The sequence below is a fragment of the Chitinophaga varians genome (assembly GCF_012641275.1).
Lineage (GTDB): Bacteria > Bacteroidota > Bacteroidia > Chitinophagales > Chitinophagaceae > Chitinophaga > Chitinophaga varians_A.
In genome coordinates this window covers 403700-519042 of the sequence record NZ_JABAIA010000003.1, presented here as the reverse complement: position 1 = coordinate 519042, position 115343 = coordinate 403700, and the positions used below count along the sequence as shown (strand labels likewise).

Annotated in this window: 61 protein-coding genes and 2 pseudogenes (2 of these 63 running past the window's edge); 19 read left to right on the top strand and 44 right to left on the bottom strand. The window is 51.8% G+C overall.

The features are described from left to right. From HGH92_RS25330 to HGH92_RS25310, 5 genes are all read right to left on the bottom strand, one after another. Positions 1 to 888: the start of a carbohydrate-binding protein gene (locus HGH92_RS25330; RefSeq protein ID WP_168873604.1), read on the bottom strand. It extends 2526 nt beyond the left edge of the window; only the first 888 of its 3414 coding nucleotides appear in the window; it begins with the start codon at positions 886 to 888; its stop codon lies beyond the left edge, outside the window. A gap of 209 nt (positions 889 to 1097) precedes the next feature. Next, positions 1098 to 2549 (bottom strand): RagB/SusD family nutrient uptake outer membrane protein, encoded by a 1452-nt coding sequence (locus HGH92_RS25325; protein WP_168873603.1) that lies wholly within the window; start codon positions 2547 to 2549, stop codon positions 1098 to 1100. A 29-nt stretch (positions 2550 to 2578) separates the two neighbouring features. Further along, positions 2579 to 5851 carry a TonB-dependent receptor gene (locus HGH92_RS25320; RefSeq protein ID WP_168873602.1) on the bottom strand — a complete coding sequence of 1091 codons (3273 nt, stop codon included), beginning with the start codon at positions 5849 to 5851 and terminating at the stop codon, positions 2579 to 2581. Between the two features lie 259 nt (positions 5852 to 6110). Continuing rightward, complete coding sequence (locus HGH92_RS25315) at positions 6111 to 7322, bottom strand: FecR family protein (protein WP_168873601.1); 1212 nt, start codon at positions 7320 to 7322, stop codon at positions 6111 to 6113. Positions 7323 to 7448: 126 nt separating this feature from the next. Then, a complete protein-coding gene (locus HGH92_RS25310) occupies positions 7449 to 8033 on the bottom strand; it encodes an RNA polymerase sigma factor (protein WP_168873600.1) in 585 nt (194 codons plus the stop codon). Positions 8034 to 8150: 117 nt separating this feature from the next. On the opposite strand from HGH92_RS25310, the gene HGH92_RS25305 reads away from it, so the two are divergent. Both HGH92_RS25305 and HGH92_RS25300 read left to right on the top strand, forming a co-directional pair. Continuing rightward, positions 8151 to 9578, top strand: a complete 1428-nt coding sequence (locus HGH92_RS25305; RefSeq protein WP_168873599.1) for a glycoside hydrolase family 30 protein — start codon at positions 8151 to 8153, stop codon at positions 9576 to 9578. Positions 9579 to 9684: 106 nt separating this feature from the next. Then, positions 9685 to 10644, top strand: a complete 960-nt coding sequence (locus HGH92_RS25300; RefSeq protein ID WP_168873598.1) for an MBL fold metallo-hydrolase — start codon at positions 9685 to 9687, stop codon at positions 10642 to 10644. Positions 10645 to 10665: 21 nt separating this feature from the next. On the opposite strand, the gene HGH92_RS25295 is transcribed toward HGH92_RS25300, so the two are convergent. Next, the gene (locus HGH92_RS25295; protein WP_211092744.1) at positions 10666 to 11013 is read right to left on the bottom strand and encodes a winged helix-turn-helix transcriptional regulator; all 348 of its coding nucleotides are present in this window, start codon (positions 11011 to 11013) and stop codon (positions 10666 to 10668) included. Positions 11014 to 11067: 54 nt separating this feature from the next. Continuing rightward, entirely contained in the window at positions 11068 to 12231 is a 1164-nt protein-coding gene (locus HGH92_RS25290) for a trypsin-like serine peptidase (RefSeq protein ID WP_168873597.1), read from the bottom strand. A gap of 364 nt (positions 12232 to 12595) precedes the next feature. Between HGH92_RS25290 and HGH92_RS25285 the strand changes: the two genes are divergently transcribed. Then, positions 12596 to 14584, top strand: coding sequence for a hypothetical protein (locus HGH92_RS25285; RefSeq protein WP_168873596.1), 1989 nt, complete (start codon positions 12596 to 12598; stop codon positions 14582 to 14584). Between the two features lie 14 nt (positions 14585 to 14598). After that, positions 14599 to 15285, top strand: coding sequence for a hypothetical protein (locus HGH92_RS25280; RefSeq protein WP_168873595.1), 687 nt, complete (start codon positions 14599 to 14601; stop codon positions 15283 to 15285). 30 nt (positions 15286 to 15315) lie between these two features. Here HGH92_RS25280 and HGH92_RS25275 read toward each other — a convergent pair whose 3' ends face one another. After that, positions 15316 to 17706, bottom strand: a complete 2391-nt coding sequence (locus HGH92_RS25275; protein ID WP_168873594.1) for an outer membrane beta-barrel family protein — start codon at positions 17704 to 17706, stop codon at positions 15316 to 15318. A 137-nt stretch (positions 17707 to 17843) separates the two neighbouring features. Between HGH92_RS25275 and HGH92_RS25270 the strand changes: the two genes are divergently transcribed. The 4 genes from HGH92_RS25270 to ilvD all read left to right on the top strand — a co-directional run bounded on the left by HGH92_RS25270 (position 17844) and on the right by ilvD (position 21932). Further along, the gene (locus tag HGH92_RS25270) at positions 17844 to 18869 is read left to right on the top strand and encodes a sensor histidine kinase (protein ID WP_168873593.1); all 1026 of its coding nucleotides are present in this window, start codon (positions 17844 to 17846) and stop codon (positions 18867 to 18869) included. After that, positions 18866 to 19564, top strand: a complete 699-nt coding sequence (locus HGH92_RS25265) for a LytR/AlgR family response regulator transcription factor (RefSeq protein WP_168873592.1) — start codon at positions 18866 to 18868, stop codon at positions 19562 to 19564. The genes HGH92_RS25270 and HGH92_RS25265 overlap by 4 nt, the downstream gene beginning before the upstream one ends. Before the next feature lie 83 nt (positions 19565 to 19647). After that, complete coding sequence (locus HGH92_RS25260) at positions 19648 to 20214, top strand: Crp/Fnr family transcriptional regulator (protein ID WP_168873591.1); 567 nt, start codon at positions 19648 to 19650, stop codon at positions 20212 to 20214. Between the two features lie 29 nt (positions 20215 to 20243). Beyond that, on the top strand, positions 20244 to 21932 hold the full coding sequence (gene ilvD, locus HGH92_RS25255) for a dihydroxy-acid dehydratase (RefSeq protein WP_168873590.1): 1689 nt from the start codon (positions 20244 to 20246) through the stop codon (positions 21930 to 21932). Here ilvD and HGH92_RS25250 read toward each other — a convergent pair. Genes HGH92_RS25250 through HGH92_RS25240 form a run of 3 tightly spaced genes read right to left on the bottom strand, consistent with a single transcriptional unit; the run spans position 21927 to position 24001 of the window. After that, positions 21927 to 22730 carry a helix-turn-helix domain-containing protein gene (locus tag HGH92_RS25250; RefSeq protein ID WP_168873589.1) on the bottom strand — a complete coding sequence of 268 codons (804 nt, stop codon included), beginning with the start codon at positions 22728 to 22730 and terminating at the stop codon, positions 21927 to 21929. The genes ilvD and HGH92_RS25250 overlap by 6 nt on opposite strands. A gap of 21 nt (positions 22731 to 22751) precedes the next feature. After that, a complete protein-coding gene (locus HGH92_RS25245; protein ID WP_168873588.1) occupies positions 22752 to 23153 on the bottom strand; it encodes a GlcG/HbpS family heme-binding protein in 402 nt (133 codons plus the stop codon). Positions 23154 to 23212: 59 nt separating this feature from the next. After that, the gene (locus HGH92_RS25240) at positions 23213 to 24001 is read right to left on the bottom strand and encodes an SDR family oxidoreductase (RefSeq protein WP_168873587.1); all 789 of its coding nucleotides are present in this window, start codon (positions 23999 to 24001) and stop codon (positions 23213 to 23215) included. A 241-nt stretch (positions 24002 to 24242) separates the two neighbouring features. On the opposite strand from HGH92_RS25240, the gene HGH92_RS25235 reads away from it, so the two are divergent. The 5 genes from HGH92_RS25235 (at position 24243) to HGH92_RS25215 (ending at position 34054) form a co-directional block, all read left to right on the top strand. Then, on the top strand, positions 24243 to 25019 hold the full coding sequence (locus HGH92_RS25235; RefSeq protein ID WP_168873586.1) for a phytanoyl-CoA dioxygenase family protein: 777 nt from the start codon (positions 24243 to 24245) through the stop codon (positions 25017 to 25019). Between the two features lie 307 nt (positions 25020 to 25326). Continuing rightward, positions 25327 to 27828, top strand: coding sequence for a glycosyl hydrolase family 95 catalytic domain-containing protein (locus tag HGH92_RS25230; protein ID WP_168873585.1), 2502 nt, complete (start codon positions 25327 to 25329; stop codon positions 27826 to 27828). 197 nt (positions 27829 to 28025) lie between these two features. Further along, positions 28026 to 31151, top strand: coding sequence for a SusC/RagA family TonB-linked outer membrane protein (locus HGH92_RS25225; RefSeq protein WP_168873584.1), 3126 nt, complete (start codon positions 28026 to 28028; stop codon positions 31149 to 31151). Positions 31152 to 31176: 25 nt separating this feature from the next. Next, complete coding sequence (locus tag HGH92_RS25220; protein ID WP_168873583.1) at positions 31177 to 32880, top strand: RagB/SusD family nutrient uptake outer membrane protein; 1704 nt, start codon at positions 31177 to 31179, stop codon at positions 32878 to 32880. Positions 32881 to 33034: 154 nt separating this feature from the next. Continuing rightward, positions 33035 to 34054 (top strand): polyprenyl synthetase family protein, encoded by a 1020-nt coding sequence (locus HGH92_RS25215; RefSeq protein ID WP_168873582.1) that lies wholly within the window; start codon positions 33035 to 33037, stop codon positions 34052 to 34054. A 12-nt stretch (positions 34055 to 34066) separates the two neighbouring features. Here HGH92_RS25215 and HGH92_RS25210 read toward each other — a convergent pair whose 3' ends face one another. Continuing rightward, complete coding sequence (locus HGH92_RS25210) at positions 34067 to 35068, bottom strand: terpene synthase family protein (RefSeq protein ID WP_168873581.1); 1002 nt, start codon at positions 35066 to 35068, stop codon at positions 34067 to 34069. 176 nt (positions 35069 to 35244) lie between these two features. Next, positions 35245 to 37569 (bottom strand): hypothetical protein, encoded by a 2325-nt coding sequence (locus HGH92_RS25205; RefSeq protein WP_168873580.1) that lies wholly within the window; start codon positions 37567 to 37569, stop codon positions 35245 to 35247. Positions 37570 to 37700: 131 nt separating this feature from the next. Here HGH92_RS25205 and HGH92_RS25200 point away from each other — a divergent pair, with 131 nt between their 5' ends. Next, positions 37701 to 38606 (top strand): helix-turn-helix transcriptional regulator, encoded by a 906-nt coding sequence (locus HGH92_RS25200; protein WP_168873579.1) that lies wholly within the window; start codon positions 37701 to 37703, stop codon positions 38604 to 38606. On the opposite strand, the gene HGH92_RS25195 is transcribed toward HGH92_RS25200, so the two are convergent. From HGH92_RS25195 to HGH92_RS25125, 15 genes are all read right to left on the bottom strand, one after another. Then, positions 38593 to 38940, bottom strand: a complete 348-nt coding sequence (locus tag HGH92_RS25195) for an L-rhamnose mutarotase (protein ID WP_168873578.1) — start codon at positions 38938 to 38940, stop codon at positions 38593 to 38595. The two genes, HGH92_RS25200 and HGH92_RS25195, sit on opposite strands and share 14 nt — an antisense overlap. A 65-nt stretch (positions 38941 to 39005) precedes the next feature. Continuing rightward, positions 39006 to 40550 carry an SLC5 family protein gene (locus HGH92_RS25190; RefSeq protein WP_247655076.1) on the bottom strand — a complete coding sequence of 515 codons (1545 nt, stop codon included), beginning with the start codon at positions 40548 to 40550 and terminating at the stop codon, positions 39006 to 39008. A gap of 22 nt (positions 40551 to 40572) precedes the next feature. After that, positions 40573 to 41745, bottom strand: a complete 1173-nt coding sequence (locus HGH92_RS25185; protein WP_168873576.1) for a mandelate racemase/muconate lactonizing enzyme family protein — start codon at positions 41743 to 41745, stop codon at positions 40573 to 40575. Between the two features lie 10 nt (positions 41746 to 41755). Continuing rightward, the gene (locus HGH92_RS25180; protein WP_168873575.1) at positions 41756 to 42634 is read right to left on the bottom strand and encodes an aldo/keto reductase; all 879 of its coding nucleotides are present in this window, start codon (positions 42632 to 42634) and stop codon (positions 41756 to 41758) included. Positions 42635 to 42716: 82 nt separating this feature from the next. Further along, a complete protein-coding gene (locus HGH92_RS25175; RefSeq protein ID WP_168873574.1) occupies positions 42717 to 43934 on the bottom strand; it encodes a glycoside hydrolase family 27 protein in 1218 nt (405 codons plus the stop codon). A gap of 43 nt (positions 43935 to 43977) precedes the next feature. Further along, a complete protein-coding gene (locus HGH92_RS25170) occupies positions 43978 to 46521 on the bottom strand; it encodes a hypothetical protein (protein ID WP_168873573.1) in 2544 nt (847 codons plus the stop codon). A gap of 150 nt (positions 46522 to 46671) precedes the next feature. Beyond that, the gene (locus HGH92_RS25165; RefSeq protein WP_168873572.1) at positions 46672 to 48480 is read right to left on the bottom strand and encodes a RagB/SusD family nutrient uptake outer membrane protein; all 1809 of its coding nucleotides are present in this window, start codon (positions 48478 to 48480) and stop codon (positions 46672 to 46674) included. A 30-nt stretch (positions 48481 to 48510) separates the two neighbouring features. Next, complete coding sequence (locus HGH92_RS25160) at positions 48511 to 51645, bottom strand: SusC/RagA family TonB-linked outer membrane protein (protein WP_168873571.1); 3135 nt, start codon at positions 51643 to 51645, stop codon at positions 48511 to 48513. A 461-nt stretch (positions 51646 to 52106) separates the two neighbouring features. Beyond that, complete coding sequence (locus HGH92_RS25155; protein WP_168873570.1) at positions 52107 to 53249, bottom strand: TlpA disulfide reductase family protein; 1143 nt, start codon at positions 53247 to 53249, stop codon at positions 52107 to 52109. 16 nt (positions 53250 to 53265) lie between these two features. Next, entirely contained in the window at positions 53266 to 54888 is a 1623-nt protein-coding gene (locus HGH92_RS25150; RefSeq protein WP_168873569.1) for a S41 family peptidase, read from the bottom strand. Positions 54889 to 54891: 3 nt separating this feature from the next. Further along, complete coding sequence (locus HGH92_RS25145) at positions 54892 to 56376, bottom strand: TlpA disulfide reductase family protein (protein WP_168873568.1); 1485 nt, start codon at positions 56374 to 56376, stop codon at positions 54892 to 54894. Position 56377: 1 nt separating this feature from the next. Continuing rightward, entirely contained in the window at positions 56378 to 57742 is a 1365-nt protein-coding gene (locus HGH92_RS25140) for a RagB/SusD family nutrient uptake outer membrane protein (RefSeq protein ID WP_168873567.1), read from the bottom strand. A 20-nt stretch (positions 57743 to 57762) separates the two neighbouring features. After that, entirely contained in the window at positions 57763 to 61344 is a 3582-nt protein-coding gene (locus HGH92_RS25135; protein ID WP_168873566.1) for a SusC/RagA family TonB-linked outer membrane protein, read from the bottom strand. Positions 61345 to 61348: 4 nt separating this feature from the next. Next, complete coding sequence (locus HGH92_RS25130) at positions 61349 to 62383, bottom strand: FecR family protein (protein WP_168873565.1); 1035 nt, start codon at positions 62381 to 62383, stop codon at positions 61349 to 61351. A gap of 125 nt (positions 62384 to 62508) precedes the next feature. After that, complete coding sequence (locus HGH92_RS25125) at positions 62509 to 63099, bottom strand: RNA polymerase sigma factor (protein ID WP_168873564.1); 591 nt, start codon at positions 63097 to 63099, stop codon at positions 62509 to 62511. A 423-nt stretch (positions 63100 to 63522) separates the two neighbouring features. Here HGH92_RS25125 and HGH92_RS25120 point away from each other — a divergent pair, with 423 nt between their 5' ends. Next, on the top strand, positions 63523 to 67608 hold the full coding sequence (locus HGH92_RS25120; protein WP_168873563.1) for a two-component regulator propeller domain-containing protein: 4086 nt from the start codon (positions 63523 to 63525) through the stop codon (positions 67606 to 67608). 148 nt (positions 67609 to 67756) lie between these two features. On the opposite strand, the gene HGH92_RS25115 is transcribed toward HGH92_RS25120, so the two are convergent. From HGH92_RS25115 to HGH92_RS25100, 4 genes are read right to left on the bottom strand one after another with little or no spacing between them, the layout of a single operon-like run. Next, the gene (locus tag HGH92_RS25115) at positions 67757 to 68611 is read right to left on the bottom strand and encodes a hypothetical protein (RefSeq protein WP_168873562.1); all 855 of its coding nucleotides are present in this window, start codon (positions 68609 to 68611) and stop codon (positions 67757 to 67759) included. A gap of 19 nt (positions 68612 to 68630) precedes the next feature. After that, positions 68631 to 70223, bottom strand: coding sequence for a RagB/SusD family nutrient uptake outer membrane protein (locus HGH92_RS25110; RefSeq protein ID WP_168873561.1), 1593 nt, complete (start codon positions 70221 to 70223; stop codon positions 68631 to 68633). Between the two features lie 18 nt (positions 70224 to 70241). After that, positions 70242 to 73367: a SusC/RagA family TonB-linked outer membrane protein gene (locus HGH92_RS25105; RefSeq protein WP_168873560.1), complete on the bottom strand. Its 3126-nt coding sequence runs from the start codon at positions 73365 to 73367 to the stop codon at positions 70242 to 70244. Between the two features lie 43 nt (positions 73368 to 73410). Beyond that, entirely contained in the window at positions 73411 to 76266 is a 2856-nt protein-coding gene (locus HGH92_RS25100; RefSeq protein ID WP_168873559.1) for a TIM-barrel domain-containing protein, read from the bottom strand. A 188-nt stretch (positions 76267 to 76454) separates the two neighbouring features. Here HGH92_RS25100 and HGH92_RS25095 point away from each other — a divergent pair, with 188 nt between their 5' ends. Further along, positions 76455 to 77366: a sugar phosphate isomerase/epimerase family protein gene (locus HGH92_RS25095; protein ID WP_211092743.1), complete on the top strand. Its 912-nt coding sequence runs from the start codon at positions 76455 to 76457 to the stop codon at positions 77364 to 77366. A gap of 40 nt (positions 77367 to 77406) precedes the next feature. Here the strand turns inward: HGH92_RS25095 and HGH92_RS25090 are convergent, their stop codons facing one another. The 5 genes from HGH92_RS25090 to HGH92_RS25070 form a co-directional block, all read right to left on the bottom strand. After that, positions 77407 to 77895 carry a hypothetical protein gene (locus HGH92_RS25090; protein ID WP_168873558.1) on the bottom strand — a complete coding sequence of 163 codons (489 nt, stop codon included), beginning with the start codon at positions 77893 to 77895 and terminating at the stop codon, positions 77407 to 77409. A 207-nt stretch (positions 77896 to 78102) separates the two neighbouring features. Then, positions 78103 to 79638: an alpha-N-arabinofuranosidase gene (locus tag HGH92_RS25085; protein WP_168873557.1), complete on the bottom strand. Its 1536-nt coding sequence runs from the start codon at positions 79636 to 79638 to the stop codon at positions 78103 to 78105. A 137-nt stretch (positions 79639 to 79775) separates the two neighbouring features. Next, complete coding sequence (locus tag HGH92_RS25080; protein ID WP_168873556.1) at positions 79776 to 80171, bottom strand: ribonuclease inhibitor; 396 nt, start codon at positions 80169 to 80171, stop codon at positions 79776 to 79778. Positions 80172 to 80444: 273 nt separating this feature from the next. After that, on the bottom strand, positions 80445 to 81557 hold the full coding sequence (locus HGH92_RS25075) for an agmatine/peptidylarginine deiminase (RefSeq protein WP_168873555.1): 1113 nt from the start codon (positions 81555 to 81557) through the stop codon (positions 80445 to 80447). 83 nt (positions 81558 to 81640) lie between these two features. Next, positions 81641 to 82477, bottom strand: a complete 837-nt coding sequence (locus HGH92_RS25070; protein WP_168873554.1) for a GyrI-like domain-containing protein — start codon at positions 82475 to 82477, stop codon at positions 81641 to 81643. A 168-nt stretch (positions 82478 to 82645) separates the two neighbouring features. Between HGH92_RS25070 and HGH92_RS25065 the strand changes: the two genes are divergently transcribed. Further along, complete coding sequence (locus tag HGH92_RS25065) at positions 82646 to 83614, top strand: phosphatidylinositol-specific phospholipase C (RefSeq protein ID WP_168873553.1); 969 nt, start codon at positions 82646 to 82648, stop codon at positions 83612 to 83614. Positions 83615 to 83676: 62 nt separating this feature from the next. Here the strand turns inward: HGH92_RS25065 and HGH92_RS25060 are convergent, their stop codons facing one another. The 3 genes from HGH92_RS25060 to HGH92_RS25050 form a co-directional block, all read right to left on the bottom strand. Beyond that, on the bottom strand, positions 83677 to 86895 hold the full coding sequence (locus HGH92_RS25060) for a reprolysin-like metallopeptidase (RefSeq protein WP_168873552.1): 3219 nt from the start codon (positions 86893 to 86895) through the stop codon (positions 83677 to 83679). Positions 86896 to 87581: 686 nt separating this feature from the next. After that, positions 87582 to 88784 (bottom strand): MFS transporter, encoded by a 1203-nt coding sequence (locus HGH92_RS25055; RefSeq protein WP_211092742.1) that lies wholly within the window; start codon positions 88782 to 88784, stop codon positions 87582 to 87584. Further along, positions 88769 to 89890 carry an alkene reductase gene (locus HGH92_RS25050; RefSeq protein ID WP_168873551.1) on the bottom strand — a complete coding sequence of 374 codons (1122 nt, stop codon included), beginning with the start codon at positions 89888 to 89890 and terminating at the stop codon, positions 88769 to 88771. Before HGH92_RS25050 ends, HGH92_RS25055 begins: the two co-directional genes overlap by 16 nt. A 195-nt stretch (positions 89891 to 90085) precedes the next feature. Here HGH92_RS25050 and HGH92_RS25045 point away from each other — a divergent pair, with 195 nt between their 5' ends. Further along, complete coding sequence (locus HGH92_RS25045; protein ID WP_168873550.1) at positions 90086 to 93049, top strand: glycoside hydrolase family 2 TIM barrel-domain containing protein; 2964 nt, start codon at positions 90086 to 90088, stop codon at positions 93047 to 93049. A 221-nt stretch (positions 93050 to 93270) separates the two neighbouring features. Here the strand turns inward: HGH92_RS25045 and HGH92_RS25040 are convergent, their stop codons facing one another. The 3 genes and pseudogenes from HGH92_RS25040 to HGH92_RS34385 all read right to left on the bottom strand — a co-directional run. Beyond that, positions 93271 to 95139 (bottom strand): OmpA family protein, encoded by a 1869-nt coding sequence (locus HGH92_RS25040; RefSeq protein WP_168873549.1) that lies wholly within the window; start codon positions 95137 to 95139, stop codon positions 93271 to 93273. Between the two features lie 19 nt (positions 95140 to 95158). Beyond that, positions 95159 to 96160: a type IX secretion system membrane protein PorP/SprF gene (locus tag HGH92_RS25035; RefSeq protein WP_168873548.1), complete on the bottom strand. Its 1002-nt coding sequence runs from the start codon at positions 96158 to 96160 to the stop codon at positions 95159 to 95161. 37 nt (positions 96161 to 96197) lie between these two features. Then, positions 96198 to 100637 (bottom strand): annotated as a pseudogene (locus HGH92_RS34385) (Calx-beta domain-containing protein); the annotation flags it as partial. Between HGH92_RS34385 and HGH92_RS34380 the strand changes: the two are divergent. After that, entirely contained in the window at positions 100630 to 100719 is a 90-nt protein-coding gene (locus HGH92_RS34380) for a hypothetical protein (protein WP_410493987.1), read from the top strand. The pseudogene HGH92_RS34385 and the gene HGH92_RS34380 sit on opposite strands and share 8 nt — an antisense overlap. 47 nt (positions 100720 to 100766) lie before the next feature. Here HGH92_RS34380 and HGH92_RS25030 read toward each other — a convergent pair. Further along, positions 100767 to 115343 (bottom strand): annotated as a pseudogene (locus tag HGH92_RS25030) (Calx-beta domain-containing protein) (its annotated part continues 4902 nt past the right edge of the window); the annotation flags it as partial.

Genomic DNA, 115343 nt, shown 5'->3' with positions numbered 1-115343 from the left:
CTGGCCGTCGGTATTAAATTCGTCTGCAAACACCAGCGTCCAGTTGGGATTGCCATCAAACACCACGTTGCCTTTTGCCGTATAGCTGGTCACGTTGGCCGTGGTCAGTTCAGCACCGGCAACCAGGAGTTTGAGGACAGTACGGGAATAGTTGGCCGGAGAATTGCCGCTGAGCGTAATACTTGCCGTGGTGTCATTCACCCGCTGAACACCGCTGACAGTAACGCCCGGCGGCAAATTCACGGCCGACCAGTTGGCAGCGGTCAGCGTGGGTTTCAGGGTACCTCCCTTTACCTGGGCAGTGATAACGGCGCCGTTCTCGTGCCCCATCTGAATGCTGGTATCTTTCAGCACGATAGCGGTGGGATTCGGGCCCTGTAACAGATCGAAATACAGGATGCCGTTGGCTTTCTTTCCATCGATGTACTGAATGGCGATGGTGTTGAAATCCGTCCGGTTTTTTACGCTCTGGAAATTGTAGGTTGCTTCCTCCCAGTGGTTCACCCGCGAAGGTTTGAAGGTAAAGAAGACAGCCTTGCTGTAATTGGTGCCCGGTTGTAGTTTGAACATGATCTCGTCCAGCGTGGTGGCGTATACCAGCATTTTGAATGTGCTGTTGGTGGCGAGATCAAAAGAGTCTCTCAGAGAACATGACGCGCTCATGTACTCAAAGCAGGAAGTGTCTTTGGTGAATTTGGCCACGAGCGGACTGGTGTTCAGTCCGGACGGATTTGGATTGGGCACTCCGAATTCTACTTTGCCGGTAGTGGTGTTGCCGGCGTAGTACGTCCATTTGCCGGAGCAGGGGCCGTGGCCTTCCATGTCGTCCAGCAGGAGATATTGTGCATGCAGCGTGTTGCACAACAAACAAACAGGCAGCAGTAACAAAGGGATTTTTTTCCATCGGTTGCACCAAATTTGCAACAGAAGGGCTGTCCGTCGCAAAGGGTATCCCTTGCGAGCGCCGGATTTTGGTTTGCTCGTTTTCATAACGTTTCGTTTTAGGGTGGATGGCCGGTACAGCTAAGTGCTGTACCGGCAGGGTTCTTCGGATGTTCGATGTTGAAGCGGAAACAGGTGTTTTATTCGTCTACAGGTCATAAATTAGGGTTTACTGCCGCGTCTGCGCCGGGTATGGGCATCCAGTAGTTTGCTTTGGTGATGTTACCGGCCGGCAGCAGGTCGCCCGCCGCCTTGTTGGCATTGGCAGCTTCCACCTGCTCCAGTCTCACCAGGTCAAACCAGCGGTTCCATTCTCCGGCAAACTCCCAGGCGCGTTCACTTACCACCGCGGCCGCAAAATCAGCGCCCGTCATGCCGCCTGGCAGATCAGGCAAACCCGCCCGCTGCCGCACGGCATTGACAGCCGTATAGGCATCTCCGTTAGGTGTGCCGGCGGCACGGGCCTGCGCCTCGGCGTAGATCAGCAGCACATGGGCATAACGCATCATGATGACAGGGTTATTGGACATGTACACGGCTTTCTGGCCTGACTGTATCGTGAACTTTTTATAATAGGGATGTTTGGTAGTGGTTTGTTGCCATGGGATCACCGTGCCGTTGCTCAGCGTGAATTGGGTGCTGAAAGTAGCGTCTTTCCGGGGGCCGGCAGGAAAATTGTTGAAGAAATTCAGCTCCGGGAAAAAATCGCTCCACCCGCCTTCGTCTTCCGGCATGGTAGACAGTCCGTAAAATGAATTGTAGGTCACCCAGTTGCCACGCGTGAAAAGCGTGAACACATCTTCTACGGTCCCACCCACAAATATTTTCAGGTAGCCACCGGTATAAAGATCAAAACCATAAACTGTTTTATTGTCTATCACCTCTTTCGCCTTTGCCGCCGCCAGTGCGTATTTCGACTGGTCTTTCAGCGGCCACCCTGCTTCGGTGAGATATACGTCCGCCAGCAAAGCTTTGGCCGAACCTTTGTTGGGCCGTCCGGAGCTTCGCCTGGTATTGGGTATCCATTCTTCCGCCCTTTTCAGGTCGGCTTCTATCAGCGGATAGATGTCCGCGGGTTTGCTCTTTTTCAGGTTCAGGTATTCCGGGGTATATTTTTCGGAAGGGATGACCGGCACTTCGCCCCACAGCCGTGTGAGCCAGTAGTAAGACAGCGCCCGCAGATAACTGGCTTCGCCCACCATTGCGCGGATGGTGTCCTGATTGCCGTCCAGCACCTTGTTATAGTTGTTGATGATATTGGTAGTGGCCTGGATGGTTTTGTAACAGCCCAGCCAGATGGGGTTCATCCTGCTGTTCAGCGATGATACGTTGAAGCGGTCAAACTCGCGGAACTCCTCCTTGTTGGAGCCGGGATGCGTGGTGAGGTCATCACTGCCCATGGTCATCGCAATCTGTGATACCGTGGTAAAACCGCTGGTCCATGGCACCAGCAGGCTGCCATAGGCCCCGGAAAGCACCGTCTCCAGGCCCGTCTGGCTGCTCATGGCGTCATCTCCGGCCACCAGCCCTTTGGGGCTTTCTGTCAGCTCCTTGCTGCATCCTGCTGCCAGCACAAGAAAAGACAGCAGATATATCGCGTATTTCATGTAAGATCGTTTAATCATAACAGTTAGATTTAAAAGCTCAGCGTTACTCCGCCGGTAATGGTCTTTGCGTTCGGATAAGTACCAAAGTCGATGCCCTGACGGATATCCCCGGCAGAGGAGCTGCTTTCCGGATCTATACCGGAGTAGTTGGTGATCGTGAAAAGATTGGTGGCGCTCACGAAGACCTTCACGCCCAATGTATTTTTCAGTGCCGTTTTAGGTATATCATAAGCCAGGCTGACATTTTTCAGGCGCAGAAAATCCCCTTTTTCCAGGAAACGGCTGCTCTGTGTAAAGTTGCGGTTGGTAGTACTGAAAGCCGGTATATCGGATGTTTCGTTCACACCGGGAATGTAGCGGTCTTTGATTTCCTGCAGGGTAGCTTCACGGGCGTCGCCACCGTAATACATGGCCGCCGCCTTGTTGTAATTCAGGCGGTCGAAGCCAAAGAGTCCCTGGAACAGCAGGTTCAGCGTAAAACGTTTATACGTGACCGTATTGTTCCAGCCGATGGAGGTAGTGGGTATACCAGTGCCGATCACGTGGTAATCGTTGGCATCGATGGTGCCGTTGTTGTCTACATCGAGGTAACGGGAATCGCCGGCTTTGGCGCCGTAAAGCGCTGCCTTGTCATCGCCGGGCTTCCAGGTGCCGAGATACGTGAGGCCCCATATAGCGCCGAGTGACTGGCCGGGCATCACCACAAATTCTGATTGTGGCGACATGCCGCCACCGATTTTGCGGTTATTGGGATCAAAGATGCGGGTTTTGCCTTCGCCGAGCGAGATCACTTTATTTTTCACGAAAGACACGTTGAACCCTGTGTTCCAGTTCACTGCTCCGCTGTTGATCACATCGCCTTCCACGGCAAACTCCCAGCCTTTGTTCTGCACGGCGCCCACGTTACGGGTAATGGAATTACCGCCAAGGTACATGGGCAGGTTTTCCTGCAAGAGCAGGTCGCGCGTGTCTTTTACAAAATAATCCACGGTAACGGCTACCCGTCCTTTCAGCAGCCCGATGTCGAGGCCGATGTCCTTTTGTTCGGTGGTTTCCCACTTAAGGCCTGGATTGCCGATATTGCCCATCACAAGCCCTACCACATGTGTACTGTTGTTGAAAGATGCCGGTATATTAGAATAGGATGAAAGGGTGCTGTAGGGGCTGATGGCCTGATTGCCGGTGAGCCCCCAGCTGCCGCGCAGTTTCAGGTTGCTGATGCCCCGTACCTGCTGCATAAATGGTTCATTGCTGACTACCCATCCTGCGGAAACAGAAGGGAAATAGCTGTACTTATTATTGCCCTGGAATTTGGAAGAGCCATCCCGCCGCAGGGCTGCGGAGAGGAGGTATTTATCGTTGTACGCGTAGTTCGCGCGTCCTACCAGCGAGAACAGCGCCCATTTCGAGTAGCCGGAACCGGGAGAACCGGGAGTTCCGAGAGCGAGGTTGTTCCACTGGAAATTTTCATAAGTGAGATTGGTGGCGCCGGCGGAAGAGTAATTGTAGGTAGACTGCTGGTATTCCGCTACTGCAGTGATGTCCAGGCTGTGTACCCTGTTAAACACCTTTCTGTAATTCAGCATATTGGTGTTCTGCAAAACAATTTCCTTGTTGGACCTGATAGCTGCGCTGGACACGTTATTATTAGTGATCTTTCCCCCGAAGTTTTTGTCTTCGTACTGGAGATAGTTGGCGCCGTATTGTACATTGAAGGTCAGTCCGGGCAGGATGTCGAACTTAAACCCGCCGATCATGTTGGCCAGCATCCTGTCCCTGATATTGATCCTGTTGACGGTGAGTGCTACCGGGTTATAAAACAGGGAGCCAACGGGATCGCTGACCACGAAAGTGCCGTCCGGATTGTATACCGGTGTGGTAGGCGCCCAGGTGAGCGCCTGTGCCAGCGGGCTGCTGGGGCCATCGGGCGGTATGTCCGCATTCTGTGCCGTGCTGTAGGAACCGGTGATGTTCAGGAATGTGGAAACGACATTGGAGAGCCGGGCGTTGATATTGGAACGCAGGGTGTACCGTTTGTAAAACGAGTTATTGATCACGCCGTCCTGGTTGAGATAGTTACCGGAGATGAAATAACCGCTCTTGTCTGTTCCTCCGGAGAGACTGAGCAGGTACTCCTGCGCCGGCGCTGTCCGGAATATTTCGTTCTGCCAGTTGGTACCGCCTTTGGCGCGGAAGTCCGCGATCTGCGCGTCGGTGAATTTGGGCGTGGTACCTACCGCTACCGCGTGAGCGTTGGCCGTTTCCGCAAAGTCGGCCGCATTCAGCAGGTCCAGTTTTTTGATGACGGTGGAGGAAGACAGGCGTGTTGTAAAGTTCAGCTTCAGCCCACCTTTACCGCCTTTTTTGGTGGTGATGAGGATAACGCCGTTGGCGCCACGGCTGCCGTAAATGGCTGTAGCTGCAGCATCTTTCAGCACCTGGATGGACGCGATGTCATCCGGGTTGATAGCGAAAAACTCTGCACCGACAAAGCCGTCCACCACATAGAGCGGGTCATTGCTGCCGTTGATGGAATTAGAGCCACGGATGCGGATACGCACACCGCCACCGGGCGATCCGGCGGAATTGGTCACCTGCACGCCGGTAGCGCGCCCCTGCAATACCTGGTCGAGCCGGTTCACGGGCGCATCTTTAAAATCTTTGGAAGTAATGGAAGAGATGGCGTTGGTCAGCGTTCCTTTCTTTTGCTCGCCATAACCTACCACCACCAGCTCGTTGATATTGGAGGCGGATGGTTGCAGGGCGACAGACAGCTCCTTTTTACCGTTGACAGGTATCTCCATTTTGTTATAGCCCAGGGAAGACACCACCAGCACGGCGTTGCCGTCGGGCACTGTGATCACATACTCACCTTTTACGTTGGTCACCACACCTTTGGCCGTGCCTTTCACCTGTATGGTGACACCGGGCAGCGGCACGCCTTTTTCATCGGTGATGGTCCCTCTTACCTCCTGTTCAACCGGGGCAATCATCTCAGTAACGACGGGCTTGCGTTTGACGATGACCACCTTATCGGCGATGCTGTAGGTGAAGGGTTGCCCGCTAAAACAGGCTTCCAGCGCGCTTTTCAGCGAAGCATTTTTCAATTGCAGGTCCACCCTCCGCTCCTGCAGCATTTGTTCATCGGTATACAGGAAAGTATAGCCCGTCTGTTTCCGGATCTCCTGGAAGACCTTGTCCAGCGGCACATTACGTTGGGAGAGGGTAACTGTCTGAGAATACCCGGCCGCATGTACCTGCAGCAGGGCAACGGTCATTAGCAGCACCGTTAATTTCATCATCAGTAACGTTTTTTTCGATAATCGTGGAAATTTTTTGTCCCACGCGGCAGCACGATGCCGCCTGCTTTGGGAAAAAAGCATCAATTGCATACATTTGTATGGTTAGGGTAAGTAATGAATAATTGCCGTAAGCGATTGTACATACAGGACCTGACGTGACCGGGAGCGGTACCAGCGCTTCCGGTTTTTTATGTCCTGTATGGGTAAAGGGATTGGTGGAAAGTTAAGGACCCATAAGTGTATCAGTTTTAGTGGAATATCAGGGCGATACGATAATCTGCCTGTCTTTGACCTCAAAATGTACCTCTCCGGTCATCTCCAGTATTTTCAGCACCTGTGACACCGGCACGTTCCGGGGTATGATACCGCGGAAGTGTGCAGGCACCGGCGCGGTGAACACCACGTCCACATTGTACCAGCGGGCTATCATACGCATCACCGAGGCCGCATCGTTGCCTTCCAGCTGAATGTAGCCGTTTTTCCAGGCCACCGCTTCTTCTGTATTGACGTGTTGCTGAATGGACAGCTGGTCATGTTGTTTATCCAGCTGCGCACCCTGTCCCGGCGCCAGCTGTTTGCTGTTGCCGTTGCGGCTCACTTTCACTGCGCCTTCCAGGAGCGTTGTTTTTACCACTGATTCATCGGCGTAGGCCATAACATTGAACTGTGTGCCCAGTACCGCCACCTCCATGCTGTCGTTATGCTGACCGGTGCGTACCGTTACCTTAAAAGGCCTGGTATTGCGGGCCACTTCAAAGTAGGCTTCCCCGTTCAGTTCCACCTGTCGGGCGGCGCCTTTGAAGGCCACCGGATATTTCAGGGAGCTGGCAGCGTTGAGCCATACTTTGGTGCCGTCCGGAAGAGTTACCTGGAACTGGCCGCCGCGGGGCGTGCGCAGGGTGTTGAATTGTAGGATGTCTGGCTGGCCTGACGTAGCTGCGTACAGGAGCTGTCCGCCTGCCGGCTGACTGATTTTGGTGTTGCCTTGTTGTGTGAGCGTTCCGCTGGCGGCGCTGTCGAGCGGCAGTTCCGTGCCGTCTGCCAGGATGAGCATGGCTTTGTTGCCTCCGGGCGCCACGTCCCGCTTCACCGGCGAAGAGGCCACTATGGCTGGTGAATGGACCTTCGGCCGCAGGAGCCAGTACAAGCCGGCTGAGAGCAGCAACAATACCGCGGCGGCGGCTGGTATCCAGCGCAGGCGGCGCTGCGGACGCAGCGGCACAACGTTGTCTGCATGCTCCGGCTTATCAGCCGCAAGGATGCGGCTGGCGACATCGTCCCAGTAGTCCCTGTCATAACCGGCAATGGCGCCGTCCGGAAGTTGTTCCATCAGCAGCGCTTCCACCTGGCGTGTCAGCACGCCGCTGTCATCTTCCCTGATCAGCACGGACAGTTCCTGCAGCTCCGCCGCAGTGGCATTTTGTTGCAAAGCCTGCCCCAGCAGGTAGGTAAGGCGGTCTTGTGTTGACAAATGGCAATCGTTTTTGACAGTTTAAACGTGGTTGATTTTGGTATGTTCTTCAAACGTGAAATACCCCCTCTGATAAAACAGACGCGCGAGCGGACATTTAGGACCTATCGAAAGAAAAAAAAATTTTCACACCCGTAAAAGCCAGAGGACGAGGACGGGGAAAAGCATGCCGGATTGCTCCAGATGCTTGCGGATGGCGTGTAAAGAGCGTACCAGCGAATTTTTTACGGTATTGGGCGACAAAGACAGCTGCGCGGCGATTTCCGGTATTTTCAGTCCCTGCTCGCGGCTCAACAGGTAAATACGCCTGGCCTGCGGTGGTAGTTGCTGTACCGCCACACCCACCTGCTCTTTCATAAAAGCATAGGCGATGTCCTCTTCCGGGCTGAAGACCGGCTCATCCGGCATCAGCGTGGCCATGGCCTTGTGGTGTACCGCCTTTTTCCGCAGGTAGGTGAAGCACTGGTAAAAAACGATGCGCATCAGCCAGGAACGGGGCTGTTCTATCTCTTTCAGCTTGTCGCGGCTGATCCATAAACGAAGAAATGTTTCCTGGAGAATGTCTTCCGTTACCGAAGCGGTTTTGGTGATATGCTGCGCCATAGCGCGAAACTGGGGCGCATACAGGTGAAAGAGCTCCCGGAAGGCCATTTCATCGCCTTCGGAGATCAATTGAAAAAGTTCCTTGTTATCATGTGAGTTCGCCTGCATGCGGGACTGCCTTCCTGCTAAAGTAGCAAAATAATTGAAAGTTCTGTCCCGCGGTACACGCTCCCGCTATTTAAAATCTTTTTATATTTTCCCGCCAGATATAAGAAAGATAATTTTATGAAAAGATATTCCACGTTATTGTTCGGCAGTATCGCCACCGTTTTCACTGCCTGTTTCGGCAGCAAACATATCTCCCGCCATGCTGTTCCTTCCGTTATTGAGGCCTTTGTCACCAGCAGCGACCAGCAATACCTGTTAAAAGAACAAACCGGCCTCCGTTTTTCCGGAGCTAACGCCAACGGCTATACTACAATAACGGTAGACCCGTCACAAACGTTCCAGCCGGTGGAAGGTTTCGGTTATACCCTCACCGGTGGCAGCGCGCAGCTGATCAACGCTATGAGCGCCACGGCCAGGCGACAACTGCTACAGGAAATTTTCGGCACCGGCAGTCATAAGCTCGGCGTCAGCTACCTGCGTATCAGTATCGGCGCTTCCGACCTGAACGCGACCGTCTTTTCCTATGACGACAGGCCCGCCGGGGAGACAGACGTTCCCCTGGCGCATTTCTCCCTTGCTCCCGATATGGCCGGCGGCACCGGATTGATACCGCTGCTGAAAGAGATACTGCGCATCAACCCCAAACTGAAAATCATGGCCGCTCCCTGGAGCCCGCCTGCATGGATGAAAGATAACGGTTCCTCCAAAGGAGGTTCGCTTCTTCCTGAATATTATGAAACGTACAGCCGGTACTTCGTAAAGTATATACAGGCCATGGAAGCCGCCGGCATCCGCATAGACGCAATAACGCCGCAGAATGAACCGTTGCATCCCGGTAATAATCCCAGCCTCAGAATGCTGGCGGAAGAACAGCGCGATTTCATCAAAAATCATCTGGGGCCAGCATTCGCCGCCGCCAACATCCGCACCAACATCGTCGTGTATGATCATAACTGCGACCGCCCGGATTATCCGCTGACCATCCTGGCAGATACTGCAGCAGCCAGGTACGTGCATGGCAGCGCCTTCCACCTGTACGCCGGAAATATCAGCGCGCTGGCGACCGTACACAACGCGGCTCCCGATAAAGCCATCTATTTCACCGAACAGTGGACCGGCTCCAAAGAAACATTCGACAACAACCTCCGCTGGCATATTAAAAACGTGATCATCGGCGCCATGCGTAACTACAGCCGCACGGCGCTGGAATGGAACCTCGCCAATGACACAGCATACAAACCACATACGCCCGGCGGCTGCACCCAATGCAAGGGCGCACTCACCATCAACGGCGACCATGTTGCCCGTAACGTGGCTTATTATATTATTGCACATGCGTCCCGGTATGTGCCTGCCGGCGCTGTCAGGATCGGCAGCAACGACGAAGGCGGTTTCCACAGCGTGGCCTTTAAAAGGCCCGATGGTAAAAAAGTGCTGATCGTATTCAATGACAATAACGCCGAAGCGTCGTTTAACCTTCGTTATCAGGACCAACAGGCAGTAGTGGTTTTACCAGCAGCCAGCGTAGGCACTTATATTTTTTAGGAAGATCGTAAAATAGTGGTTACCTCCGGGTATCCACTATCTGTCCAACGGTCTCTTTTGGAAACCACCTCGGCTTAATTTTGTACTTACAAACCAAAACAAGTTTATGAGAAACAACAGACGATGGAAATTCACCCTTAGCATGGGCATATGGTTACTGGGAACTTCTTTGTATTCAATGGCCCAATCCGCCCACTATGCCGTTAAAGTAGGCGATATGTCCGTCACCGCTTTACTGGACGGCACCATACCCATTGATGCAACAAAACTTTTTTCCGGTGCAGCACCGGAAAAGATAACGCAGCTGCTGGACAATTCATTCCTGAAAAACCCTGTAGAACTTAGCATTAATGCGTACCTGATACAAGATGGCGGGAAAAAGATTTTAATAGATGCCGGCTCGGGTGAACTTATGGGCAAGTACGGTGGTAAACTGACAGAAAGCCTGCAGCAAGCCGGCATTCAACCGGAGGAGATCACTGATATCCTCATCACCCATGTGCATGCCGATCATTCCGGCGGCCTGGTGGTGGCCGGAAAAAAAATATTCCCGAATGCCGTCATCCATGTACACCAGACAGAAGTGGATTTTTGGCTCAATGCTAAAAACAAGGCGGCAGCAGATCCCAAACATATGGGTGCTGACCCGCAAAGCTTTATCAATGCGGAAAATGTACTGACGCCTTACCTCCAAAACAACCAGGTAAAAACATTCAGCAAAGAAACGGAGGTACTGCCGCATATCGTGGCCCTTCCTTATCCCGGCCATACACCGGGGCACACCGTTTATGTGTTGAGCAATAAAAATGAAAAGCTATATTTCTGGGGCGATATGATCCATATGTCTGCGGTACAACTTCCGGCCCCTGCCCTGCCCGATCATTTTGACGTGGACGTGGCCGCACAGCAGAAAAACCGTAAAACGTTCTACAATAAGGCTGCGCAGGAAAAACACCTGATTGCTGCCGCCCACATCTCTTTCCCGGGTATCGGGCACCTTCAGAAAAACGGGGATAGTTTTCTCTGGATACCTGTTCCTTTTAGTCTCGAGGGAAGAACAAAATAACACGCAACCCGCCCGATGACATCATACGGCGGGTTTGCTTTTTTTAGGGCGTTTGTGGTATTTCAGGTCCCACAACGTCAGCTGGTTGAGTATTTTCAGGAGGTCAACGCCTTTTTCCGTTAAGGTGTATTCTACCCGCACCGGTGTTTCATTAAACGCTTCACGCAACACAATGCCATCTTCCACCAACTCTTTCAGCTGCTCTGTCAGTACTTTCTTCGATATGATTTCAATCCGCGCGAATATCTCTCCGAAGCGGAGTTTCTTTAAACCGATCGTATAGATCACGATCGGTTTCCACTTTGTACCGATGGTAGCCATGGTGCGGGTCATCGGGCAATTGTGGCAGATAAATATCTCATTCTTCATGAGGTTAAAGGTACGGGAAGTAACGATGGTAGCGTATAGAGCGATATTATACCGTTATCTATTTAATCTATCGAAAGCATCCATAAATCTGAAAGCGCTGGTGACCGTCTCGCCTTCGCAACGCCAGTTTTCGCATCTGAAGGAAATATTGCATTTTTTCTCCGTTATAAAACTGAAATCCCGGATGCCACCTGTCAGTACTCCGATGACAGAATCTTTAGCAAACACAGGCGAGCCGGAATCTCCCGTATAGACGTCCAGGTTACACAGGAAACCACCGTATGACAACAGCGAACGCACCGCCGCTCTGGAAGCCACCTTCACGGGAAGCCCCAATCCGTAGCCAATAGAATAAACAGAATCTTCCTCTGCGGGAATTCTCCTGGAAACACGCATTATCTTTTCCTTCGACAACGGCTTGTCCACTTCCACAATCGAAAAATCCAATATTGAATCCCTGCTCATCACGCGCCTGATCTTTAATACATCTTCTCCCTTTATCAATACATTCGCTTTCAGGGAATCCTGCATAGAAAAGCCAAATACGATACAATAACGTCTATAATTGCTGTTGTCCACGCAATGGCCGGCTGTTATCATCACTCTTTCCCCAATGGCAAAACCGGTACAATGGCTGTCTACCACCGGTTGAAAGGCAAAGTGTTCATTATCGCAGACCGTATGCCATGATTGCAGGCTTCCGCTCTCCCGCAGCGTATAATTGCCATGCGGCGCTTTTGTCAACATGCTGGTGTCAATGATAAGGCCTACCCTGCCTGCCAGTTGTTTTATATCAGCAGACATCCGATAAGGGTCCACCCGGTCATCCTCTCCATATGTTCCATAGACCTTCAGCTTTTCCCGTTGTATCTGGTCTATAGAGATGATCAGCTGCCGCTCTGTTAACCTGCGCAGCCCTTTCCTCTTCAGCAGAAACGGCGGTAAGGTATCCAGGCCGGGAATTTCCTGTCCCCGGTTGTTTCTCCTGAGCAACAGTTCCGTATACAGCTCTTCATAGGAATACTGCTGCCGTATAAACGCAGGGGAGGTCAGCTCCAGCATGGGGCTCATATCCAAATCGCCCGGACGCATCAACGCAGTATCGTTCCCGGGCACTAAGGCGACAGAATCTACAGCAGGAGGAGTTGGAGTGGCTTCGTGATTATTACAGGAAACAAATAGCCATACAGTAAAAAATACAACGATAGTTCGTTTCATGGTATTGGGGGGTTAATTAAAAATACACTATTTTAGTTACAAAATAACTGTCGACCTATTTCTGATATTCCTACAACATAAATCACATTTATAGACACCCAAAACCACCCCGATGAAAGGTATTTTTCCCCTATGCCTTTGGATGGCTGCTATGTTCATGCCCCGTCATGTGTCCGCACAATGGCCACCGAAGAGCACATCCCGGCTAATTAACATCGAAATCAACAGCAAGGGGGCACTTATCAGTCCACTTCCTGCTACGCTTAATCCAACGGATAAAATTCAGTTTACTGTTCTCGGTTCAGACGCGGGGGATGTGGGACATATAAATGCATACCAACAAGCTTTGGTCGAATTTAAGAAATTGCTAAATAGTACAGCTGAGTACCTTCCGGCGTACAAGGCCTGGTTCAGTGATCCCACACAAACAGACGACGTGCAGATACAGGAAATTGATAAAACGATCGCGTACTTGAATACACCGGACGAAGCACACCTGATAGCGCTGGCATCCAACCAACTGCTGCCGGTGCCCCGCAGCGATTTCGCATTCCCCGCAAGCCGGATCACTATCAATTATCCGGGTAAAGACCCAATCCTCCTTCGACTATACCCGACAGACACCGGCGTTATTTCTGCTCCCTTTGCGATAGATACGCTGGGGTACTTTAAGGCTGGCCAAACATTTACTTTTGAGATAACACTAGTTGACAAATATAAAGAACTGGTCCTCGATCATTTCAACAAAACGCATGGCTATTTCCAGCGGGACGGAGAAAAAAACTGGCACCAGCTAATGAAAACGCTTCTCCTCCATACGCTCTTAATGGACAGCGTAACAGCTATCATGCAGGATCATGCCGATGGAAAAATTAATGATGCCGCCTATAAAGACAGCATACAGAAACGGTGTACCCGAATTAATCAGGTCGACAAACTGTTAACTCAACTGAAGGATTCAGACAACAACCGTTGGTTAGCCAGCTGGCTATGGTATACCGGCGGCAGGCCGAGGTTTAATCCGTTTGACTTTTCTGATGGCCAACCGCTTAAGTCTTATGCCGCTATAAATCTTAAAGCTGACACCTCTCAATACTTTGACAGTTTTATCACTGCGGTCAACAACGCGATAGAACAGCAACGCCTGCATCCCGGGCCAGGTAGTCCGGACACCATTTTGATGCTGATTGAAAAGAAAAAACAGGGAGAGGTAAAATTAGTCGATAAGAGCGCCAGCCTTTCATTTATTGAAAAACAAAATAATAAGGCAGATGCGTTCAGCCAATCCGAAAAAGTCCTCTATAAAGGCGTCTTGTTAATCAGCACAAAAGATCAACTAAGATATACAAGGTATCATGACAGGCAGAAAGGGTATATACTCTCTCAAAAATCGCCCAGGGACTATCCAGAGGACTATGCCATGCATATTGGTTTGGTAAATATTCCGGGAAACAAAATAGTCACGCTGGAGCAACGCTTATCCGACTTCACGGAGAAGGCAGAGTTTTCAACGCAGCTACAGGAGAGCCTTGGCGCCCTATCCACGGGAAAATCCACGGTAACTGATGCTGCTAAGGTCATTACCGCATTCCTTGCCACCGCTGAAAATACTGCCGCGTTGCACGCAGTCATTAAAAAAGCGGCAGCAATGGGAGGTGCCGCGCCTTGTATTTATGCAGCCCAGCACACCTGGGAGTTGTATCATTTTGTCAAGACTAAATACAACGGAGACTTACCCGTACCAGAAAAGCTCACTCCCCAAACAGACAGCAGCCAATACCAATACACCACCATCCTTGCCGGCCAGGATGACAAAGCCGCTCCTTTCACCAACGAATACAGCATTATAGAACGTCTCGCATCAGACACCAGCAAAAAGCAGATCGCCAAAGGGTTCCACTACAACGTAGGCAAGCTCCGTTCCTTCGCCATCGGCGCCGGACTGGCCTTCGGCTTCTCACAGGTAAGACAGGTCAACGTGGATTCCGTGGGCGCCCTCTCTACCACTACCGATGCGGCCAGGGCTAAGTTTATTGTGGGACTGAAATACTACCCTTTCAAAACTTTCCTGAGAGACAATGGTATCTGCCCCAGGTGGCCGGAGCGCCGCTTTTCCCTGTTCGGTGGCTTTGAAGTACTGGACCCGCTCAACAATCTCTATCTTGGCATTGGCTATGATATTGTTCCGGGCCTGAACGTCAACGCGGGCGCCAACTTCTACCGCCAAAACTACTACCGCATACAAAACGACAGAATCCTAGACAAGGCCACCCGGATGCCAGCTGTCGGCTATCTGGCCGTCACACTGGACCCGGAAGTTGTAGTGGACCTCATCAAATTAATGGCAAAGTAAAACAGCAACCCGACATGAAAACAATTCTCTCCATACTTATTGTCATTGCTTTTGTTTATCTGCTGTCCAACTGCGGAAAGAAGGAATTTGACGATATCAGCGGCAACAAAAAATTATCCGGCCGCGTATACCTCATTGATACGCTTGGAACGGTGCAGGAACCACAGCTGCTCAAAAGTAAAAAGGTTTATATCCGTTACGATGGCACCGCTGCCAGTGACTACCTGTATTCGGTCGTCAGCGGTGCAGATGGTTATTTCACCTTCACCAACCTGTCTGCCCGGTCCTATACGGTATTTACAGAAGAAGTGCGCGCAGGCATTAAATATACAGACGCCCAACCCGTTGATCCCGGGCAAAAGGACTCCATCATATTGCGGCTAAAACCTGACACCTTGCAGCAACGGTTGTTAAACCTGATCGTGACGGACAAAAACAAAGAACGGGTCTCCGGCTCCATTGTCTACATATACGGCAGTCAGCTGGTGGCCGACAATGATACCGCCATTACAGGCGCCGGTGCTATCGTTGCAGACACCACCGGCATTTATGGCAACAAATTACGTATAGGCCTCGGCGATGGCAAATACTACTTTAAAGCGAAGCGGGTATTGACAGACACCATACTGCGGTCTCCTACCCTGGTGAGCATGACCATCGCCGGCAACGGTCTCCGGGACATCAGCATCCTGGTCCAATAAACCGTTGCTGCTGAACGGAGCAGGAAGCAGCTAGTTTGTCCTGTTCCGTTCATCTTCATTGCCAAAATCCCGCTGTTTAAACTGAATATTGCTTTTGCCAAATTTATAACTCAGCGAAACCCTGAACCCTCTGGTATCACCATAACTGCGAACGGTATTTTTAATGCCGTTGGAATAATAGGTGATGAGCGGCCGTTGGGCGTTCAACAGGTCCTCACCGGTAACGGTCAGTGATAACTTCTTGTTGGCCATCAGGAACTTCACTGATACATCCAGGATATTCATCGTGGAAATATGGAAGATCTGGTAACGGCCCGGCAGCTGCAACGCATAATTAACACTGAAGAAGAGCGTCTTCGGCTTGTTCAGGGTAAAGTCATTGTTCGTATAACAGTAACCGTTATATCCGTCTGTTGAGGCGATAAATGCCGAGCTGGATTTAACATGCTGATAGTTCACGTTAAAACCGGTGAAGCTGCTCCACCACGGCCACGGGCTCACGTTATAATAAGTGGAAAATCCCAGCTGATACGTATTGCCATAATTCACGGGCGTCTGCCGGGTGATATTGGTCACGCTGTCCACAATAGAAAGCTCCTGCCCGAAATCAGTCACCTTTGAATAGTAGACGGCACTTACCCACTGCTGGTTTCTTACATAAGACAGTTCCAGGTTATCGATATACGAAGGCTTTAAGAACGGATTCCCTTCGGAGTAGAAATAAGGACTGGTACGGACAACAAACGGGTTCAGGTAGTCAAAGTCCGGCCGGCGGATTCTGCGGCTGTAGTTGAGCGAGAAAGAATTTTTCTCATCAGGCACATAGGTTACATATGCGGTGGGAAACAACTGCATATACCTGTTGGTGTTAGTCTGGTCCAGGTTTTTGGAATAACCTTTGGTTTGCGTGGCTTCTGCCCGTAAACCCAGCTGTGTTTCCCATTTCATGCCCAGCTTCCTGTTGGCAGAAAAATATAACGCCTCATTATACTCCTGGTAGTTAAAAACATTGGACTGATTGGTATTGAACACCGGGCTTCCGGTGTGATGGTCATATACCACCAGGTCGTTGTTGGTATTGGTATAGGAGACTTTGCCACCGAAGCTGACGTTCGCCCAGGCGTAAGGCAGGGACACATCCAGCTTGCCGGAATAGTTATTGATTTTATTGGCATTGGTGTTGGTGGAAGAGAAAAATGTGCCAGGCACAATGCTTTTGTCGGCGGCCAGTTCATTGCCGCTAAAGAAGCGGCTGTCTTTTTTACGGTAGCTGAAAAAGTCAACGTCCACGGTAATACGTTTTCCTTGTGAATCCAGTGCGAAAGCGTGGTACCAGTTCAGGGCGTTCATATTTGGCTGGTTATTGGCGGCTGCGTCTGAGGCGATGTAGCCATTCACTGCTTTTTCCGTATTTCCGAAGCGGGTGGTCAGCGGGCTGTTCTCCGATATTTTATCTGTAAAGCTGCCGAGGTATTTAATACCCGTGGTCCATTTGGCCGTTAATTTATAGTCGATGCCCAACCCGGCGCTGAGCATGTTTGTTTTGGACCGGTTACTGATATCCTGCAGCCATTGTTCGTGCGGGTAAAATATCTGTCCTTCGGAGGTGGTCAGCAGTTGCTGTGTGCTTTTGCCGAGAGAAGCCTGCAAGGCGATTTTCCCATGATTATAGTTAAACAGTCCCTGGAGGCTTCCACCACCGTAGGTTTTCTGCGTATAGGCGGCACCGATACTGGCGTCCCATGAATTAGCCCTGGCTTTTTTCAGTTTGATGTTGATCAACCCGCTGTTGCCTTCGGCATCATATTTTGCCGGCGGGGCAGTGATCACTTCTATGCTTTTGATATTATCTGCCGAGATGGATTTCAGGAAAACGGCCAGGTCTTCGGCAGACATGCGCTGCAGATGGTCTTCCACCATCACCAGCACTTCCCCTTTTCCCACTATAGACACATTGTCCTGCTGCACCCTTACACCCGGTGTGGCTTTCAGCGCGTCCAGGGCGGTGCCGCCGGTAGGCATGACCGCCTTCTCCACGTTGAAGACCAGCCGGTCCACCTTTTGCTCCACCAGTTTCTTCGCAGAAGTGATGGTAACGCCCTGTAACTCCGTTCCCTCGTGTATTTCAATCGTTCCCAGGTCCATATCCCTGTCCAGCACCATCTCCCTTTCGAGGCCCGTATTCCCGAACTGCCTGATGACCAACCGGTAGGCGCCCTTCGGCGCTTTGAGGGAGAAACGGCCCAAACTGTCTGCCATGGCCTGTGCCGCCGGCACCGAATCCCGCTTTAACAACCCCGCATAGACGAAACCTACGGCTTCCCTACGTTGGTTGACAACCTTGCCGCTGACAGAAAACTGCTGGCATAATGCCTGGGCACCATATAAAACCGCTACCAGTAAAAAGAGAATTTGCTTCATGTGCTGTGATTAAATGTGGCACAAAACTGCATGGTTTAGCTGCTTTCAGCCACTTTTATCGACAAACCCCTGCCGTTTTCCGACGAACCCGGTTTTATATCTTTTTGGAAATGAATAGCTTTGTAAAAAACAGGCTAATGCTATATCGTGGCACATTATCGGGGAAAAGGGAATTATTGGTCCATGTTGTATTCTGGATACTGGCCGCCTATTTCACGTTCGTTAAAAACCCTATCTACGCTAAAATACTCGTGCCCGATCTGTTTTACACCACCTACGTGATCGTATTTGTGCTTACTTTCTACTTCCACTACTTTATTGTGATGAAGCAGGTGTTCAAATCATTCCGGTGGACAAAGCTGCTGGCAGGCCTGTTTATCTCCTACCTGTTCTTTACCGGCGCGAGATGGTTAACAGAGCAGGTGATCACCAGGGTACTGTTTAACCAGACAAACTACACCGATCCCACGTTTCTCAATTATATGCTGGACAACCTGCACTACAGCAGCATGCCCATTATCTTCAGTTCCTTTCTCTGGCTGGGCATCTATTTCATCCGGTTGCTCGAGTATAACAATACCATCCTGGAAGAAAATAAAAACACGGAGATCAAGTTCCTGAAGGCCCAGATCAACCCTCATTTTATCTTCAATACGCTGAATAATATCTACTCCATGGTTTATTTTCAATCGGACAAGTCACTGACGGCGATTGAAAAGCTCAGCCAGGTAATGCGGTTCACCACTTATGAATCGCAAAAAGAAAAAATCCGGCTGGCAGATGAGATCAACTACATCCAGGCATATATCGAACTGGAACAGCTGCGGCACCAGGAAACCGGTTTTATACATTTTACCTGCCAGGTGGAGAATGAGCATATTGAAATCCCTCCCTATATCCTGTCACCGCTGGTGGAAAATGCGCTGAAACACGGGGCCACGTCTGGCGAAACGCCCATTGAGATAACCCTCACCGCCAATTATCAACAGCTCATTTTTAAGACGTTTAACGAGATCGGCATCCAACAAAAAGACAAGCTGGGCGGCATAGGACTTGATAATCTGAAAAAACGGTTGCAAATTCATTATCCCGGCGCGCATCAGTTACACCTGACCCGCGACAACAACCGGTTCACCGCCGAACTGCTAATTCAACTGCCATGAAGAAAAAGATAAACTGCATCATATTAGACGACGAGCCGTTTGCCGTAAAACTGATTGCGGACTACGCCTCCAAAGTACCGCAGCTGAATGTGCTGTACGCCGACAGTGACGTGTACAAGGCCATTGAAGTGCTGAACAGGGAAACGGTGGACCTGATTTTCCTGGACATCCAGATGCCACAACTGACGGGCATCGAACTCATGCAGCTGTTCAATCAAAAACATAATTTCATCATCATCTCCGCCTATGCTGAATATGCACTGGACGCGTTTCAGTTTCATGTAGTGGACTTTCTGCTGAAGCCGGTCACCTTTAACCGGTTTTACCAGAGCGTGGAGAAGTACTTCCGCTGGCAGGAAACCTTCCAGCCTGCAGAGGACACTGATAATTCCCTGTTTGTAAAAGCTGACCGCAAACATTATAAAATCGCCACAGACGATATTCTGTACATCGAAGGCCTCAAAGATTATATCCGGATACATACCACGGAGGAAAAGATCATGGTATTGGAAACGATGAAAGACATCCTTGAAAAACTGCCGCCGAAGCTGTTTGTCCGTATCCACCGTTCCTATATCATCCCGCTGAACAAAATCAGGGTCATTGAAGGAAATCAGATCCAGATGGTTGACGGCACTTTTCTGCCTATCGGGGAAACCTACCGCAAACTGGTGGGAGAATGGACCACCAGATAAGATAATGCCTTCTCCCGATTTTGATGAAGGTCAATGCTTTTGAGCATTATTTATCAGAAATTTGGCACCGTAATTCATTCACCATGATGACAGTACTTGCGGACCTGATACAGGCAAAAGCAAAGCTGGACGAAGTTCAGCTGGAAGCGGCGATGGCCTGCTTTAAGCCGGTCACTGCCAAAAAGAACGACCTGTTACTCAGCGAAAACCAGGTCGCCGATAAGTTGTATTTTATTAGTAAAGGGTGTCTCCGCCTGTATTACCACAACGAAAACCACGGCCTCTCTACCCGGTTTATGGCCTTTGAGCATACCTTTCTTACCTCTATCGTCAGCTTTATTTCGGGGAAACCGGCCCCGGAGTATATCCAGGCAGTGGAGACATCGGAACTGCTGGCCATCTCCCACCATGACTTCTTCCGGCTTCGGGAAACTATTCCGGCATGGGACAAGGTGTATATCTATATTCTCGAGTATGGGTTGACGGTAGTCACCTCCAAACTCAGCAGCCTTCTGACACAGAATGCCACAGAGCGGTACCGCAGCCTGTTACAGAACAACCCGGAACTGGTGCAGCGGCTGTCCAATGCCAACCTGGCCGCCTATCTGAACATATCCCCTGAAACCCTCAGCAGGCTGAAGTCACATTAGTCATCAACCTATTATTTCAAAAAATATTTATGAGAAGCGATGAAGTAAAAAAAGGTCATCAGCGAACGCCTCACCGTTCCCTGTTGCGGGCCACAGGCCTCAAAGACGAGGATTTTTCCAAACCATTTATCGGAGTGGCCAATTCTTTCATAGAAATCATTCCCGGCCATTTCTTCCTGGACAAGGTGGCAGACATCATCAAGGATGAGATCAGGGCAAACGGCTGCGTTCCATTCGAGTTCAACACCATCGGCATCGACGACGGCATCGCTATGGGACATGACGGGATGCTCTATTCCCTTCCCAGCAGGGAGCTGATCGCCAGTTCAGTGGAGAGCGTGATGAATGCGCATAAGCTTGATGCCATGATTGCCATCCCCAACTGCGACAAAATAGTTCCGGGCATGATCATGGGCGCGCTGCGGGTGGACGTGCCTACCGTTTTCGTCAGCGGCGGCCCTATGGCCAAAGGCTATACGAAATCGGGCACTCCGATCGACCTGGCCACTGCATTTGAAGCAGTCGGACAACACGAGGCCGGCAAAATAACAGCCGAACAGCTGTTGGACATTGAATGCAATGCCTGTCCAGGCGCCGGCAGCTGTTCCGGCATGTTCACCGCCAATTCCATGAACACCCTGATGGAAGCGATGGGCATCGCACTGCCGGGCAACGGCACTATACCGGCGCAGACAAAAGAGCGCGAAGCCCTTTACAGGGCGGCTGCCCGGCGGATTTGCGAGATCGCGAAAGATTCCGCGGCACGCGAACAGTTCAAACTAAAAAATATCCTGAACGCAAAAGCCGTCAGAAACGCTTTTGCCGTAGACATGGCAATGGGCGGAAGTACCAATACCGTGTTGCATATGCTCGCCATCGCCAATGAAGCCGGGGTGGATTTCAGGCTGAAAGACATCAATACAATTTCCAAAAACGTTTCGCATATCGCCAAAATATCTCCCAGCCTGACGACCGTCCACATGGAAGATATCAACAGGGCCGGTGGCGTAAATGCGGTAATGAAAGAAATCAGCAAACGCGGTACTGAAGTGCTGGCAGACAATCTGACCATTACCGGGGAAACACTGCTGGAAAGAATTGCCAACGCGGAGATCGCAGATGAAAACATCATTCACCCTATTCACAACCCTTACAGCGCTGTGGGCGGCCTGGCCATCCTTTATGGCAACCTGGCCACCGAGGGGGCAGTCGTTAAAACAGCCGGCATTACCGGCTCCCGTGTTTTCACCGGCAAGGCCGTATGTTTCGACGGACAGGCAGATGCGGTAGCCGGCATTATGATGGGAAAAGTTCAGGCAGGCGACGTGGTAGTGATCCGGTATGAAGGCCCCAAAGGCGGTCCGGGCATGCAGGAGATGCTGACGCCGACGAGCCTGCTCATGGGCATGGGCCTGGGAAGCACCGTAGCGCTGGTAACAGACGGACGGTTTAGTGGCGCTACGCGCGGTGCGGCCATCGGACACGTATCGCCGGAAGCTGCGGAAGGCGGTATGATAGGGCTGCTGCAGGACGGCGATGAAATACATATCGACGTGGACAATTACATACTGTCCGTCAACCTGTCTGATGAGGAGATCACCAACAGAAAAGCGGCGTTTGTGCCGGTCAGGAAACCCCTGTCATCCAGGTGGCTGGGCCAATACCGGGCGTTAGTGACAAATGCGGCCAATGGCGCTGTTCTGCGGACGGATTTATAATGCTGAAGTTGTAACACCATACTTCTGCCTGAACGCGAAATAAAAGTGGGACAGGTTTTCAAAGCCCAGGTCCAGGTAGAAGTCCGCCGGCTTTTGTTGTTTATGCCTGATGAGGTAATGTGCTTCCTCCAGCCGCCTTTCTTTCAGCCATATTTTAGGGGTGGTGCCGAATGTTTTCGCGAAATCACGTTTAAAGCCGGAGAGGCTTCGCCCGGTCAGTCTGGCCAGGGTGGCCACCGGAACGTTGAACATATAGTTCTGTTGCATAAACTCCTGCAGGTCTATTTTGTGCGGCTCCGAAAAATCAAACAGCAGGTTTTTGAAGTCCGGATTGCTTTGCAGCAACAGTTCTATGGCCTCCCTGATTTTCAGGTCTGCCAGTTTGGGAGTAGCTTGTTTAGTGCGGTTAACATAAGGGGACAGCGACAGAAAATAACTCTTGAAAAACTCGTCCGGTTTGAAGAACAGTTTTTGACTGTTTCTGTATCCCTTACTGACGCTGATTTTGTTTTCCGCCGCGTAGCGCCGCAATGCCTCTGTATCGAGTGTGATAGCCAGGAACTGATAGTTTCCTTCTTTGGAAGGATATTTAATGGTGCGGATGAGCTGATTTTTAGGGACAAACACCACGGTATTTTCCCGGATGATGGCCTGACCATCAGCATGGAACGCATGTGTCTCCCCTGCGAGTTGAAACCCCAAAAAATGTTCGGGTATAAACTCTTCATGTCCTCTGTACTTTTCGAAAGCGCAGGAATAGACAAACCTGTCAAATATGATTTCAGATGTTGCTTCCATAATACGAATATCGCGGAAATCCTAAAGATTTCCGCATGCCCCGGCCATGGCAATTTCTTTGTCCTGTTCCGGTGTGCCACCGGATGAGGCGATGGCGCCAATGATATTTCCTGTTTTGTCTTTTATGGTGACGCCGCCTGCAATGGTCAGCAGGCCGTCGTTGGCATTGATCATGCCGTATCCGTTCATACCGGCGCCGGCAATGATGGCGCCCATAACATCGGTGTCCACGCCAAACATGACCGCCGTTTTAGCTTTTTTCACGGCGAAGTCTGCCACGCCATATACGCTGTTCCAACGCCCGAAAGCCACCAGGTGGCCGCCGGCGTCCACCACGGCAATGCTTACCGGCGTGTTCAATTCCCTTGCTTTTTCTATGGCGGCCGACAAAGCATTTACCGCACTGTCATATGTAATATTCATCTTTTGTTTTTTATGGTGGATGATAAAAGAAATGCACAGGCAAATGCCTGTGCATTGTCCTAACTTTTTACTGACCAGGCGTCACTTTGCAGTTGTTTCACAAAATCTTCTGTTTCTTTCGGATGCACGTTTCTAAAGTTAGGGGTTTCGTCCAGCGCCACATTTACAATGACGTCTGCCATGGATTCGGGGTTTAATTGATGTGCGAGGGAGTCAGCAACTCCATCAAATGCGCTTGCCGGCGTGAAATTAACGGCCGGATCATACCAGCGGCCAATAGAATCCGCTCCCCGGTCGTTAAAGCCTGTCCCGAAAACACCAGGATTACAGGTGGCAATTTTAATATTAAACGGGGCCAGTTCTGTTTTCAGTCCCTCTGCAATAGCCTCCAGCGCGTGTTTGGAAGCACAGTATGCCGCCACGTAAGGCACCGTCCACAGACCTCCCATAGAGGACGTGAATACTATCTTTCCTTTTTTCTGTTGGATGAATTTTTTAATGAACCCCTGTGCCAGTTCCAGGGCGCCGAAAAAATTCACATCGAACATGGAGCGTACCAGTTCCAGCGGCTGTTCCGCTATAGGACCGCCTTCCATAATGCCTGCGTTGCTGATTAAAATATCGATGTCATATTTTTTAAGCACATAGGCAATATCGCGGGAGTTGGTCACGTCCAGTTTGTTTACCGTGAGTTCTATGCCTTTTTCCGCCGCTTCGCGGATCAGGTCGCTCATTTGCGGATATACCTGCGTTGTGGCAATGACGTTATGTCCTTTTTCCGCCAGTTTAAACGCGGCAATTTTGCCAAATCCGCTGGCTGCACCTGTTATTAAAATGGTTTTGCTCATATACCGAGAGAATTAGTACACCACAAAGTTGAACAAACCAGTTACAAAATAGCTTGGTGAAACGTCCAAAGATATATTGCTGAGAAGACCAGACAGGGGTGTTTTCGAAAGAATTGACTTTTTTGCCTATTTTTAAGGTTATGAGGATGACACCAACACTTTAATACTTCTTCTTTTGTACTGTAGCGCGCCTGATCACAGGTGTGGTATAATTCTATTTGTTCATGCTCATCATTTTTTTATGGAAGAAGTATTCAATGCAACCCAGATAAAACAGTTTATTGAAAAAGGTTTTGTTCGTATAGACGATGCCTTTAGTACCGCCCTTGCTGCTGAGGTGCGGGATATTTTGTGGAACGACCTTGGCGTTGGTCCTGACCCGTCTGCCTGGAAGCAGCCCGTTATCCGGCTGGGCATGTATTCCCAGCCGCCTTTTGTACAATCAGCCAATACACCGGTATTGCATACCGCTTTTGACCAGCTGGTGGGAAAAGACAGGTGGCTGCCTTGCAGGAGCATGGGTACTTTCCCGGTTCGTTTTCCATCCGTAGAAGATCCTGGAGACACCGGCTGGCATGTAGATGCCAGCTTTGGCGATAATCCGGTGAATTATCTTGAGTGGCGGGTCAACTGGCATTCCAGGAACAGGGGGTTGCTCATGTTGTTCCTGTATTCCGATATCGGAGAGGACGATGCGCCGACAAGGCTTCGTGTGGGGTCACACCTGGACATTGCCCGGCTGTTGCAACCGGCCGGAGAACAAGGGATGACTGTTCTTGAAATAGCGGCACAGCTTCCGTCGTTGCCGCCAAGAGAAGAAATAATCGCTGTCGGTAACGCCGGTACAGTATACCTCTGCCATCCTTTTCTGGTACATGCGGCGCAGGCACACCGGGGAAAAACGCCACGGTTTCTGGCGCAGCCGCCGCTGCTGTTGAAAGACAGGCTGATGAAAACGGAACGGGCGTGCCCCTGCTCTCCTGTAGAAGAAGCTATCAGACTGGCATTGGGCAGCTAATACAGATGCGCATTTTTTTCTTTAACACACAAAAGCCATGTAACTAAAGCCACTCAATCAAAAAGCCGTTCAAACTTTTGGATTCACTTCAGGTTGCATGGCTTTTTGTATAACAATATACCTGAAAATAAGCGTCGTTTTAACACTAGCACACTACGGCCAGTCCCGTACATCGCCCATCCACAGCCATTTTGAATACTAATTGAGCAATTGCTGGTATTATTTTACCGGTAGCAGGAATTTGCTGCCGGCGATAGTATTTATTTTATAATTTTCTGTCAACGTCCCTGAAAAAAACAATCGATTGATGTATCAACCAATACGTTCCGCGTTCAGAAACTATATCTGGTTCACCGGATTGATGTTTACCACTACCACAGCCACGGCGCAAGCGCAGACGGGCATCCTGCCTGCTGCCGAAAGGACTGCCGACATCACCGCCCGTTGGGATGACAGGGCGCAATGCAGCGGTCAGGCCGGCAAGCCAGACGGGCCTGTATTGTGGTACCGCCGTCCCGCACGCGTATGGGAAGAGGCGCTGCCGGTAGGCAACGGCCGCATGGGCGCCATGATATTCGGCGGCGTAGCGGACGAACGGATACAGCTAAACGAAAGTACATTATGGGACGGCTACCCGAGAGACGCTGACAATCCCGCGGCCTTAAAAGCACTGCCGGAAGTAAGACAGCTGCTGTTTGAAAACAAAAACAACGAAGCCGTCAAACTCGCCAGCAAAACCATGCTGGGCGTGCCCGAAAGGATAAAACCATACCAGTCGCTCGGTGAGCTGTGGCTCGATCAACCGACTACCAGCGCAGAGAATTACAGTCGCAGCCTCGATGTTTCCACCGCCGTGGCCACCGTAAAATACACTGCTGACGGCGTAACCTATACCCGGGAAAGTTTCGCCTCTTTCGTTGACAACGCCGTCGTGGTAAGATTTACCGCCAGCGCGCGTGACAAAATAAACTTCCGCTTTACGCTTAAACGACAGCAGGACGCACAATGCCTTCCCGATCCGAAAGATGCTGCGGCGCTCCTGCTGGAAGGCCGGCTGCCTATTAAAGACACCACCGGAAAACCCCGTGGGATAAGGTTTGCAGCCCGCGCCAAAGTCATGAACAATGGCGGCCGTGTTTACATCAGGAACGGCATCCTGTATGTGGAGAATGCCAACGACGTCACTTTATATATAACCGGCGCCACCAACTACCCCGGTTTAAAAAACCTGGCCAAGGGCGTTACTACCGTCAGCACCGATCCGGTACAACAAAGCAGGACTTATGCTGCCGCAGCTGCTGCCAAAACATATACCGCTTTAAAATCAGCGCACATCGCGGCTTATAAAAAATATGCCGACAGAATGACGCTGGATTTTCATACAGGCGACACCGTAGCCGCCGCGCTGCCTACCGACGAACGGCTGGAATATGCACGCCGCACGGGCAGTCCCGATGCCGGCCTCGTGGCCTTGTATTTTCAGTTTGGCCGCTACCTTCTTATCTCCAGTTCCCAACCGGGGCATATGCCTGCCAACCTGCAGGGACTCTGGGCGTGGCAGATGACGCCACCATGGAATGCAGACTACCATACCAATATCAACGTACAGATGAACTACTGGCCGGCTGAAATCACCAACCTGAGTGAACTGCACCAGCCGCTGTTTGATCTGGAAGAAGCGCTCGTCAAACCCGGCGCACGCACCGCACGGCAAACCTACGGCGCCAAAGGCTGGGTGGTACATCACCTGACCGACGCCTGGGGATTCACCGCACCCGCCGACGGCCCCCAGGGCATATGGCCTATGGGCGCGGCATGGCTGGCACAACATCTCTGGGAACATTACTGCTATACCGGCGATAAAACATTCCTGTCACAACGGGGTTACCCGCTCATGAAAGGCGCTGCGGAATTTATGCTCGACTTCCTCGTGGAAGCACCGGCAGGCACCGTATGCCCGGGCAAACTGGTCACCAACCCCTCCTACTCTCCCGAGAATGCGTTCCTGCTGCCTGATGGCACCAGCTCTGTATTTACCTATGGCGCCACCATGGACATAGAAATCATTCACGACCTGCTGAGCAACTGCATCGCTGCGTCCTCCACATTGGGCATAGATGCTGCTTTCCGGGAACAATGCGCTGCCACGTTAAAGCGGCTGGCACCGGTGCGTATCAGTCCCGCTACCGGCCGTATTATGGAATGGGCAGAAGATTACCCCGAAAAAGAGCCGCATCACCGGCATACCTCCCATCTTTTTGGCTTATATCCCGGCAACCAAATTACCATGGAGGGCACGCCTGAACTGGCCGCAGCAGCACGCAAAACACTGGAAGGCCGCGGCGATGACGGCACCGGCTGGAGCCTCGCCTGGAAAATCAATATGTGGAACCGCCTCCATGACGGCAACCACGCCTTCCGGCTGCTGTCCGGGCTGCTCACCAAAAAAACACTGCCCAACCTGTTCGATAATCATCCGCCTTTTCAGATCGATGGCAACTTCGGCGCCACCGCCGCTATCGCAGAAATGCTGCTGCAAAGCCAGCACAGGAAAAGCGACGGCACCTTCGAGATCGCGCTGCTACCCTCCCTGCCTGATGCGCTGGCATCCGGCCGTGTGACCGGCCTGTGCGCACGCGGCGGATTCGTGATCGACATGGAATGGCAAAACGGCAAACTGCTGCATGCTACCGTCACTTCCAGGCTCGGCGGAAACCTGCATATTAAAACAGATGATTCATCCGCCAGTTACATCACCCGGAAAAACGAAGTCATCAAACTCAACAGCCAATTATCTAAAGTCATGTAAAACCAAAACAATAATTTTTTCATCATTTATGCAAACCTTTGCATAAATCAAACCAACAAACAAAACCAACATCGCCAGTATTCCAAACACGTTAGGAAAAAACTTTTAAACCTACAGAATGTACAACATGAGTAGCCTGACAGGCTATTCCGGGTATTGCTTTATCACCAGACATCTATCATTCAAAAAATCGTTTTATGGGAGGAATAGTAAAAACAACTATTGCCACAATGCTCTCCATTTGTGCCATGTTTATGCAAACGTATGCTCAACAAAACACCGGCCATGTAAGCGGAACAGTTAAAGACGCGGGCGGTTCACCACTTCCCGGCGCATCTGTGGAAGCGGTGTCCAACGGCCACCGCGTGAAAGTCGCCATCTCCGACAGCGTCGGTAAATTCACCTTCACCAACTTACCGGCGGGCAACTACACCTTCAGCTCCCGCATGATCGGCTACGACGCCAAATCATTTGCAGGATATAAAATCATCCAGGGCAAAAACCCGGAACTATCGCTGGTACTAACGTCTACCGTCAGTGAACTGACCAGCGTGGTGGTAGTGGGCTATGGCACCCGGAAAAGACAGGACGTTACCGGTGCAGTAGCCAAGGCCGATCTGCAGGTACAGAAACAATCCCCCAACGCCAACGTGATGTCTTCTTTAAGGGGCACAGTGCCCGGTCTCACCGTCGGACAGGTGAACAGGGCCGGCAGCGATCCTACCCTGATGGTACGCGGCAGAAACTCCATCTCCGGCACCACCTCCCCGTTGATCGTAGTGGACGGCCTGATATACCGGGGATCGCTCACCTCCATCAACCCGTCAGATATCGCCAGCATCGACCTGTTGAAAGATGCCAGCGCTGCTGCCGTGTATGGCTCCCAGGCGTCCAACGGGGTGGTGCTGATCACCACCAAAAGCGGCGCCAGCGGGATAGACAAGCTCACGGTAGACTACAGCGGGTCCTACTCTATGCAGGAGATGACCAAAAAAGACATGAGACCTGCCTCCGGCGCCCAGTACATACAGAAGCTCGGCGACTGGTACCTTACCGAAAGCCGTGATCCCAACGATCCTACTAAAATGAACCCTAACTGGGACCCCACTACGAAAATGCCCGGCATAGAAGGCGACAACTATAAAAACGGTTATGAAGCCAACTGGTGGGACTTAATGACCAACTCCCGCCCCAGGATACACAACCATAACATCGGTTTAAGCGGAAGATCAAAGAAGATCCGTTTCTATTTAGGTTATGGTTATTTTGACCAGGTAAACCTGGTTAAAAATGACGACTACCGGAGAAACAGCATCCGGCTCAACCTCGAAGCCAAACCCGCAGAATGGCTGACAGTAGGCGCACAGACAGGTTTGTCCATCAACGACTACAGTGGCGTGTCGCCCACCTTCTCCGATATCATGTTCCTGAAACCGTACAACCTCCCCTTCGATCCTAAAACAGGCCAGATGCTGGAGTTCTACGCGCAAACCACTACACCCACCGCACTGGAAGTGCTCAGACGTTCCAGGGACCTGGACCGAAACATGAACATGATCGGGAACTTCTTCGTCAGCGTGGACATCCCGCAGGTGAAAGGACTGAACTACCGCGTGAACTTCGGTAACAACTACATCTATACGAACAGGTTCAACTACAATGCGCCTAACGTAGAAGCTACCGCCTACAAAACATACATGACCAATTATTTCCTGACGATCGACAACATCCTGACCTATAAAAGGGACTTCGGGAAACACGGTGTGGACCTCACTTTGCTGTATGGCGCGGAAAAAAACAAACATGACGGCAGCAGCACGTCCGCTGGCGGCATCACCAACGGCGTACTGTCCTACAACAGGCTGGACGTGGGCGATCCGGCACGGCTCACCGTTTCCAACGACATGGACATACTCCCCTGGCAGGAAACAGCGCTGTACCAAATGGCCAGGCTCTCGTATTCGTTCGATAAAAAATATATCCTGACCGGTACGGTAAGAAGAGACGGTTTCTCCGGCTTCTCCGCCACCAACAAATGGGCTACTTTCCCATCCCTTGCATTCGCCTGGCGCCTGAAAGAAGAAAACTTCCTGAAGTCTGTCAACGCTGTCAACGACCTGAAACTGAGACTGTCTTACGGCGCTACCGGCAACAGGACCGTCGGCCGCTACCAGACCCTTTCCCAGATGACCGTAGGATTGTCCAGCGGTTACCTCTACGGCACCTCCGGCGGCGCACAACTCGGCTCCTTCCTGAGCCAGTTGCCCAACTCCGGCCTGCGCTGGGAAACCACCAAATCGTTTAACACCGGCGTAGACTTTTCCTTCTTCGACAACCGGCTGTTTGGCTCACTGGACCTGTACTTCTCCAATTCCACCAACCTGCTGAACTCCAGGGCCACGCCTACCATAACCGGTTTCAACAGCTTCCTGATCAACATCGGTAAAATCCAGAACAGGGGACAAGAACTGAACATCACCGGCGTACCCGTGTCCAACAAAAACTTCAAATGGGAAGTGACCGCCAACTTCTTCCGGAACCGCAACAAAGTGCTGGACATCGACGGTACCAAAAATGACCTGATCAACGGCAGCGATCCTATATTAAGCTACTTTATCGGTCAGCCTTACGGCGTCGTGTACGACTATAAGATCACCGGTATGTACCAGCTGGGCGAGCAAATCCCCGCCGGCCTCGCCGCACAAGGCTTTAAAGCCGGGCAATACCGCGTGGAAGATGTGAACGGAGATGGAAAGATCACCCCGGAGGACAAACAGATATTAGGCAAACTCGATCCGTCCTACAGCCTGGGCATCTCCAACAGCTTCCAGTACAAGGCATTCCAACTGAAGTTCTTCATCAACACTATCCAGGGCGGCAAAAACGGATACCTCGGCGCACCCGGCATTATGCTGCAAAACCCTGACAATATCCGCAACAACAACGGCTTTGTATACGACTACTGGACACCTAATAATCCGAATGCCAAATACAGAAGCATCGCGGCATATGTTGCCACGCTGGGTGAAAACTTCGGGCCTTATGTGTCCAGAAGCTTTATCCGCCTGCAAGACGTAACGCTGACCTATACCCTGCCCGAGGGCCTGCTGAGCCGCCTGAAAATACTCAAGGCAGCCAGCGTGTATGTGAACGCGCAGAACCTTCTCACCATTACCAAATGGGACGGCTGGGACCCCGAGTCCAATCCTTCATCCAGCCAGCGTTCATCGCTCGGCCTGAGAATACCGGGCGGTATGGGCCTCGACCAGAACGGTTATCCCGTGATGAAGAACTACTCCCTTGGTGTAAACGTGACATTCTAATGCTTCAACAGTAAACTTTCAGAACATGAAACCAAAAATCTTCATATACCTCCTTTGTATCGGAGCAGCATTATCTTCCTGCAGCAAGAGTTTCCTGGATGAAGACCCGCTGTCTATCTATACGCCGGACAACTCCCTGCAGTCCTCCATCCAGTTCCAGCAGGCCACCAACAACCTGTACAACGGCGTGCGCAACATCTACATGGGAAACATCAACCTGGATACATATTTCGGGCTGTATTACGCTACTGACTTCGCGTACAACGGCACCGACTATGACCCCGCCGCCAAGTTAAATGCCTATAAGGCCACCATGGTGCCCACCTATTTCATTCCCGGCAACATGTGGACGGCGTTCTATAAAATCATCACCAATGCTAACCTGATCATCAGCCAGGCATCTAAATCCACTAAGCTCAGCGATGCCGATAAAAACAGTTTCCTGGGCCAGGCTTTGTTTTTCAGGGCCTATTCCTACAACGTGCTGGCCAACCTGTACGGCGGCGTTCCCATTGAGCTGAACGAACTTTCCGGACCGCGTTACGATTACGTGCGCGCCAGCCGCGAAGCCGTTTACCAGCAATGTAAAAAAGACCTGCAACAGGCCATCGGCATCTTGTCCGATATCAACCAGGTACCGGATGGCACCGTGAACAAACAGATCGCCAAACATGTGCTCACGGAGGTGCTTATCTCCCTGAAAGACTATGACGGCGCCATTGCCAGCGCTTCCGACGTCATTAACTTCAGCGGCGTGTCCCTGATGAACAGCCGCTTCGGCAGAAGGGCCAATTTACCCGGCGACGTGTACAGGGACCTGTTTGAATACAACAACCAGAACTACAGCACCGGCAATCACGAAGGACTGCTGGTGATACAAAGCACGCTGAACAACTCCGCCTCCGTGGGCGATCAGTCGGCCTGGGCAGTCGTTCCCAGTTTAACCGGCGTCAGGATCACAGAAGCCACCACTAAAACCAAAATGTCTATCCTGTTCAACGCCAAGTTTGTGGACAGCGTTTCGTCCAACGGTATCGGCTGGATACGCCCTACCTCCCATTTCTTCTATGAAATATGGACGCCTGGCGACATCCGTAACTCCTCCTACAATATCGTGCGGGACATCCGCATTTCCGGCGTGCCTGCCAACTCTCCGGACTATGGCAAATGGTACGTAAAAGACGGCTATAAAGCCAAAGTAGCGCCGGCGGACTTCAGGGACACCATCCGGAATTTTTATCCGGTGATCAGGAAGATGTCCCCTTCCGCAGGTGATTTTGTGTCTGTAGCCGGTCCTTCCATCCTCACCAATGTGACCAACCCCTTCGGTGGATTCTTGCTGAACGGCGCCTCCCGCCTGTTTATGCAGAAGTACATGGCCCGCGTGGCAGAAACCTATCTGCTGAGAGCAGAAGCCTATCTCGCCAAAGGAGACGCTCAAAAAGCAACGGACGATGTGAACATATTGCGGAACAGAGCCGGCGCCACACCAGCCACCGCGGCAGAAATGAACCTCGATTACATCCTGGATGAACGCCTGAGAGAGCTGTACATGGAAGAATTCAGGGCAGTGACGCTTACCCGTCTGGGCAAACTCTACGACCGGGATAAAAAATACAACCCTAAGTCAGGCCTGACGATTGAGCCATACCACAACCTGTGGCCAATACCTTCCACTGAAATCACACAGAACACCGGCGCTGTACTGGAACAGAACCAGGGTTATTAATTGACCGGTTAACATTATTAAAGCGGGCAGGCAACTGATGCCTGCCCATCTTTTTTTACAAACAATAATAATAATTAGGAAACCTAACAAAAAACCATCAACTGCAGCGACATTTCCGGACCGGTGAGTTACATTAGCTCAAACTGGAAATCCTATGTCCCGGCATCACTCCCCTCAAAACAACGCTACCGGCGAGCAGGCCGTCCTTTCCTTTAATGATTTACTGGCAGCTTTCGAAGCCCAATTCAATGATCGGCTTTTTCCGAAAAATCCCGCCACATTATATGAGGCAGTTGAATATTCATTAAGCAATAGTGGCAAACGTATCCGTCCCATATTATGCCTAATGGCCAATAACCTCATGGGACCTGTTCACCTGGATGCTTTTTTAGCTGCCAACGCGGTGGAACTCTATCATAATTTCACACTGGTACATGATGACATTATGGACCACGCGCCACTGCGTCGCGGGCAGCCTACCATCTATAAAAAATTCAATACCAATACCGCCATCCTCACGGGCGACACCCTACTGCTCTATGTCTTCGAATACCTGAATTGTATACAAGGCGACTACAAACAGGCTGTCACGGCAACATTCCTGGAAGCCGCACTGGCAGTAGGCGAAGGCCAGCAAACAGACCTGGACATGGAAGCCATGCCACTCAGCGCCATTTCATATACCGACTACCTGGACATGATCACGATGAAAACAGCCGTACTCCTCGCTGCCAGCCTGCAAATAGGCGGCATGATAGGCGGCGCCGGCGAGGAAGACCAGGAACACTTGTACGCCTTCGGTAAAAATATCGGGACCGCCTTCCAGATACAGGACGACTACCTCGACTGCTTCGGGGACCAGGTAAAATTCGGGAAACAAATCTGCGGAGACATTCTGCTCAATAAAAAAACCTTCCTGCTGCTGAAGACTTTCGAATCAGCCACCCCGGCCCAACGTTCACATCTGGAAGAACTCATGGCAGACAACACTATTTATAAAATTGCACCGATGGTACAGCTGTATAAAGACTGTAAAGCGGACCAATGGGCCATCCACGAATGCCAACGGTACCAGGACATCGCACTGCGCCATTTGAAAAGCATCTCTGTACCGGAAGCGCATAAACAGGCATTACTGAGCTTAACAGACATGTTACTGAACAGGGCGCATTAAACCGATGCGCCCCTAGCCGTCCAATGCATTTTTAGCCGTTTGCGCGTCCGGGAATCCGGTCAACGAATTATACCTGTCCAACCCCGAAGAGATAGAGCGCCATCCGTTCAGCGTCATACTGAAATAATGCACCCTGTTGACCACCGCATCCTGCCACGGCCCGAAATCGGGCAGAAAACGTTGCAGGTACTGAAATTCATTCAGGTATTCGTTGTGGATATGGAGGATCTGCCGCACGGCCTCTTCAAAGGAAAGGTTTCTTTGATGCTGTATTACCTTCAACACGTTGTAATAAATAGCGTCTGTGGCTTCATCTTTTGAAAACGACTGCACTTCGTTGAAACACACCATCATGCGGACCGTCAGCGCCTTGAGGCGTTTTATGACCGGATGCTGATGTACCTCTTCCGGAAGTATCAACCCTGTTTCCAGGTCCAGTAATTCCAGGAAGGGATACAGACACAGGGAATCTTCCCGGATAGCCAGGCTTTCCTCCACGGTGGGAAATGTTTTCAGTGATTTGTAATACTGTTCCTGCTTTAACCCATTAAAGTATTTTTGCAGGCCGTCTGTAAACCGCGTCATGGATTCCGGCGGTACGAACTGTACCAGTTCCTCCCGCAGCGTGGCGAGCAAGCCGCCCAGCGGGATACCGGCGTCTTCGCCGCTGAGCGAACCTTTCAGCACCGCAAGACTTTGCTGTTCAATAAAACTGATTTCTTCGGGGCTGTATTCTTCATACTTGTCATCATTGTAAAGCGTCCACAACATCAGGCGGCAGGCTGGCCGCAATCGCTCCAGGCTGGCTGTAGGGAACCATTGGGAGGCAATATGCGCCGTTTTGGTCTTCTTATACTTTTTTCTCGTGACAGGGTCATCTTTGTACAGAGACAAATACGTACCGTCAATCCATTCGTTGTCAGTAATTTCCTGCATGACTGCTGCATAAGGGTTCTTAAGCATAGGAAAAGGATAGTGAAACTGCGAAACGGCCAGAAGATTAGTAGTATTCATAAGAAAAGGGTTTGGATGGTGGACAACGGGATAGTAGGACTGCCAATTAAATTTAAAACAATGCAGAGCAGCCCCATTTCAGTACCGGTAGTTTCTTACATGAAAATTCCCCCGGGAAAAATCCCGGGGGCAACATATTCTTGCTTTATTCTGTATTTGTTGGGAGGCGTAAACTTTTACCTAACCACGGCACCTTCCGGCGTAACCCTTACTGTCACTGTCTGACCGGCGTTTACCACCACGTGCGGCCATTTTACAAATGCAGTACGCGGCAGCGGCACGGCAGCCTCACGGTTGTTCTCCGACAGCAGTGACACCGATGCATCATACGCTGTCGGGTTGGTGACTGCTATCACCATGACATCTTTTTCTGTTGATACCACCCGGGCCGTCACATGATCAAAGACGTATACTTCTTTTTTGTCGGTGTTTACATAGATACCCGGTATTTCCAGTGCCATGAGCATGCCGGCGGTTTCCGTCCAGGAGTTGCGCGTGTTGATAAAATTGCCGATGCTCTCTTTGCCTTCCGCATCGCCGGGCTGTATACGTTCCATAGACGAACCCATGAGGTTGTTGGTGGTGATATGGCCGGGCATGTTCACCGCTTCTGCGTGCGCATGCTGGATATCCCGCAGGAGATCGGCATACAGCGGATCGCCGGTAGCGCGGAACAGTCTGAACAACGCGTCACCGGAAGAAGTGCAGACACCTGGCGCAGCGTGTTTATTCTGGATACTGGCCCAAACCGCGCCGGCCATATGGCTTTTTAACTTGTCAATAGCGCTTCCGGACGGAAAAACAGGGTCATAGGAAAGTGCCCATGTAGCACAGAGGGCGGCTTGTGTTGCTGCCTTTTGCAGCCAGTGCCGTTCCCCTGAATACTCATACATGGACACCAGCGACTCCAGCAGACCGAATGCCGATTCTGAATTGGCATCGTGAGAAATATCTCCGCAGTCGCCGCCCGTAAGACCCTGTTTCTCTACATCACGGAGGTAATAAAAGGCGGACGCCTGTTGAGCTACCCTCGTCCATGCCCTAACGTGAAAATAACGGGAGGCCAGCATCATGCCCGCAGGCACGATGGCCCCCGCGGTGGAATTATAAACCGCTATCTCTCCGGTACGCGGAGCAATATATTGTCCGAACTCGCCATGTTTTTGCCAGGTGGCCGCAAAGGCCGTTGCCAGCCGTTTGGCCGCCAGCTCCCATTCCGGCCTGATCATCCGGCCGTAGCCCTGCGCTTTGAGCAACATCAGGTGTTTCATCAGCCAAAACAAAACGTCGCCGTTTTTCCTTACCATGGCCTGTAATTCAGGGAAATCCGGATGCATCTTTTCTGGTCGTAGCTTGCCGTCGGCAGTGATGCCGCCGTAGAAATAGCCGCTTTCGCCCTGCAGTTTTCCGGTGATAAAATCCAGTTCCCTTGCCACGCGTTCCCTTTCCTTTGCGTCATTCAAAGCCAGCATGGGGTAGGTATTGATCATACCGCTCACCCATCCCAACTGGAAATCGTTATTATTTTCCGGCCTGTAATAGGCGCCTGTCTTTACTTCTATAAAATTACCCCGGCAGATGTCAGTCGCACATTGCAGCAGTTTGCTCATGGGCAGTATGTCGCGTGGCTGATTAGGCCCGCTCAGCGCTTTGCGTACCGTCATAAAACGGCGCAACAATGCAGGGATATCTTCCGCATCAAAAACATATACACGGTAATGCAGCGTCACTTCATCGCCGGCCTGCCAATCGGGCGCATGGTCGCCGCTAGGATGAAAGTCCCCAAATCCCGGCGCCAGCCGGCGTACGGCCGGTGCTGATATAGACAGCACGCAACTGTCTTTTGCGCTGTTTTCCGCGATGGTAAGGCCGCTGTTTCCCAGGCTGGTCTGCTGCGTGGTGAGCACAATGCACCCCTTCTTTTCCTCCGGGGAGAAAAAACAGATCGCCGGTGTGGCCGCGTTGGTGGTTTGCAGCGTTATTACTGACGGTTTCCCTTTTTCATCCGACAAACGCGGATTATTGGCAATCGTCAGCGGCACATGAGGATTGTAGTACATGTCGCGGGGATAGTCAGGGTTGTAGCCATTGCCGATAGACCGGTAACGGTTGCCATTGTACACCGAAGCCGGCACCAGCACATAATGTTGCGGGCTCCAATGGCTAAAGTCCAACGATACCGTTACCGCGCTTTGCGCCGCGCGGCCCTGCGCCAGCCGGCATACCACCTGTACGTCGGCGGCGCCATCGGGCAGCATCGTGGCATGCGTTTGCAATTGCCAGTCGCCGCCGCCGGTCTGTAACCGCCCATGCTGAAAAGTTTGTTCGGAAAGTAATGTTGTGCCATCGTACCGGCCAATGCTGTACCGCAGCGAGCCGTGTAGCCGGCCGAGCAGCGCCTCAGCTGTCTGCTGCTGTGCGTGCAGCACGCCTGTAGTCCCAAGCAGCAGGCTTATCGCAAAAAGAAAGTACTTTATCTGTTTGTTCCTATCGTTGTTCATGCAGTATTTCACTACACAAAAATCCGTTATACGAGATCATTATACCACCCGTTATTTGACGATTACCTATGCTTTTTTTGCTTCCATAAAATCAGCTGTTAAAATGCCAACCTGACTTAAAATTTACTAATTTGGCACCAGGAGTATGCCACACTATGCAGTACATTTATGAGAACTTCACATTTCCTCCCGACCAGTCATTTACCATCCGGTCAGAATTTCTGGAGATCAGGAGATATACGGCTTTGAAGTCACATGTGAATTTTGAGATCGCGCTGATTGAAAACTGCAGCGGCAAACGTTTCATCGGCGATCATATCCGGGACTTTGAAGGCACCGAGCTGGTATTGCTCGGCAGTTATCTGCCGCATTGCTGGCAATACTATCAACCGGTAGATCCTTTGCAGCAGCCGGCGGCGACAGTTATTCATTTCTTCCCGGACTTCCTGGGCCGGCAACTGCTGGAGAAACCGGAAGCCCGGCAGCTCAATGCGCTTTTCGAAAAAGCCTCCAGGGGACTGCTTTTTACCGGCCCAACCATCACCACTGCCAGGAACCTCATGCAGGAAATGCTGGTCCAGTCAGGGCTTACCCGGGCCGTGCTGATGCTGCAACTGCTGGACGTGCTGGCACAGTCGGAATATGCGGAAATACTTTCTTCCCCCTATTTCAACGCGGTGGACAACTCCGGGGAAGCCAACAAGATCAACAAGGTATTTGATTATATCTTCAGCAACTTCAGGGAGGAAATAGCGTTGCAGGACGTGGCGGACCTTATCCCTATGTCTGCCGCGGCATTTTGCCGTTTCTTCAAAAGAAAAACCAACCGCACGTTAATAGACTTTGTAAAGGAAGTACGGATCGGCCATGCCGCCAAACTATTACTGGAAGGACATCATAACGTAGCGGAAGCCTGCTATGAGAGCGGGTATAACAATATCTCCAATTTCAACAAACACTTCAAGGATATTAAGGGCGTATCGCCCCGCGATTTCATCAAAAGGTACAACGAGCATACCCTCGCTATTCCTTCCTGAATTCATAGAAAGGCTTAGCCTCCACCCAGGTCTCGCCCTGCGCCGTTCCCGGCACGCCTGCCTGGTACCCGGACATCAGGCGGTTCCACTCGGCACAGCGCGGGCTGTAGCCTTCGGCCGTTTTGCCCATCTGTTGCAGGTCCGCACCCACCGGCACCACGATCTTCATCACTACTAAATACTGGTACCTGTAAAGCGTGATTTTCTGATACCCGGCTTTCCGGAAGCCGGCCTCCACTTCGGGCCATACCTGCTGATGGTAACGCAGATATTCCTGCAGCTTCGTTTGTTCCGGTACAATATTCACCACAAAAACCTTCTCTTCTGTTTTCATGTTTTTACAGCTGCCGCATGCCATGGCGCATACGATCAAAAACACACCTGTTATTCTGTTTATCATCATTTTAATAAAAGATAAATTATCAACATAACAACCGCCAATACCGCCCATCCAGCCCAAACCCTGCGTGACAGCCGGTTTCCCGCTGCGGAAACAAACACCGGCTTATCATCCGTGACAGGCGACGGCGCTGTCAGCAATGACACCACCATGATCAGCAACGCCAGTCCCATAAAAAGATATACCGACAATAACAGGAAATGAGGCCAAAAGCCTTTATAGGGATAGTTCAGCAAGTAACACACGCCCACCAGCAGGCACACAGACCCGCCGCCATACAATACCGTCACTACTGCCGGGGTGTTGGTCCGCTTCCAGAAAATGGACGCCAGGAATACCACCGACAACGGCGGCGCCAGGATAGACACCATGCCTTGCGTAATTTCAAACAGCCCTTTGCCGGAAAACAGGAACAGCGCTGCAATGCCTATGGCCAGCAATGCGGCCAGCACAGTCACCCACCGGCCCGTACGCAACCGGCCGGCATCGTCCGTTGTCCTGAACTGGCCCACCACGTCCAGCGTAAACACCGTGCTGAATGAATTGAGGCCGGACGACACGGTATCAATCAATGCGGCGATCAATGCCGCCAGGCAAAGGCCCCGGAAACCATCCGGCATCAGTTGCTGCACCAGCGTGATATACGCATTGTCAGCCGTGGTGATGTCCCGGTATAAAATAAAACAGATAATGCCCGGCAGCAGGAAAATAAGCGGAGTGATCATCTTCAGCGCAGCAATGAACAACGCGCCATACTGCCCTTCCCGCAGGTCTTTTGCTCCCAGCAGTTTCTGCACGATGGTCTGGTCTGCGCACCAGTAATAAATTGCCACTACCGGGTATCCCGCCAGAATAGCCATCCACGAGTATTCCCGGTCATCGGCGCCGTGCAGCAGTTTCCAGAAATTCTGCGGCACCTCGTGATGAACGGCACCGGTTTTCATCATGCTGTTGAAAGCCAGCACGGTCAGTATCAGCGAGGAAACGATGATGATGACCGACTGGAAAATGCCGGTGCGCACCACCGCCCTGAAGCCACCCACCGCGGTGTAGCTGGTGGCTATCAGCGCTATCAGCGCCACGGCGTACATCAGCGGACAGCCCAGCACCTGCGAGATCACCAGTCCGCCGGCATATAACGCACTGCCCAACCATACCACCAGTATGGACACCAGGCTGTATATCACGAGAAAATTATAGGCGCTCTTGCCATAGCGATGCAAAAGGTACTGCGGAATGGTGCTGATACCGGCCGACAGGTACCGCGGCAGGAAAAACATGGCCAGCAGCAACAGGAATATCCATGCCAGCCACTCAAAGTTAGCGCCCACCACGCCCTGGGAGAAGCCCAGGCTGGACATGCCGATCAACATCATAGGGCCTGCATTGGCGCTGAACATAGAGAAACCGATCTGCCACCATCGCAGCGAACGGCCACCCAGGAAAATGTCCTGCTCCCTGTTTCTGCCCAGGAAAAAACCTAATACAAAAAGGGCGATGATATACAGCACCAGCACTACGCCATCAACACCGGTAAGCGACATGTTCACAGGCAAGTATTAAAGATCATAGTGATACAATAGGTGAATATTTCCTGACGTTCTGATCATTCCAGTAATATTGTTTTACAATTTTATCTGCGCTCCGGCAGTAGTCCCAGTCCACCCGTACCGGAAGACCGGCAATGTCCGGCAACACAAAGCAGCCGTTCTTCCATTCGGGACAAACGCTGAAATAACGCTCCAGTCCTGACATGATAGAATACAGGTACTCCACTTCGCATGCTTCGTCAGCAGTGGCCATCAGCGAGGCGGTAAACAACGAATATCCGCCGGAGGAAAAATCAACGCCGCTCTTTGCCGCCAGGTCCCTGACTTCTTTCCATTCGTTCACTCCGCCCAGGTGCGTAGGCACCGGTTGCAGGTGGCGTACGCCTAAGTTCACCAAGGTAGGGAATAAACGGGAGGTTCTTTCCGATTCACCGAAAGAAACCCGCAATGGCGTCTGGCTGCATAGTACACCTATCTGTTCAAATGCCGCGGAGTGGATCGGTTCTTCAAACCAGGCCACATCAGCCGCAGCGATCATATCGGCAAAGCGCAACGCCTGCTCACCGCTCCATATCTGGTTGGCGTCCACCGCCAGGCGGACATCTTTTCCCAGCAGGCTGCGGACAAACTTAACACGGGAAGCATCCTCCCCCATCATGGTGCCAAATGCCTTCCCTACCTTCATCTTGTAACAGTCCACTCCCGCTTCCATAAAACGGTCCACCTCCTGTTCCAGTTCCTGCAGCGTATAGTTGGTACCGCCGCCACTGCCGTACATTTTTACCGTGTCCCTTTCCGCATGCAGGAAGCGGTGCAACGGCACGCCTTCGCGGCGGGCCGCCAGGTCATGCAACGCCAGGTCTATCTGCCCTACCAACGCCGATGCCGGCCCCCGGAAACCTTCGTTCCGGATAGACCAGTACAACTGATGATACAATTTGTGATAGGGCACATGATGGCTGTGCAGCAGAATGGGCAGCAGGCAGTTTTCCAGGATATTGATATAACTGCTGTACACCGGTGCTTCACCGATAAAGCCGTTTTCGTCTTCCAGAGTGATCAGCGCAAGGCCGAAGGATGGAAAAGGGCCCATGGTGGCGTCCTGGATGGGCGTTACCGCCATGGCTGGTTCCAGCTCCCGCAATTGCACGCTGGTGATGTTAAAGATTTGATGATCGATGGTATACAATGGTAGCTGTTTACTTATTACAATCCAGTATTTCCTGGTATATCGCTTCCGGCAGCGGGCCTTGCCGGAAAGCAGACAGACTTTCTTCCAGCTCTGTCACGCAGGAAGCGCCTATCACGATACTGAACGCACGTGGGACCGTCAGTAGAAAACGATGGGCCAATACCGGTAACGGAAGATGGTGCTTTGCTGCGATCAGCTGTAAACGCTGCGCAGTGGCAATACTGCCGGCAGGCAGCCATTGCGGCGGTTGCTGTTGCCAGGCCTGGAAATTCCGGCCCAGCAGTCCCATATAAAGCGGACTGGCGGCATAATACGCCATGCCTCTGGTGTTGCAGAAAGGCAGCCGGTCCTTGAGCGCCGCTGTACTACAGGCGTTCAGCCTGTTGAATTCCATGATCACATCAAAAACGCCTGTTTTAATATAGGCTTCCATCCACAGCGGGATGTTGCCGCCCAGGCCGATTTTTTTCACCAGTCCCTGCTGCTTAAGGTGCAACATGACCGCCACCACCTGATCGCCTTCTTGCTCGGGCACCGCTTCCGGATCATGCAGGAATAATATGTCCAATACCGGAACGCCCAATGTTTTCAGCGAACGGTATACGCTGTTCATAATACCGGCAGCGGAATAATCGTAGTACGCTTCATCTGCGGCATATGACCGCAGCCTGCCGGCTTTGGTGCTGATAACGGGCACCGGGCCTCTCCATTGTTTCAACGCATCGCTTACGATCTCTTCTGCATCGCCATATGCCGGCGCCGTATCTATGGCAGTGACGTCGTTTTCCAGCGCTGTCAGTAAAGTGCGGACAGCTGCAGACCGATCCACTTTGCCCCATACGCCGCCAAGACCAGCTGTCCCTAACACTATACTTTTTGCATTCATTCAAAAAAATCTAATCACTTACAGATATAAATGTAGCGCCGTCAACATAGCGTTACAACATATAAATTGACTTTAACCAATGCTATTTTTGCCCGGCTTTCAGGAGATACACTGCACAATCATGTGCGCCCAGTTGCCCTTTCAATGTCTTTACAGGCTTGCCGCTCCAGACGTCTGTTACCTGGAAAGGCTGCCAGAGAGCGAGGTCTTTTTTCAGGTCTATGTCAAAAGACTGCCCATTGGCGGCACGGTTGAATACACACACCGCCATATCCCCGCGCTGCAATGGTTTCAGCAGCACCTGGATATCATTCCGTTTTAAAACGGTGGTCGCCTGTTTGCCCAGCGCGTCCTGGTTGATGGCAATCAGTTGTGGGTTGGTGATCAGCTGCAACACGTCCGGCGTGATATGCTTCAGGTCCATATTCACCATCAGCGGAGCGGCCAGCATACACCACAGCGCAAAATGTGTGCGGTACTCTGTAGCGGTGCAGCCTTTAAAGCGGCCGTCTACAGAGGAAGAAGCACCTTTGCCGTAAAGACCTACCATCAGCAGGTCCGGATCATTCCAGCCGCCAGGGCCGGCATAGGAAGCCAGGTGTTCCTGCTGGAGGAATATCTCCATAATACCGGTGAGATTGTTGTCATGCGATTCCCATACGTCGCGGCTGTCCCAGGTGGTACGCCACAGATGGCCGCCAGCCGCCCTGGCCCACAGCCAGGGTTTGCGCTGTCCCCATTCACAGATAGAATAGACTATAGGGCGGCCACACTTTTTCAGGGCATCGCCCATACGGGCATACCGGCTGAACGCAGTGGCCACGTCTTCCGGCGCATTGCAATAGTCGTACTTCAGGAAATCGATGCCCCAGCCCGCAAAAGTACGGGCGTCCTGTTCCTCGAAATTGTAACTCCCGGTAACACCGCCACAGGTCAGCATAGCGGCATCTGAGTAAATGCCCAGCTTCAGTCCTTTTCCATGTACATAATCCGCCAGGTATTTCATGCCATGCGGAAACCGTTCCGGGTCGGGAAAAAGATTGTTGTGTTTATCACGGCCGGCCACCCAGTGGTCATCTATCACCAGATAACGGTAGCCGGCGTCTTTCATACCGTTGGCGGCCATGGCATCGGCCATGTCCATGATTACCTGCTCGCTGACCCTGGCTTCAAAGAAGTTCCAGCTGTTCCATCCCATGGGTGGCGTCATGGCCAGTGAATCCCAGGCATTGTAACGGGTTTGTGCAATAACAGGCAGACTGCAGACGATGACTGCCAACAGGAAAATAATTTTTTTCATTGTTCGTGGAAGGTATGTTCTCGGTAAATATCTGCAAAAAACATCAGAATTTAATGGGCGCTCCTATAACGGGCACCACCAGTTCAAACCGTACTTTGTCGTCCTGTACAGGGTGAATGGCTGCTACAGTGATATTACTTTGGCCTTTGCCTATATGTAAACCACCTTTCGCAGGAAGCTGTTCCAATAACCGGCGGCCATTGTCTGCCAGCCAGAGTTGTCCGTTTTTGTAGATAATATACTGCCCTGCATTGATATGTTTATCAATAGTCAGTTCTGTATTGTCTGTGAGCCGGACCTTCAGGCCCTGTACCGTTGCGTCTTTCGGGCCGGTGACTTTGATTGAAAACACCAGCGGCTGTTCTTTAAATTCATTCTGTAACGGTAACGTTGCACCAGCGAAGGCCTGTTCCGAAAACCTGTTTTCCTTTACGGGATATAACAGGAAAACGTTGGCGCCGGCTTTCTCCAGGTGGAATTTATAGTCGAGGTCTTTCAGTTGCTCTTTCAGCGCAGTTGTGAATTTATTGGCGGCACGCGCTTCTTCCCAAAGACGGAAGGCGTTGAATATCGCGGCTTTTTCGCCGCTGGCCTCTACTGTCTGCTGGCTCAAACCCAGCATGTACGTGGCATTCCAGCCGATGGATTTTGCTTCGAGGTTTTCCGCATCATACAAGCCCCAGTCTGCCTGATAGTTTTGAATACCGAAGGTGGCGGGGAAATAGCTGCTTTCAAACACATACCGCATATCTTTTCCTTCTATGCCCCATTTATTTTTCACAGGGCTGAACATATGATCGCCGCCGCCTACGTTGCAGACGCTCATATAGTGCCAGTTGCCTTCCTGTACGGCACTGCCCATGACCCGCAGGTACTTGCCGCCGTGGCGGTAGTAACTATCGAAAAGCCCGCGGAAGAAACGTTTGAACGAATACTGCCCGTGGCCCTGGTACATACAGCTTTCCAGTCCGTCGAAATCGATATAGTCCATACCGCCTTCTGTGAGCCATTTCCCGTAATAGTCCGCATATACGTCCTGCAGGCGCATGTCCGGCGCAAAGCCGCGGTAGCAGTTGGGCTGCAGCTTCACGATGGTCGTGCCGGCCTTGTAGCTTCCACGCGCGGTGTGGTGAAACCCTCTTTTAACGTGGAGGAAAGTATACGGCGGCGTACGGGTGATGCCGTCGTATTCGATCAGCTCCTTCCCTATTTTCAATACGTTGGTATGATTGCCTTCCCATCCGCCAAATTCATGGAAGTACGCAGTGTCTGCCACGGTGATGATGGTATCGTTCGGGGACAGGTCTTTTGTAATGACGGTGCGCTGCATGATAGCGAGGCTGTCGCTGGGCACCGGGGCCACGTCGCTGTTGTCATCGGGTTGCAGGAACTCGCAGAGCGTATGCAAACCATAGCGGATGCCTTGTTGTTTCATCAGTGCGCCAAAAGCGGGGATGCTCATGGCTGGTTGGCCCGCAAAGCTGATCTGCCGTGTTTTCCAGCGGTTGGCCGGATTGGGATAGTATTCTCCCCAGCCTTCATCTTGTACGCCCTGGATTTTCAGTTGCCCGGAATAGGCCGCCAGGCTGTCGTGCGGACCGTACCAGGCAATATCAGGACGATAGGCTGCCGGGTCTTTGATCCATTTGCCATCAATAGTGGGATGTGGTAATCCTTCGGCCAATACTATTTTTTCGATGGTGTTGAGGCCCAGCGAATCAGGGCAGGCGTACAACGCTACTGCTGAACCGATATAGTCCGCATCGGTTGCGGTGACCAGCTGGTACCGGGCTGAATTGGCTTTCCCTTCCACGCCTTCCGGGTAGTCAGGGAAACGGACCATCTGCTCCTTACGCCTGTTGCGCGCATGCATACAGATCGTGGCGCCATAGGCCGGCTCCAGCTTTGCGCCGTTGCCGTAGTTCATCCGGAAATATTCTTCCGGCTGCGAATAAAAAGCCACATCGTTTACACCATCACCACCGATACTAAAGGTCTGCCCTTCTTTCAAATGTGCGGGCAGCGGGTATTTCACCGGGTCAGGAGAATGGATGAAATAATACATAAAAGAAAGGTCGCCTTCTGTAGGAGGGCCACTGGTGGTATTATCATCCAGCCCCAACAGGCCGAAGGCAAACTCCTTGTTCCGCACTACGCCGATTACGTCTCCGATGAGCGTGGAAATAGTAGTTTTATACGGTCCCCAGACGATATTGTCCACGCCTTCCCTTTTCGTCAGCGACAGCAGTTGCAGCTTCAGGTATTCCGGCTGCTGGTCAATTTTTATTCTGGCTTCAGATCCATTGGGGTACCGCAGCAGCATTTCATGTTGTTGCGGCGTATATATGGCCTGTTCCGGCAAGAGGTATTGTTTACCGGTACAGAGGCTCATCAGTGCCGATGTAAGTCCCTTCGGGTGATATTCCCGGCCGTTCTTCTTGTTCCTGACAGAAGATATATACCCTTTGTTATCGATGGTGACAACAGCGTACTTTGTTTGCAGCGTGGTGGACTGCGCGCAAAGGCCGCTGGTATGGAAAAGTAGTGACAACAGTACAGTCATTCGCCTAAGGCCGCCTGCATTCATGAAAAAAGAATTTAAATAGAATAAACCCCAAATTACCGTTAACATCATCACAATAATCAACAATAAATTATCAAATACCGATGATTTATTTGCCCTAAAACAAAAACCGGCAGCTATTGACAGCCGCCGGTCCTATGAATACGAAACATATTATTGCAGCGGATCGAAAGAGCCGCCCCACTCTTTGTTTTGCAGCAGCACGTTCTGTGACTGCGAGATCTGGTCAGGTTTCAGCGCAAAGAACCAGTGGTTCAGGTCGAGGCCGAACTTCACGCCGGCATCGCCGTCGAGGTTATCGATGTAACGGGCGGTGAATTTAGCTCTGGTAGGAGCGTCCATAATATTGTCTGCTGGTGTCACCATTTGTCCGTCTTTCAGGGTGATGTAAAGGCCATGGCGTCCGCCCTGGCTGTTGAGGATATCGTAACGTTTCCAACGGCGCAGGTCATCGAAGCGTTTGCCTTCAAAAGCAAATTCCACCTGTCTTTCGCGGATATAGGCGTCCCGTATAGCGGCGGTGGTGGCCGCTGTAATGCCGTAGGTATTTCCTGCTCCCGGCGTGATGCCCGCACGCTGACGGATACTGTACAGCACCTGCAGCGCTTCACCTGACTTGCCCAGCTCATTGGCACATTCGCCGTAGTTCATCAGCACTTCGGCAAACCGGATCTCCGGCCAGTCGGTGCCGGACTGGTACACCAGCGCGCTGGTCACGGTCGTATCCAGTCCTTTGCGGTCGAAGAAACCGGTGATGCCCGGGTTTCCGGGCATACCGGGATGAATGACAATGGAAGCATTGGTGTAGCGGTTGTTGGCAGCGTCGTACTGCCATACGTTCCAGTAGCTGTTGCCGCTCACATAAGACGGCGGGATCTGGTCCGGCGTAGGATATGGAATACCGCCATAGAATACGGTCGCATAAAACCGGTCATCCCTGTTGGTATAAAAATCATTCATAAAAGCGGTATTGTAATCCGGGTCGTTCAGCTTGTTGACATCAAACTGCATGGGCGTGCCATCCCGTTTGGGGAATGCCAGCAACAACGACAACAGCGGCTGATTGTTGTTGGACGCGTCCCGGGTGAAGGGCTCCGCCCGGACACCATTAAAGGAATTGGCATGGATAGGGTACCAGAACTGGTTGACCATGATCACCTCCTTGTTACGTTCCTGGTACCAGATATTACGGAAGCTGGGATGCAAAGCATGTCCGGCGCTTATCGCCGCGTCCATTGCTGCTTTGCAGGCATCGTAGGCCGACTGCCAGCGGGCGGCGTCACCGTTAGGATTAAACAACGGGCTGGCGTAAGTGAGCAGCACGCGGCCTTTAAAAGCCATGGCCGCCACCTTGGTAATCCGGCCGTAGTCTTGTCCTGCGTTGGGGTATACCGCGGGCAGCGACTGTATGGCATCGTCGAGGTCTTTTACAATTTGCGCCACACATTCGGATGTTTTGTTGCGCGGCACAAACAATGATGGTTTGTTGAGATAGTCCTGGGTGTGCAGTATCAACGGTATGCCGCCGGTCTGCCGTACCATTCCCCAGTAGCTCCATGCGCGCCAGAATTTTGCTTCTCCGGCAAAACGGCTGTTGCGTTCCGCCGAAATAACGGTGGTAGGCGCCTTTTGCAGGTTATCGAGGAAATAGTTGATTTTTTCGATGTATTGATAATCCAGTTTGGTATTGGTGTTGCTTACGCTGATAATACCACGCCGGTAGTCGTCGAGGCTTCTCGGCGTGGAAATGCCTTCGTCCGCATCACTGCCGTTGAAAGGCCATCCAGGCATCAGGCCTCCGTATATATCGGATAAATAAGCCTGGATCATGGTGGAGTCTTTCCATACATTTTCAGGGGACATGGCGCTCACATTGTCATAGTCGAGGCCCTTCTTGCAGGAGCACAGCTGAACGGCGGCCAGGGTGGCCAGCGCGATGCTGAGGGTATGTATACGTTTCATCTTTTTCTGTTTTAAAAATCCCGGAATCGTTTACAGGGTCAGGTTTACACCGAAGTTGAAATTTTTCATCACCGGGTAATTGGTATGGCTGCCCATTTCAGGATCATAGTAGTCGCTGTTGAATTTACTGATCACGAAGAGGTTGGAGCCGCTGAAATACACTTTTAAACCGCTGACGCCCCATCTGTTGATCAGTTTCGACGGCAGGCTGTAACCGATGTTGAGTAGGCGCAGTCGCAGGAAATCGGAACGGGTGAGCCAGAAAGTGCTTTCATCTGCCGTTACGCGGTTATTGCCATCGTTGGCGGAATAGCGCCGGGGCAGGTAGGCGTTGGGGTTGTCCGGGGTCCAGCTGTTGCTGTACCATTCTCTCCAGTTACGGTTCCATTCCACGTTTTTAGCCAGGTCGTTGACATATTTGTATTGTTTCAGGTTACCATTGAAGGTAGCATCCACAGAAATGCCTTTCCATTCAAATCCCAGGTTGATGCCCAGCAGGATGGGATTATTGTTATGCTTCACCTCTATCTTGTCCCAGTCGTCGATGATGCCGTCCGGTTTACCATCCGGTCCACTGATGTCCTGGTACACCATCTGGCCCAGTTGCGGCGCAATGCCGTAGTATTTGTAATTAGGATGGGCTGCGTTCCAGTTGTCCAGGTCTGCCTGTGTTCTCAGGATATGGTCTGCTACGCGGGTCACGATGCGGTTGGTGGAATTGCCAATGTCATTCTGATAGGGATAGGTGACGTTCTGGTCTTTGGTGATGTATTTCGCACCGCCATAGGAAGCGTTGGCATTCACATAGTACTTTACATTTCCGGTGTTGTTGTTATACCCTACCGACAGTTCCACGCCATTGGCATGTATTTCCCCATAGTTCTCCGCGGGCATTTCCCGGGGGAAGGTAGGAGAAATAGTTTGTATTCTTTTAGCGAGGATATCGTAGGTGTTGATGAAATAATATTCGGCCGTAGCATTAAAGTGGCGCAGGAAGTTCACGTCCACGGCCACATTGTAGGATTTTGTTTTTTCCCAGGTCACTACCGGGTTCGTGATACCACCGTATTGTATACCTGTACTGGTAATGGGTGATGTGCCAAAGTAACCGTTCTTACCAGTCTGGTACACCTGCATCCACTGATAGGCGTCAATATTATCCGAGCTGGTGACGCCTGCGGAAGCACGTAGTTTCAGGAAGTCTATACCCCGGACGCCGCGGAAAAAATTCTCTTTGGAGATCACCCATCCAACGGAAGCAGACGGGAAAAAGCCCCAGCGGGAATCAACCGGGAACTTATAGGACCCATCGTACCGGTAAGAAAAAGTGGTGAGGTATTTTCCGTCATAATCATAAAAGAACTGGCCTACCCAGGATTTGCGGCCGTTTTTTGCATTGGTGATACCGTCCGCGTCTTTATCATTGGGTTCCTGGCTGGCAGCCCACCACTGGTCAGTGGTATATACCGGGAAATTCTGACGGTACGCATCGGCGCCGCCTACTTCTGTCTGCGCCTGTTCCATCAGCACCCATGCGCCTACGTGGTGCAGTTTATGGAAAGTACGGTCGTAGCTGAGTTGCAGGTTCAGCTGACTGTAGTCGGACCAGCGATAGTCTTCTTCGAGGTAGTCGTTGCTGACCTGGTTTGTTTTTTTCAGTCCTACCAGGTCTTTTTCATCCAGGGAGAGTATCCTGTTGCTGGTGCGTTTCATCACCCATACATCATATTTCTTCTCAAAGTATTTGAAACGGGTGTTTGACCAGTTGCGGTTGTATTGGGCGCTGGCGGTAAGCCCGTCGATACCGGGTATCTTGTAACTTAACTTCAGGTTGATAAGAGGGTTTACCACGGTGTTCTTTTTGTATCCGCCATCTCCGCGCACCTGTGCGCCCATATTCATGATCCAGCCATAATCCACCGGATGGCCGCCGTTGGTCCATACTGGCTGCTCCGGCTGCCATATCCGCAGTTTTCCATACCAGTCGTTAAAATCATCGCCCGTAGGGGGAGAATAGCGGTTGGTGGTATTGAGCGCGAGGCCGGCAAACAATTGCAGGCGGTCGGTAATGTCTGCGGTAATGTTGGAGCGGAGGTTGTATTTTTTGTAATCAAGGTTTTCCACAAAACTTTTTTGGGTGATCATAGAGCCCCCCATATAATAGCGGACCTTGTCTCCCCCACCGGAAACGCTCAGGTTATGGGAACTGGTGGAAGGATCTCGCCACACGGCGGCCAGCTGGTCATAGCCCCAGCCGTTGTTCACTGTTTTGAAATAGTCCAGCTCCTGTTGCGTCCATGCATCGGTGGCGTTGGGATTGATGCGGTTGTACAGCTGTCCCATTTCCACAGCGCTCGTCAGCGGAGCGTTTTTGGTGCGTTTGTCGACACCGGTGTTAAAGGAATAACTGATCACCGGCCGGGCGGACTTTGCGCCTTTTCTCGTGGTCACTACAATAACGCCGCCGGCGGCCCTTGCGCCGTAAGCGGCTGCGGCGGCCGCATCACGCAGAACAGAAATATTATCGATATCGTTAGGGCTCAGGTTATTGAAATCATCTGAATTAGCGGTCACCATGCCGTCAATCACAAACAGCACCGGTTGGGCCGGCCCTTTTTTAGGGTCTTTGTCGAAGGTGGTCACCTGCCTGATCTGGAAGGACGGTTGGGCGCCCGGCACGCCGGCAGGTGTGTTCACCTTAAGGCCCGCCACCTGTCCCTGTAAGAGGTTGCCCGCGGAGATGGTAGGCACTACGCGCTTCACATCATCCATTTTAAGCACGCCCACTGAACCGGAAACGGTTGACTTTTTCTGTACGCCGTAACCTATTACTACTACAGCGTCCAGGTTGCTGGAAGATGTTGCCAATTTCACCAGTATGCCGGTATCGGCCTTTACCTGGGCATACTCATAACTTAATGCCGAAACTTTCAGTGTGCTTCCTTCGGGCACCTTCATCTCAAAAAAACCGTTATTGTTGGCAATCGCTACTTCTTTACCTCCTGACCGGACAATGGTGGCCCCTGGCAAGGGCGACAGGTCTTTGGCATCAACAACCTTACCGGTTGCCCTGATGATGCGTTGCGCTTCGGCAGCCTGTACGGAGAGCAATACAAATGACATCCCCCAGGCAGCGCTGACGAACGCTTTACTTTTTACTTTCATGGTGACTGTAATTAGATTTTGATTGATTGATTTTTTCGTTGGAAAGCCGAATTAAAACCTGTTGTAAATCTCTCTTTTTATACAGCCGTAAACCACCATGAATTTGCTGTAAACCGATGTTTTATTTGCACACACAAAACACACCAAACACAATACAGTAAAGGATCTTACAGAAACAAAAAAAAGAAGGGCCAGCCCTCCCTGATGGAAGAGCGCCACTTCTTTAAATATATTTATGGTTAAATAATCGCTACGATATTTTTTTCATTGTCAACGTGAAATATGGCCCGACTACTTTATTACATGGAATTTATTTATTGCATCATTCCGGAAAGTAATTAATAAGTAGCTACCATTTACAAAGGGGCAAATAAAACACAGATAATTGATCAATAAACATAAGCCCGGAGCTGAAGCTCCGGGCCGGGATGTAAGTTATTTTTAATGGTTGGTCTGATTCATCACTTAGTGAGCACTTTTTTCAAAGTCTCTTCCAGTGCTGCGCCGCGTAGATATTTGGCGACGATTTTACCGTTAGGATCAATCAGGAAATTCATAGGTATAGCATTTACTTCATATAGTTTGGCGGCTTCATTCTCCCAGGCTTTCAGGTCAGACACCTGTGTCCAGGTGAGACCGTCTTTTTCGATGGCCTGCAGCCATTTGTCTTTATCTGCCGGCTTGTCGAGCGATACGCCCAGTACTGTGAATCCTTTGTCTTTATAAGCGTTGTATGCTTTCACGACATTGGGGTTTTCTCTTCTGCACGGGCCGCACCAGGAGGCCCAGAAGTCCAGCAGCACGTATTTTCCACGGAAGTCCGAAAGTTTCACCGGCTTTCCGTTAACGTCCGTCTGGGTGAAATCCGGTGCTGGTTCTCCATCCTGTGTTTTCTTCACTTTGGCGATCCGGGCCTCCAGTTCCAGCCCGAGGTCGGATTTGCGGATGGCCGGGGTCAGTTCATTGAAGTCCTTCTCAGCGGCCACGGCATCAAACGCTGGTGGCAGCGTGGAATTCAGCGCCATCAGGGCCATGTACTTGTCCGGGTTGGCTTTTACATACTTTCTTTTTACGCTGATGATTTCCGCCTGTATATCATTGGCTCTGCTATCGAGCGTAGCGACGTAAGCTTTGTCTTTTTGTTTTTCGACCGGCTGCGCATTGAACTCTTTATTCAACAGGTCGTACTTGTCGTAATAAGGTTTCAGCATAGCGTTCACCTTTACATTGTCATCATTGGTGGGACTGCCCGAGATCACGGCATTTTTGATGGAGTCTTTAGCCACTATAGTGATAGCCCGGTCTTCTATGAAGAAAGGCAGGATGTCCTGTACCGGGCGGGTGGTCGGGTCCTGCTGCTGATTGCCGCGGTCCAGCACCAGATGCGCTTCTTTGGGAGCACCTACTGATCCCTTAAAAATAAATTTGCCGTGCTTCATGACGACGGAATCGATTTTACGCTCACCGTTGACTTTATATGTCAGAAATACTTTGGCCGGTGTTTTTATATTGCTGACGCTACCCTTGATGGTGTACGACTGTTGTGCCACACTGCATACGGGTATCCCTAATGCCACTGCTATCCATATTTTAGCCACTTTCATGTTTGTCTGATTTTAATTAGTGAGATTTTCCGGTTTTCTTTTTTTCAGCCGGTTGCTTTGCAGCTCCGTTCAACAGGTCATCATAGGCCGCTGGTTTTTCCAGCACGCGCAAAGCTTCCTGCAAACTGGCGTTGTCCGTATTGATCACCTGCAGGTAATAATCGTTGCCGGCAAACAGCTGGCTGGCCAGTCTGCCTTTCAGCTCCAGCGACAACAGGCTGATGATCCTGTCCCTGCTGCCTGGATACAACGGCATTCCTTCTTTTTCCGCAGCCCCCACTACCTGCTGTACGAGGTAGTCCGGTACCGTGTACTGCCTGTTAAAGGTTTTAAAATCGTTATAACTGGCCAGCAGGCTGGCGCGGTTGCTGTCGAGATAATCAAAGGTGGCCTTGCCGGTCAGGTCATGTGCGGCAACGTTTTGCAGCCAACCGTTATGTTCCACCGTATCCAGTGGAATGAATTTGTCGGGCATGATGCCGCCGCCGCCAAATACCGTGCGTTTTTTAATCAGGGTGGAGTATTTCAGCGAGTCAGGGAAATGCACTACGTCGGCGTGCAACAGTTCACCGCTGGCGAGCCGCGTTTGTGCGTTATCGTTATAGGTGTCGCCATGGTAAGGTTTCTGGATAGACCTGCCTGAAGGGGTATAATAGCGGGCGCCTGTCAGCTCCAGCACAGAACCGTCGAACACAGGAACGGGGCGTTGCATCAGGCCTTTGCCAAAGCTTCTCCTGCCTATGATCACCGCCCTGTCCCAGTCCTGCAGGGCGCCGGTTAGTATTTCCGCCGCTGAAGCCGTATACTGATCGATCAGCACCAGCAGCTTCCCTTCCATAAAGCTGCCAAAACCGCCGGTATAATAGTAGTCTTTGCCTTTGTTTTTTCCGACGCTGTAAAACACGAGCTTGTCTTTCGGCAGGAACTCGTCCGCTACGCCGATGGCCGCCTGCACATAGCCGCCACCGTTACCCTGCAAATCGAGGATAAGGTTTTTCATGCCCTGCGCTTTCAGGGAAGCCAAGGCCTGGTCCATCTCATTGCGGGTGGTTTCGTTGAAAATACGCAATGAGATATAACCGGTCTGGTCATTGACCATATACGCTGAGCGGACAGACCTGTCGGGCACCGTGCCACGCACAATGTCACGGGCAAACTGCTCCCCGCCCGATTTCCGGTGTATCTCCAGTGACACGGAAGTACCTTTCTCTCCCCGTATTTTTTTCATGATGGCAAAATTAGTCTCCCCTTTCACCGGCACCTTATTGATAGCGGTGATCCTGTCGCCGGCCTGTAAGCCGGCCTTTTCGGCTGGTCCGCCAGGTACGATCTGCGTGATGTACAACGTATCGTTCTGCATCATATACTGGATACCGATGCCGGCAAAATTGCCTTTCATGGCCTCCTGCATCTGCGCTGCCTCTTCGCCGGAAAAGTAACGGGAATGCGGGTCCAGCTGCCGCATCATGCCCGCAATCGCGGCGTTGACCAACGTTTCATCGCTCAGTGAATCAACATAATTGCCCTGAATAGCTTTTAACGTTTGCCACAGCTTCTCCTTCGGATTTACCTGCGCTTTTAACGGGAGTGATAATCCCGCCAAACCGAGGGACACCAGGACATATTTCCTCAATATCATAATCTATTTTTCAGCTTTTAATAATTCAATGGCATAGCTCAGTTCATCTGCCAGCTTACTGGGGCTGCCGGAATATCCTTCGGCCGTATAACGCATCACCCCATCTTTTAAAATCACTTTTCTCGGAATAGCGGAAGACTGGAAGAAAGGCACAAACGTTTTAAATACAGCATCCTGTTCACCTGTCTTTTTATTGACAGCATCGTGTAACAAATGAAACCGGAAGCCTTCTTTTTTAACATAGCCTACGGACTTCGCCTTGTAATCGCCATTTTGCATAGTGCCCACCATATACACAGCAACCTGCGGATCGGCCGCATATTTGTCTACCAGCATCTGCATACCCGGAAACGCGCTGATACAGGGTTTGCACCAGGTGGCCCAGAAATCCAGTACTACAATTTTATCGCCCCATTCGCTGGACCTGACGGTGTTTCCATCAGCATCTTCCAGCGCAAAAGGCACATATTCCTGATGGGTCATATGTGACTTTACGGTAGCTTCCAGTTCATCCTTGTCTTTACCGGACTTCAGGGAAGCCAGGTAGCTGTCAAAAGCGCCCGGCGTTTTATTGTTCGCCGTAAAGAGGGTTTTAAGGGTGTCCATCATACCGGCCGTCATGGCATTGGCTTTGGTGCAGTTTTCCAGGAAAGGCAGCATGGCCTGCTGATCGCCTGTTTGCTGCATAATGCTGAGATGTATGCTGTTCAGGTCCGCATTGGCATAGGCGCCTTTGGCAGACAGGTACCTGAAATAGTCCTTTGCTGCAGCATATTGTTTACGTGCATACAATAGGGAGATATGAGTACCCAACTGATTGTCCAGCTGCTCACTGGCATTGGCCGCAGCCTGTTCCCGGTTAAAAACGCCGGCCTCTTCATAAGACCGGTCGCCCACTTTTTTGATCAGCTCATTGATGACGGGTGTCGAGATCCTGCTCAGTGTATCATATCCAACTGTTTTGAAAACAAATGCCCGCATAACGTTCCAGCGGTATATTTCATTTTCCGTTTTGAAGTTCAGCGGTGTACAGAATGTCACCAGTTTATCAAACTGACGGGTATCCATATACGCAGTGCCCAGGCCCCTGTGAACACTGTAGTAGATAAACTCCTGCCTGTTGGGGGCCTTTTTCCACTCTTCATAGGGGAAAGCCTTCAAAAAACTTTCTGACGCGGCAGTCAGGTCCGCCAGTGTTTTGGTGGCAGTAACCTTATGATAGGCTACCAGCCGTGCGGCCTCGCCTTTGGGATATTTTTGTAACAGCAGCTGCTGCAGCTCCTCCCCTTTTTTAATATCCTTCAGACTGAACTGGTAGTACCGCTGAATATCTGACAACTGTTGTTCCGTCAGGTCTGTTCTTTTGATCAGTTCTTTCGGATCAGCATTCCGGTATTGCTCCTGGCTTTGCGCCATTACGGCCATGCCACAAAAAAGCAGGCTGACACCTAACAGGCCGGTTTTTCTTTTCATATCTTTTTTTCTCATGTTAACGTTGATTTTGTGTAAGCTCAGGGTTTAACTCAATATTTTTTGGCGGGATTGGGTATACATAACGGTCGCCGGGTTGCAGCGTGTAAGTAACGCCGGCGAATACACGCGTTTCCGTTTCGGCCATGCCTGCTTCCACGCTCAGCCGCCGCTGGTCAAACCAGCGAAGCCCGGTGCCAAACAGTTCCCGCCTTCTTTCGTCAAGGACTATACGCAATGCGTCGGCAGCGGAAGATGCGGTCAGCGCCACGAAAGCTGCGGGTGCAAAACGTTTCATCCTGAGATTGTTGACCAGCGTCATAGCGTCGCTTGTCTTGCCGCCACGCGCCAGCCCTTCAGCGGCTGTCAGCATCATTTCCGGCACAGATAATCCGGACAATATCCCATCGTTGGCAAAAAGCTGGTCGCGGTAGGAACCACGGCCGGCAAAGGCTGGCTGAAAGGTGCTGCCGTTCCTGGTAAACAGGGAATAACGCAGGTCGTCTGGTGTGAACTTATTTAACAGCTCCGTGCTTAACGGTAAATTGATATTCCCGGCTTTGATTGATTTTTTGTTCAGGACCACTTCGGGATTGTCCAGCCGGCGGGGATATTTTTTTCCGCCGGTGGCGTAGTCGTTCAGGTCCAGCAGGGTGCTTTGCAGGCCAAGCGCTTTGGCGGCATTGTCGGCCGCTTCGTTGTACCGTTGCATATACAGATAAGTTCTGGCCAGCAGCCCGTAACCGGCAGCTTTGCCCGGATGCAGGTTATTGGACGGTACGTCCGGCAATAACGGCAACGCCTGTGTGATATCCTGGATGATCTGGTCGTACACCTGTTTAACAGAAGCCCGGTTCAGCGGCACAAACAGATCCGGTTTTAGCAACAGCGGCAACCCCGGATCGGTGGCAGCCGTGGAGGCGTTATATACCCTCGCGTACAGATTGACCAGCGAGAGGTACGCAGCGGCCCGTTGCGCCTGTGCTTCGGCGTAAGCGCTGCGTTTCTGCACGTCGGGGCCATCGCTTGTCATGACGTTGGCAGTGATCTGGTTGCAGACATAAATCTGGTTATACAGCTGGTCCCAGCCGGCATCGCTCTGGTCTGAGGTATAATAGTCTGCCGCCCAGGTATAAATATTTTTCAGCTCATTGGTCAACAGTCTTTCCAGGCTGGCATTGGCGCCCAGGTCGATATCATCGGCAGACAACGTTGGCAGGCTGACAGACGTTTCAAACAGGCCTACGTTGTTCAGCAGCCGCTGATAGTCGGCCACGTAGATGAACTCCCGCTGGTTAGGTTGTTTCACTTCCACGTACTTACGGCAGGAAGTTGTTCCCATCGTTAATGCCAGTAGTGGAATGCATATATGTTTCATGTTCATGTCAATCAATTTTTCCGGTATTAGAAAGATGCGTTCAGGCTGATGAAATAGCTGCGTGCAGGCGGCAGGTTGGTATAGTTGGTGCTCATGGCGTAGCTGGGATCTACACCGGACTTGTTATTTTTCCAGATAAGCCCCAGGTTACGTACAGAGAAGTTCACGCCCACTGACTTTACCGCCATGCGCGTCAACAAAGCGGAAGGCACCTGGTATCCCAGCGATATTTGTTGCAGGCGGACGTGGCTGGCGCTTTCCACCAGCAGGTCCGACATTTTATAACGGTTGCTGCTGTTGGTGGACACGTTCACCAGGCCCGGAACATTGGTGAACTGCTCATCGCCGGGTTTGCGCCAGCGAAGCGCCAGGTCCTGCTGTGTGCCAATCAGTCCGATGTAATTATTGGTTTGATAGTCGGGATAGTTTTGAATAGACAGCCTGCGGAACACATGGCCCATTTCATAGGTAATGCGAACGCCGAACGTAAACGATTTGTACCTGAAATCGTTGAACAGCCCGCCAAAATAAGGCGGCGTGGTACGGCCCATGTACACGAGGTCTTTAGCGGAGATAGCATTATTGGGCATATCTGCGTTCACGATTTTTCCGTCGGCGGTATATACCTGCGAACGGCCTTTGTCATCCAGTCCTGCCCAGCGATAGGCATACAGGAAGTCGCGCGGCATTCCTTCAATGGGCGTGCTGCTGCCAACGGCCATGCTGCTGGTAGGTGGTGTGAAGCGGGCATCCGTGACCACGTTGGTATTGTAGGAGAAATTGAAAGTACTGCTCCAGCCAAAGTCACGGCCTTTGAAGATATCGCCTCTTACGCCGATATCATAACCATGCCCTTTCATGCTGGCGGCATTATAATACAGGCTGGTCCAGCCGTAGGTGCTGTTGATGGGGAACTGCCATAAAATATCACTGGTCTTTTTCGTATAGGCGTCAGCGCTAAGATGCAGCCGGTTGTTCAACAAATCGAGGTCCACGCCGAAGTTCCACGTCTTTGTGAGCTCCCAGCCTATTTTGTTATTAGCCGGCGCCTGTACGCTGCCATAAGGTTCCCTGGTGTTCGGGTCAAGTCCCATCAGGTTCAGCAGTGCGGCATTACTTGCGCTGGTGGGCACGGCGCCACCGGTACCATAGGTGATGCGCACGTCGAGGTTATTGAGCCAGTCCCGGGATTTCATAAAGTCTTCTGAAGTAACGTTCCATTTAACACCGGTGCTCCACAACGGCCTTGCACGCTGGCTGCGGGAAGCGCCGGCCAGGGAAAAATCGTCGAAACGCAGGCTTCCGGAGATAACGTAGCGGTTGTTCATCACAGACAAAGCGCCGTTGCCATAGTAAGACAGGAACCTGTTGATGCCCCTGTTGATGCTTCCATCGGAGAAACCAAGGGTGGAAGACCATCCCATCACCGTTGTATAGCTCACGTTAGGGTTCCAGGATGCGGAGGCATAGGTGTCCTGGTCAAACCCGAAGCGGGTTTGTTGATAACCAGTGTATTTGCTTTCCCGGATTTCCGTGCCGGCGAGCGCATTCAGCGTTAAAAAAGGCGTCAGTGTTTTATTCACGTTTACCTGTCCGCGAAGGCCGTAGCTGATATCCGTCCGGTTGGTGCTGATCATTTTTCCTCCGTAAGGCACGCCGTACACCAGTTTGCCGTTTGGCCCCACCGTGGTGGCGGTATTGATCAGCACCCTGCTGTCGTAGCTGTTCAGCTCACTAAGGTTGATCGTTTCCGTCAGGTTGCGTTGCAGACTGCCTGCCACGCTGACGTTCATCCAGTCGGTGATTTTGGTGGTGATGTCTGTATTAAGGCGATAACGATTGGCTTTAGCAGTGGTATTGCCGTAGTTAAGCTCCTGCAGCGGGCTATAGGTCCATGGCAGGTACCCTTTGCTGAGAAAGTCTGCTGCCACTTCATCCCGGAAATCGATGGACCGGGCGATAGGATTGCCGGAAGCATCTGCCAGCATTTCATAAGGGCGTAATGCCAAACGCCCGTTTCCGATGGCGTTTAGGGCCGCCATGTTGGAAACGGTGTTGGCAAAGTTATAATTGATGCCGGTGTTGATGGTCACACGGTTATTGAACAATTCATTACTGAGATTGGCGGTCACAAAGTAGCTCTCGCCTTTGTTGCTGCGGAACACAGGCACATCTTTCGTATAGTTGGTAGAAATATAATAGGTGCTGTGTTGTCCTCCACCGGAGAAAGACAGGTTATACTGTTGCGATACGGCCCGTTGCAACAGCAGGTCGCGGATCTGCCCGCGGTTATCCTTCTGGCTGAGGGCAGACAGGGCGGAGTCGCGCTGACTGGCAGTGGCCGTGCCCCTGTCTACTTTAAACATCCACTCCAACGCTTCGCTGACAGGCTGGTTCTGGTTAAAGGTCATCCAGCTGTTGTCCCATTTGGCCGGGTCGGAAAAGAAGCCGAGGCCTTTCATCTCTTTCTCGAGGTCGATGTAATCCGCCGTGTTCATGCGGTTGAGTTTTTTCATATCGACAGGATTGGACAGGCTCAGATTGGTGCTGAAGTTCAGCTGGGAGGAATTTTTCTTCCCTTTTTTGGTAGTGATCACAATCACGCCGTTGGCGGCTTTGGCTCCCCAGATGGAGGTAGCGGCGGCATCTTTGAGGATTGTGATCGATTCAATGTCTTCGGGATTATACCTGCTTAATACAGAGCTGCCGCTGGCGCCGTTGATGGCGCCCCTGGTTTCCAGGTCCTGGTCAACGGCCGGAAATCCGTCGATGACAATCAGCGGCGTGCTGCCATCTGAAGGCTGGAGGGTATTGACGCCCCGGATGGAAATTTTATTGTTGCGTACATCGAAGCGTACGCCGGGCGCCACGCCTTCGAGACGTTCCATCAGGCTCACCGCCGGCACTGTTTTAAGCTGTTTGCTGGTGATCTGTTCAAAAGCGCCGGTGGCCCTTTCTTTGGGCAGCGCCTGGTAACCGGTGGACATGACATTGACTTCCTGTAGCTGGCGCACATCGGTTTCCAGTTGCGCGTTGATCACTGTCTTATCGCCCACCTCCACTTTCAGCGGCGTCATGCCCATGAAGGTAAAGACGATGGCATTGGTCTTCTGATGCAGGCGCAGGGCATATCTGCCGTCGCTGCTGGTGATGCTGCCGAAGCGAATGGCATACCCCTCCGGGATGACGGTCACCCCTATGAGCGGACGGCCGTCTTTATCCGTTACCGTGCCCGTGATGGTTTGCACATAATCCTGTTCCGTTTTGAGCGGCGCCGCATCGTTCGCCATGGGCATGGCGTCCTGGCTTTTGGCCGGCCGGGTGTCGCGGATGATGGTATAATAATTTTCTTGTACGTAGAGGAAAATAAATCCTTTATTGTAGAGCAGTTCCTTCAGTACCGCTTCCACCGGCTCTTTCTTTGTCAGCGGCTTTTTCAGGCTGACGAGGATATTGTCCAGCAGATGTTCTTCATAGGAAAAGCGGGTGCCGTACACGGCCTTCACTTCGTCCAGGGCAGCTTTCAGCTTTATCTGCTGTTGTGCAAATAGTTTCCCCGGCAGTGTTACACAGAGGCAACACATGACAAATAACAATCGTCTGTACATGTAACTAATTTTGGCTGATAATTAAATGATTGGCTTCTCTTCTGATTTTCAGGTTAAATATTTTACGGACCACAAAAAGGATGTCTTCCGCGCTGTTGGCCGGCACCGTGCCTGACAGCCGTTTTTGTGCCAGCTCCGGCGGACCTTCGAGTATAATTTCATACCCGTAGTTGTCTTCCAGCAGGTCAATGATTTCCCGGAGGGAATAACCGTCCAGGTCCAGTTCGTTGACAGTCCAGGCTTTGTTGGCCTGCGGCTTTCTGTCCATGGCCGTCAGCTGTTGTTTGCTGCTGTCATAGGCAAAAGCCTCTCCCGGCCGGAGCACTTTGATAAATACACCGGCTTTCTCTATCCGGAGGCTGCCTTCCAGCAGGGATATTTCGGTATGGCCGCGGCGGTTGCGGACGTTGAACTTAGTGCCCAGTACCGTCAGTGACAGATCGCTCACGTGCACATGAAACGAATCCGATTGCTGCAGGCGGTTTTTGATGGCCACATGCCTGACTTCAAAATAGGCTTCCCCATTGAGCCATATTTCCCTCGGCTTGTCCGTCTTCCAGGAGCGGGCATAATGGATAGAGGAATTACCATTCAGCGTAACGATGGACTCGTCCGGCAATAATACCTGCTGATGATTGCCAAATACAGTACGGTAGGATTTCTCACCATGTGAAGACAGCTCCCTGATAAACAGCATGGACATCACCACTGCGGCCGCGGCGGCCGTCCATCTGAATATCAGCTTCAAAGGCCGGTAGTAGCGTTGGCGGCGTTGTTCATAGACCGCTATTTCCCCGCTGATGTTGCTCCAAAGCCGCGACTGGCCTGTAGCGGGCGTATACGCCTGCTGATTGTTCAGTAGCAGTATCCAGGCACGCGCCTCTTCCATGGAAGCCCTTTTGTCCGGATACTGTGCGGACAACTCCTCCCACCAGGTCTTTGCGTTCTCGTCCCACTTCAATACATGACGTGTAAACTCATCGTCTTCAAAAAAAGAAGCAGTGGTATACCGTGCATAGTTCCTGTCCTGTTTTTCCATACCTGTTTATAGATACACGACACTTTTAAATTTTATCCCTTCCTCCCGGAAGAAATTAAAAAAATCAATATAAAGGGCACAAAAATGAATATCATTCAATAACAATAGAGAAAAGGAATGCTGTATTAGATTTTTTTCAATGCAATAACAGCAGACAAAATAAGGAGATCAGTTTTGGACAGGTATTGCCGAAGCGTATCAATGGCTTTGTAAACCAATTTATAGGTACTGGACACGGAAAGCTGCATGAGTACAGCTATTTCCTCGTATTCCATTTCTTCATAATAACGCAGGTGGATGATTTCCCGTTGGCGCGGTGTCATTTTGCCCAGCGCCGTGGCCAGGTCCCTGCTTATTTTCTCCAGCCGTTCACGGCTGATCATCGTATGCTCATAAGCCAGTTCCTGCGGTAATTCGGGCCAGTCGTCCGGCACCGAGAAGGTATATTTCCGTTGCTGCGCCTCCAGCATACGAAGCAGCACGCGCCGGAAAGCCTTGTACAGGTAGTTCTTCACCGAACCTGTTTCCCGGATGCTTTCACGGTTTTTCCAGAGCTTCACAAACAGCTCCTGCAATGCATCTTCAATCAGATGATCGTCTGCGGTAAACCGGTGCCCATAGTTAAAAAGCGGAGCATAATATTTATCAAAGACCGCCTGCAGGGAGGATTCATCTCCTGAACGAAAAGCATCCCATATATCTCTTTCATCCTGCATGACGTTTAGCTAATTCGGTTGGCAACGGTGCGAAGTTGCTGAAAATGTTTTACATTTCAAATATTCCACAGCAACCGGAACTGACAATTATTTACCGCCACCAATACGCAACACACTTAACAAATCAGGCACATATGTAAGTCAGGCAGTTTGTTTGCCTAACCGGCAATAGCTTCTTTTTTGATGGCGTTATTTTTCTTCATAACATTGCACCTGAGAAGCAGTCAACGGATAATTTAAAAAAATTATTTGTCTTTTTTACAATTATTTTTAATTTACAGGCAGTCGGCCGCTTTGAGCCGGGGATACGTTTTAGCAGAGTTTTAGTCAATATTAACTGTCGCCGCTGCATTTTATTTTAGAAGCCGGGATATCACAATAGCGTTCCTATGCTGCGACCATAAATTCCAAGTTCAACACGTTATGATGCGCGTTTTCCTTTTGATGGCCATGTTGGCGCTACCTTTTCAGGCTTTCACACAGACGGCCCCCTACAACTTTTCCAAACTGGACATTTATTCCGGTTTGTCCCATAACCAGGTAACAGCCATCCTGAAGGACACCGCAGGTTATCTCTGGTTTGGCACCGTGTCGGGGCTGAACCGGTATGACGGTTATACCTGTAAGGCACTACGCCACCGGCAGAACGACAGCACCTCGCTGACAGACAACTACGTGCTTTCCCTGTATGAACTTCCGGATGAAAAAATATGGGTGGCCACCAAAGGCGGGCCCGCTGTTTATGACATTTACAGGGAATGTTTCAATACTAACCACAACGCCTATCTGAAATCTTTAGGGTTTCCCGAAGGCACTGTCTCCAACATCACCAAAGGACCTAAAGGAAGATACTGGTTCCTGTATGAGAACGGCGATTTATGGCTATATGCGGGCAAACAGGCGAAAAAAATGACAACCGGCCCCGGTGAGAAGATCATTGCCGTGCAGGAATCAGCCGACGGCAAACTGTGGGCACTACGCCAGAACGGCGTTCTACTGGCGTATGACATCACTTCCGGTAAAACTGTCCTCACCAGCACCGCCGTGCAACAACAGGCCCAGGGACACAATCCCGCCAGCCTGTTTATCGACAGCGACGGCGATATATGGCTGTGGAGCTTCTCCGGGGGCGCCTTTCTTTATCATCCGCAGGACAATTCCGTGAAACCGTTTAATGAAAACTCCGCTCCCTCCCGTCTGCAATCCAGCCTTGTCAGCCAGATCGTGCAGGACAACAACGGTACCATATGGATAGCCACCGACCATGGCGGAGTAGCGTTAATTGACAAAAAGAACGGCTTTCATACCAGCTACCTGCTCAACGACCCAAAAAACCCGCAGAGCCTGAGCCAGAACAGCATTAACGCACTGTATAAAGACAACAACGGCATCCTCTGGCTGGGCACCTATAAACAAGGGGTGAACTATCTGAACAGCAATATCCTGCGGTTCCCGTACTACCACCACCAGGACTCAGACAGCAGAAGCCTTCCCTATGATGATGTGAACCGCTTCGTGGAAGACAAACTAGGTAACCTCTGGATAGGCACCAACGGCGGCGGACTGATTTACTTCGACAGAAAAAACAATACCTTCCGGCAATACCTCCACGATCCCGCCAACCCTAACAGCATCAGCAATAATGTGATCGTCAGCATGTGGCTCGACCATCAGAACGTACTCTGGATAGGCACCTACTTCGGAGGGCTCAACAGCTTCGATGGTAAAAAATTCACCCGCTACCGCCATAGTGACCAGGACGCCACTTCCCTTGCTGATGATAAAGTATGGGAAATTTATGAAGACAGACACCACAACCTGTGGGTCGGCACCTGGGGATCGGGGCTGGACCTGCTCGACAGGAAGACGGGCCGCTTTACGCACTTCTACCGGGAAAAGACCGGCAACCAATCGTCCAACTACATCTCCGCCCTGATGGAAGACCGCAACGGCAATTTATGGACCGGCACCACCTATGGCATCATGGTCTTTTCCCGCGACAGGAAACAAATCACCACCTACCGCCAGGGTACCGGCAAGAAAAGCCTGAGCAGCAATAACGTGCTCTGTTTCCAGGAAGACAGCAAAGGCAGAATATGGATAGGCACCCATGAAGGATTGAACCTGTTCAATGAGAAGACCGGCGACTTTGAGCTGTTCACCATGGCCGATGGATTCCCCGACAATATCATCCTCAATGTACTGGAAGACAACCATCAAAGGTTCTGGCTTTCCACGCCCAGCGGCCTTTGCAGCGCCATGCCACACCAGAAAGGCAACTGCATCACACTGTCCATCGCCGGTTATGACGAATCCAACAACCTGCAGAACCGGGAATTCAATGACAATGCCGCACTCAAAACCAGCACCGGTGAACTGGTTTTCGGCGGTCCTTCCGGTTTCAATATCATCAACACCGGCCAGACGCAAAAACCGGCCAGTCATGCCAAACTGATCTTCACCGGCCTGCAGATACTGAACAACACCATCAAACCGGGAGAAACCGTCAATGGCCGCGTGGTGCTGGAACAGTCCCTGTCTAAGCTCCCCGGCATTGATCTAAAATACAGCGAAAACGTTTTTTCCATCGAATTCGCGTCGCTGGACTACGGCCACAAGTCACACTACCGGTACGCCTACACGCTGGAAGGGTTTAATACCGACTGGCTCTATGCAGACGGTGATCAACGCAAAGCCACCTACACCAACCTGGACCCGGGACACTATACTTTTAAAGTCAAAGCGCTCAACAGCGACGGCTCCTGGAGCGAGCCCATATCATTGAACATCCATGTGGAACCGCCTTTCTGGCGAACGCCCTTCGCCTTTGTGATATACCTGCTGTCAGCCGCGGGCCTGCTGTTACTGGCCCGCCGCATTACACTGGACAGGATACACATGCGGTACGAAGTGGAACAGCAGCGCCGCGAAGCCGAAAGGGCCCATGCGATAGAACAGGTCAAAACAAAATTCTTCACCAACGTAAGCCACGAGTTACGCACACCGCTCAGCCTGATCATTTCTCCTCTGGACACCATCATCAAAAACACGCCTGATGAAGGCCAGCAAAAACAACTGGGACTGGTGCTCCGCAATGCCAAAAGGCTGCTGAACCTCGTCAACCAGCTGCTGGACTTCAGGAAAATGGAAGTACAGGCCATCCGGCTGCACCTGGCCATGGGCGACATTGTACAGTTTATCCACGATATCAGCCGGTCCTTTACGGACATCGCCGAAAAGAAGAAAATCACCTTTAATTTCTCTTCCGCTATCGACAGTCTCGGGATTTATTTTGATAAAGACAAAATTGAAAAGATCCTGTTCAACCTGCTGTCTAACGCTTTCAAATACACGCCGGACGGCGGCGCTGTAGACCTTCGCCTGGCGTATGATCCATCCGGCAACGAAAACGAAGCCATGCTGGTGATAGAAGTGGAAGATACCGGCATCGGCATTGCCGACAACCAGCAACAGAAAATCTTTGAACGTTTCTTTCAGACAGAAGTGCCGGCAGATATGGCCAACCAGGGCACAGGGATAGGACTGGCCATCACCCGGGAGTTCGTCAAACTCCACCAGGGCATGATCTCCGTAAAAAGCACACCAGGCAAAGGCACCTGTTTTACAGTACGGATTCCCGCCAGGAAAATGAATGACCAGAGCATTCGCAGCACTACCCCACTGGTAACAGAAGAAGATGCCGCACAAATGCTCTCGGAAGAAATGCGGAAGAACGGCAAAATGAAAACCATCCTGGTAGTGGAAGACAACGAAGACCTGCGCTTCTACCTGAAAGACAACCTCAGAGGACAGTATCATATTGAAGAAGCCACGAACGGACTGGAAGGCTGGGAGAAAGTAAAACAATGCAACCCTGACCTGGTGGTCAGTGATATCATGATGCCTTTATCAGATGGTATCGATCTTGTCAAAAAAATCAGAACGGAAACCGGTACAGCGCATATCCCTGTAGTGCTGCTCACCGCCGTAGGCGATGAAGGCCGGCAGCTACAGGCATTTTCAGCCGGCGCCAACGATTATATCACCAAGCCCTTTACCTTTGAAATACTGGACTCCAGAATTAAAAACCTGCTGGCCCAGCAGAAGCTATTACAGAAAAGATTCCAGAAACAGATTGAAGTAAACCCGGCAGAAATAACCGTCACCTCAGTAGATGAAACCTTTTTACAGAACACCCTGGACGTGATCGAAAAACAAATGGACAACCCGGATTTTTCTGTAGAAGACTTCAGTGCGGCCATGCATATGAACCGGGTAACGCTGTACCGCAAAATACTGGCGCTTACCGGCAAATCCCCGCTGGAGTTCATCCGTTCCATCCGGCTGAAGCGCGCGGCGCAGCTGCTGGAAAAAAGCGGCATGACCGTCGCCGAGATTGCCTATAAGGTGGGATTCAATAATCCCAAACAGTTCTCAAAGTTCTTTAAGGAAGAGTTTAAGGTATTACCATCGCAATATGCTGTCAGTAAAAAAGAGACAGACAGTTGATCGTAGTGGCTGCGTTATCTATCTTACTAAAAAGGAAACAGCGGCCATAAAAATGACCGCTGCCTGCAAATAGGGGTTTATACAAAATATCATATCAACGTTTACGGGCAAACGAAATTCAATCATCTCAAAACACCCGTCAACAGCATTATGGTTGTTGCGCAACGTAATTGTACACCATGAGCGCGGGCCCGTCGCACGAGGTACGTATGACACCCAGCTGCATGGACTTTTCAGACAGTGAAATTAACCGGATGTTACCCCATGCGCTCACGCAGGCGTCGCGGCCGGCATCGTGGATAGGCGTGGCATCCGTCATCGTGAGCTTTTTGGTATTGACGTCCAGGTAAAAAGTTCCGCTTTCAGTGCCCCTGGAAGGCACCTGGGTATGTACCACTTTCACGAAAGGACCACCCTTCAGGCTAAACGTCATGGTACCATAATCGCCGGCCGGCATCAGCCAGGCATTGTCTGCGTATTTAGGCGCCCATGACCAGCAGTCGCCGCCGGTTTTCATACAATCGCCTCCCCAGCCGTTGTCAGTACCGTAGAAAAAGAGCGGGCCGTCAAACACGGTGGCCTTGATATCCAGCACCCATGTTCTCTCCTGCCCCACACCGCCGGTCAATGCATTCCACATCGGATCATTGACGTAGTTCAGGTTGTCGGCGGTCACATGGATAGTGACAGCATCCAGTTGCACCATACCGCCGCCGGTGAGCGCAGACCGCCGGACCACATAATCACCTTTGAAGGCAAAGTGAACAGTGTCTGTCTGGCGGCTGGACCTGCCGGTGCCATAATCCCATACCGGGATGATTTCACTGGTATGGTTGATCAGGTACAACGTGTTGCCGCCCGGATCAACGGTAAGGTCCTGTTTCACTTCCATATTGACCGCCGCTTTATCAGGCAATGCCGGCAGGCTGTATTCTTTCTTTTTACAGGATATTGATATCAACAGCAGCAATAACGCCGCTTTCAGGTATAGAGGCTTATGCATAAAAGTGTTTTTTGGATGATCACCAGCCGGCGTTCTGTTTCAGTACGCCATTAGACAGGGTCACCTGGGAATAGGGAATTTGTGACAGTCCTTGTGTTTCAGTGATTTTACCAGCCTGTATCGTCTTGGGCGTGCTTACATCACCGTTTTTCACCGTGGTGGTTTCCGCGATGGCAGCGGCTGCCGTGGCAATGCCCTGGCGCAGCAGGTCCCAGTAACGGATACCTTCTCCGGCAAATTCCAATCTTCTTTCGTTCATGATATTATCCTTGCTGACCGGCAGCTGTACAAAACTATCGCCGAAAGCGCGTTTGCGCACATTGTCAAAATACAACTGCGCATTGGGAGAGCCCAGTTCCGCGGCCATCAGCAACACGTCGGCATAACGGATAGACACGTAGTCCTGGTACTGCCCGATCATAAAGTTGGTACCGCCCATTTTCACAGCGAGGCTGTTGCCCGCATTATCTACCAACGGCGTGTATTTCTTCATATAATAGCCGGTATACTCACGCTGATCTTTACTATTGGTAAAAGCCAGCCCTTCATCTGCGATGGATATGATCGTGGCTTTCCTCCTGGTATCATTGGCCGCATAGGCATTCCAAAGCCGGGGCGCGACAGGGCTGCCGCCCCATCCCATGCCATAGGGAAAAACGCTCTGACCGCGCATTCCATTCATTACCATCCAGTAGTTACCGTCAGCGTTACCGTTGTAATCGCTGGTATAAGTGTATTTAATGGCAAACACTGTTTCTTTGTTGTCTTCTCCCACATAGTCATCGAGCGACGCAGCCGGCCACAGGTTCCCGAATTTTTCCACGAGCCCGAACCCGCCGTTGGTCACCACGTCTTCGAGATAGGACAACGCCTGTTGTTTGGATACTGTGCCCACGAGGTCTGTCTTGCCATAATAACCGGTATAATACAGATACACACGGCCTAACAGGGCTTCTGCCGCCCATTTTGTCACCCTTCCATGGGTGGCGACAGGCTGGCTGGAATAATTCACGGCAGGGAGATTATTGGCCGCAAACACCAGGTCGTCCGTAATGAGTTTATACACGCTGTCCGGACTGGCCTGCGGCAGATTGTCGGTGGTAGGTTTGGCCAGCAGCGGGATATTTCCCCACAGTCTCACCATATCAAAATAAAGATAAGCGCGGATGAACCTTGTTTCGGATTCATATACCGGGCGCAGGTTTTCGCTGCCTTTCCATTCCACCTGGTCCAGGTGCGTGAGCAGCATATTGGCCCGGTAGATGGCTTTATAGTAGGCGCTCCAGTTGTCGCCGTACAAACTTTGATCGGAAGGAGAACGGAGCTTGTCAAACTCGTCGATCATCTGGTAACCGAATCCGTCGGCATTGCCTGTGCCGCCAAAAGCGTTATCAGACAATATTTCCGATGCTATCGGCAGTGATACGCCGCCGTTCCATACGGTCTGCAGTCCGTCGTATACGCCTACCAGCGCCTTAAACGCATCGTTGGGCGTCTTATAAAAGTTCTGCTCTGTGGCGGTCGTCACATCTTCTGTGTCAAGGAAGCTTTTGCTGCAGGCGGCCAGTGATGCCAGCGCGAAGAGCAGTGTATATATGCGTAGCTTTTTCATCTTTCAGGTTGATTTTGGTTAGAAGCGAAGATTAGCGCCTATCATAACGGTCCTGGGCCTTGGGTAATAACCGATGTCCACACCGGTGGAGAATCCTTCATTGTAGCCAATTTCAGGGTCCATACCGTTGTATTTGGTAAAGGTGAAGGCGTTCAGTACGGAAGCGTATATACGCAGTTTCCCGGTGTAGTTGCGTGATATCATTTTGGAGAAATCATATCCCAGCGTGATGGTGTTAATACGCAGGAAGCTGCCGTCATGGATGTACAGGTCGGAGAACTGTGTCCAGTTGCGGTTGTCTTCCGTCACCCTCGGCATAGTGTTGGACGAACCGGGACCGTGCCAGCGGTCGAGAATGGCCGTGGAATAGTTGCCCAGCGCGCTGGACTGGTTGCGCCATGACTGTACGATTTTATTGCCTGACACGCCGGAAGCCTGTACGAGGAAGTCGAAGCCTTTATAGTCCAATGCTATGTTAAAGCCAAAAGTGAAGTGCGGGTTCGGGTCGCCGATCATGGTCTTGTCATTGGCGTCGATAACGCCGTCGCCGTTGAGGTCCACGAAACGTACATCACCGGGTTTGGCATCCGGCTGGATAGGTTTGCCGGCTTTGCCTTTGTAGTCGTTCACTTCCGCTTCTGTCTGGAAGATGCCTGCGGTTTTCAGTCCCCAGAAATATCCGATAGGCAGTCCGTTGGCCGCTCTGTAAAACTCGAGCGCATTTTCATACAGCGTATTGGTATTGCCGTGGATGATATGATCGTTCGTAGGGATGTTACCGATTTTGTTTTTGTTGTAGGCGCCGTTGACACCCACTGTATAATGGAACGAGTGCCCTATGCTGTTCTGATAGGAAAGCGCCAGTTCCACACCGGTGTTGCTTACGTCACCGCCGTTGATCAGCGGTGCGTCAGCGCCGGCAGTGGCCAGTATCGGCGCGCTGATCAGCCAGTCCTTGGTCTTTTTGATATAGTAGTCGAACGTAACGCTGAGGTTTTTCATCAGTGATGCATCGAAGCCGATGTTGGTCTGTTCCGATGTCTCCCATTTCACATTGGGATTGGCCAGCCGGCTGGGATAAGCGCCTTGTGTATTGACGCCTTCCGTTGGTCCGAAGATATAAGATGCATTATTGAAAGCAATGGGTGACAGGTACTGATAAGCCGCTACGTTCTGGTTGCCCACCTGGCCCCAGGTAGCGCGCAGCTTGAAGAAGTCCAGCCAGTGCACATCTTCCATAAATCCTTCTTTGTTGACTACCCAACCGGCAGACACGGAGGGGAAATACCCCCAGCGGTGGTCCGGCGCAAAACGGGAGGAACCGTCAGCACGGAAGGTCATGTTCAGGAGATATTTCTCTTTGTAGTTATACTGTAACCTGCCGAAGTAAGACGCCAGTGAGTTGGTGAACGGGCCGCCGCTCAGGCTCATGTACGGCGCGCCTCTGGTCACGTTTTGCGCCACGGAAAGATAGGCATGCCAGATGTCAGCGATGCGCAGGTCGCGGTTGTTGCCCGTCATGCTGACACCGGTGGCTTTCAGCGCCGAAGTACCTGCCATCACGCTGAAGCTGTGGTCGTTGCCAAGCGTAAAATCATAGCTCAGGGAGTTATCAAACTGGATGGTCTGACCGCTGCCCATGGACTGTGTCACCCTGGAGGTATCGTTGAACGAATAGATAGAGAGATGATACACCGGCGTGAAGCCATGGCTTTGGTTGGCGTAGTAGTTCAGTCCCAGGCTGGAGCGGAACTTCAGCCCTTTGATGGGTTCCGCCTGAAGGTATACATCACCGAAGAGGCCCTGGCTGCTGTTGCGGCTCTGGTTGGAATAGTACATCACCGCATAGGGATTGGACTCGCCGTTGTTCCAGGCCCGGTCAGGCTTTCCGGGGTACCAGCCGGTTTTATCTGCGGCGAAGAAATTGCCGTCGCTGTCATACATCGGCAGGAAGGGGCTGGTGGTAAAGGCCGCGCGCAGCGAGTTGTTATACTGGTTGCCTACGCCGATACCATAGGTGTTCTGATAGTTGAACGTCAGGTGCTCCCCTGCTTTGATGATGTCTTTATATAATTTATGCTCCGAATTAATACGGAAGGTGTAACGTTCGAGGTTGGAGATACCGGCGCCTCCCACGATACCGCCCTGGCTGGTGTATCCTAACGACATCGAATATACGGAAGCGGCGCTGCCGCCCTGTACGCCAAGCACATAGTTCTGGGTAGGCACGTTGCTTTTAAACATCTCGTCCATCCAGTTGGTACCGGCTGACAGGTTGTTGATCACGTCGTTGGTGAAATACGGCGCCTTGCCGGAGTTGACCGCCGCTTCATTCATGATCACCGCATATTCTTTTGCGTTGAGCAGTTTCGCTTTGCGGGCCACGTTTTGCAGGCCATAGAAAACATCCAGCGTCACCTGCGCTTTCTGATTGGCTTTGCCGGTGCGTGTAGTCACGAGGATAACGCCGTTGGCCGCCTGTGAACCGTAGATCGCTGCCGAAGCGGCGTCTTTCAGCACATCGATGGAGGCGATATCAGCGGGATTGAGGTAGGTGATATCGCTGGTCTGTACGCCATCAACAATATACAGGGGCGCAAAATTGCCCACGGTGCCTTTACCGCGGATGACCACGTTCATGGCTGAACCGGGCTGACCGGAATAGCTGGTAAGCTGTACGCCCGGCGCCTGTCCCTGTAAAGCCTGTAAGGCGTTGGTGGTATTCTGTTTTTGAAGATCATCGCCCCTCACCTGCAGATTGGCGCCGGTGACAAGTTTCTTCTTTTGCACGCCGTAACCGATTACTACGAGGTCTTCGATCTGAACGACGGACTCCTGTAGTTGCAGGTTCATTTCTGTGCCGGTCACTTTTACCTCCTGTGGCACATAACCAACAGAAGTCACCACCAGTACGGCGCCGGGAGCGGCTTCAATTTTAAAGAAACCGCTGTTGTCCGTAACAGCACCTTTGGTGGTCCCTTTCAGGGTTACGGAAGCGCCCACTACTGACGCAGCTGTTTTGCCGGAAGTGACCCGGCCCGTTACCATGTGCGTTTGCGCGATAACGGAATGGCTTATCAGTAATATGACAGTCAGCCATGCATACAGCAATAACTGTCCTGTATTTTTTTGAGCTTTTTTCATAATAGTCTGGCGTTTGGATTTTGGTAGTAGATAAAACCGTTGCTTATATGCTGATCGTCAATTTTTTCCCTTCGTAACGGACTTCCTGATCGGCTTTCCCTCCAGGGTCCAGCGGTTTGGGCGCCGTTGCGCTCACCCGGACGATCCGGAAAGTGCGCTGTTGCAACATGCCGCTGAATGCCCCTTTACGCTCGCCGATAGTGAGTTGCCGGGTGCTTTCATTGTAGTCGATCGGGATAATGGTATACTGTCCTTTCTCGTAGTTGTAGGAACTGCCGTCATCTTCGTACAGGCGGAAAGTGCCGTTCTTACCGGCATAGACGTACAGCGTAATGGTGTCTGCCGGTTTTTCGGACGTGTATTGCAGTTCCGGCCCTATCGGAATAATGGCCCCTTCTTTTGCATAGAGCGGCATACGGCCATAGGGCGCATCGGCGGTGATCCTTTTTCCGCCGGCATTCCGGACGCCGGTGTACAGGTCGTACCAGCCTTGTCCCGCAGGCAGGTACACTTCCCTGTTGCGTTGTTTGTACTGGTAAACAGGGTTCACCAGCAAGGAAGGCCCGAACATGAACTGGTCGCCGATGTTCTGCACGGCGGTGTCGCCGGCAAAGTCCATGACCAGTCCGCGCATTATCGTATAGTCGTTGTGGTACGCTGCGCCGGCGAGTGAATAGCTGTAAGGCAGCAACCGGTAACGGAGCTTATCGTAGTACAGGAAACTTTCGTAGGCGGGATGGTCTTCCGGTGCGACGTTAAAAATTTCCCGGTAGGGGAACTGGCCGTGTGTACGGAACAGCGGTACAAAGGCGCCGAACTGTGTCCAGCGGGTGTTCAGCTCCCGCCATTCTTCCAGGCTTTCCGCGTCCGGCTTTTCAAATTTCGCCGGCACTACGAAACCGCCGATGTCCATGGTCCAGTAAGGCAGGCCGGACAGCGAGAAGTTGATACCAGCGGCGATCTGTGTTTTCATATCGCGCCAGGTGGCGCCGATATCACCGCTCCAGATGGCAGCGGCATAGCGCTGCGAGCCGCCGAAGCCGGAGCGGGTCAGCAGGAACACCCTTTTATCAGGGTCTGTCTGCCGTTGCCCTTCATAAATACCTTTGGCATTTTGCAGCGGATAGGCGTTCAGGTATTCCGCTGCGGGGCCCAGCGCGGTGGGCGTCATCTGCAGTTTGCGTTTAGCCGGGCTTACATTGGACAGGATATCCGGCTCGCTGGCATCCATCCACCAGGCATCAATACCTTTGGCATACAGCTTTTCGTTGATCAGGTCCCAGAAACCTTTACGGGCATCCGCATTAAAAGCATCGTAAAACGTAGAGACGTAACCCTGAGCGATCCAGTCCCGTTGTTCATCGGCTATATTTCTTTTATAGAGCCATCCTTTTTTTTCAAACTCCCGGTAAGCGGGGATATCTTTATAAAACTTGGGCCATACCGATATCATGATCTGTGTATGGTATTTTTTGTGCAATACATCGATCATACTGTCAGGTGACGGGAACCTGGCCGCGTCAAACTCCTGGCTTCCCCAGGCGGCTTCTTTCCAGTAGCTCCAGTCCAGCACAATATTGTCCAGCGGGATGTTTTTTTTGCGGAACTGGTCCACCGTGGTCAGTATCTCCTCCTGTGTTTTGTAGCGTTCCCGGCTTTGCCAGAAGCCCATCGCCCATTTGGGCATGATCGGCGCTTTACCGGTGAGTGTGCGGTAACCGGCGATCACTTCGTCCATATTGGCACCGTGCACGAAATAATAATCTACCTGATGACCGGCTTCCGAAGCGAAACCAACGCAGCGCTGTTCTTCCTTGCTCAGCGGTGCCTGCCACTTCAGCGACAGATAAGATTCCGGGCTTTCGGGCGTCCATTCAATTTTTACCGGCACCTTCACCCCTTTTTCAAGATGAACAGGCACCAGCGCCGGGGCCGGGTTCCAGGCTTTGCGCCAATGGTCCAGCACCAGTTTTCCGTTGAGCCATACTTTGAGCGTGCCACCGAAGGTAAACCGCAGTTGATGCAGCCCGGAAAGGTGACTGGCCACACTACCTTCCCATGAGGCCACCCCGGTGGCCGGTGTGAACCCTTGCGGAAGCACGACTTTTGAATCTCCCAAAAACTCCATATTAATAGCTGATTCCGCCCTGGTAGCAACTACCTCTTGCGGCTTACGGGCGTCATTGGCATAAGCGGCCGTGAGCCATCCTTCTTCCCCGTTTTTGGAGAAAAGCTGTAAGTCGGACAGCGGGTGCAGCGGACGTATATCTCCTGCGGTAGTGAGCGAGTAGTTGTCCCACAGGATACCATAATTTTTAGGGGAGACGAGGAAAGGGATGGCCACCTCGGTGTTGTTCTGGAAAAAAGAGACCTGCTGGCCTTTATAATTATATACCCCGTCCTGGTGTTGTCCCAGGCCATACCAGGCGTCATCATCCGTGCCCTCGAACTGTTGGGTCAGCTGGTAATATGAACGGCCATCAAATATAGCGGGCTGAAAAGTCCTGCCACCGGCAGGTTTCTCCATCAGTATTTTTTTACCTTTGGCATCCAGGAAAGAGACGGCGCCGGTCTTCAGCTGCACTACTGCCGTCAGGTTTTTGGTTTTCAGGCTGACTGTTTCACCGGAAGCTGTCAGCTTCCATTGGGGAACCGGTCTTTTGGTGTCCACTGTCATCAGGCTCGGCGCGGGTGACAGTTCTTTTCCCGGTGCGGCCACTACCCTGATGATATCATCGCTAATGACATATAGCCGGACGGTGTTGGAAGTTCCTGTAAAAGAGGGATCGGTATATATGGTGACCCCATCTTTGGTTTGTAAATAAAACGGCGTGCCTGCCATCGAAACGTGGTAAACAAGCATAAGCAAAAGCCAGGCGACAGTTATCGTCCTTTTCATAACGTGGTAAAAATCTTGCGTGGAACAATGCTGTAAAGTTGGCTAATGTGGGGGAATATGAGGGGTGGCAGATGTTGCGTTTTGGGGTAATAAATGTTGCAACGGACTCATTTTCATGCTTCCTGAAAATAAATTCATCCACATACAGTTATTGGAATGTATTTTTAATAAACCCTGATTTATTATCTATGAACTTTGACACAATCAACCGGCGCCGCTTCCTGGCGCAATTCGGCACCGCTGTGATGGCGGCGCTGTTCTCCACCCCCAGCCGGGCCGCGCTCGCCCCTCCACGTTTTAAAATGGGACTACAACTGTACACCATCCGCGATGCGATGGAAAAAGACGTTACCGGTACCCTTAAAAGCGTAGCGAAAATGGGATACCAGGATTTAGAGACCTATGGTTTTGACCCTTCGCAGGTAGGATATTATGGCTTACGCGCCAAAGACTTCCGGACGTTGCTGAAAGACCTGGGGTTAACCACCACCAGCGGGCACTATGACCTGTTCAAATACCTGAACGCGCCTGAGGCAGACTTGCTGGCCTATGTGGACCAATGTATTGAAGGCGCCAGGCAGCTGGACCAGAAGTACATCACCTGGCCCTGGCTGGCCCCTGAAGACAGGGGCATCGATAAATTCAAACTGCTGGCATCAAAACTGAACCTCATCGGGGAACGGGTAAAAAAAGCCGGCCTGGGTTTCGCCTATCATAACCACGATTTTGAGTTTATCGATCACGGAGGGGAAAACGGCTACCAGATTATCATGAAGGAAACAGACCCTAACCTGGTAAAACTACAGATCGACCTTTACTGGGTGGTACGCAACTCCAAAAAACAGCCGGCGGATTACTTCCGGGAACAACCCGGGCGTTTTGTCATGTGGCATATTAAAGATATAGACCGTAAGACGCGGGACTATACGGAGTTGGGCAACGGCACCATCGACTATACGAAAATACTGCCGGACTACCGTACCGCCGGGCTGCAATACTATTTCCTGGAGCAGGGCGGTAATTTCCGCACCGGCAACGCTATGGACAGCATCGCGGAGAGCGCGGCGTTTTTCAAGCGTAAACTCAGCAAATTCCTGTAATGAAGCAGCGTTTCCGGTATATTCTTACCGGAAACGCGCTTTAAATGGCGTACAAGACGCCGCACAGGGAGATCATGATCAGGAAAGTGACCAACCCTCCGGCGATACAAATACCGATCGTCTCGTTTTTATACCTGCGTTTGAGATGATCTTCCGGCTTTAATTGCCATTGTTCCATCCTTTTCAGGTAATGTACCGCAGCGATATGGGTGAAAACAGCCACCAGGGACAGCGTATAATACGGAATGAAAAATAATTTCTCCGGGTAGTGGTTTGCCACGCCGGCCGCAAAGTAGAAGCCGGTGTTCATCTTCCATTGGAAACGCCCGCGCAGCACTGCCTGTACATGATAGATCAGAAAAAAAGACAGATACAGCCCGCTCAGTACCTGGGCCACCACATACCAGGGTTGCCGTACAAATCCTTTCTTCATAACGAGACCCAGCCCGCTGACCACCTGAAACCCCACGCACAACAACAATAACAGCTCCACCGGCCAAAACCGGTAAACATATCTTAGTATATTCATGACCGTGATATGGCACTGCGGCCCGCCCAATGCGAACAGATGATTAGTGATATGCAACAACAGAAATGAGGCTAAGATAATACCGGAGAGGCGGTGCAATCGTTTCGGGGATATCGGCATAACGTGGAAATAAGTTACCGGACCGCTGCTGAATTAATCAGCAGCGTATCCGGTATAAAATTAACATCGGGACACAAAAGTAAAAATCTATTTAAGCTCCAGTACTACCACGGAAAACGGAGGTAACTTTACTGACAGCGTGTTATTTTTCAATACCGCATCTTTAAATGCCGTTGGTTTAATCTTATCAGGCTGTGTGAAACTGTTGTAATCCTGCAATTTGGCCGAGGCGAGGATACGGCCGGAAATAGTACGGTAGGCCGTGCCTGTCTGTACGGTGATCTCCTGGGCTTTGGCAGGGTCGATGTTCACCAGTGAGATATGCGTTGCGCCGGACTTGTCTTTGGAAGCAGAAGCAGTGACCGCCGGCAGTTGTTCGCCTTTGTAGGTATAGCTGTTACTTTGCACTTCCACCGGTACCAGCGTGGCATCCTGGTGTACGTTGTACATCTCCATGACGTGATAGGTAGGCGTCAGCACCAGTTGCTCTCCTTTGGTTAAGATAACCGCCTGCAGCACATTTATCGTTTGTGCGAGGTTGGCCATGCGCACCCTGTCGGAATGATTGTTGAAGATATTGAGCGTCACGCCGGCGATCATGGCGTCGCGCATGGTGTTTTGCTGAAAGAGGAAGCCCGGGTTCGTACCCTCCTGCACGTTATACCAGCCGCCCCACTCGTCTACTACCAGCGCCACTTTTTTCTTCGGGTCGTATTTGTCCATGATGGCAGAATGCTTGCGCACCAGCGTATCCATCATACAGGTGCTGCGCATGGTCTGGAAATACTGTTCTTCCGTAAAATTAACAGCGTCTCCCTTTTTGCCCCAGTCGATAATGGAATAATGGTGCAATGCCAGTCCGTCCAGCATGTGCAGCGGAATATTTTTCATCAGCACCTCTGTCCAGTTATAATCGTTGGAATTGGCGCCTGACGCTATTTTAAAAGTGTTGCCGCTCATGAAGGTGGCGTATTTGCGGTAAACGTCCGCATAATATTCAGGCCGCATGTTTCCGCCGCAGCCCCAGGCTTCGTTGCCAACGCCCCAGTAGCGGACTTTCCACGGCTGCTGCCGGCCATTTTGCTGCCGCAGGTCCGACATCGGGCTCTTTCCCGGGAAATTGACATACTGCACCCAGTCGGCCAGCTCCTGCACGGTGCCGCTGCCTACGTTGCCTGCCAGGTAAGGCTCTGCGCCCAGCTCCTCGCACATGTTCAGAAAATCGTGCGTGCCGAAACTGTTGTTTTCAGTGACACCGCCCCACCAGGTATTCACGATCGTGGGCCGCTTGTCCTTTGGCCCGATGCCGTCTTTCCAGTGATAGGTGTCTGCGAAACAGCCTCCCGGCCAGCGCAGATTGGGGATTTTCAGGGTTTTTAAAGCAGCAATAATATCTTTCCTGACCCCATTGACATGGGGGATGCGGGAGGTGTCCCCCACATAAAATCCTCCATAGATACAGTTTCCTAAATGCTCAGCAAAATGTCCGTAAATATTGCGGTTGATCGTCTGTGTTGGCGCGTCAGGATGAAAGGTGACTTTATTCTGCGCCCGTAATGCCTGCGAACATGCCAACAGACAGAAGATGCCGGTAATAAAGCGATGACGATAGGTTGTTTGCATAACGTGGAATTATAGCGATTCTTTTAAAGTGCTTCAAAGAAATAAAATATTTGTCAATTTTACAATTATTTTTTTTCAGCGGAATGACAGGAAGAAAAAACCTCGGGCAATCAGCGTCACAGGCCCTGTAATACCGGCTACCGGGCCACCACCGTAATATTAGGATGATCTGCAATGATCTCCATCAGTATATCAAAGTAAGTCTGCCCCCTGCCGCTATTCAGTTCTGCCAGCTTCTCCTGAAAATACGTTTTATTGTAAGGCGACTCCGGCGACAACTTCCCTTCGTAATATTTCCTGGTCGTGGCAATGCCCAATGCCGCCCGGCTGTGCGCCATATCTTTCCAGACAAGCGTAACAGGCCCGTCACCATCGAGGGCGCCAAAACCACCATGCAGTAAATCATTGAAGCCGTCCAGGCTGCCGCCCAGCTGCCAGTCCTCACCGGTCATGAACAAACGGTTTATTTCCGCATAGAAATCAGGTATATCATTGATCCGGCTGCCTTCGATGACGAATTGTTTTTGCTGCATAAAATATGTTCTGCGGCCAAGTTAATGAAAATGACAGGCTTTGTATTTTTTTGAAATTTGTTGTATATTAGTTAAATGACGGAATTCCCCCACCGGGAGAATTCCTTGTAGCAGAAAACCTGTAGACAGCCATTATAGAGAACAACAGACTATCCATTAAAACATCTCTTCATGCAGTACTTAAAAAAGAACCTGAAAGCAGTTATTTTCGTGACCTGCATTATTGTAGAACTGCTGGCACAATTATTTAAGCACAGCTGACCATTTCCTGCCTTACCGGGGTTGCTGCTGTGTCACGCAGTGTACCATTCCTCCGTTGGCAAACAGGTTGCGGCAGTCAATGCCAATAACCTTTCTTCCCGGATAAAGCGATTGGATGATACTATTGGCGACAGCATCGTTAGGATCGTTGTAGTTGGGTACCAACACAGCATTGTTGGCTATGTAGAAGTTGATGTACGACCCTTTCCCCACATTCTTTCCGTAAGTCGTCACCACGTTGTTTTGCGTAAGCGGAACCTTCACAAACTTATAAGCCGTGCCTTTCCTGTTGACAGCGCTATACAGGGTACGGACATCCTGTTGCGGCACCTGCCAGTAGTCGAGGTCATCTGCTGACATGGTAATGATGGTATTACTGTCTGCGAACCGGGCAAAACCGTCGATATGCATATCTGTGATATCCAGTCCGGCTTTCCCTTCCAGCCAGATAAAGCGGGTGACGCCGAGGTATTTTGTGAACAGCGCTTCCGCCTGCTCCTGTGTCATGCCGGGATTACGGTTTTTGTTCAGAACGGAGCTTTTGCAGGCCATTAATACACCATTGCCGTCCATTTCCACGCTTCCGCCTTCATTGATCATCACGGTGTTCAGGTCTATGCGCTGCATGCCACTATTGGCGGCAATCACACCGGGTATCCGGTCGCAATTTTCGTAAGCTGCCTTATTGCCCCATCCGTTGAAGCCCCAGTCTTCCATAAGCAGGCGGCCATTGCCGTCTTTTACAAAAATGGGCCCGTTGTCACGCACCCATACATCGTCTGTGCGGCTGATGGTAAAATCCACATTGGCCATCGGCACCTGTGCTGTTTGCAGCAAGTCAGCAACCCGTTCCCGTTCGTCCTGGTCATATACCACCAGGTGGACTTTCTCTCCCGGCACCAGCGCCTGTGTCATGGCAATCCAGGTGGCGTCGAGGCGGTTGCGGTAGGCCCTGCCGTACTGGTACTCGTGCGGCCATTGCAGCCAGGTACCTTCATGTGGGGCCGCTTCTTCCGGCATTTTGTAGAGAACAGCTGTAGTGTCGGCCGGGGCTGCGGGTGTTCCGGCGTCTTCTTTGGCGCAGGACATCACGAGTGCAGACAGGACCATGAGTGTTGTTGTCATTTTACTTGTCATTAAAAACTAACATTTTGATAGCACAAAACTATCGCAGCGTACAACCATCCTGTTGTCCTAAATTGACAATCTTACTGGAGCGGCAACCATATGGCAGTTTCCTGTTCTGCTATGGAAGCTGTGTTATCGGGGTGCTTGATATATTTTTCAATGACTGGTGTCGGCGCAAATTCAAGGTGGGTGTCCAGTATCCAGCCTGCGTAAATTTTCTGATAGGTATCTTCTATGTTTTCATAGCTGCCATAATGCATAAAACTGGCGTATCTGCCAGCGGGGATTGTTTTTGATGGCAGCTTTCCTTTTATGCCCTGTGTGGAAGCACAGGCATCATACCGGCATTTCAGGCTTTCCCGTATCAGTGGCTCATCTGCCACGATGCCGTAAAACACCGTTCCGGCACCATCAAACTGGTGGAGCATAAACCGCTCCCACAGGGCTTCTACCTCTTCATGGTTATAATCGATAAAAGCACTTTGGTAATAGACAGTTACCGGTGGCACATAAATAATTTCCGGCATCAACCGCGTTGCTGTTTCCTGCGGAACAATCTCCGCACCGGCCAACAGCGGCAGTTTACGTTCCCTCGCTTCGCTGGGCGACATCCCAAAATGCAGCCTGAATGCCTTGGAAAAAGAAGCTACATTGGCGAAACCCACTTCCAGCGCGATAGAGGATAACGTCTCCCGGGTATACAAAATCATTTTGTACGCATTCTCCACTTTAAGCCGTTGCTGATAGGCACCAATCGTCTCCCCACAGGTATACTTAAATATCCGCTGAATGTTCCGGTAAGAATAGTGGGACACCTGCTCCAGCTCTTTGACGGAAATAAGCCGGCTATAGTTCTCTTCCACAAAATTCAGCGTGTCATATACCCTGACCAGATTCGAGGTATCGCCGGTATTCATTTCGTGCTTTTTTAAAACAAATTTACCCCAAAGCAGTCAAACTGCAGTTGCTTTTCCGGTAGGCTATCGTAACATCACTTTCCGAACGATTAACAAATTATTAATTCCACGTATCTGATAATCAGAATCCAAAGTTTTTTTGCTCACTTTAAACAAACAAAAGTTCCCATGAAACACCCTCAATTTCTGCTGGCTATCGCCATCTGTGGCCTGTTTGGCTGTAAAAAAGACCTTACGGACAACATTCAGCCGGGCAAAGTGACGGCCGACAATCAGTCTGTCGCCAACAACGCCGCCCTCGCCTTTTCGCTCAACAGCTGGATGGGCACTATTCCGAATGACCGCAACCTGGCGGCCATCAGCATTCCCGGCACACACGACAGCGGCGCCCGTTTTGAGCCCATCGGCGGCACGGCCAAATGCCAGGACCTCACTATCGCGCAACAACTGGACGCCGGCATCAGGTTCCTCGATATCAGGTGCCGCCACATCGGTGATGCTTTTGCCATCCATCACGGCAGCATCTATCAGAACATGAACTTCAATGATGTGGTGACCGCCTGCTACGCCTTCCTGTCGGCCAATCCTACAGAGACCATCGTGATGAGCGTGAAGGAAGAATACGACGCGACCAACAACACCAGGACTTTCGAGCAGACATTTGACAGCTATACTGCCCAGCAACCGGGCAAATGGTATCTGTCCGCCACCGTGCCCAACCTCGGCGATGTACGCGGCAAAATAGTGTTGCTCAGAAGATTCGGCGCGTCCGCTACGCCTAAAGGCATTGAAGCCACCAACTGGGCCGACAACACCACTTTCACCATCAACAACAGCAATTCCACCCTGCGCGTACAGGACCAGTACCAGGTACCGGACAACAACGCCAAATGGTCCGGCATCACCACCCTGCTGAACGAAGCTAAAAACGGCACACCGTCAACGCTGTACATCAATTTCACCAGCGGCTACAAACCACTGATATTCGGCATTCCCAGCATTACCACCGTTTCTAACGCCATCAATCCGCAGATCAACACCTTCTTTACCAACAACACACATGGCAGATACGGTATCCTGCCGATGGACTTCGCTACTTCAGACAGAAACAATCTCATTATCAGCACTAACTTCTAAAACAAAAAGGACGTCTCAAATCCATGAGACGTCCTTTTACTATATCAGGTCCTGTAGTCTGCTTACTGTTTCACTATTTTCTTCAGATACACCTGCTTCACGCCATTCTTCACCCTGATCAGATAAACGCCCGGAGGCAGCGAAGAAATGTCCAGCTGTGAATTCACAAGCCCCACTTCCCTGCGCAACACCTCACGGCCATTCACGTCCAGCATGCTCACTTCAGATTTTCCGGTGAAACCGGTAAGGCTGATGTTCACGATATTATTGACAGGATTCGGGAAGATGTCCACCTTTTGTCCTTTGATTTCTTTGATATCTGTTCCTTCCTTGCTGACAACGACGTCATTGTCGGTGCGGCTGGCCGTACCTAACTGTACCCGTAAGGTATAGCAGGAAGTTGCGCTGTTGGCGCCATTGTAGCCATACACCTGTGCATAATAGGTACCCGGCGTAACGGTCCTGCTGATCGTTTCATTGGAAGTACCGGCAGCCTGTGATATCGCCAGCTGTGTACCGGCGCTGTTCAGCAGTTTCAAATCGTAATCACCGGGCAAAGTCCCCAGCGTGATGGTAATAGTACCACCAGTAGTGATCACAAATTTGTAATGGTCCACATCTCCGCTTGGGCTGATCAAACCGGTAACATCGGTGTTAAACGGAATGGTAGCAGCGCCGGCAGTCGTTCCATTGGTGGAGTTGTCCAATGGGTTGGCACAACCGGAAGCGGTTAAAGTGGTAAACTGTGCAGCGGTGTAAGTGCTGCTACCACTGCTACAATTGGTCCTCACTCTCCAGTCATACAAAGTAGCGGATGTTAAACCGCTTACGTTCACGGAGGTGGCGGTGGTGGCAGTGGCTGCATTGGTCCAGGTAGACGAGGTATTAGGCTTGTAGTCTACATCGTACGATACAGCACCACTAGCGGCGGTCCAGCTGAGCGTAGCGCTGGCAGCGGTTACAGCAGAACTGGTCAGACCTGCCGGTGCATTACAGGTGCCGGTGGAAGTCGTAGTGAACTGTGATGCTGCATAAGCGCTGCTGCCGCTGCTGCAATTGGTCCTTATCCTGTAGTCGTAGGCAGTACCGGAGGCAAGGCCTGTCAGGTTCACGGAAACAGCGGTGGTGGCTGTGGCGGCGTTGGTCCAGGTGGAAGAGGAAGTAGCCTTATAGTCCACATCGTATGATACGGCGCCGCTCACGGCTGTCCATGCTACGGTAGCGGAAGTAGTGGTGATGGCGGAAGCTGTCAGTCCTGCCGGTGAAGCGCAACCAGAGCCGGAGGTAATGGTAAAGTCGGCATTGGAAATATCAAAGAAGATATTACCTACCGCTTCCACTTTTATCCTGGCATTGGTGGTAGGCGTATTGGGCACCGTGATCGCTTCACTGCCGTCGTTAGGAGTGCTGGCCACCAGTGTGCTGAAGGTATTGCCGCCATCTGTGGAGATGGATATTTTGACATTGGCGCAGCTAACCGCACCGGTGTTGGTATTGGCCACGTTCCAGGTAACTGTTTGTGATGAATTACCTGCCCATGATACATTGGTATTGGGAGCTGTTATCGCGAAAGGACCGGACGTATTGGTCACTGTTATCGTGGCATCCGCGAAGTTGGTCTGCCCTATGGTCACCGGCGCCGTAGAGCTGTAAGGCACGTTGTCCCTGACGGTCAGGCGGAATTTCAACGTTCTGCCGACGGAGCTTAATGCTTCGGTATTAGCACCTGCGTCGCCACCGGGCAATGGGCCGGACACCAGGCCGCCCGCCAGGATAGTGGCCAGTTTGGGGAAATACCTTACCGGGGAAGTGGTAGGCGCGTAGGATATCCAGTTAGGACCGGTTGCCTTGGTGGCGCTGGCCACGCTGGCCGATCCTGTTTGTGAAGAAGTGGCGTTGTCATTCTGCTCCCAGGAATAGGTCAGCACATCACCGGGATTAGCATCGGTAGCTGAACCGGTCAGCGCAAACGGCGTGCTGATGGGAATTGTAAAATTGCCGCCGGCATTTACCACGGGTGTGGCGTTGGTACCGGAGATGCTGGTCGTTACCGGGCAGGTCTTGCCGGCAAGATTGGCCTGGATCTGTGCAATGGAAGCAGCATGATAGAAGGCGATGGAGTGCGGGGCGATATCCTGGCTGGTAATACCGGCATACCCCATAATGGTAATACCGGAACCAGGTTCCACGTTAACACCGGTGCCTTCATTGCTCATGGAGAAGGTATGGTTGGCGCCCAGCTGGTGGCCTACTTCGTGCACCACATAGTCGATATCGAAATTATCTCCCTGGGGGATGTTATCAGCGGGAGAAGTAAAACCGCTCCCCTTTTGATTATCGACACAGATACAACCGATACAGCCGGCATTACCGCCGCCGCCGGATGCACCAAACAGGTGGCCGATATCATAGTTCGCCGCCCCTATTTTGGTGGTCAGCGTATTCTGTAATTCACTGTTCCATGCTCCGCCGGCACCTTGTGATGCATCAGAATAAGGATCTGTTGACGGATCATAAAAAATAATGTTGGTAACCCCTGCGATCAGGTTCAGATGGATGGCCAGGTCTTTTTCATAGACGCCATTGCAACGGGTCAGCGTAGCATTGATGGCCGCCAGTACGAGGTTGACCTGAGAAGCGCTGGTAGCGCCGAAATAGTTGGAGTATTCCGCCGTAACAGATTGTGCCAGGCGTAAGGTCTTCGCATCGCCGGTAGACCGTGCCACGGTGCCTACCTGGTGACCGATGCCGGTGGCCAGTTTCTGTTCAGGAGTAGAACACTTCCAGGGTAAGGTTTTTGCTTGTTTTTTGAACACGGTGTATACCGTGTGGTCAGCAGAATAAGGCTCAATAAATTCGCTCTCTTTTTCAGTACGGAACACCATGGCCTGTACTCCCTGCGGGGAAATGCTCAGTTTTAAAGTGGCTTGTTTGTCGGTAATACCTTTACCGGAGAAAGCCCTTATCTCCGGAAAGCGTGCCTGTAAGGCAGGTTCGAAATTGGAAGCCTCCCTGATTTCGTATTGCTCAATTTGCCCGTCCGCATTGGGCAGGGAGATAATGGTGGTGCGGGCCTGTTTGCTGTCGACCGTTTTAAACACTTCACTCCGTAAAGGAGCGATGTTCAGGTCAAACAATTTGTAGGTGGCTGGAAATGCAAGCCGGGCAACGGCTTTGTCTTTAGTGATCCCGGCGGCGGCAGTATGCGGCCTCCAGTAATCCTGCGCAAACGCTGTTATGCTACACGACAGCGCCATTGCGAAGAGTAAAACTTTTCTCATGGCTAGTTGAGATTTTGGTGAAGAATGGTTGTTTCAATAATGGTTGTTTTAGTAATGGCTGCTTCAGTAATGGTTGTTTCAATAAATTTAGACCAACTCTCTGCGACAGAAATTGTAGCGGCACAAAAATAATCACTGCGAAAACCGGCATCTTAACGTTGTCCCATAAACGAAAAGAGACTACCCGGATTTTCTCCGGACAGCCTCTTGTATACAAAGGGGGGAACTTTTCTACAGCAACATCGTTTTTCCTTTGACAGCCAGCGCTCCATATTTAGGAAGGAATCCATCCTTTTTCAACTACCACGGGCATATGAATGGCAAACGAGGATACATGAACTTATCAGCGCCGTGTACGACACAGCACTTTAAAGCGGTAACGGTACCGGCCAGAGCATAGCTGTCGCTAAACTGAGTCCAGTTGATTCATTCAGAGAAATTACGGGTGGAATGATCATTGGCCTGGTGCAGCCAATATCAAAAAGATGTAGATTATAGCGCCTTCGACAGCATCACTGTGTTCCTGCCGGTAAGAGAAATGGTTAAAAATTTTGAGTTTTAAAAAGTATACGTTTACGCATACACTACTAAAGTAATAAAAATTATTGATCAAAAAAATTCAACATAAAATACTCTGCCTGAAAAATGTTGGCTTCATCATGTCAAAGTCGCCATCCGCTGTTACCTTAATGGCTTAACATCCGCTTTTCATGCATCATCACCGGCTGATGACCAAACTGCGTCATATATCTTAAAGCGATCACCAGCCCGATCAGCGCCATGCCCACACCTACCAGCGACGGGTACGTATAGGGCATACCGTATTCCAGTGGTATGCCGCCCAGATAAGCGCCCAGTGCATTAGCGACGTTAAAGGCAGCCTGCATAAACGCAGCGGCCATCATTTCCCCGCCAGGCGCGGCCCGCATCATCATCATATTTACCGGCGCCGCAACAGACATGGATAACCCGCCACATAAAAAAGTCAGCACCACTGATGCCGCCGTGGAGGTGGAAAAGAAGAATACGCCCACCAATGCCGTCATCATAAGAAACAGTAGCAGCGCGCTGGTGCGTGCAGCCCCTATCCGGTCGGCCAGGTAGCCGCCCAGCAGATTGCCCACCACCATGCCGCCGCCGGCCAGCACCATGATATAGGCCATGTTGCCCTGACTGATGCCGGATACCTCCGTCATCAGCGGCGTGATGTAACTGAACCAGGTAAAAAGGCCGCCGAAGCCAATGGCCGTGATCAGCAGCACATACCAGCTTTGCTTGTTTTTCAGGAAACGAAGTTCCCCGGCAATATTGCCTGCGTCGTTCTTCCCGTCCATAGCGGGCAGCCACCATCGAAGCGATATAAACGTCAGCAATCCTATTCCGCTGACCACCGCAAAATACCAGCGCCAGTGGAACGTATGCCCGATATATGTCACCAGCGGCACCATGGCCAGGTTGGCCACTGTAAGGCCTGTAAACATCAGCGCGATATACCGGGCCTCCTTCCCTTTCCCTGCAATGCGAGAGGCTACTACCGCCCCTACGCCGAAAAAGGCGCCGTGTGGAAGACCGGACAGAAACCGCAGCAACATCATGGCGGTATATCCCGGCGCCAGCGCCGATAACCCGTTAAAAAAGGTAAACAGCGCCATCATCGCCATCAGCACTTTCTTCGGTGGAAATTTCACCGAATAGCCCACCAGCAGCGGAGCGCCCAGCACCACCCCGATGGCGTAGGCGGAGATAAAATGCCCCGCCTGCGGAATATTGATGTTAAAAGACCGGGCAATATCGGGCAACAGTCCCATGATCGCAAATTCTGTAGTGCCTATCCCCAGGCCGCCAATAGTCAGCGGCAATATCCTTTTATCTATTACGCTGTTTCGCATGCTGTTGCTTTGTGCTCATATGTTTTCCAATCGATGTAACCTTCCATTGTCAGGCCGTAATGCAGCTCACGCTTAGGCGGCGTCAGCGGCCAGTTGTGCTGCAGCCGGTCCACCAGGTCGGGGTTGGCAATGAAAGACTCGCCGAAGGCCGCGATGTCGATCGTGCCGGCATTGATCAGCCTTTCGGACTTTTCACGGTCCATACCGCCGGCCAGTATAATAGTGCCATCGTACCAGCTGCGGAACCTCTCCAGGAAACCTTCGGGCAAAGCAAAGCTGCCGCGTGACTGCTGGTCCATCATGTGGATATAGGCAATTTTCCTTGCGGACAATTCCTTGGCCAGATAGGCGTAGGTGGCCTCAATTTCATCATAATGCGGCAGTTCATGCAGGCCGCCATAGGGCGTAAGCCGGATGGCCACTCTGGAAGCCCCTATCTCAGCAATGCTGGCATCAATGGCTTCCAGCAGAAAACGGCTGCGGTTCTCTATGCTGCCGCCATAACGGTCTGTCCGGTTGTTGACATGCGGATTCAAAAACTGCTCAATCAGGTAGCCGTTGGCACCGTGAAGCTCTACGCCGTCAAAACCGGCAGCGGCCGCGTTTTTAGCTGCCAGCGCAAAATCCTGCGCGATGTGCGCTACCTCTGCCGTAGCCAGCGCACGGGGTTTAGAAGCGGTCACAAAGCCTTCTTTGCCGTTCCCGTCATATCCCCAGGCTTTGGATTGCGCCGCCTGTATGTCTGACGGGGCAACGGGCGGCTTTCCGCCTGGCTGGTTGGACGTATGGGAAACTCTTCCCACATGCCACAGCTGGGCAAATATTTTACCGCCTTTTGCATGGACTGCGGCGGTGACTTTCTTCCAGCCTTCCACCTGTTCCCTGGTATACAGTCCCGGGATGTACAGCACGCCTTTGGCGGTGTCTGATATGGCCACGCCTTCTGTTATGATCAGCCCGGCGCCGGCGCGCTGGGCATAATACAGGGCATTGTTGTCGTTAGGAATACCATCTGCGTTCCTGGCCCTTGTCATAGGGGCCATCGCGATACGGTTGTTCAGTTGCAGCAGACCGACAGTGGCCGGTCCAAAAATGTTTATGCTCATGATATTTGCTTTTCTGTATCCATCCACGATTTCCGTGATTTGATAATGCAAATTTCCATTGTAATAATTCATCATCAAAATAATTTAACTTCTGGCTTTCTATTATAATTATTATAGCAAAAACAGAACATTAAAATATTCCTGTAAAAACGCGTACTTTACCCCGCATCCAAAAAAAGAAGATCAACAGTGAACATGTATTATTCTCCACGAGCGCAGGAGAAGGACCACCGTATATTACGGCGATACGCCGCATGGTGCCTGCTGCTGCTGACATTAACCACCGCCACCACCGCGCAATCCCGCCTGTCACCCAGACTGGAACTGGATTTCAACAGTAACTGGGCATTCTGTCAACAGGACGTCAGCAACGCTGCTGCGGCAGACTTCAACGATGCGTCATGGGAAGCGGTGACTATTCCCCACGTGATGGGCATCACCGCTAAACATAACGGAGGAGGCAGGGTATACCAGGGCGTAGGCTGGTACCGCCGCTACTTCACCATACCGGCTGACTGGGCCGGCCGCCGGCTTTACCTCTCCTTTGAAGGCGTACAGACAGACTGCGAAATATACCTGAATGGCGAAAAACTGGATGAACACCACGGAGGATATATGCGTTTCGGCACAGACATCTCCGGCAAAGTTCGTCCCGGCCAGTCAAACGTGCTGGCCGTAAGGGTTTCCAATACCGACAACCCGCAAACGCCGCCCGGCAAAAAAATGTCAACGCTGGACTTTAACTACTACGGTGGTATCTACAGAAAAGTGTCGCTGGTCATCACCAACCAGCTTTACATTCCCGATGAAACAGAAGCCGGCAAAATAGCGGGAGGCGGTATATTTACCATGAGCAGCAACGTATCTGCAAAGGCCGCCGACCTGCTGGTCAATACGCAGGTCATGAACAGCGGACAGCCATCAGTTGCCACCACCCTGGTAAGCAAACTGACAGACAAAAGCGGGCGGGTTGTAGCGTCCTCCAGGCAGACGGTCTTTCTCAACGGCAGAAAGGACACCACTTTCCGGCAACAACTTCATATCACCGCCCCACAACTATGGCATCCGGACCATCCCTATCTCTACCAGCTGGAATCGGAGGTCTACAACGGTAAATTGCTTGTCGACAAACGGGTAACGCCAACGGGTATCCGCACAATTTCCTTTAAAGCAGATGGCTTTTACATTAACGGGGAAAAACTCTACCTGCGAGGCGCCAACCGCCACCAGGTTTATCCTTACATCGGCGATGCAGCGCCGGCCTCCCTGCAATACCGCGATGCATGGCAGCTCAAAAAAGGCGGTTTCAACGCAGTACGGGCGGCCCACTACCCGGCGTCACCTGATTTCCTGCACGCCTGCGATGAATTGGGCCTGCTGGTCATCGAATGCCAGCCCGGCTGGCAATATTACAGCGAAGACAGCATCTTCAAAGCACGCACCTTCCGCGATATCAGGGAAATGATACGCCGCGACAGGAACCACCCTTCGGTATTTCTCTGGGAAACTTCCCTGAACGAATCCCCTACTCCTTCCACCTGGATGCAGGAAGCAGTGCGGATAGCTCATGAAGAGATGCCGGGGGACCAAATGTTCACCGCAGATGATTACAATAAACGCAGCCGCGATCATTACGATGTTTTCTACAAAGTGGTCAACCCCGACATGACAGACCCGGCGCCAGGCAAACCGTCCCTCACCCGGGAATGGGGAGATACCTGGGTGGCAGATGCGGCACAGGAAAACGGCCTGCGTGCTTCCCGTCAATACACGGCCCGGGGAATGATCAATCAGTGTATTTTGCGTCAGCAGGCCCTTAACGGGGAAACCAGCGAAGAACACGGCGGATACTGGGACCATGCCCGGCTGGATGCCAATCCCCGCATCGGCGGATATTTCGTGTGGAGCTACAATGACTATACCCGTGGCAGTGATCCCGTAACAGCATTCAGCGGCGTGACTGATATGGACCGTTATGAAAAATTCAGCTACTACCAGCTGCAATCCATGCAGTCGGCCCGCAATAAATCATACGGTCCCATGGTATTCATCGCCAGCTACAATAACCTGCCAGGCACCGATTCCACCATCATTGTTTTTTCGAACTGTGATACCGTGCTGTTGTACCGCAACAACCAGCTCGTGGGCCGTAAAACCCGCTCCGGCAACGCTGCTACAGCGCCCTTCATTGCTGCCAAAAACGGCAGTCCCCTATATGCGTTCGCGTTAGGCCGCTATGAACCGGGCACGCTCCATGCCGAAGGCTGGCTCGACGGCAAACGGGTATGCAGCCACGCTGTCACCACCCCTCAAACGGCCCACCACCTGGAAATAACAATACCGGGACCGGCTGCGCCACTCATTGCTGATGGCTCTGATATGATTCCGGTATACATCAAAGTATGTGATAAAAACGGAACCCTGGTCGCTAACACACAGGCAGGACAATCGTACAGTGTCCGGCTGCACGTTACCGGCGACGGTCACCTTGTTGGCGGCAACATCCCGGATGCAGCCATCGCGGTGCAACAGACGGAAGGCGGAATAGGATATGCCCTTGTCCAAAGCAGCGATATGCCCGGTGAAATCACGATCACCGCGGAAAGCGAAGGACTGGAACGCGCTGTTAAAACCATCCGCACACAAGCCCGTACAACAAAAACTGTCCCCGATGCTCCGCATGCCAAATGGGTGAATGACTATCAGCGGAGACATGCTGACATAACAGCCAAAGCAGGACAAGTCAATACACTCCGGGAAATTCCTTTAAACAACGTAAAAATTGCGATCAACGGCCAGGTGAGCCCTCCAGGCTCCGGGGCGCTGACAGACAAAAACAACGTCACCGGCTGGACAACCACCGGCAATACTTTCCCGTTAGTCATCACACTTCATTTGGAAAAGCCCTGTTCTTTAACCGGAAGCCAGGTCTTCTGGGGGAAAGACAGCGATTGGTACAACTACAGGATAGAAACATCGTCTGACGGGAATACGTGGACCGTCGCCAGCCCGGATAAACTGTCCAGCGGACAGGATTACAAAGCGGTGCTGTTTAACAGTCCCGGCGTACAATACGTGCGGTACGTGATTACCGGCATCAAGCCGGAAAGCAGCCGCGTGGCAGTGAAAGAAATTTTGTTGTTTGGCACGCAGGACTGATAACCAAGCGCTAATATCCTCCGTACTTCCTATATTTAGATATGAATTTTAACCTGGACAAACTTATTCATACCGGCACATTCCTTGACAACACCGTCCATGTGGACTGGCTGAGGGAACACTGTGATGACAGTACCATGAACAAAATCAGATAATCTTATACAAACGACAAAGCGGGTGCCTCGGTATTATTTCCGGGCACCCGCTTTTCATTTTCATCATTACCATTTTATCCGCAGCTCAGAACGCCTGTTCTGCTTATAATCTTCTTCTTTACAAGGCACGCCGTCCTTACAGCCGTTCACCGGATCTTTCTCTCCTTTGTTGCTGTAGTAAAGGCGTTTGGGATCGATGCCTTTGTTGGCCAGATAGTCTATTACCGCATAACAACGCAACGCAGACAGGTCGGTGTTATACTGGTCACTACCGCGGTTGTCCGCGAAGGAGGTGATCACCACCTTCCACTCAGGATAACGTTTCAGTACGGCGGCCACCTGGTCCAGTATCCTGCGGGACTCTGTCAGCAGCGCGGTACTGTTGTAATCATAGAGGAACTTCAGTTCTTCCAGTTTCTTTTTGTCATCTTCCTCTTCAGGTGTATGGTGTTTCACCACCGGAACAGGTCTTCCGCCATCGGAACCTGACGGCGAACCGTTGCCCGGGGCTGACGGCTGACCGGGGTTTGGATGTATGTTCGGATTAACATTTGGATTTGGGTTTGAATTTTCGTTCTGGCCATTGTCAACCCTGCTGAAGTAATGCGCATCGGAGAAGTAATAAATATCGTCCCTTCCGAGGCCGCCTGTTCTGCTGGAAGCCAGGTAACCCTCATAGCCGTTGCGTTTCAGTATCAGCCCGATATCATCTGCGCCGGAGTTGAACGGCAGCTTCATGTTCTGCGGTGCTTCCCAGGCGGCCTTGGCGCCTCTTATCCGGTAGATGTCATAACCACCCATACCGGCATGTCCCCTGCTGGAGAAGTAGAGAATACCTTCTTCGTTGACGGTGGGGAAAGTCTCTGACGCCACGGTGTTGACCTGGCTGCCACAGTTGACAGGCGCGCCCCAGGAGCCATCGGCCTGTTTCTCTGAGTACCAGATATCTGTCTGCCCCAGTCCGCCCGGACGGTCAGACACAAAGTACAGGACGTCGCCGGTGGAATTGAGCACGGCGTGACTGGAAGAATATCCTTCCAGATTGATGCCAGGCAGCAGCACCAGCGGTTCCCATTTACCATCCTTTTTTACAGACTGGTAAAGTTGCAGATGACGTACGCCGTTGACAACGCCTTTACCGGTATAGGGAACTTCTTTGCCCTGTATGTTGATTGTGGCGTACAGCGTATCTTCTGTATTATTCAGGCATACCGGCCCGATGTTATAATCAAATTTACCCAGCAGTCCCGGCACCAGTTCTTCCAGATAGGCGTTGGAGTTATCACCGGCATATTGCTGATAAACATACGCCTTGTAATAAGGTTCCTCCGTCCGCTTGTCCTTGGGCGGTTTGGCCTGTGAGCCGCTGCTCAGCGCCATGGTGCGGTAGCCGTTCGACATCAGCAGCAGTCCTTTCTGTACTACGCCGCTCACCACTTCCGAGCCGGGGGTGTTCAGTTCTTTCAGCGGCTTCAGTTGCACAGGCGCGCCTTTGGCGGTCCATACCACCGCGCTGTCGCAACCTTTCAGCGCCATTTCCTTCAGCTGAAGGCTATCGGCATTGCCGGTGGTGAACAGCGCATATTGCGCCTTGGCCTCGTCGTACTGCTCCAGCTGCCGCAGCGCTTCACCGTAGGCGAAATAAGCGGCGGCGGGGCGGTCAGGGCGACTGGTGATCTCTTTGTATATGTCCGTCGCCTGTCTATAATAACCGATCTCCTGGAAGCTACGGGCCATTTTCATCAGTTGCTCTACCTTCATCCTGTCTCCTTTCTGGCGGGCGATCCTATTATAGAGCGCGCCGGCCACGGCATACTCCTGTCTGGCATAAGCTGCTTCCGCCAACTGCAACACACTTTTCTGCTCCTGGCCATAGACGTTGGCGGCAGACAACAACAGCAGCGGGATGATCATTCTTCTGGTATGTCGTATCATAGCGGGTAGTAACTAAAGTTTAAAAATACCGTGGGTTCTTAACTGTATAATTTTTTGAGGGGATCAGAAAGCCCAGGGATATCTCGTGGGAACCTCCCTGGTAACCGGCCATCTTATTGATGGTCAGATCGTAGGCATACCCGATACGCAGCTTTTCGGTGGCGTAAAACTCCACCATTACACTGGCGGCGTCCAGTTCGCTCAGGTCTTTCTGCAGGTTGGTTTTTCTCCATATGCCCACACCGGTACGGTAAGACGCACCCACCCACAACTTCTCTCCTATCAACAGGAAAGCGTTAATGTCCACGTTGGTAGGTCCTTTAAAATCTTCCTTGATCAGGATCGATGGTTTCAGCTGCAGGTTCTCCCCCAGCGGAAACATAGCACCGGTGGTAATATACAGGTGCTGTGTTTTCCGGATGGTGGAATAGTTGTTGCCTTTCCAGTTATAACGCGACGCATCGGTATAGAGTGAAAACAAGTCCATCACGGAAGCGCCGGCATAAAAGCGGGGCGTATAATAGTAGATGCCAAAGCGGGCATCAGGCACCCATACGCTCTTTTTGCCCAGCGGTATGGCCGCATCTTCATTATCGATGTATTGCAGCGCCGTACCATCGATAGAGTACTGGGTAACGCCGGCGCCTATACCGAGACAAAGCCTCCGGGTATCTTCATCGTCCAGCGGAATGCGGTACGAGTAGGAACCATAGAGCGACAGCGCGTCCTGCGGCCCCGATTTGTCAAATAACATCTGCATGCCCAGGCCTACTTTTTTATCGCTGGCGGGCGTCACCCCGTCGAGCGATATTCCGCCCGTACGGGGTGCTCCGGGGAACCCGGCCCACTGATGACGATAAATGGCATTCACATACAAGTCTTCCTTATAACCCGCATAGGCCGGGTTAACACTTAACCCGTTGAAGATGTACTGGCTGAACTGTATGTTCTGTTGCGCCGCGCCCTTCATGCTTATTGCCAGCAGCAAGACCATTATTCCCGCTCTGAGTACTTTTTGCATCTTTTACTTTTTTTGTAGCAGATATAATTGTTATCTCTTACCGTAATATCGTTATCCAGCCTTTATACTTCTTGATACCGTCCGGCTTCCTTACTTCCAGGATATAGTAGTAGGTCGCTTCGTTCAGGTTGGAACCGTTCCAATCGTTGCGGTAGTCTTTGGATTGATATACCATACTTCCCCAACGGTTGTAGATGTAGATAGCTGAACCAGGGTATTTCTCCAGTCCTCCGATAATGAACCTTTCGTTTTTACCGTCACCGTTAGGTGTGATCACATTCGGGAAGGACAGGTCAGAACCTTCTATCGCCACACTGGATACCGCCACGTTGTTGCTGCTGTCAGCGTCCGGCATGTTGGTGCTGTAGGCCGATGCTTCGTTGTTCAGCTGTCCGCCTTCTATTACGCGGCTGGTCAGCGTCATTTGTACGGTAGCGCCCACTGCGAGGTCACCGATGTTCCAGGTTACCAGTTTGTTGCCTGGTGTCACTATCACTTCCCCTCTTTCTGCGGAAGTGTGGGTAGGTATGTCCAGTTGTACCGGCAGACGGTCTTCCGCTCTCACGTTGGTCACTGGTATGTTACCCGCGTTCTGTACGGTGATGCGGTATGTCAGGTTCTGTCCCATGCGGTAAGGCCCTGTTGCCGGAGCGACGATCTCTTTCGTGATGATCAGGTCACCGGCCATTTTATCGGTATCGGTGATGGTAACGGTAGCTTCCTTAGCAGTGCCCGGAGTGAAGGTGTAGCTGTTGGAGGTGCCACCGGTCAGCATGAATATCACGGTTTCCGGAGTTTCTATCTCTTTGTCGTCGAGCACGTTCACCGGAACGGTTACTTTGTTGGCGCCTGCCGGGATGGTGATGGTGCCGGTAATGGCCGTGTAATCAGCATCCGGTGTAGCGCTGCCGCTGATCATATACTGTATGGTGATCGGTTCTGCGGTGCGTTTGCCGCCGGCCAGGCTGATGGTGAACTCTCCGTTCACTCCTGGTTCAACTGCATCCGGTTTGCTGGCGGTCACGATCAGGCTCAGGTCCGTGTTATCATCGTCCGCGATATTGACAGTAGCTGTTTTGTTGGCGCCTGCCGGGAAGTTGATGTTACCTGATTTACCGTTAGCGATAGTAAGCACCACTGTTTCCACCGGTTCTATCAGGTCGTCGTCTGACACTGTAACGGGTACGGTTACACTGGTCTGGCCTGCAGGGATCACTACGGTACCGGTGAGGGTTGTATAATCACTGCCTGCGGTAGCAGTACCTGCCACGTTATAGGTCACGGTGATGTCTGTTGTCGGTATTTTACCGCTGGCCAGGCTGATGGTGAATTCACCTGCGGTAGAAGGTTCTGCCGCGTTAGGCTTGCTGGCGGTTGCTACCAGGTCCAGGTTGGTATTGTCATCATCGGCGATGATGACGGTAGCGGTGCTGCTGGTGCCTGGTTTGAAGACAAGGCTGCCTGCGGTGCCACCGGTGCCGGTGATGATCACGGTTTCATCTCCTTCAATCAGCTGGTCGTCGGTCACTGTAACCGGTACGGCTACACCGTCCTGACCTGCCGGGATGACTACTGTGCCGGTGAGGGCTGTGTAGTCTGTGCCGCTGGTGGCAGTACCTGCTACGCTGTAGGTAGCGGTGATGTCCATGGCTGCGGTCACGCCGGCCGGGAGACTGATCCTGAAGCCACCGTTCGTGTTCGGCTCTGCTCCGTCTGCATCTTTGGTCACATTCAGTACCAGGTTGGCATCGAGGGTTTCATCGTCCAGGATGTTCACCGTGGCGCTGCCTGCGGACGTGAAGGTGAAGTTGGCCGAGCTGGCGCTGGTTTGTGTCAGCACCACTGTTTCGGTGCCTTCTATTATTTTATCATCTATGACATTGACTGGTATGTTGATACTGTCTTTACCTGCCGGGATGACTACGGTACCCGCGAGTGTGGTGTAATCTGCACCACTGGTAGCAGTACCTGTCACGCTGTAGTTCACTGTGATGTCTTCTGAAGATGTTACCCCTTTCGGCAGTTTGATGGTAAAGAAGCCGTTGGTGGACGGTTCCGCTGCATCAGCGCCGTTGGTGGCGGTCAGCACCAGGTTGGCCGGTGTCTTGATTTCATCGTCAGCGATATTCACAGTGGCGTTGCCGTTACCTGTCAGGGTGAAGTGGGCCGATGTGCCGCCGTTGAGCGTCGCTATCACGGTTTCTGTCACCTCAATGATCTGATCGTCTGTCACAACCACTGGAATGATGACATCGTTCCTGCCTGCCGGGATCACCACGGAATTGGTGAGGGTCACATAGTCTGCGCCGGCGGTAGCGGTGCCTGTCACGGTATAGCTCACCGTAATATCTTCCGAAGAAGTGACATCTGTCGGGAGGCTCACTTTAAAGCCGCCGTTGGTAGACGGTTCTGCGCCATCGGTATCTTTGGCGATGTTCACTACCATGCTCGCCGGCGTGATGCTTTCGTCATCTGCGATGTTGACAGTAGCGTTGCCGTTACCGGTGAAGGTGAGGCTGTTGGACGCGCCGCCGTTCAGTGTCATGATCACGGTTTCTGTTTGTTCAATCACCTTGTCATCTGTTACGGTAACCGGTACGTCCACGTCAGTGGCGCCCGCAGGGATGGTGATGGTGCCGGTGATGGCCGCATAGTCAGCGCCGCTGGTAGCGGTACCTGCTATGGTGTAGTTCACCTTGATGTCTTCGGAGGCACGGATGCCGTTCGGGAGACTGATGGTGAAGGCGCCATTGGTGGCTGGTTCTGCGGCATCTGCTTTCTTCACGATGTTCAGGACGCGGTTGGCCGGTGTGTTCTCATCATCGATGATGTTCACCGTTGCGCTGCTGCCACCGGTAAAGGTGAAGCTGGTGGATGTACCATTAGTGAGGTCCATTACCACGGTTTCGGTGTTTTCCAGGAAGTTATCGTCCAGTACCGGGACCGGAACGGTTACTCTGTCCACGCCGGCAGGGATTACCACGGTGCCGCTAAGTGCGGTGTAGTCTGCTCCGCTGGTGGCGGTGGAAGCGCCGTTGATGGTGTACTTCACAGTAACCGGTTCGGAAGAAGCAATTCCGTTTGGCAGGCTGATGGTGAATTCACCTGCTGTAGCCGGTTCTGCGGCGTCTTTGGTGGCGGTGACGGTCAACACACGATTAGCGTCAACATTGTCATCGTCCATAATATTCACAGTGGCGCTGGTGTTACCGGTGAAGGTGAAGCGGGTTGAAGAGCCGCCGGCCAGTGTCATCACCACTGTTTCTGTATTCTCTATCAGTTTATCGTCAATTACCGGTACTTCCACATTTACACTGTCCTGGCCTATTGGTATGATGACTGAGCCAGCCAGTGTTTTGTAGTCTGTGCCCGGGATAGCCGTACCCGTGATATTGTAGTTGACGATCACATTTTCCGATACGGTGATGCCTTTAGGCAGACGGACCGTAAACTCACCATTGGTGGACGGTTCTGCGGCGTCTGTTTTTCTTTCCACTGTCAGCACACGGTTGGCCGGCACATCGTCGTCATCGGCAATATTCACGGTGGCATTGTTGGTGCCGGTGTAGGTGAAGGTGTTGGATTTTCCGCCGTTCAGTGTCATGATCACGGTTTCGGTGCCTTCGATGATCTTGTCGTCGATAACGGTCACCGGAACGGACACGCTGCCTGGCATACCGGCCGGAATGGTAATGGTGCCGGTGATGGCTTTGTAATCTGTGGCTGCCGTGGCGCTACCGGTGATCTGATAATTCACCGTGATGTCTTCTGCAGCAGTGTACCCTGCCGGCAGACTCACTTTAAAGCTGCCGTTGGTGCCTGGTTCTGCGGCATCGCCACCGTTGGTCACTGTCAGTACGCGGTTGGCCACTGCATCATCGTCATCCGCAATGTTCACGGTGGCGTTGTTGGTGCCGGTGTAGACAGCGCTGGCAGATTTACCGCCTTTCAGTGTCATGATCACGGTTTCGGGGCCTTCGATGATCTTGTCATCGGCAACGGCCACCACTACATCTACACTACCAGGTGCGCCTGCCGGGATGACTACAGAACCGGTGAGGTTAGCGTAGTCTGTACCGTTGATAGCGGAACCGGTGAGGTCATAATCTACCGTGATCGGTTCTGATGCGGTATATCCTGCGGGCAGGCTGATGGTGAATGTACCATTGGTGCCCGGTTCTGCGGCATCTGCTTTTTTGGTCACCACCAGTACGCGGTTGGCGTCAACATTATCATCGTCAGCAATCGTTACAGTCGCCTTACCGTCGGTGGGGCTGGCCGTGAAGCTGAAGCTGGTGCTGATGCCGCTGTTGAGGGTCACCTCTACGGCTTCAGTGTTCTCGATGATCTTATCGTCTTTTACGATCACCGGTACGAATACGGTGTCTTTTCCTGCGGGGATGACTACCGTGCCACTGAGGGCGTTGTAGTCAACATCGCTGATGGCGTCTCCACCGGTCACGTTATAGGTGACAGTGATATCTTCGGCCGAGGTTACCCCTTTGGGCAGGCTGATGGCGAAGCTGCCGTTAGTTCCCGGCTCTGCTGCATTGCCATAGTTCGTTACGCTCAGCACCTTGTTGGCGGCCGTGTTGTCATCGTCTGCGATGTTCACGGTGGCGCTTGCGCTGGTGCTGCTTGCCACGAGCGTAAAGCTCTTAGAGGTAGCCCCTGTCGCCGTCATTGTTACTTTTTCTGTTTTTTCGATGATCTTGTCGTCGATCACTTTCACTGGTACTACCGTGCTGCCAGGTGTTCCTGCGAGGATGACCACTGTGCGGTCCATCGTCTGGTAGTCTTTGCCTTCACTGGCATCACCGGATATGTTAACAGTCACAGTGATGTCTTCCGACGCGGTATAGCCTGTAGGCAGACTTACCGTGAAGGAGCCGTTGGTTGCTGGTTCAGCTGCGTCTACAGCATCTCTCACCTCAATGACCAGGTTGGCCGGCACATTATCATCGTCTGCGATGTTCACGGTAGCGGAACCGTTGCTGGTGCTGGCCGTGTACGTGAAGTTTTTGCTGGTACCGCCGGTGATGTCCATCACTACTGTTTCTGTTGTTTCAATGATCTTGTCATTAAGAACAGGTACGGTTACGGTTACCTTGCTGTCACCCGCGAGGATAGTGGCAGTACCGGTCAGTGCGGTGTAATCCAGTCCACTGATGGCAGTGGAAGCACCATTGATGGTATATTGTACCTTGATGTCTTCCGATGCAAACACATTCGCAGGGAGACTGATCGTGAACTCGCCATTGGTGGCTGGTTCTGCGGCATCTGCGGTTTTGGTCACAGACAACACACGGGCGGCCGGGTTATTGTCATCATCGTCGATATTCACGGTGGCAGTACCATTACCGGTTAAGATAAAATGAGTGGAGCTGCCGCCTTTGAGTGCCATATCCACTGTTTCAGTAATCTCTATCAGTTTGTCATCGATCACGAGTACCGGTACGGTCACATTCGGGTTGCCGGCTTTAATTACCGCGGTAGTGCCGAGGGCGGTGTAATCAACGCCACTGGCGGCTGAACCGGTGATATCAAAGTTGACAGTGATATCTTCTGATGCAGTGTAACCTGCCGGGAGGCTGATCAGGAATGCGCCCGGAACATCCGGTTCTGCGGCGTCACTGGTTTTAGTGACAGTCACTACCAGGTTGGCCGGTACATTGTCATCGTCAGCGATATTCACAGTAGCCGTGTTGGTGCCGGTGAAAGTATAGCTGTTGGACAAACCTCCTGCGAGGGTAACGTCTACGGTTTCTGTTGGCTCGATGATCTTATCGTCCACCACCAGTACCGGGATATCAACGCTGTCCTTGCCGGCCGGGAGGGTGACAGTTCTGCTTAAGGCAGTGTAGTCGGCAGCCTCGGTCGCGTCACCTGCCACAGTATATTTCACGATGATGTCTTCCGATGAAGTGATGCCGGTAGGCAGTCCCACTCTGAAGGCGCCATGGGTAGACGGTTCTGCGGCATCTGCATGTTTCACAATGCCCAGTACGCGGTTGGCCGGATCGGCGCCCTCGTCATCTGTAATATTTACGGTAGCGATGCCTTCAGTGCTGCTGGCCACCAGGTTGAAGTTGTTGCTGCTGCCGCCTGTTAAAGTGACAATCACAGTTTCTGTCGGCTCAATGATCTTGTCGTCCAGCACTTCTATCGGCAGGTCTATTTCTTTCGTATTCGCAGGGAATAAGAAGGTAGTTCCGATGGACTTATAGTCAGTGCCACCGAGGGCGGTACCGGCTACGTTAAAGCGCACCGTAATTGGTTCAGACGATTCATAACCTGTAGGCAGGCTAAGGGTGAAGGCGCCGTTGGTGACAGGCTCTGCACCGTCTGCTTTCTTCTTAATGCTCAGCACCAGCGCACCGGCGTCGTCATCTTCGATATCCAGGGACGCGGTATTGGCGGTCGGGCTGGCGGTGAAAGTGAATTTACCGCTGGCGGTGGTGCCGTTATTCAGTTGCATCACCACATCTTCGGTGGTTTCAATGATCTTGTCATCTTTTACGATCACAGGCACGGTCACACCGTCGCTATTGGCGGGGATCACTACGGTACCGGTGAGGTTGTCGTAGTCGGTGCCATTCAGCGCGTTGCCGGTGATGTTATAAGTCACGGTCACGGCTTCGGCCACGGTGATGTCTTTAGGCAGACTGATACGGAACGCGCCGTTGGTGCCTGGTTCTGCGGCGTCGGATGTTTTGCTTACGCTCAGCACCATATTGGCCGGGGTACCGTCATCGTCCGTGATGTTCACGGTAGCGGAGCCGGTGCCGGTGTATGGCGCAGCGCCGGTGCCGCCGGCCAGTGTCACGGTCACGTCTTCTGTTGGTTCGATGATCTTGTCATCTATCACATTAACGGGCACGTATACACCGTTGTCGCCCGGCAGTATCACTGCCGTATTGGTCAGGGCCGTGTAGTCTGTACCAGCAATGGCACTTCCGGCTACGGTGTAGTTCACCGTGATAGGCACTGCCGCGGAATAAGTAGCAGGCAGGCTGATCAGGAATCTGCCACTGGTGCCTGGTTCAGCTGCGTCTCCATCATTTTTGATGGTCAGTACGCGGTTGCCCGCGATATCATCATCATCAGCGATGTCCAGGGAGGCTTTGCCGTTGGACGGGTCCACGGTGAAGGCAAAGGCCGGAGATGCAGCAGTGGTCAGCGTGATCTCTACGTTCTCTGTGCCTTCTATGATCTTATCGTCTGTTACCAGTATTGGCAGCGCTATCTCGTTGGTATTGGCCGGTATGATCACGGAACGGGTAAGCGTTTCGTAATCTTTGCCTTCTGCGGCGGTTCCTGCTACGGTATAGTTTACTGTAACCGGCAGCGCAGAGAAGATATTCGGCGGCAGGCTAACGATGAAGGCCCCATTGGTGCCCGGTTCTGCAGCATCATTTTTCTTTTTGATGCTCACGACCTGGTTGGCTGCGGTGTTGTCATTATCGGTAATATTTACTGTAGCGATATCGTTGCCGGCTGACGGTGTGAAGACCAGGCCGCTGCCGGTAGAGCCACCGGAGAGTTTCATCTCAACGGTTTCAGTACCTTCTATGATCTGATCGTCTTTCACAGCCACGGCTACGGTTACACTGCCAGGAGTGCCGGCAAGTATTCTCGCGGTGCCTGTCAGCGCCGTATAGTCGTCATTGGCGGTAGCGCTGCCTGCAATGGTATATGTTACATCGATGTCTTCCGCTGCGGTGTAACCGGTCGGCAGGCTGATGGTAAACTCACCCGGAGTGCCCGGTTCAGCGCCATCGGCTGTTTTCTTCACTAACAGCACGCGGTTGAGCGCAGTGTTGTCATCATCGGCAATGTTCAGCGAAGCTACTTTGCCAGCTGCATCTGCCGTATAGTCGAACCCGTTACCATCTTTACCGCTGTTGAGGGTCAGTGTGGCGACTTCGGTGTTCTCAATGATCTTATCATCTGTCACCACCAGCGGAATGGTAAAGGTGTTGGTATTAGCTGGTATGGTGACGGTATTGATGGTGTAATCCGCACTGCTCGCAGTACCACTCATGGTGTAATTGAGCGTGATCGGCGCTGCGGAGGTATAAGTGCCCGGCAGGCTGACCGTGTAGGAACCGTTGGTAGACGGTTCTGCCGCGTCTTCGTTTTTCACCACTTTCAGCACCAGGTTGGCCGGATTAGCCGCGTCATCATCCGCGATATTAACGGTGACAGCGCTGTTGGCCGGATCAACCGGGAAGATAAGCTGTGTTCCGTTTGTAGCCGTGCCACTGCCAGACAGGAGGGTGATCTTCACGGTTTCATTCAGCTCGATGATCTTATCGTCGAGTACCTTGAGGTCTACAACAGTATTGTCTGTTCCCGCTTTGATCACAATATTGCCCAGCGCGGTGTAGTCCAGACCAGGTGTAGCGGTACCGGAAATCTGGTATCCTATGGTGATATCTTTCTGCGCATTGGCGCCGCCGCTCAGCTTCACGGTGAAAGTACCGTTAGTAGCCGGTTCGGCCGCATCTGTGCCGGCGAATATCTGTATCGGGCTATCGGTGGTCGCGTTCACATCAATGATGTTTACCACAGCTCCGTTACCGGAAGGATCAATGGTGAATGGTAAACCGGAAGACGTAGCGTTGGTCAGGTTCATCACCACAGTCTCCGGTCCTTCAGGAGCACCATCGTTTACAGCAACCACATCTATCAACACATCGTTGGCACCTGCCGGGATCACAAAGGTATTAGGGGAAGATAAGCCCTGTAAAGAGTAATCTGCTCCCAATGTTGCTGTTCCTCCCGTAAGGTTAAAGGTTACCACCACATCGCTGGCAGCGGTAATATTCGGCGGCAGGGAAATTCTGTATTGTCCATGGGTACCGCCTTCTACTGCGTCAGACACTTTCGTGAGCAACACAATATTATTGTTCGCAGCATAATCATCGTCGGCGATGTTTACGGTAGCCGTGCCAACAGCCACGGTATAGGTGTATTTGGTGTCATTGCCACCGGTAATGGTCAGGTCCACTGTTTCTGTCGGCTCAATGATTTTGTCATCTATCACATTCACCGGAACGATCGCACTGGTCTGACCGGCAGGGATGGTAATAGTACCCAGGTTCTGATAATCCGTGCCGGAAGTGGCCGAGCCATTCACGTTATATGTCACGGTAATATCCCTGGCAGAAGAATAACCTGCAGGCAGGCTCACCTCAAAGCTGCCATGGGTGGCAGGTTCAGCGGCATCTGCTTTTTTGGTAACGCTCAGCACCAGGTTGGCCGTTACGTCATCGTTGTCCAGGATGTTACCTGTAGCGGTGCCTTCCGCTGCGTCAGGCGCAAAGGTAAAGTCCGCAGAAGATGCGCTGGTGACAGCCACTTCCACTGTTTCTGTACCTTCTATGATCTTATCATCTACCACCGTAGCAGTGGTGGATGTGCTAAGCGCATTGGCAGGCAGCGTCACAGTACCGGTAAAATCTGCCGGTGTGTTGCCGTTATAGTCTGTACTTAAAAGGGCAGTACCTTTTATGGTATACTTAATAGTAACCGGTTGGGAGATGGTAATACCCGGAGCCGGGAAGAAACTGAACTTCAGTGCGTTTCCATCTTCCGAACCATCAGTATCCACTTTTACCCTGATCACACGGTTGGCGGGTGTATCATCATCATCCGCAATATTCACGGTAGCGGTATTCGCCGAAGCAGACGCTGTATAGGTAGTGCTGCCGCCCGTTCCGCCGGTGATGTTCATGATAACGGTTTCTGTTGGTTCGATGATTTTATCATCTGCCACTGTTACCGGAACGATTACAAACGGCTGACCGGCAGGGATGGTCACTGTGCCTGTGATAGCGTTGTAATCTGCACCGGCGCCTGTGCCGCCGGTAGCGGTACCTGCTATGGTATAGTTCACGGTGATCGGCTGGGTGGAAGTTACACCCGTTGGCAGACTGATTTTAAACCCGCCATTAGTGGAAGGTTCTGCGGCATCGCCGTTTTTAGTGATGCTCAGCACACGGTTGGCCGGTACGTCATCATCATCGGCGATATCAGCAGTAGCACTGCCGTTGGTGCCATCTACGGTATAGGTGAACTTAGCAGAGCTGCCACCGGAGAGGGTCAGTTTTACGTTCTCTGTACCTTCTATCTCTGTATCGTTGGTCACAACGATAGGTATGGTAATATAGTTCTGTCCTGCCGGGAAGGTCACGGTGGTGCCTAAAGTCGCATAGTCGGTACCGTTAGTGGCCGTACCATCAATGCTGTAAGTCACGGTGAGGTCTTCAGAAGGCGCCACGTTTCCAGGCAGGCTGATCTTGAACGCTGCGTTGGATGCAGGTTCTGCGCCATCGTTCAATTTGGTGATGCTCAGTACGCGGTTGGCCGGTGTATTATCATCATCATCGATGTTGACAACAGCAGTGGCGTTGGTTGGGCTGAGCGTATAAGTGAAACCGGTGGCAGTAGCACCTGTCAGCGTAGCAATCACTGTTTCTGTGTTTTCAATGAGTTTATCATCGATCGGGTTCACGAACACGTCCACGCCCTCTGTATTGGCAGGGATCACTGCGGTACCGGTGAGGGTAGCGTAGTCCACGCCGGGAGTTGCGGTGGATGTACCCGCAATGCTATAAGTCACGGTAATAGGCACCGCAGACGAATAACCGGTTGGCAGGCTAATGCCATAAGCACCGCTGGTAGCCGGTTCGGCGGCGTCCATCCTTGGCTTGATGCTGATCACACGGTTGGCGGAGATGTCATCGTTGTCCAGGATATTTCCGGTAGCAGTAGTACCAGCCGGGTCAGGCGTGAAGGTAAAGTCGGTGGAAGCGGCGTCTGTGATGGTGATCACCACGTTTTCTGTTCCTTCTATGATCTTATCGTCCACGATGTTGCCCACGATAGCGGTAGATGTACTTCCGGCAGGAATGATGGCGGTCCTGTCGAAATCACTTGCATTGAGGCCGTTATAGTCTGTACCTAAGATGGCCGTACCACCAATGGAATAATTGATTTTTATGTCTTGAGAGGCAGTGATACCGGTAGGCAGCAAGAAATCAAATTTGATGGTAGTTCCGCCTTCGGCGCCGTCACGGGTGGCCACTACTTTCACCAACCGGTTTGCCGGCGTATTATCGTCGTCTGCGATGTTGACCGTAGCGGTGTTAGCGGAAGCTGACGCGGTATAGGCGGAGCCGCCACCTGTGCCGCCGGTAATGTTCATCACTACGGTTTCTGTCAGTTCGATGATTTTATCATCGGCCACTGTTACCGGTACGATCACAAAAGGTTGACCGGCAGGGATGGTAGCCGTGCCTGTTAAGACGGCATAGTCTGCTGTGGCTGTTGCTGTTCCCGCGATGCTATAGTTCACGGTAACAGGTTTGGCGGCAATTACGCCTGTAGGCAGACTGATTTTAAATCCGCCATGAGTGGCCGGTTCTGCGGCGTCGCCATTGTTGGTCACGCTCAGTACCCGGTTGGCAGGTGTATCATCGTCATCGGCAATGTTGGCCGTAGCGATAGTTTTAGCCGGATTGAGCGTATAAGAGAAGTTGGCAGAGCTGCCGCCGGTGAGTTCTATCACCACGTCTTCTGTACCTTCTATCTCCGTATCGTTGGTCACTACCACCGGCAGCGTAGCAGTGTTTTGTCCTGCCAGCAGGGTCATCGTTCCGGTTAATGTAGTATAGTCGGTGCCGTTAGTCGCTGATCCTGTTACTTTATAAGTTATGGTGATGGCCTCAGAAGGAGCAACATTGGCAGGCAGGCTGATTTTAAACAGTGCATTGGTGGCCGGTTCTGCGCCATCGTTCACTTTGTCGATGCTCAGTACGCGGTTGGCCGGTGTGTTGTCATCATCCAGGATATTCACGGTAGCAGTACCATTGGTAGCACTGGCGGTGAATAAGAAGCTGGTGCTCTTACCATCGGTCAGTTTCATGTTCACCGTTTCGGTAGGTTCCATCAGCTGGTCATCGATCACTGTCACGGGAACGGTTACACTGTTCTGACCGGCGGGAATCACTACTGTACCGCTCAGGTTCGCATAGTCGGTGCCGTTAATCGCGGAACCGGTGATGCTGTACGTCACCGTAATTGGCTCTGCCGCCACAATGTCGTCCGCAGGGGTAGCGCCTTTGGGCAGGCTGATAGTGAACTTGCCGTTGGTAGACGGTTCGGACGCGTCTCCCCCATCGTTGACTACACTGAGCACGCGGTTGGCAGCTGTATTGTCATCATCAGCGATGTTGGCAGTGGCGCTGCCGTCTGTGGGGCTGACAGTGAAAGCAAAGCTGGTGCTGGCACCGCCACTCACCGCTGCAATGACAGTCTCGGTATTCTCGATGATCTTATCATCAACAACGGTGAATGGTAAAGTAATGCTGTTCTGACCGGCAGGCAGCACAATGGTTGTTCCCAGCGCCACATAGTCTGCGCCGCTGGTGGCGGTACCGGAGGATGTATAGGTTATGGTTACGGGTTCAGATGACTTGATCGTACCAGGGAGGCTAATGGTAAATAAGCCGTTGGTAGATGGTTCTGCGGCATCAGTTGTTTTTTTGATGCTCAGTACGCGGTTAGCGGCAGTGTTATCATCGTCAGCGATATTCACGGTAGCGGTACCGTTGGTCGCGCTGGCGGTGAAGTTGAAGCTGGCGCTGGTGCCGCCGGTGAGTTTCACTGTCACGTCTTCCGTGTTCTCAATAAGGTCGTCATTGATCACAGTAACGGGCAGGGTTACACTGGGCTGGTTGGCTGGGAATACAACGGTGCCGCTGAGGGTGTTGTAATCAGACCCACCTATGGCTGTACCGCTCACTTCATAGTTGACCGTGATAGGTTCTATGGACTTGATATTAGGAGGCAGGCTAATGGTAAAGCTGCCATTGGTGGCCGGTTCTGCGGCATCTGCCGTTTTGGTGATGCTCAGTACCAGGTTGGCCGGTGTGTTTTCATCATCGATGATGTTCACTGTAGCAGTAGTGGCGCCTGCACGCGGTGTCAGCACGAAGTTGGTGGATTTACCATCTATGATGCTAACAATCACCGTTTCAGGGTTTTCCAGCAGCTGGTCGTCAGCTACTACCACTGGCACCATTACGCCACCCTGGCCTGCGAGGATCACTGCTGTTCCGCTCAACGGCACATAGTCCGCACCAGGCGTAGCTGTACCGGCAATGCTATATTTCACGGTGATGTCTTCAGCAGCTGTGATGCCTGTTGGCAGGCTGATATTGAATTCGCCGTTGACGTCCGGTTCTTTGGCGTCTTTAGACCAAACAACGCCCACGGTGGTTTTAGCCGGATCATTGCTGTCGTTGTCCACAATATTGATGGTCGCGGCAGGCTGTGTGCTGCTGATAGTATAGGTGCCGCCACTGTTGCCGGAAGCAGCAGTCAGGGACACGGTCACGTCTTCAGTGATCTCGAGGATATTGTCATCTGTCACCATTACCGGCAGCGGTACGCTGTTGCTACCGGCCGGGAATACCATTGTACCGCTTAACGTCGTATAGTCCACGCCGTTAGCAGCGGTGCCTGTCACATTGTAGGTCACTGTGATGTCTTCTGTGGCCGTAACTGTGCCAGGCAGGCTGATATTAAAGGAGCCGTTCTGGGCGCCTTCCTTACCGTCCTGACCTTTGGTGATGGCCAGTACGCCGCTGGCGGTAGTAACGCCGCCAAAAGTGGAGAAGTTCTGTATACCGCTGAATTCCACATATTCCACGCCGTCCTGTTGACCGGTAGCGGAAGGTGTCAGTTCATTAATATTGGCCAGTCCTGCGGCAGACAGGTCTGCCAGGGTAGCGGTGATATCGCCGGTATGTTTGAACCATGCCCAGCGTTGAGCGCCGGTTACGCCGCGCGTGCCGGAGAGCATGTTCTGTGCATTGGTTTTTTCGGCAGGGTTCCAGAACAAGCGGAGGGTAACGCCACCGTTCTGTGTCAGGTCAGCGCCGGTGTAGCTGATCTGTACCAGTCTGCGCATCAGCTGCGTACCGTAGTCAGTGCCGCTGTTTTTGCCCAGGGTTGCGTTCATGTCCCTGTTCACGTCTACCAGGGCGGACAGTTTGGTCACGTCCATGGTGTTACCGTTCAGGGTAATGGAAGCAATGTATTTGTTGGCATCGGAAGGATCGATGAAGTACAGCGTGCCTTTGTCGACACAGGTAGAAGCTACTGTTCTCACGGTAGCATCGGGCACCAGGTTGGCCGTACGTTGCAGGTGGCTGGTCACGAGGGTGAATACCTGGCCGTCTTTCAGGGTGCTGATGTTATCGAAGCTCACGATACCGCCATTGAAGCTGGTAGCAGGAATTTCAGTGATGGTGCCGGTAGCGAAGTTGCCGTCGCCGTCTTCGTCCACCAGAATGGTGAAATCAGCAGCAGCAGTGCCTTTCACGGTGATGCCGTTCAGGTTGAACTGCATGCTGAGTGGCTGTGTGCTGATATCGTAGTTGGTGAACTGTGTTTTCCATTCCTGGGTGAGGCGTTCAGGGATACAGCTGCCGACAGGCAGGTCCGTACCGCTTACAGTCAGTGCATTGCTGTTGCTGCCCAGCATCAGGTAACTCTTGTCTGTACCGAAGGTATTGCCGTTATCAGCATTGGTTGCAGCGATGGTGCGCATACCGATTGTCAGGATGGAACCGGGATGGATGCTGCGGGACTGTTTCTGAGTCAGTGCTTCGCGGTCGTCGCGGCCGATACCGAAGATATTTGTTTTATAAGTGTTGTTGGCAGTGGCGTTCCAGATCACGGAGCCGTCGGTGGCCAGATAGTTCTGTGCAGTGGACTGGTCCAGCGTAATGCCATATTTAACACCGAGGTATGATTCTACTTTCTGCGCCTCTGTTGGAGTGAGGGCAGATTTGTAAACGATCACCTCGGGGATTTTACCGTTGAAGATGCGGTCGTCAAAGGTGGCAACATCTGTGGTGCGGCCACCTATTTCAAAGAAAGAACCGCCTGCCTGCGTAAAGCAGTCCTTCGTAGCGGCAGTACCCTGTAAGCCATTCAACCACGTGCCTCCATTCCGCCCGTTATTGGTACTTACATACACACCACGTATTATATTAGCCCCTAAATAAGGAGGATAGGATGGTGCTATCAGGCATCCGGCACCATCCAGCGCGTAGTTAACACCGCTGGTATACACCAGGCCCCTGCCGGCATTAGGAGATGCCGACCAGTCACCATTGGTGGCAAAAATACCTACGAGGCCGTTAGTTGCAGGGCCTTCCGGCGCGCTCACAGAGAAGATGGACAGGTTAGGCGTTGAGTTCCAGTTAGCATCGGCATTACCCTTCAGCGATTTGGTTTTAGCGCCGGAGAAGTCTACCGCAGGGTTGAAGTTGATACCGTTAGGCACGTTGAGGATGTCTGCAGAAGCAGCTATCGGATCGGTATGTGCAACAGGTGCTGCGCGCAGTTCCGTTACCATAGCGCCAGCCTGGTTGAACCATTGTTCCACCTGGTTATTGGCATTCACCTGGAGGTCTGCATCTGCTTTCACCCACAGCATTTCGTTGGCAACACCGCCTGGTGCTGTCACGAAGCTGGCGAAAGTAAAGTATTGGCCGCTGGTCAGGTCCACATTGGTGGTGTAGCTCGCCACGCCGTTCACGTCTGTGGCAGACAATTGAATAAACTGGTCAGTGCCATCGAAAGTGGCATCGTTGCTCACTACCAGGTAAGGCGTAGTAGCCGTTTTGGGCAATTGGTCTCTCCGCACAGCGATATTCACGGTACCTACCGTGCCAGACTCCTGCACTTTCCAAACTCTTGCCATTCGGGTAGTAACAGCCGGGTTGCCGGTGATGGCAGTAGAGAAAGCCGTGGCCGCGCCATCATCTCCCCATACCATATATGATTTATCTGCGGAGAAAGTATTTGTATTGCTAAGGTTGTCAGCAGCGATACCGCCGAGGCCCACTATAGGCTGTAAGCCGGTGTTGATGTTCTGGCTTTGTTTCTGTGCCAGGCCTTCCACATCGTCACGGCCGATACCGGTGATGTTATTTTTATAAGTAGCGTTAGCAGTGGCGTCCCATATTTTGGTGGTGCCATCGGTAGCCAGATAGTCGACCGGCGTGGTCTGGTCCATCGTATAACCGTACTTGACAGCCAGGTAGGTAGACACGCGTTGCAGTTCATTGGTGCTTAACGCGGTCGGATATACGATAACCTCACCAATAGTACCTTTCCAGGACTGTGTATTGTCCCATGGAGCGCTACCGATTTGGGCGCCGCCGGTAGTGGTGTTCCAGGCTTTGGCCAGCGGTCCTCCTAACTTCTGCATTTTGCCGTACAGCGTCGCATTGCCGCCATTACCGGCCCATACGCCCACCATTTCATTAAATATGCCGGTTTGCCAGTAGCCTGCAGCACTGGTCACGTCGTTGGCCCAACCCACAAAATCCGCGGTACCATTACCGCTTATGGTTGCGAGGCCCACACCCTGGCTGGTGGTGCTGCCACCATATCCGATGATATAACTGTTACCGGTGAGCGTAGACAAGTTACCTGCACCAAAGAATGTTCTAGCGCTGGTGCCCATCGGCAGTTTGCTGATATCGAGGTTCATGAAATCAGCCCCATCGAATTTCACTACCGGGTTGAAGTTCGCGTTGCTGGCAGCATTGCTCATAAAGAGCGGCTGGTTGGCAACAGTGGCCTGTGTAGCGTTGTTCAGGTCTGAAGCGAAGTCTGTCCAGCCGTTGATAGCTGTATTATCTGTAGTGCCGGAAGTACCTGCGTCTGCACGCAACCACAGGGAAGTACCCGCTACCCCACCCGGTGCTTTGATGGAAGCACCATAGGTGAAGAACTGGCCATTCGCCAGGTCTACATTGGCGTAGTAGTGTTTTTTACCGTTGAGGGTCATGGCCGTCACCGGGATGAACTGGTCTGTTCCGTCAAAGGTGGCGTCATTGCTGACGATGAGGTAAGTCTGCGCAGCGTTGGGCAGTACATCATAAGGCACGGCTACCTGTACGGTGCCAACGGTGCCGGATTTCTGTACTTTCCACACCCTGCCCATGCGGTAGTTGGCCACAGGGTGACCGGACAGCGCTGTCTTAAAGAGGCTGCTGCCGGCATTGTCGCCCCATACCATATATGATTTATCGGCAGCGAACGTGTTGGCGTTGCCGTTATTTGTTTCAGAGAGGGAATTCAGGCCGATTGCGAGTTGCATACCGCTCATGGTATTGCGGGACTGTTTCTGGTTCAGGTCTTCCGCGTCATCACGACCGATACCGGTGATGTAGTTACCATAACCACCGTTGTTAGAAGCATTCCATACGATGCTGCCGTCAGTGGCCAGGTAGTTGGTAGCGCCGTTGTTCAGCGTGATACCATATTTGATGGCCATGTAGCTGTTCACCTTCTGTTGTTCAACAGGGGTGAGTGCGTTCATATATACGATCAGGTCACCCATACGGCCGTTATAGGAAACGCCGTTGTTCGCTCCCAGCTGGAATGGCTGGTTGCCCCCTGTGAACGTGCTGACGTTGTTTCCGTTTTGTACATTTAAGCCATTCCTGTAAAGGGATTGTTTGTTTGCGGCAAGGCTTATATCGCTGGTAGCGGTCCAGAGATTCACCTGGTTAGTGATATCACCTGCATCATAGATAATGCGGTTGCTTGTATAAGGAGCATCCCAGTACACTTTGTTATCATTCCAGGTAGCGTGCAAAGTAAACTGGTTAACACCAAGAGCAGGAGCTGGCTCGGTAAAAATCACCGTGGCATTCGCGATAGCCTGGCTACCTGCATAAAACGCGTTGGCGGCGTTGTAACTGCCACTTTTCAGCAAAGAATTACCATTCATCGCATGTGGGGCACCATTAAACCTTACCACGGGGTTAAAGTTCATATTGGCCGCAGCGTTGTCCATATATATAGGCTGGTTGGCCGGTGTAGCCTGTGCCACGCTATTGCCGTTCGGGCTGTAGTCGTTCCACGTGCTGATCGGCGTGTTGTCTGCTGTGGCAGAAGTATTGATATCTGCGCGCAGCCATATCATGTTGCCACTGGCCACGCCACCAGGGAATTTCGCCGCGGCGCCAAAAGTAAAGTAGATACCGTTCGGCAGATCGCTGGAGCTGAGAGTAATGGTTTTATCAGTATTCAGCGGCAGTTCTTTGGTGATCGTCGCAAAAGTAGGATCGGTGCTGATCAGCAGGTACACTTTGGTACCTTTTGCATCAGCTTTCAGGGTAATATTCTGGTCTGTCCAGTTGGTTTTACCCACCTTCCATACACGGGGCAGTCTGCGAGTAGCGCTGGTACCGTTTACTACAGTGGTGTAAGTAGCAGCCGACTGACCGTTATCTGCAAATACAAAGAAAGATTTATCGTTGGTAATGGTGTTGCTGTTTTGTTCATTGGTCAGCGGAATATTGCTGCCCAGTGAGAGGGTCACAAAACCGGTGTCTACGCTGAGCGATTGTTTGGTGTTCAGCGCAGTAGCATCGTCCCTGCCGATGCCGGTGATACGGGCTTTGTAGGTCGGATCTGCGGTCCAGTATTTGGAACCGTCGGTGGCCAGGTAATCGGTAGCACCGTCATTGAGGGTGATACCATATTTCAGGCCGAGATAAGATTCTACTGTCTGACGCTCTGCGTCTGACAGTATGCGGTTATAAGCCACCACTTCTCCCATGCCCCCCTGCCAGTAATAGGCTCTGGCAGCCATGGTACGGGAACCAATAGAAACCAGGTTCTTTGTAAGCGGTGTTAAATTGAGCGTTCCCTGGTTGTCCAGCTTATAGTTGCCAAACATGCGAATGCCATTGGCAACGTTGCTGGCCTGGGTAACACTGAAAATATATGGTTTATTAGCCTGGAAGGTGCTGAGACCTCCTACGGCTGCCACTGATCCTGCGTTTTCCAGGTATTGTTGTTGCCCGGAATTGACAACCCTGAATTCCATACCATGTGCATCACCCAGGCCGCCGCTGCCTACCAGCTCTCTCACGGCTGCAAAACCAGTGCCGCTGGCCACAGCAAAGATTGTGGCAGTTGCCGGGTCTATACGGGTAGTATTGATATCAAGGAAGTCGTCTGTACCATCGAATACGAGGCCATAGTTGAAGTTAAATGCTTTAGCATCAGTAATAGGCTGGCTGCCTGTTACTGCCTGCAACGCATCATTGCCTTTATTGCTGTAGTCGGTCCAGTTGCT

Coding starts and splice junctions, on each gene's coding strand:
- HGH92_RS25115 (WP_168873562.1), bottom strand. CDS start 68,611: ATGCATAAGCCTCTATACCTGAAAGCGGCGTTATTGCTGCTGTTGATA.
- HGH92_RS25215 (WP_168873582.1), top strand. CDS start 33,035: ATGTCCCGGCATCACTCCCCTCAAAACAACGCTACCGGCGAGCAGGCC.
- HGH92_RS25075 (WP_168873555.1), bottom strand. CDS start 81,557: ATGACAACAACACTCATGGTCCTGTCTGCACTCGTGATGTCCTGCGCC.
- HGH92_RS25230 (WP_168873585.1), top strand. CDS start 25,327: ATGTATCAACCAATACGTTCCGCGTTCAGAAACTATATCTGGTTCACC.
- HGH92_RS25260 (WP_168873591.1), top strand. CDS start 19,648: ATGATGACAGTACTTGCGGACCTGATACAGGCAAAAGCAAAGCTGGAC.
- ilvD (WP_168873590.1), top strand. CDS start 20,244: ATGAGAAGCGATGAAGTAAAAAAAGGTCATCAGCGAACGCCTCACCGT.
- HGH92_RS25080 (WP_168873556.1), bottom strand. CDS start 80,171: ATGCAGCAAAAACAATTCGTCATCGAAGGCAGCCGGATCAATGATATA.
- HGH92_RS25280 (WP_168873595.1), top strand. CDS start 14,599: ATGAAAACAATTCTCTCCATACTTATTGTCATTGCTTTTGTTTATCTG.
- HGH92_RS25040 (WP_168873549.1), bottom strand. CDS start 95,139: ATGATACGACATACCAGAAGAATGATCATCCCGCTGCTGTTGTTGTCT.
- HGH92_RS25245 (WP_168873588.1), bottom strand. CDS start 23,153: ATGAATATTACATATGACAGTGCGGTAAATGCTTTGTCGGCCGCCATA.
- HGH92_RS25060 (WP_168873552.1), bottom strand. CDS start 86,895: ATGAGAAAAGTTTTACTCTTCGCAATGGCGCTGTCGTGTAGCATAACA.
- HGH92_RS25085 (WP_168873557.1), bottom strand. CDS start 79,638: ATGCAAACAACCTATCGTCATCGCTTTATTACCGGCATCTTCTGTCTG.
- HGH92_RS25150 (WP_168873569.1), bottom strand. CDS start 54,888: ATGATATTGAGGAAATATGTCCTGGTGTCCCTCGGTTTGGCGGGATTA.
- HGH92_RS25050 (WP_168873551.1), bottom strand. CDS start 89,890: ATGAGCATAAACATTTTTGGACCGGCCACTGTCGGTCTGCTGCAACTG.
- HGH92_RS25100 (WP_168873559.1), bottom strand. CDS start 76,266: ATGAAAAGGACGATAACTGTCGCCTGGCTTTTGCTTATGCTTGTTTAC.
- HGH92_RS25310 (WP_168873600.1), bottom strand. CDS start 8,033: ATGCAGGCGAACTCACATGATAACAAGGAACTTTTTCAATTGATCTCC.
- HGH92_RS25225 (WP_168873584.1), top strand. CDS start 28,026: ATGGGAGGAATAGTAAAAACAACTATTGCCACAATGCTCTCCATTTGT.
- HGH92_RS25180 (WP_168873575.1), bottom strand. CDS start 42,634: ATGAATGCAAAAAGTATAGTGTTAGGGACAGCTGGTCTTGGCGGCGTA.
- HGH92_RS25320 (WP_168873602.1), bottom strand. CDS start 5,851: ATGATGAAATTAACGGTGCTGCTAATGACCGTTGCCCTGCTGCAGGTA.
- HGH92_RS25190 (WP_247655076.1), bottom strand. CDS start 40,550: ATGTCGCTTACCGGTGTTGATGGCGTAGTGCTGGTGCTGTATATCATC.
- HGH92_RS25165 (WP_168873572.1), bottom strand. CDS start 48,480: ATGAAACGTATACATACCCTCAGCATCGCGCTGGCCACCCTGGCCGCC.
- HGH92_RS25070 (WP_168873554.1), bottom strand. CDS start 82,477: ATGAATACCGGCGATACCTCGAATCTGGTCAGGGTATATGACACGCTG.
- HGH92_RS25175 (WP_168873574.1), bottom strand. CDS start 43,934: ATGAAAAAAATTATTTTCCTGTTGGCAGTCATCGTCTGCAGTCTGCCT.
- HGH92_RS25130 (WP_168873565.1), bottom strand. CDS start 62,383: ATGGAAAAACAGGACAGGAACTATGCACGGTATACCACTGCTTCTTTT.
- HGH92_RS25160 (WP_168873571.1), bottom strand. CDS start 51,645: ATGAAAGTAAAAAGTAAAGCGTTCGTCAGCGCTGCCTGGGGGATGTCA.
- HGH92_RS25155 (WP_168873570.1), bottom strand. CDS start 53,249: ATGAAAGTGGCTAAAATATGGATAGCAGTGGCATTAGGGATACCCGTA.
- HGH92_RS25300 (WP_168873598.1), top strand. CDS start 9,685: ATGAGAAACAACAGACGATGGAAATTCACCCTTAGCATGGGCATATGG.
- HGH92_RS25265 (WP_168873592.1), top strand. CDS start 18,866: ATGAAGAAAAAGATAAACTGCATCATATTAGACGACGAGCCGTTTGCC.
- HGH92_RS25235 (WP_168873586.1), top strand. CDS start 24,243: ATGGAAGAAGTATTCAATGCAACCCAGATAAAACAGTTTATTGAAAAA.
- HGH92_RS25270 (WP_168873593.1), top strand. CDS start 17,844: ATGCTATATCGTGGCACATTATCGGGGAAAAGGGAATTATTGGTCCAT.
- HGH92_RS25125 (WP_168873564.1), bottom strand. CDS start 63,099: ATGCAGGATGAAAGAGATATATGGGATGCTTTTCGTTCAGGAGATGAA.
- HGH92_RS25295 (WP_211092744.1), bottom strand. CDS start 11,013: ATGAAGAATGAGATATTTATCTGCCACAATTGCCCGATGACCCGCACC.
- HGH92_RS25035 (WP_168873548.1), bottom strand. CDS start 96,160: ATGCAAAAAGTACTCAGAGCGGGAATAATGGTCTTGCTGCTGGCAATA.
- HGH92_RS25240 (WP_168873587.1), bottom strand. CDS start 24,001: ATGAGCAAAACCATTTTAATAACAGGTGCAGCCAGCGGATTTGGCAAA.
- HGH92_RS25170 (WP_168873573.1), bottom strand. CDS start 46,521: ATGAATGCAGGCGGCCTTAGGCGAATGACTGTACTGTTGTCACTACTT.
- HGH92_RS25195 (WP_168873578.1), bottom strand. CDS start 38,940: ATGAAAACAGAAGAGAAGGTTTTTGTGGTGAATATTGTACCGGAACAA.
- HGH92_RS25325 (WP_168873603.1), bottom strand. CDS start 2,549: ATGAAATACGCGATATATCTGCTGTCTTTTCTTGTGCTGGCAGCAGGA.
- HGH92_RS25065 (WP_168873553.1), top strand. CDS start 82,646: ATGAAACACCCTCAATTTCTGCTGGCTATCGCCATCTGTGGCCTGTTT.
- HGH92_RS25145 (WP_168873568.1), bottom strand. CDS start 56,376: ATGAGAAAAAAAGATATGAAAAGAAAAACCGGCCTGTTAGGTGTCAGC.
- HGH92_RS25135 (WP_168873566.1), bottom strand. CDS start 61,344: ATGTACAGACGATTGTTATTTGTCATGTGTTGCCTCTGTGTAACACTG.
- HGH92_RS25250 (WP_168873589.1), bottom strand. CDS start 22,730: ATGGAAGCAACATCTGAAATCATATTTGACAGGTTTGTCTATTCCTGC.
- HGH92_RS25205 (WP_168873580.1), bottom strand. CDS start 37,569: ATGAACAACGATAGGAACAAACAGATAAAGTACTTTCTTTTTGCGATA.
- HGH92_RS25055 (WP_211092742.1), bottom strand. CDS start 88,784: ATGCGAAACAGCGTAATAGATAAAAGGATATTGCCGCTGACTATTGGC.
- HGH92_RS25220 (WP_168873583.1), top strand. CDS start 31,177: ATGAAACCAAAAATCTTCATATACCTCCTTTGTATCGGAGCAGCATTA.
- HGH92_RS25095 (WP_211092743.1), top strand. CDS start 76,455: ATGAACTTTGACACAATCAACCGGCGCCGCTTCCTGGCGCAATTCGGC.
- HGH92_RS25110 (WP_168873561.1), bottom strand. CDS start 70,223: ATGAAAAAGCTACGCATATATACACTGCTCTTCGCGCTGGCATCACTG.
- HGH92_RS25045 (WP_168873550.1), top strand. CDS start 90,086: ATGTATTATTCTCCACGAGCGCAGGAGAAGGACCACCGTATATTACGG.
- HGH92_RS25140 (WP_168873567.1), bottom strand. CDS start 57,742: ATGAACATGAAACATATATGCATTCCACTACTGGCATTAACGATGGGA.
- HGH92_RS25090 (WP_168873558.1), bottom strand. CDS start 77,895: ATGAATATACTAAGATATGTTTACCGGTTTTGGCCGGTGGAGCTGTTA.
- HGH92_RS25305 (WP_168873599.1), top strand. CDS start 8,151: ATGAAAAGATATTCCACGTTATTGTTCGGCAGTATCGCCACCGTTTTC.
- HGH92_RS25290 (WP_168873597.1), bottom strand. CDS start 12,231: ATGAAACGAACTATCGTTGTATTTTTTACTGTATGGCTATTTGTTTCC.
- HGH92_RS25275 (WP_168873594.1), bottom strand. CDS start 17,706: ATGAAGCAAATTCTCTTTTTACTGGTAGCGGTTTTATATGGTGCCCAG.
- HGH92_RS25120 (WP_168873563.1), top strand. CDS start 63,523: ATGATGCGCGTTTTCCTTTTGATGGCCATGTTGGCGCTACCTTTTCAG.
- HGH92_RS25210 (WP_168873581.1), bottom strand. CDS start 35,068: ATGAATACTACTAATCTTCTGGCCGTTTCGCAGTTTCACTATCCTTTT.
- HGH92_RS25105 (WP_168873560.1), bottom strand. CDS start 73,367: ATGAAAAAAGCTCAAAAAAATACAGGACAGTTATTGCTGTATGCATGG.